General features: G+C 63.4%; 101 protein-coding genes, 2 rRNA genes, 1 other RNA gene and 4 pseudogenes (2 of these 108 cut by a window edge). 82 read left to right on the top strand and 26 right to left on the bottom strand.

Annotated features, from left to right (window positions below; translation table 11 throughout):
* From E6P07_RS01685 to E6P07_RS01710, 6 genes are all read left to right on the top strand, one after another.
* A 23S ribosomal RNA gene (locus tag E6P07_RS01685) occupies positions 1-1,321 on the top strand (it extends 1,571 nt beyond the left edge of the window).
* A gap of 78 nt (positions 1,322-1,399) precedes the next feature.
* Positions 1,400-1,515, top strand: a 5S ribosomal RNA gene (gene rrf, locus E6P07_RS01690).
* Positions 1,516-1,783: 268 nt separating this feature from the next.
* Positions 1,784-2,623: an RNA polymerase sigma factor RpoH gene (gene rpoH / locus E6P07_RS01695; protein ID WP_153974009.1), complete on the top strand. Its 840-nt coding sequence runs from the start codon at positions 1,784-1,786 to the stop codon at positions 2,621-2,623.
* A 105-nt stretch (positions 2,624-2,728) separates the two neighbouring features.
* On the top strand, positions 2,729-3,631 hold the full coding sequence (bchO, locus tag E6P07_RS01700; RefSeq protein WP_153974010.1) for an alpha/beta fold hydrolase BchO: 903 nt from the start codon (positions 2,729-2,731) through the stop codon (positions 3,629-3,631).
* Positions 3,632-3,707: 76 nt separating this feature from the next.
* The gene (locus E6P07_RS01705) at positions 3,708-5,237 is read left to right on the top strand and encodes a phytoene desaturase (RefSeq protein ID WP_153974011.1); all 1,530 of its coding nucleotides are present in this window, start codon (positions 3,708-3,710) and stop codon (positions 5,235-5,237) included.
* Positions 5,218-6,285: a phytoene/squalene synthase family protein gene (locus E6P07_RS01710; RefSeq protein ID WP_153974012.1), complete on the top strand. Its 1,068-nt coding sequence runs from the start codon at positions 5,218-5,220 to the stop codon at positions 6,283-6,285. Before E6P07_RS01705 ends, E6P07_RS01710 begins: the two co-directional genes overlap by 20 nt.
* A gap of 262 nt (positions 6,286-6,547) precedes the next feature.
* Here the strand turns inward: E6P07_RS01710 and E6P07_RS01715 are convergent, their stop codons facing one another.
* Both E6P07_RS01715 and crtD read right to left on the bottom strand, forming a co-directional pair.
* Entirely contained in the window at positions 6,548-7,261 is a 714-nt protein-coding gene (locus tag E6P07_RS01715; RefSeq protein ID WP_343031240.1) for a carotenoid 1,2-hydratase, read from the bottom strand.
* 200 nt (positions 7,262-7,461) lie between these two features.
* On the bottom strand, positions 7,462-8,967 hold the full coding sequence (crtD, locus tag E6P07_RS01720; RefSeq protein ID WP_153974013.1) for a 1-hydroxycarotenoid 3,4-desaturase CrtD: 1,506 nt from the start codon (positions 8,965-8,967) through the stop codon (positions 7,462-7,464).
* A 117-nt stretch (positions 8,968-9,084) separates the two neighbouring features.
* Here crtD and E6P07_RS01725 point away from each other — a divergent pair, with 117 nt between their 5' ends.
* The 26 genes and pseudogenes from E6P07_RS01725 to E6P07_RS01845 all read left to right on the top strand — a co-directional run bounded on the left by E6P07_RS01725 (position 9,085) and on the right by E6P07_RS01845 (position 28,576).
* Complete coding sequence (locus E6P07_RS01725) at positions 9,085-9,954, top strand: polyprenyl synthetase family protein (protein WP_153974014.1); 870 nt, start codon at positions 9,085-9,087, stop codon at positions 9,952-9,954.
* 83 nt (positions 9,955-10,037) lie between these two features.
* The gene (locus E6P07_RS01730; protein WP_153974015.1) at positions 10,038-11,150 is read left to right on the top strand and encodes a methyltransferase; all 1,113 of its coding nucleotides are present in this window, start codon (positions 10,038-10,040) and stop codon (positions 11,148-11,150) included.
* 115 nt (positions 11,151-11,265) lie between these two features.
* Positions 11,266-12,342: an alcohol dehydrogenase catalytic domain-containing protein gene (locus E6P07_RS01735; protein ID WP_153974016.1), complete on the top strand. Its 1,077-nt coding sequence runs from the start codon at positions 11,266-11,268 to the stop codon at positions 12,340-12,342.
* The gene (locus E6P07_RS01740) at positions 12,339-13,289 is read left to right on the top strand and encodes a chlorophyllide a reductase iron protein subunit X (protein ID WP_153974017.1); all 951 of its coding nucleotides are present in this window, start codon (positions 12,339-12,341) and stop codon (positions 13,287-13,289) included. Before E6P07_RS01735 ends, E6P07_RS01740 begins: the two co-directional genes overlap by 4 nt.
* Positions 13,290-13,315: 26 nt before the next feature.
* Positions 13,316-14,704, top strand: coding sequence for a chlorophyllide a reductase subunit Y (gene bchY / locus E6P07_RS01745; RefSeq protein ID WP_153974018.1), 1,389 nt, complete (start codon positions 13,316-13,318; stop codon positions 14,702-14,704).
* Positions 14,692-15,190: pseudogene (locus E6P07_RS01750) on the top strand (transposase DNA-binding-containing protein); the annotation flags it as partial. The gene bchY and the pseudogene E6P07_RS01750, both read left to right, overlap by 13 nt.
* A gap of 180 nt (positions 15,191-15,370) precedes the next feature.
* Positions 15,371-15,676: pseudogene (locus E6P07_RS14120) on the top strand (IS607 family transposase); the annotation flags it as partial.
* Entirely contained in the window at positions 15,660-16,265 is a 606-nt protein-coding gene (locus E6P07_RS14125; RefSeq protein WP_425505152.1) for a helix-turn-helix domain-containing protein, read from the top strand. The pseudogene E6P07_RS14120 and the gene E6P07_RS14125, both read left to right, overlap by 17 nt.
* A complete protein-coding gene (locus tag E6P07_RS13680) occupies positions 16,187-16,615 on the top strand; it encodes a zinc ribbon domain-containing protein (protein ID WP_211363152.1) in 429 nt (142 codons plus the stop codon). Before E6P07_RS14125 ends, E6P07_RS13680 begins: the two co-directional genes overlap by 79 nt.
* Positions 16,616-16,634: 19 nt before the next feature.
* Positions 16,635-17,000, top strand: a pseudogene (locus E6P07_RS01765) (IS4 family transposase); the annotation flags it as partial.
* Positions 17,001-17,276: 276 nt separating this feature from the next.
* A complete protein-coding gene (locus E6P07_RS01775; protein WP_153974019.1) occupies positions 17,277-17,753 on the top strand; it encodes a type II toxin-antitoxin system VapC family toxin in 477 nt (158 codons plus the stop codon).
* Positions 17,750-17,953, top strand: a complete 204-nt coding sequence (locus E6P07_RS01780; RefSeq protein WP_153974020.1) for a hypothetical protein — start codon at positions 17,750-17,752, stop codon at positions 17,951-17,953. The genes E6P07_RS01775 and E6P07_RS01780 overlap by 4 nt, the downstream gene beginning before the upstream one ends.
* Positions 17,954-17,974: 21 nt before the next feature.
* Entirely contained in the window at positions 17,975-18,250 is a 276-nt protein-coding gene (locus tag E6P07_RS13685; protein WP_211363153.1) for a hypothetical protein, read from the top strand.
* Between the two features lie 67 nt (positions 18,251-18,317).
* On the top strand, positions 18,318-18,515 hold the full coding sequence (locus E6P07_RS13690; RefSeq protein WP_211363154.1) for a hypothetical protein: 198 nt from the start codon (positions 18,318-18,320) through the stop codon (positions 18,513-18,515).
* Positions 18,516-18,579: 64 nt separating this feature from the next.
* Positions 18,580-20,031 (top strand): chlorophyllide a reductase subunit Z, encoded by a 1,452-nt coding sequence (bchZ, locus tag E6P07_RS01790; RefSeq protein WP_153974021.1) that lies wholly within the window; start codon positions 18,580-18,582, stop codon positions 20,029-20,031.
* 510 nt (positions 20,032-20,541) lie between these two features.
* Positions 20,542-20,685: a light-harvesting antenna LH1, beta subunit gene (pufB, locus tag E6P07_RS01795; protein WP_153974022.1), complete on the top strand. Its 144-nt coding sequence runs from the start codon at positions 20,542-20,544 to the stop codon at positions 20,683-20,685.
* Between the two features lie 101 nt (positions 20,686-20,786).
* Positions 20,787-20,963, top strand: coding sequence for a light-harvesting antenna LH1, alpha subunit (gene pufA, locus E6P07_RS01800; protein ID WP_153974023.1), 177 nt, complete (start codon positions 20,787-20,789; stop codon positions 20,961-20,963).
* A 166-nt stretch (positions 20,964-21,129) separates the two neighbouring features.
* A complete protein-coding gene (pufL, locus tag E6P07_RS01805; RefSeq protein ID WP_153974024.1) occupies positions 21,130-21,975 on the top strand; it encodes a photosynthetic reaction center subunit L in 846 nt (281 codons plus the stop codon).
* Positions 21,976-21,992: 17 nt separating this feature from the next.
* Entirely contained in the window at positions 21,993-22,970 is a 978-nt protein-coding gene (gene pufM / locus E6P07_RS01810; RefSeq protein WP_153974025.1) for a photosynthetic reaction center subunit M, read from the top strand.
* On the top strand, positions 22,967-24,181 hold the full coding sequence (gene pufC, locus E6P07_RS01815) for a photosynthetic reaction center cytochrome PufC (protein WP_153974026.1): 1,215 nt from the start codon (positions 22,967-22,969) through the stop codon (positions 24,179-24,181). The genes pufM and pufC overlap by 4 nt, the downstream gene beginning before the upstream one ends.
* 263 nt (positions 24,182-24,444) lie before the next feature.
* Positions 24,445-24,786, top strand: coding sequence for a group II intron maturase-specific domain-containing protein (locus E6P07_RS01820; RefSeq protein ID WP_281346826.1), 342 nt, complete (start codon positions 24,445-24,447; stop codon positions 24,784-24,786).
* A 161-nt stretch (positions 24,787-24,947) separates the two neighbouring features.
* Positions 24,948-25,379, top strand: a complete 432-nt coding sequence (locus E6P07_RS01825) for a secondary thiamine-phosphate synthase enzyme YjbQ (RefSeq protein WP_153974027.1) — start codon at positions 24,948-24,950, stop codon at positions 25,377-25,379.
* A gap of 57 nt (positions 25,380-25,436) precedes the next feature.
* Positions 25,437-26,807 carry a RuBisCO large subunit C-terminal-like domain-containing protein gene (locus E6P07_RS01830; protein WP_153974028.1) on the top strand — a complete coding sequence of 457 codons (1,371 nt, stop codon included), beginning with the start codon at positions 25,437-25,439 and terminating at the stop codon, positions 26,805-26,807.
* On the top strand, positions 26,804-27,376 hold the full coding sequence (idi, locus tag E6P07_RS01835; protein WP_211363155.1) for an isopentenyl-diphosphate Delta-isomerase: 573 nt from the start codon (positions 26,804-26,806) through the stop codon (positions 27,374-27,376). The genes E6P07_RS01830 and idi overlap by 4 nt, the downstream gene beginning before the upstream one ends.
* A 43-nt stretch (positions 27,377-27,419) precedes the next feature.
* On the top strand, positions 27,420-28,394 hold the full coding sequence (lipA, locus tag E6P07_RS01840; RefSeq protein WP_153974029.1) for a lipoyl synthase: 975 nt from the start codon (positions 27,420-27,422) through the stop codon (positions 28,392-28,394).
* A 41-nt stretch (positions 28,395-28,435) separates the two neighbouring features.
* The gene (locus E6P07_RS01845) at positions 28,436-28,576 is read left to right on the top strand and encodes a hypothetical protein (protein WP_153974030.1); all 141 of its coding nucleotides are present in this window, start codon (positions 28,436-28,438) and stop codon (positions 28,574-28,576) included.
* 30 nt (positions 28,577-28,606) lie between these two features.
* Here E6P07_RS01845 and murU read toward each other — a convergent pair whose 3' ends face one another.
* From murU to E6P07_RS01860, 3 genes are all read right to left on the bottom strand, one after another.
* Positions 28,607-29,266 carry an N-acetylmuramate alpha-1-phosphate uridylyltransferase MurU gene (gene murU, locus E6P07_RS01850; RefSeq protein WP_153974031.1) on the bottom strand — a complete coding sequence of 220 codons (660 nt, stop codon included), beginning with the start codon at positions 29,264-29,266 and terminating at the stop codon, positions 28,607-28,609.
* Positions 29,263-31,089: a SulP family inorganic anion transporter gene (locus E6P07_RS01855; RefSeq protein WP_153974032.1), complete on the bottom strand. Its 1,827-nt coding sequence runs from the start codon at positions 31,087-31,089 to the stop codon at positions 29,263-29,265. Before E6P07_RS01855 ends, murU begins: the two co-directional genes overlap by 4 nt.
* A gap of 102 nt (positions 31,090-31,191) precedes the next feature.
* A complete protein-coding gene (locus E6P07_RS01860; RefSeq protein ID WP_153974033.1) occupies positions 31,192-32,073 on the bottom strand; it encodes a phosphoribosylaminoimidazolesuccinocarboxamide synthase in 882 nt (293 codons plus the stop codon).
* A 54-nt stretch (positions 32,074-32,127) separates the two neighbouring features.
* Here E6P07_RS01860 and E6P07_RS01865 point away from each other — a divergent pair, with 54 nt between their 5' ends.
* The 7 genes from E6P07_RS01865 to ptsP all read left to right on the top strand — a co-directional run bounded on the left by E6P07_RS01865 (position 32,128) and on the right by ptsP (position 40,160).
* Positions 32,128-32,601, top strand: coding sequence for a hypothetical protein (locus E6P07_RS01865; RefSeq protein ID WP_153974034.1), 474 nt, complete (start codon positions 32,128-32,130; stop codon positions 32,599-32,601).
* 23 nt (positions 32,602-32,624) lie between these two features.
* Positions 32,625-33,008, top strand: coding sequence for a RidA family protein (locus tag E6P07_RS01870; protein WP_153974035.1), 384 nt, complete (start codon positions 32,625-32,627; stop codon positions 33,006-33,008).
* A 12-nt stretch (positions 33,009-33,020) separates the two neighbouring features.
* A complete protein-coding gene (mltB, locus tag E6P07_RS01875; protein WP_153974036.1) occupies positions 33,021-34,091 on the top strand; it encodes a lytic murein transglycosylase B in 1,071 nt (356 codons plus the stop codon).
* 57 nt (positions 34,092-34,148) lie between these two features.
* Positions 34,149-34,733: a Uma2 family endonuclease gene (locus tag E6P07_RS01880; RefSeq protein ID WP_153974037.1), complete on the top strand. Its 585-nt coding sequence runs from the start codon at positions 34,149-34,151 to the stop codon at positions 34,731-34,733.
* Positions 34,696-36,879 carry an ATP-dependent DNA helicase RecG gene (gene recG, locus E6P07_RS01885; protein ID WP_153974038.1) on the top strand — a complete coding sequence of 728 codons (2,184 nt, stop codon included), beginning with the start codon at positions 34,696-34,698 and terminating at the stop codon, positions 36,877-36,879. The genes E6P07_RS01880 and recG overlap by 38 nt, the downstream gene beginning before the upstream one ends.
* Positions 36,880-37,260: 381 nt before the next feature.
* Positions 37,261-37,809, top strand: coding sequence for an RNA pyrophosphohydrolase (locus E6P07_RS01890; protein WP_153974039.1), 549 nt, complete (start codon positions 37,261-37,263; stop codon positions 37,807-37,809).
* 89 nt (positions 37,810-37,898) lie between these two features.
* A complete protein-coding gene (gene ptsP, locus E6P07_RS01895) occupies positions 37,899-40,160 on the top strand; it encodes a phosphoenolpyruvate--protein phosphotransferase (protein WP_153974040.1) in 2,262 nt (753 codons plus the stop codon).
* Here the strand turns inward: ptsP and E6P07_RS01900 are convergent.
* The 4 genes from E6P07_RS01900 to E6P07_RS01915 form a co-directional block, all read right to left on the bottom strand.
* Complete coding sequence (locus E6P07_RS01900; protein WP_153974041.1) at positions 40,157-41,542, bottom strand: FAD-binding oxidoreductase; 1,386 nt, start codon at positions 41,540-41,542, stop codon at positions 40,157-40,159. The two genes, ptsP and E6P07_RS01900, sit on opposite strands and share 4 nt — an antisense overlap.
* Positions 41,535-42,128, bottom strand: a complete 594-nt coding sequence (locus E6P07_RS01905; RefSeq protein WP_246172893.1) for a BON domain-containing protein — start codon at positions 42,126-42,128, stop codon at positions 41,535-41,537. Before E6P07_RS01905 ends, E6P07_RS01900 begins: the two co-directional genes overlap by 8 nt.
* An 82-nt stretch (positions 42,129-42,210) precedes the next feature.
* A complete protein-coding gene (locus tag E6P07_RS01910; protein ID WP_153974043.1) occupies positions 42,211-42,585 on the bottom strand; it encodes a YraN family protein in 375 nt (124 codons plus the stop codon).
* Positions 42,582-44,444, bottom strand: coding sequence for a penicillin-binding protein activator (locus E6P07_RS01915; protein ID WP_153974044.1), 1,863 nt, complete (start codon positions 44,442-44,444; stop codon positions 42,582-42,584). The genes E6P07_RS01910 and E6P07_RS01915 overlap by 4 nt, the downstream gene beginning before the upstream one ends.
* A gap of 41 nt (positions 44,445-44,485) precedes the next feature.
* Between E6P07_RS01915 and rsmI the strand changes: the two genes are divergently transcribed.
* The 18 genes from rsmI to lpxC all read left to right on the top strand — a co-directional run bounded on the left by rsmI (position 44,486) and on the right by lpxC (position 63,614).
* The gene (gene rsmI, locus E6P07_RS01920) at positions 44,486-45,346 is read left to right on the top strand and encodes a 16S rRNA (cytidine(1402)-2'-O)-methyltransferase (RefSeq protein ID WP_153974045.1); all 861 of its coding nucleotides are present in this window, start codon (positions 44,486-44,488) and stop codon (positions 45,344-45,346) included.
* Between the two features lie 68 nt (positions 45,347-45,414).
* An RNA gene (rnpB, locus tag E6P07_RS01925) (RNase P RNA component class A) lies at positions 45,415-45,772 on the top strand.
* Positions 45,773-46,087: 315 nt separating this feature from the next.
* Entirely contained in the window at positions 46,088-46,543 is a 456-nt protein-coding gene (mraZ, locus tag E6P07_RS01930) for a division/cell wall cluster transcriptional repressor MraZ (protein ID WP_153974046.1), read from the top strand.
* Entirely contained in the window at positions 46,540-47,478 is a 939-nt protein-coding gene (gene rsmH / locus E6P07_RS01935) for a 16S rRNA (cytosine(1402)-N(4))-methyltransferase RsmH (RefSeq protein WP_153974047.1), read from the top strand. The genes mraZ and rsmH overlap by 4 nt, the downstream gene beginning before the upstream one ends.
* Positions 47,475-47,765 carry a cell division protein FtsL gene (ftsL, locus tag E6P07_RS01940; RefSeq protein WP_153974048.1) on the top strand — a complete coding sequence of 97 codons (291 nt, stop codon included), beginning with the start codon at positions 47,475-47,477 and terminating at the stop codon, positions 47,763-47,765. The genes rsmH and ftsL overlap by 4 nt, the downstream gene beginning before the upstream one ends.
* Complete coding sequence (locus tag E6P07_RS01945) at positions 47,752-49,533, top strand: peptidoglycan D,D-transpeptidase FtsI family protein (RefSeq protein ID WP_153974049.1); 1,782 nt, start codon at positions 47,752-47,754, stop codon at positions 49,531-49,533. Before ftsL ends, E6P07_RS01945 begins: the two co-directional genes overlap by 14 nt.
* A gap of 71 nt (positions 49,534-49,604) precedes the next feature.
* On the top strand, positions 49,605-50,951 hold the full coding sequence (locus tag E6P07_RS01950) for a UDP-N-acetylmuramoyl-tripeptide--D-alanyl-D-alanine ligase (RefSeq protein ID WP_153974050.1): 1,347 nt from the start codon (positions 49,605-49,607) through the stop codon (positions 50,949-50,951).
* A gap of 11 nt (positions 50,952-50,962) precedes the next feature.
* The gene (gene mraY, locus E6P07_RS01955; RefSeq protein ID WP_153974051.1) at positions 50,963-52,045 is read left to right on the top strand and encodes a phospho-N-acetylmuramoyl-pentapeptide-transferase; all 1,083 of its coding nucleotides are present in this window, start codon (positions 50,963-50,965) and stop codon (positions 52,043-52,045) included.
* Positions 52,042-53,421, top strand: coding sequence for a UDP-N-acetylmuramoyl-L-alanine--D-glutamate ligase (gene murD / locus E6P07_RS01960; RefSeq protein ID WP_153974052.1), 1,380 nt, complete (start codon positions 52,042-52,044; stop codon positions 53,419-53,421). Before mraY ends, murD begins: the two co-directional genes overlap by 4 nt.
* Positions 53,418-54,617 (top strand): putative lipid II flippase FtsW, encoded by a 1,200-nt coding sequence (gene ftsW, locus E6P07_RS01965; RefSeq protein ID WP_153974053.1) that lies wholly within the window; start codon positions 53,418-53,420, stop codon positions 54,615-54,617. The genes murD and ftsW overlap by 4 nt, the downstream gene beginning before the upstream one ends.
* The gene (murG, locus tag E6P07_RS01970; RefSeq protein WP_153974054.1) at positions 54,602-55,693 is read left to right on the top strand and encodes an undecaprenyldiphospho-muramoylpentapeptide beta-N-acetylglucosaminyltransferase; all 1,092 of its coding nucleotides are present in this window, start codon (positions 54,602-54,604) and stop codon (positions 55,691-55,693) included. Before ftsW ends, murG begins: the two co-directional genes overlap by 16 nt.
* Positions 55,690-57,117, top strand: coding sequence for a UDP-N-acetylmuramate--L-alanine ligase (gene murC / locus E6P07_RS01975; RefSeq protein WP_153974055.1), 1,428 nt, complete (start codon positions 55,690-55,692; stop codon positions 57,115-57,117). Before murG ends, murC begins: the two co-directional genes overlap by 4 nt.
* Positions 57,118-57,264: 147 nt before the next feature.
* Positions 57,265-58,152 carry a UDP-N-acetylmuramate dehydrogenase gene (gene murB / locus E6P07_RS01980; protein WP_153974056.1) on the top strand — a complete coding sequence of 296 codons (888 nt, stop codon included), beginning with the start codon at positions 57,265-57,267 and terminating at the stop codon, positions 58,150-58,152.
* Positions 58,149-59,075 (top strand): D-alanine--D-alanine ligase, encoded by a 927-nt coding sequence (locus tag E6P07_RS01985; protein WP_153974057.1) that lies wholly within the window; start codon positions 58,149-58,151, stop codon positions 59,073-59,075. Before murB ends, E6P07_RS01985 begins: the two co-directional genes overlap by 4 nt.
* A gap of 3 nt (positions 59,076-59,078) precedes the next feature.
* Positions 59,079-59,879 (top strand): cell division protein FtsQ/DivIB, encoded by an 801-nt coding sequence (locus E6P07_RS01990; RefSeq protein WP_246172894.1) that lies wholly within the window; start codon positions 59,079-59,081, stop codon positions 59,877-59,879.
* Between the two features lie 6 nt (positions 59,880-59,885).
* Positions 59,886-61,121: a cell division protein FtsA gene (gene ftsA / locus E6P07_RS01995; RefSeq protein WP_153974058.1), complete on the top strand. Its 1,236-nt coding sequence runs from the start codon at positions 59,886-59,888 to the stop codon at positions 61,119-61,121.
* 176 nt (positions 61,122-61,297) lie between these two features.
* Positions 61,298-62,470, top strand: a complete 1,173-nt coding sequence (ftsZ, locus tag E6P07_RS02000) for a cell division protein FtsZ (RefSeq protein WP_153974059.1) — start codon at positions 61,298-61,300, stop codon at positions 62,468-62,470.
* Positions 62,471-62,702: 232 nt separating this feature from the next.
* On the top strand, positions 62,703-63,614 hold the full coding sequence (gene lpxC / locus E6P07_RS02005; RefSeq protein ID WP_153974060.1) for a UDP-3-O-acyl-N-acetylglucosamine deacetylase: 912 nt from the start codon (positions 62,703-62,705) through the stop codon (positions 63,612-63,614).
* Here the strand turns inward: lpxC and E6P07_RS02010 are convergent, their stop codons facing one another.
* Positions 63,615-64,076 (bottom strand): DciA family protein, encoded by a 462-nt coding sequence (locus E6P07_RS02010; protein WP_153974061.1) that lies wholly within the window; start codon positions 64,074-64,076, stop codon positions 63,615-63,617.
* 151 nt (positions 64,077-64,227) lie between these two features.
* On the opposite strand from E6P07_RS02010, the gene E6P07_RS02015 reads away from it, so the two are divergent.
* The 4 genes from E6P07_RS02015 (at position 64,228) to E6P07_RS02030 (ending at position 70,303) form a co-directional block, all read left to right on the top strand.
* A complete protein-coding gene (locus tag E6P07_RS02015; RefSeq protein WP_153974062.1) occupies positions 64,228-65,136 on the top strand; it encodes a M23 family metallopeptidase in 909 nt (302 codons plus the stop codon).
* Positions 65,137-65,262: 126 nt separating this feature from the next.
* Positions 65,263-68,085 (top strand): preprotein translocase subunit SecA, encoded by a 2,823-nt coding sequence (gene secA / locus E6P07_RS02020; RefSeq protein ID WP_153974063.1) that lies wholly within the window; start codon positions 65,263-65,265, stop codon positions 68,083-68,085.
* A 17-nt stretch (positions 68,086-68,102) separates the two neighbouring features.
* A complete protein-coding gene (argJ, locus tag E6P07_RS02025) occupies positions 68,103-69,320 on the top strand; it encodes a bifunctional glutamate N-acetyltransferase/amino-acid acetyltransferase ArgJ (RefSeq protein WP_153974064.1) in 1,218 nt (405 codons plus the stop codon).
* Between the two features lie 35 nt (positions 69,321-69,355).
* Positions 69,356-70,303: a Nudix family hydrolase gene (locus tag E6P07_RS02030; protein ID WP_153974065.1), complete on the top strand. Its 948-nt coding sequence runs from the start codon at positions 69,356-69,358 to the stop codon at positions 70,301-70,303.
* Positions 70,304-70,343: 40 nt separating this feature from the next.
* On the opposite strand, the gene E6P07_RS02035 is transcribed toward E6P07_RS02030, so the two are convergent.
* Positions 70,344-71,579, bottom strand: a complete 1,236-nt coding sequence (locus E6P07_RS02035) for an RNA-guided endonuclease InsQ/TnpB family protein (RefSeq protein WP_153974066.1) — start codon at positions 71,577-71,579, stop codon at positions 70,344-70,346.
* Positions 71,580-71,789: 210 nt separating this feature from the next.
* On the opposite strand from E6P07_RS02035, the gene E6P07_RS02040 reads away from it, so the two are divergent.
* From E6P07_RS02040 to E6P07_RS02060, 5 genes are all read left to right on the top strand, one after another.
* The gene (locus E6P07_RS02040; RefSeq protein ID WP_153974067.1) at positions 71,790-72,296 is read left to right on the top strand and encodes a TlpA disulfide reductase family protein; all 507 of its coding nucleotides are present in this window, start codon (positions 71,790-71,792) and stop codon (positions 72,294-72,296) included.
* Positions 72,293-72,514, top strand: coding sequence for a DUF4266 domain-containing protein (locus E6P07_RS02045; RefSeq protein WP_153974068.1), 222 nt, complete (start codon positions 72,293-72,295; stop codon positions 72,512-72,514). The genes E6P07_RS02040 and E6P07_RS02045 overlap by 4 nt, the downstream gene beginning before the upstream one ends.
* A complete protein-coding gene (locus E6P07_RS02050; protein ID WP_162008587.1) occupies positions 72,501-73,871 on the top strand; it encodes a DUF3570 domain-containing protein in 1,371 nt (456 codons plus the stop codon). The genes E6P07_RS02045 and E6P07_RS02050 overlap by 14 nt, the downstream gene beginning before the upstream one ends.
* Positions 73,872-74,792, top strand: coding sequence for an FAD:protein FMN transferase (locus E6P07_RS02055; protein WP_153974070.1), 921 nt, complete (start codon positions 73,872-73,874; stop codon positions 74,790-74,792).
* 293 nt (positions 74,793-75,085) lie between these two features.
* Positions 75,086-76,330 carry a transposase gene (locus E6P07_RS02060; RefSeq protein WP_153974071.1) on the top strand — a complete coding sequence of 415 codons (1,245 nt, stop codon included), beginning with the start codon at positions 75,086-75,088 and terminating at the stop codon, positions 76,328-76,330.
* Positions 76,331-76,454: 124 nt separating this feature from the next.
* Here E6P07_RS02060 and E6P07_RS02065 read toward each other — a convergent pair whose 3' ends face one another.
* The 3 genes from E6P07_RS02065 to E6P07_RS02075 all read right to left on the bottom strand — a co-directional run bounded on the left by E6P07_RS02065 (position 76,455) and on the right by E6P07_RS02075 (position 79,563).
* On the bottom strand, positions 76,455-76,658 hold the full coding sequence (locus tag E6P07_RS02065; protein WP_153974072.1) for a DNA gyrase inhibitor YacG: 204 nt from the start codon (positions 76,656-76,658) through the stop codon (positions 76,455-76,457).
* Positions 76,659-76,662: 4 nt separating this feature from the next.
* Complete coding sequence (gene zapD / locus E6P07_RS02070) at positions 76,663-77,430, bottom strand: cell division protein ZapD (protein WP_170286779.1); 768 nt, start codon at positions 77,428-77,430, stop codon at positions 76,663-76,665.
* Positions 77,431-77,607: 177 nt separating this feature from the next.
* A complete protein-coding gene (locus tag E6P07_RS02075) occupies positions 77,608-79,563 on the bottom strand; it encodes an LOG family protein (protein ID WP_153974073.1) in 1,956 nt (651 codons plus the stop codon).
* A gap of 181 nt (positions 79,564-79,744) precedes the next feature.
* Between E6P07_RS02075 and E6P07_RS02080 the strand changes: the two genes are divergently transcribed.
* Both E6P07_RS02080 and panD read left to right on the top strand, forming a co-directional pair.
* Complete coding sequence (locus E6P07_RS02080) at positions 79,745-80,494, top strand: YebC/PmpR family DNA-binding transcriptional regulator (protein WP_153974074.1); 750 nt, start codon at positions 79,745-79,747, stop codon at positions 80,492-80,494.
* A gap of 155 nt (positions 80,495-80,649) precedes the next feature.
* Entirely contained in the window at positions 80,650-81,030 is a 381-nt protein-coding gene (panD, locus tag E6P07_RS02085; RefSeq protein ID WP_153974075.1) for an aspartate 1-decarboxylase, read from the top strand.
* 7 nt (positions 81,031-81,037) lie between these two features.
* Here panD and glgA read toward each other — a convergent pair whose 3' ends face one another.
* Positions 81,038-82,573, bottom strand: a complete 1,536-nt coding sequence (glgA, locus tag E6P07_RS02090) for a glycogen synthase GlgA (protein WP_153974076.1) — start codon at positions 82,571-82,573, stop codon at positions 81,038-81,040.
* Between the two features lie 112 nt (positions 82,574-82,685).
* On the opposite strand from glgA, the gene zwf reads away from it, so the two are divergent.
* The 5 genes and pseudogenes from zwf to E6P07_RS02110 all read left to right on the top strand — a co-directional run bounded on the left by zwf (position 82,686) and on the right by E6P07_RS02110 (position 87,792).
* On the top strand, positions 82,686-84,155 hold the full coding sequence (zwf, locus tag E6P07_RS02095) for a glucose-6-phosphate dehydrogenase (protein WP_153974077.1): 1,470 nt from the start codon (positions 82,686-82,688) through the stop codon (positions 84,153-84,155).
* Positions 84,156-84,317: 162 nt separating this feature from the next.
* On the top strand, positions 84,318-86,009 hold the full coding sequence (locus tag E6P07_RS02100) for a SulP family inorganic anion transporter (RefSeq protein ID WP_153974078.1): 1,692 nt from the start codon (positions 84,318-84,320) through the stop codon (positions 86,007-86,009).
* A 154-nt stretch (positions 86,010-86,163) separates the two neighbouring features.
* Complete coding sequence (locus tag E6P07_RS02105) at positions 86,164-86,511, top strand: ribulose bisphosphate carboxylase small subunit (protein WP_153974079.1); 348 nt, start codon at positions 86,164-86,166, stop codon at positions 86,509-86,511.
* A gap of 121 nt (positions 86,512-86,632) precedes the next feature.
* Positions 86,633-86,920: pseudogene (locus E6P07_RS13810) on the top strand (hypothetical protein); the annotation flags it as partial.
* 533 nt (positions 86,921-87,453) lie between these two features.
* A complete protein-coding gene (locus E6P07_RS02110; RefSeq protein ID WP_153974080.1) occupies positions 87,454-87,792 on the top strand; it encodes a P-II family nitrogen regulator in 339 nt (112 codons plus the stop codon).
* 16 nt (positions 87,793-87,808) lie between these two features.
* On the opposite strand, the gene E6P07_RS02115 is transcribed toward E6P07_RS02110, so the two are convergent.
* Entirely contained in the window at positions 87,809-88,636 is an 828-nt protein-coding gene (locus tag E6P07_RS02115; protein ID WP_153974081.1) for an outer membrane protein assembly factor BamD, read from the bottom strand.
* A gap of 116 nt (positions 88,637-88,752) precedes the next feature.
* Between E6P07_RS02115 and rluD the strand changes: the two genes are divergently transcribed.
* From rluD to ppx, 7 genes are all read left to right on the top strand, one after another.
* Positions 88,753-89,733 carry a 23S rRNA pseudouridine(1911/1915/1917) synthase RluD gene (rluD, locus tag E6P07_RS02120; protein ID WP_153974082.1) on the top strand — a complete coding sequence of 327 codons (981 nt, stop codon included), beginning with the start codon at positions 88,753-88,755 and terminating at the stop codon, positions 89,731-89,733.
* Positions 89,714-90,478 (top strand): peptidoglycan editing factor PgeF, encoded by a 765-nt coding sequence (gene pgeF / locus E6P07_RS02125; RefSeq protein ID WP_153974083.1) that lies wholly within the window; start codon positions 89,714-89,716, stop codon positions 90,476-90,478. The genes rluD and pgeF overlap by 20 nt, the downstream gene beginning before the upstream one ends.
* Positions 90,478-91,017, top strand: coding sequence for a glycine cleavage system transcriptional repressor (locus E6P07_RS02130; RefSeq protein ID WP_153974084.1), 540 nt, complete (start codon positions 90,478-90,480; stop codon positions 91,015-91,017). Before pgeF ends, E6P07_RS02130 begins: the two co-directional genes overlap by 1 nt.
* 3 nt (positions 91,018-91,020) lie before the next feature.
* Entirely contained in the window at positions 91,021-91,521 is a 501-nt protein-coding gene (def, locus tag E6P07_RS02135; protein WP_153974085.1) for a peptide deformylase, read from the top strand.
* A gap of 36 nt (positions 91,522-91,557) precedes the next feature.
* Positions 91,558-93,660, top strand: coding sequence for a carboxy terminal-processing peptidase (locus E6P07_RS02140; protein ID WP_153974086.1), 2,103 nt, complete (start codon positions 91,558-91,560; stop codon positions 93,658-93,660).
* 32 nt (positions 93,661-93,692) lie between these two features.
* Positions 93,693-95,267 carry a glutamate--cysteine ligase gene (gene gshA / locus E6P07_RS02145; RefSeq protein WP_246172976.1) on the top strand — a complete coding sequence of 525 codons (1,575 nt, stop codon included), beginning with the start codon at positions 93,693-93,695 and terminating at the stop codon, positions 95,265-95,267.
* 452 nt (positions 95,268-95,719) lie between these two features.
* Positions 95,720-97,267 (top strand): exopolyphosphatase, encoded by a 1,548-nt coding sequence (gene ppx, locus E6P07_RS02150; protein WP_153974087.1) that lies wholly within the window; start codon positions 95,720-95,722, stop codon positions 97,265-97,267.
* A gap of 38 nt (positions 97,268-97,305) precedes the next feature.
* Here the strand turns inward: ppx and lpdA are convergent, their stop codons facing one another.
* From lpdA to pdxA, 5 genes are all read right to left on the bottom strand, one after another.
* Positions 97,306-99,042, bottom strand: coding sequence for a dihydrolipoyl dehydrogenase (lpdA, locus tag E6P07_RS02155; RefSeq protein ID WP_153974088.1), 1,737 nt, complete (start codon positions 99,040-99,042; stop codon positions 97,306-97,308).
* A gap of 57 nt (positions 99,043-99,099) precedes the next feature.
* Positions 99,100-100,449, bottom strand: coding sequence for a dihydrolipoyllysine-residue acetyltransferase (gene aceF / locus E6P07_RS02160; protein ID WP_246172895.1), 1,350 nt, complete (start codon positions 100,447-100,449; stop codon positions 99,100-99,102).
* A gap of 34 nt (positions 100,450-100,483) precedes the next feature.
* Positions 100,484-103,138: a pyruvate dehydrogenase (acetyl-transferring), homodimeric type gene (gene aceE / locus E6P07_RS02165; protein WP_153974090.1), complete on the bottom strand. Its 2,655-nt coding sequence runs from the start codon at positions 103,136-103,138 to the stop codon at positions 100,484-100,486.
* 185 nt (positions 103,139-103,323) lie between these two features.
* Positions 103,324-104,430 (bottom strand): tRNA guanosine(34) transglycosylase Tgt, encoded by a 1,107-nt coding sequence (gene tgt / locus E6P07_RS02170; RefSeq protein WP_153974091.1) that lies wholly within the window; start codon positions 104,428-104,430, stop codon positions 103,324-103,326.
* Positions 104,431-104,503: 73 nt separating this feature from the next.
* Positions 104,504-105,511: a 4-hydroxythreonine-4-phosphate dehydrogenase PdxA gene (gene pdxA / locus E6P07_RS02175; RefSeq protein ID WP_153974092.1), complete on the bottom strand. Its 1,008-nt coding sequence runs from the start codon at positions 105,509-105,511 to the stop codon at positions 104,504-104,506.
* A gap of 77 nt (positions 105,512-105,588) precedes the next feature.
* On the opposite strand from pdxA, the gene tnpC reads away from it, so the two are divergent.
* Positions 105,589-107,034 (top strand): IS66 family transposase, encoded by a 1,446-nt coding sequence (gene tnpC / locus E6P07_RS02180; protein WP_153974093.1) that lies wholly within the window; start codon positions 105,589-105,591, stop codon positions 107,032-107,034.
* A gap of 29 nt (positions 107,035-107,063) precedes the next feature.
* On the opposite strand, the gene E6P07_RS02185 is transcribed toward tnpC, so the two are convergent.
* Together E6P07_RS02185 and E6P07_RS02190 are read right to left on the bottom strand one after the other, a co-directional pair.
* On the bottom strand, positions 107,064-108,374 hold the full coding sequence (locus E6P07_RS02185; RefSeq protein WP_153974094.1) for a peptidylprolyl isomerase: 1,311 nt from the start codon (positions 108,372-108,374) through the stop codon (positions 107,064-107,066).
* Positions 108,355-110,883, bottom strand: coding sequence for an LPS-assembly protein LptD (locus E6P07_RS02190; protein ID WP_153974095.1), 2,529 nt, complete (start codon positions 110,881-110,883; stop codon positions 108,355-108,357). The genes E6P07_RS02185 and E6P07_RS02190 overlap by 20 nt, the downstream gene beginning before the upstream one ends.
* 149 nt (positions 110,884-111,032) lie before the next feature.
* Here E6P07_RS02190 and E6P07_RS02195 point away from each other — a divergent pair, with 149 nt between their 5' ends.
* Positions 111,033-112,043, top strand: coding sequence for an aminoglycoside phosphotransferase family protein (locus E6P07_RS02195; protein ID WP_170286780.1), 1,011 nt, complete (start codon positions 111,033-111,035; stop codon positions 112,041-112,043).
* A gap of 77 nt (positions 112,044-112,120) precedes the next feature.
* Here E6P07_RS02195 and E6P07_RS02200 read toward each other — a convergent pair whose 3' ends face one another.
* From E6P07_RS02200 to E6P07_RS02210, 3 genes are all read right to left on the bottom strand, one after another.
* Positions 112,121-113,044 carry a hypothetical protein gene (locus E6P07_RS02200; RefSeq protein WP_153974097.1) on the bottom strand — a complete coding sequence of 308 codons (924 nt, stop codon included), beginning with the start codon at positions 113,042-113,044 and terminating at the stop codon, positions 112,121-112,123.
* A 250-nt stretch (positions 113,045-113,294) separates the two neighbouring features.
* Positions 113,295-115,124 carry a vWA domain-containing protein gene (locus tag E6P07_RS02205; protein ID WP_153974098.1) on the bottom strand — a complete coding sequence of 610 codons (1,830 nt, stop codon included), beginning with the start codon at positions 115,122-115,124 and terminating at the stop codon, positions 113,295-113,297.
* Positions 115,112-115,343, bottom strand: partial view of a sensor histidine kinase gene (locus E6P07_RS02210; RefSeq protein WP_153974099.1) — the end only. The gene runs 452 nt beyond the window's last position; the window shows 232 of its 684 coding nt (coding positions 453-684); its start codon lies beyond the right edge, outside the window; it ends in the stop codon at positions 115,112-115,114. The genes E6P07_RS02205 and E6P07_RS02210 overlap by 13 nt, the downstream gene beginning before the upstream one ends.

The following is a 115,343-nucleotide window of genomic DNA, read 5'->3' on the forward strand; positions in this document are numbered from 1 at the left end:
GGTGGTGTGTGACCGTACCCGAAACCGACACAGGTGGGTTGGGTGAAAATCCCCAGGCGCTTGAGAGAACTCGGGTGAAGGAACTAGGCAAAATGGCACCGTAACTTCGGGAGAAGGTGCGCCTCTGAGTAGGTGAAGACCCGCGCGGTTGGAGCCGAGAGAGGTTGCAGTGACCAGGCCGCTGCGACTGTTTATTAAAAACACAGCACTCTGCCAACGCGTAAGCGGACGTATAGGGTGTGACGCCTGCCCGGTGCCGGAAGGTTAAGTGATGGGGTTATCCGTGAGGAGAAGCTCTTGATCGAAGCCCCGGTAAACGGCGGCCGTAACTATAACGGTCCTAAGGTAGCGAAATTCCTTGTCGGGTAAGTTCCGACCTGCACGAATGGCGTAACGATGGCGGCACTGTCTCCACCCGAGACTCAGTGAAATTGAATTCTCGGTTAAGATGCCGAGTTCCCGCGGCTAGACGGAAAGACCCCGTGAACCTTGACTATAGCTTTGCACTGGACGTTGAACCGACTTGTGTAGGATAGGTGGGAGGCTGCGAACCCCAAACGCCAGTTTGGGTGGAGCCGACCTTGAAATACCACCCTGGTTTGTTCGACGTTCTAACCTCGACCCGTGATCCGGGTCAGGGACCGTGCATGGTGGGTAGTTTGACTGGGGCGGTCTCCTCCCAAAGGGTAACGGAGGAGCACGAAGGTACCCTCAGGTTGGTCGGAAATCAACCCGCTGAGTGTAATGGCACAAGGGTGCTTAACTGCGAGACCGACACGTCGAGCAGGTACGAAAGTAGGTCATAGTGATCCGGTGGTTCTGAATGGAAGGGCCATCGCTCAACGGATAAAAGGTACTCCGGGGATAACAGGCTGATACCGCCCAAGAGTTCATATCGACGGCGGTGTTTGGCACCTCGATGTCGGCTCATCACATCCTGGGGCTGAAGTCGGTCCCAAGGGTATGGCTGTTCGCCATTTAAAGTGGTACGCGAGCTGGGTTTAGAACGTCGTGAGACAGTTCGGTCCCTATCTGCCGTGGGCGTTGGAGATTTGCGGGACGCTGCTCCTAGTACGAGAGGACCGGAGTGGACGGACCTCTGGTGTTCCGGTTGTCACGCCAGTGGCAGTGCCGGGTAGCTATGTCCGGACGGGATAACCGCTGAAAGCATCTAAGCGGGAAGCCCCTCCCAAGATCAGATCTCCCAAGGTACTCAAGACCTCTAAAGGTCCGTTGCAGACGACAACGTCGATAGGCGGGATGTGGAAGCGTGGCAACACGTGCAGCTAACCCGTACTAATTGACCGTGCGGCTTGACCATATAACACCCAAGCCCGTTTCCCTTACAGACTCACCGTTTCGCGGATCAGCGACCCCCAACCGCTGATCCCACCCTTCCCCTGGCGGCCATAGAGACTTGGAACCACCTGATCCCATCCCGAACTCAGACGTGAAACAAGCCTTCGCCGATCCTAGTCTGGGGCCTCCCCAGGCGAACCTAGGGCACCGCCAGGGACCTACCCCAGCCAAAACCCCCGCCCTATTTGGGAACGGGGGTTTTGGCTTTTCGTGTCTTTCCGCCATCAATCAGTTTCGACGATGATTTCCATCGAAACATACGATCTCTAATCTCAGCTTTGCCTCTTGCGCGAGATCCGCGAAACACCTAGAGTTTTACTCAACATCAATCAGGTGTTCACCTAAAAACCCTGTCAAAAGTGGTGGGAAAATCCTGACTTAAACTCTAGGATAATCATCGTCTAACTGACTACAGGTTCTTGCCATGTCCAAAGATTTCTCCACACTGCCAACCGGAACGATTGAGGCATACATCAACAGCGCTTACCAGATTCCTGTTCTGACTGCTGAGGAAGAGCGTTCGTTGGCGTTGCGTCTGCGCGATCAGAACGACATGGAGGCGGCCAAGCGTTTGGTGACTTCACATCTGCGCTTTGTGATCCGGATTGCCCGCGGCTATCTTGGTTATGGTCTGCCCCTACCTGATCTGATCCAGGAAGGCACCGTCGGCTTGATGAAGGCCGTGCGTCGTTTTGAACCCGACATGGGTGTGCGATTGGTGTCCTTCGCCGTGCACTGGATTCGCGCCGAGATCCATGAGTACATCTTGCGCAACTGGCGTATCGTCAAGGTCGCGACCACGAAGGCGCAGCGTAAGCTGTTTTTCAACCTACGCAGTTCTAAGAAACGTCTGGGCTGGTTGACCAAGCAGGAAGTGGAGGAGGTGGCGGCAGACCTTGGGGTCAGACCCGAGGTGGTGCTTCAGATGGAGTCACGTCTCTCCAACCAAGATCTGTCGTTCGACGGAGTTGAGGATGATGACGACGATTCACCGGTCGCGCCCTCGACCTATCTGCCCGATATGCGGATGGAGCCATCACGGATGCTGGAGCACGAAGACACGGATCGCGATCAGCGTGAGCGTCTTTACGCGGCTCTTGAGAAACTAGACGAACGTAGCAGGACGATCCTCTTTGAGCGTTGGCTGTCGGAAAAGAAGCAGACACTGCACGAACTAGCTGAGAAATTCGGGGTTTCTGCCGAACGTATCCGCCAGATCGAGAAGAGCGCCATGAAGAAGGTGCGTCTACAACTCGAAGTCTGAGGCCTAATCACTCGGTGCGGTGTAAAACGCTCTTGATCTAGTTCTAATCGATCGTTCCGAACAGCGGTTACAATTCCGCTGTTGCGGGTCGATTGCGTGAGGACGATGGGCGTGAATGCTGGACCGAGTTGGGAGTTGGATGGTCGGGATTGGCCAAACCGCTCGTCGAGTGAATTTTTCTCGGCGGGTGGCCTGCGTTGGCATGTCCAGCGAATGGGGCGGGGGCCAGTGCTGTTGTTGCTGCATGGTACAGGTGCGGCGACCCATTCCTGGCGTGATTTATTACCCATTCTGGCCAAACATTTCATGGTCATTGCGCCAGATCTTCCGGGACATGGTTTCACCGACGCGCCGCCCTCTGAGTGGATGTCGCTTCCGGGGATGGCAGGGCTTGTCGGTTCGCTTGTGGAGACATTGGATGTCCAACCCGATCTGGTGCTTGGACACTCGGCAGGCGCAGCCATCCTGATCCGCGCGCGTCTGGAGGGTCGGATCACACCGCGCGGACTCATCAGCCTCAATGGGGCCTTGTTACCCTGGCGCGGTCTGCCGGGACACTTCTTTTCGCCCGCGGCCAAGCTGTTCGCGACCAATTCGCTCGTCTCGCGTGTCTTTGCCTGGCGGGCGCGCGACCGTCGTGTCATTCAGCGTCTGATCGATAGTACCGGCTCGATCTTGGATCCGACTGGCGTCGAGCTCTATCAGCGCCTGATCCAGCATCCGTCGCATGTCCGTGCCTCGTTGGCGATGATGGCCAACTGGGATCTCAATCTGATCGAACAAGGCCTACCGCGCCTGGATATCCCTTTGTTCCTGATCGTCGGCGATCGCGACATGACCGTCTCGCCGCGCGAGGCGCATCGGGTCCGCGCTAAACTGTGCCCGGATGCCAAGCTGTTCGAACTGCCTGGATTGGGTCATCTGGCGCACGAAGAAAAGCCAGATGCGATCGCTGAGATCGTGCACGAGATCGGCATATCACTGGGATTGCTTGCGGCCAATTCCTGATCAATCTTAGGGGATGACGCGAGACCGATCTTGCTATACTGTCAATCTATCTTGACAGTAGAGCAGGTAAACAAACTTGACAGTTGCGGCTTCGCATGTTTCCGGTAGTGTTCAAGGTCGAGGCAAGGCCCATGCGGTCGTCATCGGCAGTGGTTTCGGCGGTCTGGCGGCGGCAGTGCGCTTGGCCGCGCGCGGCTTCCGGGTGACGGTCCTCGAAAAGCTCGACGCTCCCGGCGGACGCGCCTATGTCCATCGGCGCGAGGGTTTCGTGTTTGATGCCGGTCCGACCATCATTACCGCCCCCTTCCTCCTGGAAGAGCTCTGGAGCCTCGCCGGACGGCGCTTCGAAGATGACGTTGAGCTGCGCCTGATGGACCCCTTCTATCGGATTCGTTTCGACGACGGTCGGGTCTTCGACTACAGCGGCGACCCTGACAGGGTCAAGGCCCAGATCGCCCAGTATTCGCCGGCGGACGTTGCAGGCTATGATCGCTTCATGGCCATGAGCGAGCAGGTGTTCAGGGTCGGCTTCGAGGAGCTCGCCCATGTGCCCTTCACCCATCTGACTGACATGCTGCGGATCGTGCCGGCGATGGTGAGGCTCCAGAGCTACCGTACCGTCTACGGCCTGGTATCGAGCTACATCAAGGATCCCTTCATCCGCCAGGTGCTGTCCTTCCATCCGCTCCTGATCGGCGGCAATCCCTTCTCCGTGACCTCGATCTATGTCCTCATCTCCTTCCTGGAGCGCAAATGGGGTGTGCATTCTGCGATGGGCGGTACGGGTGCCGTGGTCAAGGGTTTGGTGAATCTGATCGAGGGTCAGGGGAGCGAGATCCGCTACAATGCCGAGGTCGAGCGTATCCTGGTCAAGGATGGAAAGGCCGTCGGCGTGCGCCTGGCCTCAGGCGAGGAGATCGCCGCCGATGTGGTCATCTCCGACGTCGATCCGGCCACCACCTATGGCCGGATGCTCGCCGACCACCCCCGCAAGCGCTGGACCGATCGCCGGTTCGAGCGCTCGCATTTCTCCAATGGGCTATTCGTCTGGTACTTCGGTACCAAGCGTCAATACCCGGACGTCAAGCATCATACGATCCTGCTCGGCCCGCGCTACCAGGGCCTGATCCAGGACATCTTCAAGCACAAGAGGCTCGCTGAGGACTTCAGTCTCTATCTGTACCGTCCGACGGCGACCGATCCGAGCCTGGCGCCTGAGGGCTGTGATACCTTCTACGCCCTGGCGCCGGTGCCGCATCTCGGCGGCGATACCAATTGGGAGGCCCAGGCCGAACCCTATCGCGCCCGGATCGCCAAGTATCTAAGCGACACGATCCTGCCCGGACTAGAGGATCAGATCGCGACCTCGCTCGTCACGACGCCCCTGGACTTCAAGCACCGCTTGAATTCCCATCTGGGCGCTGGTTTCAGTCTCGAACCCATCTTGATGCAGAGTGCGTGGTTTCGCCCGCACAACAAGAGCGAAGAGGTGGAACATCTTTATCTGGTCGGCGCGGGGACGCATCCGGGCGCGGGTGTACCCGGTGTGATCTCTTCCGCGCGCGTTCTCGACAGGGTGGTGCCCGATGCTTCAACGTTCGTCTGATCATAATCACACTAAGAAGCAGGCGACGGCGGCCGACATCGCCGTCTGTCGCGAGCTGCTGCGTGGCGGCTCGCGGTCGTTCTATGCCGCTTCCTTCCTGCTGCCAGCACGTTTCCGCGATCCGGCGATCGTGCTCTATGCCTTCTGTCGCATCGCCGACGATGCTATCGATTGCGTCGGCGATGACCCAGTTCTCCAAGCCCAAGCCTTGGAACGGCTCCACGACCGTCTCGACCGACTCTATGCCGGTCATCCGAATGATGATCCCATCGACCGGGCGCTCGCCGAGGTGGTGCGCAAATTCGCCATCCCCAAACGTCTCTTCGAGGCCCTGTTCGAGGGCTTTGCCTGGGATGCCGAAGGACGACGCTACGAGGATCTGTCCGGGGTTTATGCCTATTCGGCACGGGTTGCAGGGACGGTCGGGGCCATGATGGCGGCGCTGATGGGTGCACGTTCAGAGGATCTAGTTGCTCGCGCCTGTGACCTGGGCGTCGCGATGCAGATCACCAACATCTGCCGCGATGTCGGCGAGGATGCGCGCAACGGGCGGATCTATCTGCCGCTCTCCTGGGTGCGTGAGGCGGGCGTCGATCCGGACGAGTGGCTGAAGAATCCAGTCTTCAACGAAGCCATTGCCTCAGTCGTCCGGCGTTTGCTCCAGACCGCCGATGAGCTCTACCGGCGCTCGGATGCCGGAATCGCCGGTTTGCCGCTCGGCTGTCGTGCCGGGATCAATGCCGCGCGCTATCTCTATGCCGAGATCGGGCGTCAGGTCGAGCGCCAGGGGCTGGATTCGATCTCACGACGTGCCGTGGTGCCTGTGCCGCGCAAGCTGCAATTGCTCGCGCCTATCCTAGGCCGCGCTGTTGTGAGTGCGCGTCCCATCGACACACCTGCCCTCGAGGAAACACGTTTCCTCGTGGATGCGGTCGTCGCCGAGACGCCCAGGCGCACACCTGTTGGTGTCGGTGAACGTGTGATTTGGGTACTAGAATTGTTTCAGCAGCTTGAGGAGCGCGAGCGCGCGGCCTTGAGTTTACGCTGATCCACGAGTCTGCGCGAACCCCGTCTGAGCTGGGGATTCACTCAACCCCAGAGAGCGCCTTGGATGCCCGTGGAGGCGTTGCGTCGCTGGGGGCACAGGGGGATGGCCCGCGCGCGCAAGACCCAAGGTCAGACGGGGAAACCCACACCGACGGTCACGGCGTGAACATGGCTGAGCGGTTCGGACGTTGGCCAGATCTTCTCAAGACATCGGTGAGCGACTTGGGGCCAGTTGGCTGTTTTACAGACTGGCATGCACTGTTTCAGTGCTTGACCCGAGGCATACGGAACGGCAGCAACATTTTCACCCATGGGGTGCTGAACCTGTCCAGACACAGGCTCTCATGGACCGAGGTGGTGCGTTGTCCCAAGAGCCGCGTCTCGACCACCGAACGCGCATAGAAGGGTGTATCCTCCAGGGTCGCGATCACTCGCGGCTGATTGCCCGCCTCGCACTGGATCCCACGCGCGATGCGCCAGACGCTGGTCGTCGGCAGAGGCGCGCGTGGCGGCGGCGCGAATGTATCGATCTCGGCATTGGCATCGAAGCGCAGCGCCAGGCATGCGCCCTGTCCGTCGCGGGCGCGGGTATCATAGAGAATGGCCGCCTCGTGCTTCAGTTCGGTGCGTGACCAATCCCACCCCTTAAAGGCATATTCCAGGGGCTCCGAGCCTCGATTCGAATCCAGATAACCCGAACCCTTCCAGTTCAGCCGAGGGTGCGAGAATGTGACCTCGACCCGTGCCAGGGGGGCAATGGGCCACCAGCGATGACGTCCAGCGGCATCGAGCGCGAAGTCACGACCATTGATCCCAGTCGGATGGACGCGCACCCTGCCACGCAGACGTGAAGGAATGGGCGCGCCGATCTCGTCGATATCGATCACCAGGGTGTCACCTTCCCAGCGGACATGGCTAGGACCTATGACCAGATTGGTCCGGTCGCGCTGCAGGGCGGCACGTCCGCGCTCGGTCATGGCCCAGCGTTTGCCTTGGCGCCCATAGAGCGCGACGTTGAGTGCGCAATGATCGAGCGGATCGGCTCCGCCGCGCTGCCGCGCCCAGGCATAGTAGGGCGAGAAGACGCTGCCGAGCAGGGCAATCAGGGTCAGTCCGTACTGCTCGTCGTCGCTTAGGGCATCGACGTACCACCAGACATAACCGTCGATGTCAAGATTTAAGTCGAACGCTGGTCCGCGAGCAGGGCCTCCGCCGCGAGTCGACCCGAGATCGCCGCCATGGGGATGCCCGCACCCGGATGTGTGCCCCCGCCCGCCAGATAAAGCCCCGGGATCCGGGTGCGCGAGGCCGGCCGCGAGAACGACGCCCTCCAGCCGTGGGTTGCCTGACCATAGAGCGCACCGCCCGTGGCGGGAAAGCGCCGTTCGAACTCCACGGGTGTGGTCAGCACCATCCGTTCGGGGTCGCGTCGGACCCTCAGGCCACAGTGCTCCAGGCGTGAGAATACCCGTTGCTCGCATTGCTCGATCTCCACAGCGTCGAAGTCGTGTCGGTCGCCCCGTGGCGGGGCATTCAAAAGTAAGAAGAGTCGCTCGGGGCCGTCCGGTGTTCCATTGCCGTCGGTGCCGCGATCCTGGGCGCAGACATAGACGGTGCCGTCACGCGGCAGACGTCCCCGGCCAAAGATGTCTTCGAACTCAGAGGCATAGTCGCGTCCAAAGAAGACATTGTGCCGGGCCAACGGAAAGCCCTGGGTTTCGGCGCTCAGACACCAGGTCAGGGCTGAGAGTGAGCGGCGTTCGGGGTCCAAGGGCGGCAGGGCGCGTTGGGCCTCGGCGCCGAAGCGACCGCTGGTCAGGGCCGCCGGATCGGCGTTGACCACAATCGCCTCGGCCTCGATCCGGTCGCCCTCGGCCAGTTGAACGCCACGCACCCCGTTGGGACCGGTGAGGATCTGCGTGACCTCGCGCCCGTATTCGATGGTTGCGCCCAGTCCCTCGGCGAGCTGCGCCAGCACCAGCGCCACCCGATGCATCCCACCGACCACCGACCATACGCCCTCTTGCTCGACATGGGCGATCAGCATCAGGATCGCCGGCGCCATGAAGGGCGAGGAGCCGCAATAGGTTGAATAGCGCCCGAAGAGCTGACGGAGACGCGCATCCTTGAAATAGGCCCCCAGACTGTCCCAGAGGCTGGCGTAGGGCTGCACACCGCTAAGGGTGATCAGCCCCTTGAGACCGCAACGCCCCAGCAGGCCGAGCAGACTCGGACGCGAGGCGCGGATGAAGGTCGGATCCAGGGTGGTGTAGAGGGCACGCGCCTGCTTGCAGAAGGCGCGATAGCCGCGTGCCGCCTCCGCACCGGCGAAGTCGCCGATGGCCTCGAGGCTGCGTTCATAGTCGGCGTGGAGATCCAGCCGCTCCTGCTCGCTCCAGGCGTGGCGTGCTATGATCGACAGCGGCTCGAGGCTAAGATGCGCCTCGAGCTGCGCGCCGGCGGCCTCAAAGATCTCCTCGAAGATCCAGCGCATGGTAAAGACGGTCGGACCGGCATCCAGGCGATGTGGCCCGACCGCCACCTCACGCATCTTGCCGCCGGGCGTCTCGGCGCGTTCGAGCACCCGCACCTGGAGACCGCGCGCCGCAAGCTGCACGGCCGTTACCAGTCCGCCAACGCCGGCGCCGACGACAATGACTCGTTGATCCCGCCTCAAAACCATGACTCTAGGATTCGCGTTGACGTGTCGGATATTGATGTCTATTGTACATGACACTTTTGAGTGTCAACTCACATTTACACATTGAACACTGATCGAAGATTTGCCGGGGGATCGCTGATGGATGCCACAACGAGAATCGAGCAGGCGTTGACCGCCGCCATAGACACAGTGGTCGTCCCCGGTTGTCCGCCGCGTCTGGCCGCGGCGGTGCGGCACGCGGTCTTCCCAGGTGGCGCGCGGGTACGTCCGCGGCTATGTCTGGCGGTCGCTGCCGCCTGCGGCAAGCCGGATGATGCGGCCGCGGATGCGGCGGCCGTGGCTATCGAGCTGCTGCACTGTGCCTCGCTGGTGCATGACGATCTGCCCTGTTTCGACGACTCACCGCTACGCCGTGGCCTGCCCTCGGTACATTGCGCCTTCGGTGAGCCCCTGGCGGTTCTGGCCGGGGATGCGCTCATCATCCTCGCCTTCGAGCATTTGGCGCGCGTCCTGGCCGACTCGCCCGAGCGTCTGGCGCCGCTGCTCCTGACCATCGGTCGCTCGGTCGGGATGCCGTATGGCATCACCGCCGGTCAGGCCTGGGAGTGCGAACCCCAGGTGTCGGTCGCCGACTATCATCGTGCCAAGACCGGGTCGCTGTTCACGGCCGCCACGGCAGCCGGCGCCCTGGTCGCGGGGGCGGATGCCGCGGCCTGGAGCATCGTCGGCGACAAGATCGGCGAGGCCTATCAGGTGGCGGACGATCTGCGCGATGTGGCTGCCAGCGCTCAGGAGGTCGGTAAGCCGGTCGGGCGTGACGCCGTGCTCAACCGGCCCAGCGCAGCAGGTGAACTCGGCATCGACGGCGCCATCGCGCGTCTGCGCGATCTGGTCAAGGAGGCCATCGACGCGATTCCAGCCTGTGCTGGGCGCGACCAATTCGCCGAGGTTCTGATGGCCGAATCGCGTCGTATCCTGCCCAAAGATCTGACTCAGCGTGTGGCCTGAGTTCGGCTGTCTCGCTATCTTCCCATCCCTGGCGAATCGCACTGATCCAAGGTTCACCAGATTCTATTCGGTTTTGATGCCCTGTGCGCCTTCCCGAACCCCTGCTAGCCCTGCGTAATCGTGTGCTCTCCAAGCCTGAGTTTCAACGTTGGGCCTCAACCTTCCCATTGACTCGTTCGCGTGCCCGACGGCGGGCGCGTGAGCTGTTTGATATCGTCGCCGGTTTCGTCTACTCGCAGATCCTACAGGCCTGTGTGCAGGTGCGGCTCTTCGAGATCCTGGCCAAGGGGGCGCAATCGGTCGATGAGCTGGCGCCGCGCCTTGGACTGCCGATCGAGGGGGCGCGGCGTTTGCTGCGTGCAGCAGCGAGCCTGGAGCTGACCGAGCCCTGTGGTCGGGATCGCTATGCGCTTGGCGAACTGGGGGCAGCCATGGTCGGCAATCCAGGCATCGCGGCCATGGTCGAGCACCATGCCCTGGTCTATACCGATCTCAAGGACCCAGTGGCCCTGTTGCGCGGTGAACTCCCCAAGCGCGCCTTACAGGGCTATTGGGCCTATGTCGGTGCCGAGGCGCCGGCGGCGGCGGGCGAGCAGGCGGTCAGCGGTTACACTGAGCTAATGGCCCAGTCGCAGCACCTGATCGCCGACGATGTGCTCGATGCCTATTCGCTCAAGGACCATCGCTGTCTGCTCGACCTGGCCGGCGGCGACGGCACCTTTCTGGTGACGGCCGCCAAGCGCTGGCCGCATCTGCGCGTGATCCTCTTCGACCTGCCAGCAGTGGCCGAGCGGGCGCGGGCACGTTTTCAGCGCGAGGGCTTGGGTGATCGGGCGATGGCGATCGGTGGCGACGTGCGGCGCGATCCGCTGCCCTGGGGGGCGGATGTCGTTTCGCTCATACGGGTGCTGCACGACCACGACGATCAGGATGCACAGAACTTTGCGCGCGCGGCCTATCAGGCCCTGCCTCAGGGCGGACGGCTGCTAGTCGCCGAGCCGATGTCCGGCACGCCGGGGGCCGAGCCGATTGGGGATGCCTATTTCGGGTTCTATCTGCTCGCCATGGGCAGTGGTCGGCCGCGCACGCCGGCCGAGTTGAGGGAGATGCTGTTTGAGGTTGGCTTCGACCGGGTGCGTCAGATTCGCACCATTCGTCCGATGCTGACGCAGCTGCTCGTGGCACAACGGGCCTAAAAAACCCTGCTGATTCTGTCTATTGCTCACCCTCGTCTCAGGGTATTTTTCGCCTCGCGTCCAACTTCCGCTAAACTGTCGGATCTTTAAGACTCAACCCATCCGAGAGTTCGCCTTGAACCCAGATCTGCCACATCTCGAAGCCCTGGCCGTCGTCCTCGAAGCGCCTGAACGGCTGGGGCTGCAACGCTTGCCGCTCACCCCGCCCGAGGCCGGCGATGTCGTCGTCGATATGGAATGGAGCGGGATCAGCACCGGGACCGAGCGCCTGCTATGGTCAGGCACCATGCCGCCCTTCCCGGGGATGGGTTATCCGCTGGTTCCCGGTTATGAATCCGTCGGTCGCGTGAGCTACGCCGGGCCGGACTCCGGTCTGAGGGTCGGTCAGCGCGTCTTTGTGCCCGGAGCGCGCTGTTACGGTGAGGTGCGCGGACTGTTCGGCGGTGCGGCCTCGCGGGTCGTGGTCCCGGGCACGCGACTGCTGCCGGTGCCCGAGTCGCTCGGCGAGCAGGGTGTACTCTTGGCGCTGGCCGCGACCGCCTATCACGCCATCGCGGCACCGGCGACAAGTACGCCAGCCCATGCCGCGCTGCGGGCCGAGTCGGCGGCGGGCGCCACGGCTACTGGCGCGTCCGCGAATTCCGTTGCGAAGGCTGACGTCGGCATCGCGCCTGTCCCTCATGTCGAGTTGATCGTCGGTCATGGCGTGCTCGGGCGACTGCTGGCGCGCCTCGCGGCCCTGGGCGAGGGCCCCCGACCGGTGGTATGGGAGACCAACCCGGTGCGGCACAGCGGCGCCGAGGGCTATGGCTATGATGTCATCTTCCCCGACGACGACCCGCGCCGCGACTATCGCACCATCTGCGATGTCAGCGGTGACGCCCATATCCTCGATCGCTTGGTCGCGCGGCTGGCACGCGGCGGTGAGATCGTGCTTGGTGGCTTCTATCATGAACCGCTCAGCTTCAGCTTCCCGCCGGCCTTCATGCGCGAGGCCCGGTTTCGCATCGCCGCCGAGTTCCAGCCGTCCGATCTGGCGGCGGTGCGCGCCCTGCTTGAGGCGGGCCGACTCTCGCTCGACGGGCTCATCACCCATTGCGTCCCCGCGACCGAGGCCGATTCCGCCTATCGCACCGCCTTTGGTGACCCGAGCTGCCTGAAGATGATCCTCGATTGGAGAACCCTGCCATGACGATATCCGTAAATACCCCCAAGTCGAGTGCGTCTGCACTCAAGCAGACCCAGATCATCGCTATCTACGGCAAGGGCGGTATCGGCAAGAGCTTCACGCTCGCCAACCTGTCCTACATGATGGCGCAACAGGGCAAGAAGGTGCTCCTGATCGGCTGCGATCCCAAGAGCGACACCGCCACCTTGCTGTTCGGCGGTCGGAGCTGCCCGACCATCCTCGGTGTCTCCAGCGAGAAGAAAAAGGCCGGTGAGCAGGTCACCATCAGCGACATCTGTTTCAAGCGCGATGGGGTGTTTGCGATGGAGCTCGGCGGACCCGAGGTCGGGCGCGGTTGTGGCGGACGCGGCATCATCCACGGCTTCGAGCTGCTGGAGGGACTGGGCTTCCATGACTGGGACTTCGACTATGTGCTGCTCGACTTCCTGGGCGACGTGGTATGCGGCGGTTTCGGGCTGCCGATTGCGCGCGATCTGTGCCAGAAGGTCATCATCGTCGGCTCCAACGATCTCCAGTCGCTCTATGTCGCCAACAACGTCTGTTCGGCGGTCGAATACTTCCGCGGACTGGGCGGCAATGTCGGCGTGGCCGGCATGGTGATCAACAAGGACGACGGAACCGGGGAGGCCCAGGCGTTCGCGGCGGCGGTCGGGATCCCGGTCCTGGCGACCATCCCAGCCAATGAAGAGATCCGGCGCAAGAGTGCCAACTACGAGATCATCGGACGCCCCGATGGCCCCTGGGGGCCGTTGTTCGCGGAGCTGGCGACCCATGTCGCCGCGGCCCCGCCGGTGCATCCCAGACCGCTGACGCACGAGGCCCTGCTGGATCTGTTCAAGGGCGACCAGGTCGGGCGGCACGTGGTGTTGGAGCCAGCCCGTCCCGAGGACATGGGCGACCTCTCGGCCAGCGTCAAGCCGTCGCTTGAAGTCATCTACGACGACGCCTGATCGGAGAGCTTGATCGGAGAGAGACGATGGTTCAAGAATCCTCTTCCGGGTGTGCCACGGCTACAGAGCGTCCACGCGGGCCGCACGATCAGCCGCAGACCATGTGTCCAGCCTTTGGGGCGCTGCGCGTGGGGTTGCGGATGCGCCGCACGGCGATGGTGCTGGTCGGCTCGGGCTGCTGTGTCTATGGACTGAGTTTCACCGCCCATTTTTATGGCGCGCGGCGCTCGATCGGCTATGTGCCGTTCGACTCCGAGTCGCTGGTCTCGGGACGGCTGTTCGAGGACGCGCGCGAGGCGGTGCTCAAGCTCGCCGATCCCGACAAGCTCGATACCATCGTGGCGATCAATCTCTGCGTGCCCACGGCCTCAGGCGTACCCTTGCGTTTGTTGCCCAAGGAGCTGAACGGGGTGCGGATCCTGGGCATCGATGTGCCTGGGTTTGGCACCCCGACCCATGCCGAGGCCAAGGACGTGCTGGCTGGGGCGATGCTCCAGTACGCGCGTCTGGAGGCGGAGCAGGGGCCGGTGCAGGCCCCGCGCGGTGGGCGCAGTGCGCGTCCGACCTTGACCTTGTTGGGTGAGATGTTTCCGGCCGATCCGGTCGGGATCGGGATGATGCTCGATCCGCTGGGGTTGGCGGTCGGGCCTGTAGTACCGACACGCGAATGGCGCGAGCTGTATGCCGCGCTCGATTGTGCGGCGGTGGCGGCGATCCATCCGCAGTATCAGGCCAGCGCGCGTGAGTTTGCGGCGGCGGGGCGTCCGGTGGTCGGTTCGGCTCCGGTCGGGCGCGAGGGGACAGCGGCCTGGTTGGAGGCAATCGGGGAGGCATGCGGGATCGCGCAGGATAAGGTCGATGCGGCGAAGAACAAGTTCTTGCCGGCGATCGGTGCGGCACTCGCCGCCCATCCGATCCGAGGTCGGGTGATCGTCTCGGGCTATGAGGGCTCGGAGCTGCTGGTGGCGCGGTTGCTGATCGAGTCGGGGGCGACGGTGCCCTATGTCGGGACGGCCTGTCCGCGCACACCCTGGAACGAGGCGGATCTCGCGTGGTTAGAGGGGCATGGGGTGCCGGTGCAGTTCCGGGCGTCGCTGGAGCAGGATCTGGCGGCGGTCGAGTCACTGGAACCGGATCTGGCGATCGGGACCACGCCTGTGGTTCAGGCGGCCAAGGAGCGGCAGATCCCGGCGTTGTATTTCACCAATCTGATCTCGGCGCGGCCCTTGATGGGGCCGGCGGGGGCGGGGTCGTTGGCCCAGGTCATCAATGCGGCGCTGGCGAATAAGGAGCGGTTTGCCACCATGCGGGCCTTCTTCGAGGGCGTGGGGGAGGGTGAGACCAGCGGGGTGTGGCCGGTGATGCCGGTTAGGCTTGGAACACAGACCGCAGTGGGTAAGTCGCATCCCACTTGATTGAGCGCCTGGCCGACCAGCCGAGGGTCAGCATTCCCGGTGCTTGCAACGGCTGGGCGGAGACACAAGCGGCGTATCGGTTCCTGGGGTGTGGCGACTACGACTGGTAGGACATCCTGGAGCCGCATCGGCAGTGCACGCAGGCGCGGATGGCGATCCATCCGGTGGTGCTGTGCCTGCAGGACACCACGGAACTGGACTTCAACGGCCAGGGGATCAGCGGCTTGGGGCCGTTGAGTTACGAGGCCCAACGCGGGATGTATCTGCATCCGACCTACGCGGTGACCCCGGCCCGCGAGCCCCTGGGCGTCCTGGATGCTTGGATGTGGGCGCGGGAATTCAAGGATGCCGACGGCCATCGTGGGGGTGCGCCGGAGAGCCTGCGCTGGAAAGAAGGATATGAACACGTCGCGGAACTGGCGGCTGAGTTGCCCGACACCCGTTTGGTTTTATGTGGGCGATCGCGAAGCCGACACCCTGGAGGTCGCCGCGGAACTGATCGATTGGTACCGGGCGCGCTGGGAAATTGAGCTGTTGTTCTTGGTGCTCAAAGAAGGCTGATAAACAGTTACAAATTAAGCCAACACACGCTCACTTTATAACCCATGCGCCCCTTTCGTTTTCATGGCCTACCTCCCCTTACGGAAGGCGGTCGCCGAACTTGGGATGCATCCCAATACACTCCGTAAATATGCAGATCTTGGAATCATCCCAAGCATTCGCAACCCCGCCGGGCAACGACTCTTCGATGTGGACGCCTACCTACGACGCGCCTACCCGGACGCGGAAGTCATCCAGGACATCGGCAGCGGGCTCAACTTCAAGCGCAAAGGTCTGCGCGCCTTACTGGAACGACTCCTGCGCGGCGATAAGCTCCGGGTTGTGGTTGCCCACCGTGACCGACTTGCAAGGTTCGGCTTCGACCTCATCGCCTTCCTCGTCGAGCACAACGGCGGTGAGGTCGTGGTTCTCGATCAACCAGTGGATCAACCCCGAGAAGCCGAACTCACCTCCAATCTACTCGCCACCTTGTACCGAAACCACGGCCGGCGAAGTCATCAAGACCAAAAGCATCCGGATCTACCCGACGGCGGCGCAGAGAAACCTGTTTCGGCAGTGGCTCGGAACCTCAAGATACGTTTACAACGAGACCGTCAAGCATCTCGGTCTGCCCAAAGAGGAACGGGCGGGTCACTGGATGGGGGCGTCCAAACGGATCCTGGCCAGTCTGCCGGACTGGGCCAAACCTGTCCCCTACCAGATCAAGAAGATTGCCGTTGAGGACGCCTACAAAGCGTTCTCCAACGGGATTCAGCGGTGGAGACAAACTGGCGAACCCTTTAAGCTGCGCTTTCGCTCACGTAAAAACCCGAAACAGTCTGTTTCATCCCGTCGTCCGCCCTCAAGGACGCGGGTATCTACCCGCGGATCGCCGGGGCCAAGTGTCGTCAGAAGGCCCGGCTCAAGAAGGCGGCAAATCGATTGCGCTGGAAGATCCGTAATTTGGTGGACGAGTTGCACTTCCAGTCGATTCGCTTCCTGCTGGACCGCTTCGACCTGATCCTCCTGCCGACCTTCGAGATTAGAGAGATGACGGCGAGATCGAGACGTAAGATCCAGGCAAAGTCGGTCAGGGCGATGCTCGGTTACGCCTTCTTCCGCTTCGGTCAACGCCTGGAAGCGGCGGCGAAGCGGGTTGGCAAGGTCGTGCGGCGGGTCAGTGAAGCCTGTACCAGCAAGACTGCCAGTTGGACCGGCGCGATCAAACAGATCGGCGGATCCAAGACCATCACCAGCGGTGGAATTACCGTGGATCGTGACATCAACGGCGCTCGCGGGATTTTCCTGCGAGCTTTGGGAGATAACCCCGCGCTCTTTTTTGAGCGTGCAAGCGTTGGCGCTTGTGAGTAAGCGTGAGCATAAAAGTATCGGCTGCCGCGTTGAGGCCTTGCAACTGAGCACCGTGGAACGCTTGGAACGCGCCTTGGCCCTGTTTCTGGTGGTCAGTTGGCGCATCGCGCGACCCATGCGGCTGGGGCGCACCGTGCCTGATCTCGACGCCAGTCTGCTGCTTAAGCCCGAGGAATGGGAGGCGGCGTACATCCTGGCCAAGAAGCCCGTGCCCACACAACCGCCACGGCTCAACGAAGTGCTGCGTCTGATTGCGCGCCAGGGCGGATTCCTTGGACGAAAGGGCGATAGCGAACCCGGCGTCAAGACCATTTGGCTCGGTTTGCAGCGTGTCATGGACTTCGCGGCCGGGATCAAATACGCCAGGGAGACTCATAACTTATGAAAATGTGTGGAATGGGATGACTTCGGGCTTGGGCAGAGGGTCGCGTAATCTTCATTAAATTGACCGACGGAAGAATCATCGGCTTTCCCGCAGACAGGTTCAGAATTTTGCGGGCCGCATCAAACGAAGAACTCAAATAAAGTCATGCTGGAACTTAACGGCTATGCGCTGCACTGGGAAGAGCTTGATGAGGAGATCACGGTCAAAGGTATCGTAGCTGGTCATTGTCAGCTGCCGCTGCCTGAACAAGCCGCATAGAAAATATAGCCTAGGTTCATGAAGCGCAAAGTCTACGTTGAAACTTCTGTAATCAGCTATCTGACGGCTCGCCCAAGCAAGACCATTCTCGGAGCGGCTCATCAGCAAATTACTCTTGCTTGGTGGGAAACCCGGAATCAGTACGAATTATTTGTTTCTGAATTGGTATTTCGTGAATGTGGTGCCGGTGATCCGGATGCAGCCAGAAAACGGCTGGCTGTGTTGAGCGATATCCCTCTTCTCTTGATCACCGAGCAAGCGGTCCAGATCGCGGAATTGTTGGTGGAGCGGGGTATTATTCCGCCCAAGGCCGCAGAAGATGCGTTACACATAGCAATTGCCACAGTCAATGGTGTGGATTATTTGCTGACATGGAATTGTCGACGCATTGCAAACCCTGAGATACAAAGAGGCATTGCCGAACAACTCGAACAAATTGGCTTATTTGCCGTTCATTTGCACGCCGGAAGAGATTCTTGGAGAAGAAAATGTTGAATGACGAAATCATTGATGAAGTACGGTCTATTCGGGATGCACATGCCGCTAAGTTTAATTATGATTTGCGTGCAATTTATGCCGACCTGAAAAAATCGGAAACTGAGCGGGTTGCTGCCGGACACCCATTTGTTTCTCCGCCATCCGAAATTCCTGTGCCTAAGACTGTGTTGCAGCGAACTCGATTTGCTCGCCGCTAAATTTATTGGGGAATCCCAAGGATGCTGGAAGGCAAAAGAGCTTCAGCCTGTGTTGGGTGGAGGAAAATGGATATCATCCAGGTCGATAGCTGTAATTTCTCTGTTTATTTGTTTATGTCAGAGCTACGGAGGAGAGTTTTCTGCCATTACCGAAAAAAGCCGAATGAAAACGGTCTGTTCGAGCTGGATAGTCAGATTGGCGGAAATGTGCTTGGCTACTTGCTTTATGAGAAAAAATCGCCGATTGGCCTTGCTGCTGTGAAAGCAAAATCAGGCGAGCAGTACTTCGAGGTGTGAGTTTTATATTGTTCCGAGTTTCAGGAAACAGGCGCTAGGGAAGCGGTTTGCCATTGAGATATTCAAGATGCACCAAGGCTGTTGGGAGATCAAGCAAATCAGCGGTGCCAAGTACGCCACTGAATTCTGGCGGAAGGCGGTTGGCGAGTTTGTCGGAAACAATTTTCAGGAAGACGTCTATCAGGACGAGTATTGGGGGCGGGTCGTCAGGCAGCAGTTTGTATCGACCGGACCCGACCTGTCGAAGGATCTACTGAAAGCTTGATCTCTACAAATTTTTTCCATAAGGCCTGCGCAACTCTCAACTCCCTGGAGGAGGAACTCCCCGAATGCTGATCAAAGACCTCGACCGCGCGGGCGGTTACTGGGGCTCCGTCTATGTCTTCACCGCCATTAAGGGCTTGCAGGTGATCATCGACGGGCCGGTGGGCTGCGAAAACCTGCCCGTGACGGCCGTGCTGCACTACACCGACGGACTGCCGCCACACGAACTGCCGGTCGTCGTGACCGGGCTGGGCGAGGAAGAACTCGGCCAGCATGGCACCGAGCAGGCACTGCGCCGCGCCTTCGAGACCCTTGACCCGACCCAGCCGGCCGTGGTCGTCACCGGCTCGATCGCCGAGATGATCGGCGGCGGCGTCACCCCCGAAGGCACCGGCATCCTGCGCTTCCTGCCGCGTACCATCGACGAGGACCAGTGGCAGAGCGCCAACCGCGCCATGTACTGGCTCTGGACCCAGTACGGCCCAAAGAAAGGGGCCGCCAAAAGCAAACCCAAGCCGCGCACCGCCGGCGACAGGCCGCGTGTCAACATCATCGGCCCCATGTACGGCACCTTCAACATGCCCTCGGACCTGGCCGAGATCCGCCGCCTGGTCGAGGGTATCGGCGCCGAGGTCAACCTGAGCTTCCCGCTCGGCAGCCATCTCGACGACGTCCCCAGGCTCGCCGACGCCGATGTCAACATCTGTCTCTATCGCGAGTTCGGCCGCACCCTGTGCGAGGCCCTGGGCAAACCCTATCTCCAGGCTCCGATCGGACTGCACAGCACCACCAAGTTCCTGCGCGCCCTCGGCGAGCTCCTCGGACTCGACCCCGAACCCTTTATCGAGCGCGAAAAGCACACCACACTCAAACCGATCTGGGACCTGTGGCGCTCAGTGACCCAGGACTTCTTCGGCACCGCGAGCTTTGGCGTCTGCGCCAGCGAGACCTACAGTCGCGGTCTGCGTCATTTCCTCGAAGACGAACTGGGCCTACCCTGTCACTTCGCCTTCGCCCGCCGCCCCGGCGTCAAGATCGACAACGACGCCATCCGTGCCGCCGTCCATGAGAAACCACCGCTGATCCTCTTTGGCAGCTACAACGAGCGCATGTATCTCACGGAAAAGGGTGCGCGCGCAGCCTATATCCCGGCCTCCTTCCCCGGCACCGTGATCCGCCGCCACACTGGCACGCCCTTCATGGGCTACGCCGGTGCGACCTATCTGGTCCAGGAGGTCTGCAACGCTATGTTCGACGCCCTATTCCACATCCTCCCGCTCGGCACCGAGCTGGATAGGGTCGAGCCCACACCCGCCCGTCTGCACCGCGAGCTACCCTGGGACGAGGACGCACGCGCGTGTCTCGAGGCCATCGTCGAGTCTCAGCCGGTGCTGGTGCGCATCTCTGCCGCCAAGCGTCTGCGCGATGCCGCCGAGCGGGCCGCGCGCGCCGCCGGCGAGGAGCGGGTGACGCTCAAACGGCTGATGGCGATCCAGACCGAGCCCGGATCAGTCTAAGAACACGCTGATTCAATCCCTCTCCCCCGCGAGCGGGGAGAGGGACAGTGTTTCCTAAAAAAATAGTTTTAAGTCCTTGCTCGCGTCAGGCCCGGACGGGAAGCGCTGATTCAATCAGCACTTCCCTAGGGGGGAGTCCCTCCAGCGAGGCGTTGGTCTAGCGTTGGGACCGCGTCAGCGATGAATCCTACCTTGACAGGGACATGTAAATTTTAGTTGACATCCGCTTGAGTCAAGCTAGACTAACACCCATCTTGAGCCATCCATTGGCGATGGCAGGTATCGCATGCAACATGCAGTCATGCTGTGATCACGAAGGCAATCGCCATCCTGGGGCGCTCAAGACAAAGGCTTCAAACGTGTAGCCCTTGAGGCTACCGAGTGAATGGGGGCACAGCTGGTACGGGTGTGCCTCTCTGCTGTGGTTGGTTCGTACATGGCACTCCCTGTCGTACCCCTGAGTGCGGCGTAACCTGAGGCTCAACTCCTTAGTTTTGGAGGAACTACACAATGGCTGAACAGAAGAGTTTGACCGGCTTGACCGACGACGAGGCGAAGGAGTTCCACGCGATCTTCATGCAGAGCATGTATGCGTGGTTTGGCTTGGTCGTGATCGCCCACCTGTTGGCCTGGCTGTATCGTCCTTGGCTGTAATGGCCAGATAGGTCGCAGGTCTGGTTTCGGCCGCTGCCGCAAAAGCGGCGGCGACGGTTTAAGGCCCATTAATTTTGTCGGGAGAAACGAATATGTTCACGATGAATGCAAATCTTTATAAGATTTGGTTGATCCTCGATCCGCGGCGGGTGCTGGTGTCGATCGTTGCGTTCCAGATCGTTCTGGGTCTGCTCATCCATATGATCGTGCTCAGCACCGATCTGAACTGGCTGGATGACAATATCCCTGTGAGCTATCAGGCGCTGGGCAAGAAATAACGCTCGGCTATACCCGGGTGTGGGTATAGACGATCTTGAGGGGCGGTGGGATGGGATTTGTCCGCCAGGTGAATCCCTCTCGCCGTCTATAGTGCCAGAGTGCCAGTGGAGGTGATTTTGGTCTCATAGAGCATCATAGAGCACCTCCCCAGCAGAGGGTATTACGATGGCCATGCTCAGTTTTGAGAAAAAATACCGCGTCCGTGGCGGGACGCTGATTGGGGGAGACCTATTTGATTTCTGGGTGGGGCCGTTTTACGTCGGCTTCTTTGGGGTCGTAGGTTTCTGCTTCACCTTGCTAGGCGTGCTCCTGATCGTATGGGGCGCAACCATTGGACCGACCGGTCCTACGTCCGATCTCCAAACCTATAACCTGTGGCGGATCAGCATCGCGCCTCCGGATCTGAGTTATGGGTTGAGGATGGCTCCTCTCACCGAGGGCGGTCTGTGGCAGATCATCACGATCTGTGCCGCGGGCGCTTTCATCTCCTGGGCGTTGCGCGAGGTTGAGATCTGTCGCAAGCTCGGCATCGGTTTCCATGTCCCCTTCGCCTTCTCCTTTGCGATCGGCGCCTATCTGGTGCTGGTCTTCGTGCGCCCGCTCCTGATGGGCGCCTGGGGGCACGGCTTCCCCTACGGGATCTTGAGTCACCTCGATTGGGTGTCAAATGTGGGCTATCAGTTCCTGCATTTCCACTACAATCCGGCGCACATGCTCGCCATCAGTTTCTTCTTCACTAACTGTCTAGCGCTGTCCATGCACGGTTCGTTGATCTTGTCGGTGACCAATCCGCAGAAGGGCGAACCGGTCAAGACCAGCGAGCATGAAAACACCTTCTTCCGCGACATCGTGGGTTACTCCATCGGCGCGCTTGCCATCCATCGCCTGGGTCTGTTCCTGGCCCTGAGTGCGGCATTCTGGAGCGCGGTCTGTATCCTGATCAGCGGCCCCTTCTGGACTCGTGGTTGGCCAGAATGGTGGAACTGGTGGCTTGAGCTCCCGCTGTGGTAAAGGATTAGGAGACGACAATGCCAGAATATCAAAATATCTTTACGGCTGTGCAGGTGCGTGCCCCGGCCTATCCGGGGGTGCCCTTGCCGAAGGGCAACCTGCCGCGCATTGGTCGACCAATCTTCTCGTATTGGCTCGGTAAAATCGGTGATGCCCAAATTGGGCCGATCTATCTCGGTCTGACGGGGACGCTCTCGATCTTTTTCGGTCTGGTGGCCATCTCGATCATCGGCTTCAACATGCTGGCGTCGGTGCATTGGGATGTCTTCCAGTTCCTCAAGCACTTCTTCTGGCTGGGTCTGGAGCCGCCCCCACCCCAGTATGGGCTGCGGATTCCGCCTCTGTCCGAAGGGGGTTGGTGGTTGATGGCGGGGCTGTTTCTGACCCTGTCGATCCTGTTGTGGTGGGTGCGTACCTATAAGCGCGCCGAGGCGCTTGGGATGAGTCAGCATCTGTCCTGGGCCTTTGCGGCGGCGATCTTCTTCTATCTGGTCCTGGGCTTCATCCGCCCGGTCATGATGGGGAGCTGGGCCAAGGCCGTGCCCTTCGGCATCTTCCCGCACCTCGACTGGACGGCCGCCTTCTCAATCCGGTACGGCAATCTCTACTACAATCCGTTCCACATGCTCTCGATCGCCTTCCTGTATGGCTCGGCCCTGCTGTTCGCTATGCATGGTGCGACCATTCTGTCGGTGAGCCGCTTCGGGGGTGATCGCGAGATCGATCAGATCACCCATCGTGGTACGGCCGCTGAGCGTGCCGCGCTCTTCTGGCGCTGGACCATGGGCTTCAATGCCACCATGGAATCCATCCATCGCTGGGCCTGGTGGTGCGCGGTCCTGACCGTGATCACGGCGGGGATCGGGATCCTTCTGAGCGGGACGGTCGTCGATAACTGGTATCTGTGGGCCGTGAAGCACGGGATGGCCCCAGCCTATCCAGAGGTCGTGACTGCCGTAAATCCATATGAAACAGCGGCGGAGGTGATGCAATGAGTCCTGCACAGCAACTGACTCTGCCGGCAGTGATCGTGGTCGCCTCAGTGATGCTGCTTGGCTGCGAAGGTCCCCCCCCAGGAACCGAACAGATCGGTTATCGTGGGGTGGGTATGGAGAACTACTACAACAAGCGCCAGCGCGCCTTGAGCATCCAGGCCAATCAGCCCGTCGAATCCTTGCCGGCGGCCGACTCGACTGGACCCAAGGCCTCAGAGGTGTATCAAAACGTCCAGGTCCTGAAGGACCTGAGCGTGGGAGAGTTCACCCGGACCATGGTCGCAGTGACCACCTGGGTATCGCCGAAGGAAGGCTGCAATTATTGCCACGTCCCTGGCAACTGGGCCTCCGACGACATCTACACCAAGGTGGTGTCGCGCCGGATGTTCGAGCTGGTCCGGGCGGCCAACAGCGATTGGAAGGCGCATGTGGCCGAGACCGGTGTGACCTGTTACACCTGTCACCGCGGCAATCCGGTGCCGAAGTATGCCTGGGTCACGGATCCAGGTCCGAAATATCCCTCGGGTCTGAAGCCGACGGGCCAGAACTATGGCTCGAAGACCGTGGCCTATGCCTCGCTGCCCTTTGATCCACTCACACCCTTCTTGGATCAGGCCAATGAGATCCGGATCACGGGGAATGCGGCATTGGCTGGCAGCAACCCAGCCTCACTCAAGCAGGCGGAGTGGACCTTCGGTCTGATGATGAACATCTCCGACTCGCTGGGTGTGGGCTGCACCTTCTGCCATAATACCCGTGCCTTCAACGACTGGACCCAGAGCACGCCCAAGCGCACCACGGCCTGGTATGCGATCCGTCACGTCCGCGATATCAACCAGAACTATATCTGGCCGCTCAACGACGTGCTGCCGGCGTCGCGTAAGGGTCCTTATGGTGATCCGCTCCGGGTCAGCTGCATGACCTGCCATCAGGCCGTCAATAAGCCGCTCTATGGCGCCCAGATGGCCAAGGATTATCCTGGGCTCTATAAAACTGCTGTGACCCAGGAGGCCCTCGCTGGGTCGGCGCCGGCGTCCGAGGCCGCCCCTGCCGCGGCGACCGAGGCAGCACCTGAGGCCCCAGCTCAGGAGGTACCTGCGGCGGAGGCCGTGCCAGCCGCTGCGGAGCCAGGTGCTGCGGAGGCGGCAGGCTCAGTCGAGCCAGCTCCAGTTGAAGAGGTCGCCCCTGCGCCTGCAGCGCAAAGGCTGTGATGGGGTTGTCAAGGATGATCCCGTGACGGGACTTAAGACGCCGGGCCGCGGTCCGGCGTCTTTATTTGGTGCGCCCGGCAGGGCGCACTTACTTGGAGGTGAAAGTCCTCTATTCGCCCGACAAGGGGAAGGGTTAGCGGAAGGCAAGGGTGTTGCGGGTGACTGCGAATCTGAAGGAAGCCGGAAGCAAAGCGCTGGTCTGACGAACAGGAAGCGGATACGAGGCCCCGAAACTGAGGATAGCGCCGCCCAGCCTGATACGGCTGGAAGACAAAATCCGCGAAGCACTCAAGGGCGCGCGAGGACGCCGCCTGACGACAGTCATCGCCGAACTCAACCTGCTCCTGCGTGGCTGGATGGCGTATTTCAAGCTGACCGAGACCAAGAAGGCAGTGGAAGAGCTGGATGGCTGGATCAGGCACAAACTGCGCTGCAGCCTGTGGCGCCAGTGGAAGCGCCCTTATACGCGGGCCAAGAACTTGATGAAGGCAGGGCTGATGGAGGAGCGGGCGTTTCGCTCCGCATTCAACCAACGCGGGCCGTGGTGGAACAGTGGCGCAAGCCACATGAACCAGGCCTTCCCGAAGTCCTTCTTTGATCGATGAGGTCTGGTGTCGCTGCTCGATACGATGCGACGACTCCAGTGTGTTCAATGAACCGCCGGATGCGGAACCGCACGTCCGGTGGTGTGAGAGGGCGACGGGGGTAACCCCGTCCCCTACTCGATTCTAGGTCTGCCGCACCACTGAAGCCAGAATCCATCCCGATGCATGTTGTTTGCGAACAACTCTCCTTGCACACGCACGCGCCTATCGAGCTCATCGATCTCTCCGAGCAGGTGCGACAGGTGTTCGCGCGCCACCCCGTCCGCCAGGGTTGGCTGACGGTGACCTCGGCGCATACCACGGCCTTTGTGGCCCTGAACGAGCGTGAGCCGAAGCTCCAGCAGGATATGCTCGATTTCCTGACGCGACTTGCGCCGCCCGGTCAGACATCCTATCGGCACGACATCGATCCGATCGACGGTCGTCCCAACACCCATGCGCATCTCATCGGGCTGTTCATGAATGCCTCTGAGACCATCCTGATCGAGGACGGGCGGCTTCTGCTCGGCGATTGGCAGTCGATCTTTTTCATCGAGCTCGATGGGCCACGTCCGCAACGCCAGATACGCGTGCAAATCGCTGGTCTCATCTGAAATATCAGGGCTGATCCCGCCCCCTATCGATTTCATTTTTGAAATGCAGTTTATTCCATGGTAGCAAACGACTGGGCCGGTTTTTTTGCCGATGAGGCGTCCCTGGATCGGGAGGCCTATCTCTTCCTGGATTACTATCTGGAATGTGCCGGCGATCCCAAGCTGGCCGCTGCGCACTTCTGCTCCGAGCAGTCAACGGCACAGTGGCGTCGGGTCGGATCGGATGAGGATCTACGCCCAAGATTCGGTGCGCGCGTGGTCGCTCTCGAGATCCTCGGGCGGCGGTCTGAGTTCAGTTACGGCCTGGGTTCGAATTCAGAGGGCCCCATAACGGCTTGCCGGCTGCGCATCGCCCATCCGCACGGCAACTTTGGACCAAAGTTGCCAAACCTGCTGAGCACCGTCTGCGGTGAGGGGACGTTTTTCGCGCCTGGCATCCCAGTCGTCAAGCTACTGGACATCACCTTTCCCGAATCTTATCTCGCGTCTTTCCAAGGCCCGCAGTTCGGTGTCGCCGGTTTGCGGGCGCTGTTGCAGGTCCAGGATCGCCCGATCTTCTTCGGCGTCATCAAGCCCAATATCGGACTGCCACCTGAGGCGCTCAGCGAGTTGGGATATGAGGGCTGGATCGGCGGGTTGGATATCGCCAAGGATGACGAGATGTTGACCGACACCGACTGGTGTCCGCTGGAGCGGCGCGCCGAGCTCCTGGGTGCAGCGCGGCGACAGGCCGAGGCCGCGACCGGCGTGCCCAAGATCTATCTGGCCAACATCACCGACGAGGTCGATCGTCTGGTCGAGCTGCACGATTGCGCCGTGGCGCGGGGGGCCAATGCCCTGCTGATCAATGCCCTCCCCACAGGCTTAAGCGCGGTGCGGATGTTGCGCCGGCACGCCCAGGTGCCACTGGTGGCACATTTTCCCTTTATCGCCGCCTGCTCTCGCCTGGAGCGTTTCGGTGTCCATACCCGGGTCATCACCAAGCTACAGCGGCTCGCGGGCTATGATGTCATCATCATGCCTGGATTCGGGGCCCGCATGCACATGAACGATGACGAGGTCCTGGCCTGTGTCCAGGCCTGTCTCGAGCCCATGGGTCCGATCAAGCCGAGTCTGCCGGTGCCGGGCGGCAGCGACTGGGCCGGCACCCTGCGCCCCTTGTATGAACGGCTGGGTACGGTCGATTTCGGGTTCGTACCGGGACGCGGTGTCTTCGGTCATCCGCTGGGTCCGCGCGCTGGGGCAGCCAGCCTCCGTCAGGCCTGGGGGGCGATCGTCGCCGGCGAGACGCTGGATGAACGGGCCAGGCGTCATCCCGAACTCGGTGCAGCGATCACTGCCTTCGGCAAGCCGGCGCACGCGCAAGCCGCCTCGTCTCAGCCGTCTGATCCAGCTTCTGAATCGAAGCGCGCTGGAGGTGGCCGTTGAAGGCTCACATCCTGCCCCGTCCGGCGGCGTCCGATCTGGAACGGGCCGCCCAGCGCGATGCAGCCGAGCAGCTGATCCTCGTCGACGAGCAGGATCGACCCATCGGGGTTGCCGACAAGCTCAAACCGCATCGGCTCGGCCAGCTGCATCGTGCCTTCTCGATCCTGGTCTTCAACCCCCAGGGTGAGCTGCTGTTGCAGCGCCGTGCGGCCAGCAAATATCACTTTGCCTCACGCTGGTCGAATACCTGTTGTGGCCATCCGCGTCCGGGCGAGACTACGCCGATGGCGGCCGTTCGGCGTCTGAAGGAAGAGTTCGGGATCCGTGTGCCGCTGAACGAGCGGGCCGAGTTCGTGTACCGGGCCGAGGACCAGGCGACCGGCCTGATCGAGCATGAATATCTGCATGTCTTCTACGGCACCCACACTGAGGCCCCGCGTCCAGATCCGACTGAGATCGGCGCCTGGCGCTGGATGTCGGTGCCGGCGATCAAGCGTGCCCTGCGTCTGCACCCCGAGTGGTTTACCCCCTGGTTCGGGCTGCTCGTCGCTCGTATGCTGAGCGACTGATTCGCCCAGCTTCTGCAACTCCCAGCCGCTCGACCAGGACGCCATGTCAACGCCGGATTCTCTACATGCGCCCTCGCGCGCCACACCCGATACCCACCAGCGCGGCCAGGACAAGCTCGCGCGTATCCCGGTCAGGGTCGAGACCCAAGCCCCTGGGCTGCGCAAGCCGGACTGGATTCGCGCGCGCGCCCCTGTCGGTCCGGGTGTGGCGCGAATCAAGAAGCTACTCCGCGAGTACAGACTGGCGACGGTCTGCGAAGAGGCCCAGTGCCCGAATCTGGGCGAGTGCTTTGCGCATGGCACGGCGACCTTCATGATCCTCGGTGATGTCTGTACCCGCCGCTGTCCCTTCTGTGATGTTGCCCACGGTCGCCCCCAGCCACCCGACCCGGATGAGCCGGTCCATCTGGCCGAGTCGATCGCGCGCCTGGGGTTGCGCTATGCAGTCATCACCTCGGTCGATCGCGACGATCTGCGCGATGGTGGGGCCGGGCACTTTGCCACCTGTCTGCGTGCTATCCGCGCGCGCAATCCCAACACCCGGCTCGAATGTCTGGTGCCAGATTTTCGCGGTCGCGAGTCGGTGGCGCTCGATCAGTTCACAGGCGAGGCCATCCCGGACGTCTTCAATCACAACCTGGAGACCGTCCCGCGTCTCTATCGCGAGGTGCGTCCGGGCGCCGATTACCGCGGTTCCCTAGCCCTACTCCAGGCGTTTAAGGCACGCCACCCCGCAGTACCAACCAAATCCGGCCTCATGCTTGGGCTTGGCGAGACCCAGGACGAGGTGCTCGCAGTCATGCGCGATCTACGCACCCAGGGCTGCGACATGCTCACCCTCGGGCAATATCTCCAGCCCTCGCGCGATCATCTGCCAGTGCGCCGCTACTGGACGCCGGATGAGTTCGATGCCCTGCGGCGCGTCGGTGAGGAGATGGGCTTTTCCAATGTTGCCAGCGGCGCCCTGGTGCGCTCGTCCTATCACGCCGACCAGCAGGCCGGCAATCTGGTGCGCTGAGCCTTAGGTCACACGATTCCGAAAGACTTGAGGGGTGTGAAATGCCACAATCCGCGTACCGCCTTGGCGATGATGGCCGCTACGGCGCTCCCGAGCTGTTGGAATTGATCGGTCGCACTGAGGTCGCTGCCCTGCCTGGAGGATGGATCGACTGGCCGGCACCCGAGGCGTTCGATCTTTGAGGTTGGCCATGAACCCTTGGAGCCGCCTGGCTACCGATTCAACCAGGCGTCCAGGGCGGCCAGGCGTTCGGGTGTCCCGATGTCGAACCAATGCCCGTCATGGCGCCGGCCGCCGACCTGACCGGTGGCCATCGCCCGACGGAGCAGCGGGGCGAGCGGAAAGACGCCCGGACGCTGCCCATCGAACAGCTCGGGCCGATAGACCCCGATGCCACTGAAGGTCAGGCGTGGGGCGCCTCGATCCAGGACGCGCCCGTCGCTGAGCGCAAAGTCGCCGTCCGGGTGATGGGGCGGATTGGCGACCAACACTAGATGCGCGAGATCCCCGGCCTCGATCGCCAGTCCGGCGAAATCGACATCGCACCAGACATCGCCGTTGATGACCAAGAAGGGTTCGGGGCCGAGCAGCGGCAGGGCCTTGAGGATCCCACCGCCGGTCTCCAGGGCCGGGTTTTCGGGCGAATACTGGATCCTGACCCCAAATCGCGCGCCGTCTCCGAGCGCCGCCTCGATCTGTGCGCCCAGATGGGCATGATTGATCACCAGCTCGCGGATCCCGGCCGCCGCCAGGCGTTCGAGGTGATACTGGATCAGGGGCTTGCCGCCGGCGACCAGCAGCGGCTTGGGGCTGTGGTCGGTGAGCGGACGCATCCGCGCACCGCGACCCGCGGCCAGGATCATCGCCCTCATGCGGCCTTTGCCTCCTGGCACTCCTGGAAGATGCGCCTGTCGCAGGTGGCACACACCGCCTTGTCGAGCTTCTGATAGATGGCCCGCACCGCGGCGGTCTTGGACTGGAAGACGTTGCGCCCACCCGTGGCCTCCAGACAGCCGCATTGCTCTAGCGACTCCCACAGCCCCTGCTTGACGTTGATCAGATACATCCCGCCACCCTCGCAGCGACGCCGCTCGGCCTCCGCCACCAGCGTATGACCGCCCTGGAGGTCAACAAAGTTGATCCCGTTAGCGATCAGGGCCAGATGTTTCTGCTCAGGATACTCGGCGCGCAGCCGGTCGAAATATTGCTCGACATGGGCCACGGAGCCAAAGAACAGCGAGCCATCGATGCGCACGAAACGCAACTGTGGACACTGGACCACCTCGGGATCGCTGGAGAAGGCGTGTTTGGGCAGCCTGGGATCCGGGGCCAGGGTGACGATGCGCGGCTTGGAGGTGCGTTCCAGATAGAGCACCAGGGACAGCAGTACCCCGGCAAAGATCGCAAACTCCAGGTCCAAAAACAGCGCCGAGAAGAAGGTCACGGCCAACACTGCCGTCTCGCGCTTGGATGAATGCAGGATGTGGCGGATCTCCTTGAGGTCGATCAGCCCCCAGGCGACCAGAAACAGCACCCCGGCCATGGCCGCCTTAGGCAGATAGCTCGCATAGGGTGCCACGAGCAGCACGATCGCCATCAGCATGAAGGCGGCGAAGATCGCGGCCAGGGGGGTGCGCGCGCCGGCCTCATAGTTGACGCCGCTGCGGTTGAACGATCCGGTGGCCACATAGCCCGAGAAAAAAGACCCGGCGATGTTGGACAACCCCTGGCCGATGAACTCTTGATTGCCATCGATGCGATAGCCGCCGCGCGCAGCGAGTGCCCGGGCGATCGAGATCGCCTCGGTCAGGGCGAACAGGGTCACGGCCAGGGCCGCCGGTGCAAGCTCACGGATGTGATCTAGGGTCAGCGCGGGGGCCGAGAGCGGCGGCAGGGTCGCGGGTAGGGCGCCGACGGTGGCGATATGGGTCGTCTCCTCGCCGAGCCACTGCCTGAGTCCAAGCGCCAGCAGACTACCGCCGAGCAGGGCGAGGATCATGTAGGGGATGCGCGGCAGCCAGCGTTTGCAGGCGATCCCCAGGCCCAGGGTCACTAGGGCCACCAGGGTGGCGCTGGGGTTGAAGTCCAGGAGGTGTCGGAGGAACTCGAACAGGATGTCGTGCAGATGGCCGCCGCTGTCCATCTGGATGCCGAAGAAGTGCTTGAGCTGCTTGGCCGCAATCAGGATCGCCGCACCGGCCGTGAACCCCACGATCACCGAGTGCGAGATGAAATTGACCAGCGCCCCAATGCGCGCAAAGCCCAGCATCAGCTCGATCACACCGACCATGAAGGTCAGGGTGAGGGCGAGTGCGACATAGTCCGGCGTCCCAGGGGTCGCCAGGGGCGAGAGCGCCGAGAATAGCACCACCGAGGCGGCCGTGGTCGGCCCCGAGACCAGATGGCGCGATGAACCGAACCAGGCGGCGACGATCGCCGGGACCATGCCGGCATAGAGGCCGTATTCGGGCGGCATCCCGGCGATGGTGGCGAAGGCCACGCCCTGGGGTAGCACCACGATGGCGCCGGTGAGTGCGGCGATCAGATCGGCGCGCACATCGCGCATGGTTAGCTGCGGCAGCCAGGCCTTGTACGGCGTGGCCCAGGACCAATCGAGCGCGCCGAGGAGCTGTTTGCCGGTCGTCAGCGGATGTTGTGTCCGCAGCCTCTGGAAGAGCAACTGGAGTTGGTTCATGGTCGATTGTCGAGGTACGAACTTGGGCGAATGGAAGCGGGCGCCGGACGATCAGGGCATCGAGCAACCATCCCTGGCGGGAGAGGGGTGGTGAGAGGGAGATCAGGCCATCAGCCGTTCCTCGGCCTCGCGATATTTGGCCGCCGTGCGTGCGATGATCTCGGGTGGCAGGCTGGGACCGGGTGGGGTCTTATCCCAGTCGAGCGTTTCTAGATAATCGCGCACGAACTGCTTGTCGAAGCTCGGTGGACTCATGCCCGGCTGGTAGGCGTCGGCGGGCCAGAAGCGCGATGAATCCGGGGTCAGGAGTTCGTCGATCAGATACAACCGCCCGTCGTGATCGAGCCCGAACTCGAACTTGGTGTCGGCGATGATGATCCCGCGCTCCAGCGCATAGGCGACGCAGCGCCGATAGATGGCCAGACTGGTGTCGCGCACCTGCTCGGCCAGCTCGCGACCGATCAGATCGACGGTGCGCGCGAAATCGACGTTCTCATCATGCGCGCCCGGCCCGGCCTTGGTCGAGGGGGTGAAGATGGGCTCGGGTAGGCGGTCGGCCTGACGCAGACCTGGCGGCAGGGCGATACCACAGACCGCGCCCCTGGCCTGATAGTCCTTCCAGCCCGAGCCGATCAGATAGCCGCGCACGATGGCCTCGACCGGGAGCGGCTGGAGGCGGCGCACCACCAGGGCGCGGTCGCCGAGTTCGGCGCGCATTTGAGGGTCCGTCACCACCGAAGACACCGGGATCTCGGTGAGATGATTGGGGATGAGGTCAGCCGTGCGCGCGAACCAGAAGCACGATAACCGCGCCAGCACCTCGCCCTTGCCGGGGATGGGATCGGGCAGCACCACGTCGAAGGCGGAGAGCCGATCTGTGGCCACGATGAGCAGATGGTCGTCGTCGATCCGATAGAGATCGCGGACCTTGCCGCGCGCGATCCGCTTGAGAGGGGGGAGATTGGAATGATAGAGGGCGGGCATGGCGGTTGATCTGAAATCGATAAGGCTGCGATTATAGATCTCGATGACGCTTGAATGAAGAGGAGTCCGGCCTTGAGCGCGAATTCAGAGCGGATCGACCCCTTTCTCGTCGCCTTCGGCGGGAGCTTCACCTCGGCCCTGCGCTGGCCTCAGCTCGACGCGCTCTGGGAACGGGTGCGTGAGCACGCCGACGCTGGCTGGTATCTCTATGCCGTTGGCGAGCCGCCCCCGGTCGCGCCGTCCGAGGCCGCCCAGGTGCTGGCTTTTGTCGCCGAACTCGATACCCTGCTGCGTGCCGAGCACCCTCATGATTATTGCGGCATCGTCTACGCCGATGACCTGGACGAGCCGACCCTGATCAAGATCTATGATCCGCATAATCTGGGCGTGTCCTGCGGGTTTAGCACCAATCCGCCGCTACCGGGCTGGGTGATGAGCCGGATTCCGCCCTGCGACCTGCCTGCGAGCCGGGCCGCCCCCAACAATCGCCGACGCTGGTGGCGACGGCGATTCGCATCCCGACCCTGAGCCTTTAAGAGAACCAGAACACCATGACCAAACAGATCATCCGCACCGATCAGGCACCGCGCGCCATCGGTACCTATTCGCAGGCCGTCCGCAGCGATCGGACCGTCTATCTCTCCGGCCAGATTCCGCTGGTGCCCGAGACCATGGAACTGATCGCGGGCGACATGGGCGCCCAGATCCGGCGCGTCTTCGACAACCTGCGCGCGGTCGCTCAGGCCGCTGGCGGCGATCTCACCGAGATTGTCAAGCTCAATGTCTTTCTCATCGACCTCGATGACTTCACCTTGGTCAATCAGATCATGGCCGAGTATTTTCAAGAACCCTATCCAGCGCGCGCAGTCATCGGCGTGGCGGCCCTGCCTAAGGGCGCCAGGGTCGAGATGGACGCCATCCTGGTTTTGGAGTGAGCTCAGTCCATCATGCCTCGCGTGCGACTCCTGCCCTGGTTATTGATCCTGGCGCTGGTCGGTTGCGGCACTTCACCGACGCGCGAGGATATGTCCTATCACGTCCGACCAGTCTCGGTCAGCGGCGACTTTGCCGGGGCGCCCGGGGTCTACGCCTTCATCGAGCGCATGCGCCGGCACGGCTATCCGCCCGAACGCACGGCGGCCATCCTCTCGGGCGCGCGGCTTCAGCCGTCCATCATTGATCTCATGGACCAGCAGTCGCCCCGCCAAGCGACTGGACCGAGCGGGGCCTGGACGCGCTACCGGGCCAAGTTCCTGAGCGAGGACTCCATCAACAACGGGGTTGCCTTCTGGCGACGCAACGAGGTTGCACTTGAACGCGCCGCCGCACGCTATGGGGTCCCCCCCGAATACATCGTCGCCATCATTGGGGTCGAAACGCGCTACGGTGGCTTCACGGGCAAGACGCGCATCCTCGATGCCCTGGCCACACTCGCCTTCGCCTATCCGCGTCGCGCCGAATACTTCGCCGGCGAGCTAGAACAGTTCCTGGTCATGGCGAAAGAAGAGAACCTGGATCCCTTCGCACTGCGTGGATCCTTTGCCGGTGCCATGGGGCTCGGGCAGTTCATGCCCTCGAGCTTCCGCGAGCATGCGGTCGACCACGATGGCGATGGCCAGCGCGACCTCTGGAATCCGTCCGATGCCATCGGCAGTGTGGCCAATTATTTCCGTCACCACGGCTGGCAGCCGGGCGAGCCGGTGGCGGTGCCCGCCCAGGTCCGTTCGGTAGCGAGCGCGCATGCGATGAAGACAGGTTTCAAGACCCGCTATGGATTGAACGAGCTTGCCAGTCACGGTATCACGCCCATGCGCCCGCTCGGGCGGGCCGAAGCCGTCAGCCTGCTCGAACTCGACGCCCAGGGTGGCTATGAATACTGGCTGGGACTCAAGAACTTCGACGTCATTACACGCTACAATCAAAGTACCTATTACGCCATGGCGGTGCACCAGCTCGCCCAGGCGATCCGTTCGCGCAAGGGCGGACTCGATGGGGGGCGGGTGAGTTCGACCTGGTGATCGCGGCCCTGGGTTATGGGATGCGCCAAATCTGTCTCGCCTCGGAGGGCCTCTGCCATGTCTCAACAGCATGCCCATGCATCGCGTCTGAGCGTCGAGGACTATCTGGCCAACGAGGATGGCGCCGACATCCGGCATGAGTACATCGACGGCGATCTGTACGCCATGACTGGCGCCAGCCGTCAGCATGTACTCATTACCCTCAACATGGTGGCGCATCTGCGTCCCCTGCTGCGCGGAACACCTTGCCAGCTCTTCGCCAACGACATGAAGGTCCGGCTCAAGATCGCTGAGCAGGACATCTTCTATTACCCCGATCTGATCCTGACCTGCGACCCAGACGACCGCGAGACCTATTACTGCACTCGGCCCTGTCTGCTGGTCGAGGTGATGTCGGAGTCCAGCGCACGCATCGATCGGCGCGAGAAGCTGCTCGCCTATCAAACGCTGCCCAGTTTGATCGAATATCTACTCGTTGATCAGTATCTGCGCCGCATCGAGGTCTATCGTCGCGCGCAGGGCTGGGCGCTGGAGGTCTGCACCGAAGGGGCGGTGCGGCTCGACTGCCTCGGCATCGAGGTGCCGCTGGAGGTGATCTACGAAGATGTTCCGGCACCGGCGGACAGACGGCCCGCGGCTTGAAACCGGTGTCAGCGACGCCGGGCCCGATCCGGCGGCCTGGGCGCCAGGGGGCGGGCGGTCATCGGGGCTGAGTCTAGAGCGCCTCCCGATCCGTGCCCTCGCTCGGGTCGGACCCAAGATCGCCGAGCGGCTCGAACGGCTCGGGATCCTCACGGTCCAGGACCTGCTGTTCCACCTCCCGCTGCGCTATCAGGACCGTACCCGGGTAACGCCGCTCGCCGAGATCGCGCCTGGGCTCGAGACCTGGGTCGAGGGCGAGATCCGAGAATCCAGCATCAGCCAGGGGCGGCGACGCTCGCTCAAGGTCTGGATCGGCGATGCGCTCGGCGCCGGATTGCTGTTGCGTTTCTTCCATTTTTCACCCCAACAGGCCGCGGCGCTCAAACCCGGCAAGCGGGTGCGCTGTTATGGCGAGGTGCGTCAGGGGCCGCAGTCGCTGGAGATGGTGCATCCCGAATACCGTCTCCTGCGTCCTGAGGCCGATGAGCCGATCGCACCCTGTTTGACCCCCATCTATCCCTCGACTGAGGGGCTTCAGCAAAGGGTCTGGCAGGGTCTGACCGATCAGGCGCTAGCGCTTATGGAGCGCAGCGCGCCGGCTGAGCTGTTACCGCTCAAGATCCTCGAACCCCTGGGCCTGCCGCCCCTGACCGAGGCACTGGCCTTTCTGCACCGTCCGCCGGTGGGCACACCGCTCCAGGATCTGATCGAGGGCAGGCATCCGGCCTTCGCCCGATTGGCCTTCGAGGAACTGGTCGCACACCAGGTGAGTCTGCGCCGGATGCGGCTAACACAGCGCCGTAGGCAGGCGCCGGTGCTGGCCGGCGACGGCAGCCTGTGTCAGCGCCTGCGGGCCAGCCTGCCATTCCGGCTCACCGGGTCCCAGGAGCGGGTGGTGGCCGAGATCGCGGCCGATCTGGCGCAGTCACGCCCGATGCAGCGCCTGCTCCAGGGCGATGTCGGTGCGGGCAAGACGGTGGTGGCGGCGCTGGCCGCGCTCCAGGCGCTGGAGTCGGGGCGTCAGGTGGCGCTCATGGCGCCGACCGAGCTGTTGGCCGAACAGCATCATCGCAGTCTGAGCGCCTGGCTTGGCCCACTCGGGATCGAGCCGTTGTGGCTGGCCGGGCGGCACAAGGGGCGCGAGCGCGAGGAACGTCTGGCCGCGATCGCCTCGGGGGCGGCGCCAATCGTGGTCGGCACCCATGCCTTGTTACAGGATGATGTGACCTTTCAGGATCTGGGGCTGGTGATCATCGACGAGCAGCACCGCTTCGGCGTCCATCAGCGGTTGAAACTGCGCGAGAAGGGCGGAGGCGAGGATGGGGCGCCGCATCAGCTCATCATGACCGCGACCCCAATCCCGCGCTCGCTGGCGATGGCGTTCTATGCCGATCTGGATCTATCGATAATCGACGGGCTGCCGCCCGGACGCACGCCGATCGTCACCCGGGCGGTCCCGGATACGCGGCGCGACGAGGTCATCGAGCGGGTGCGCCAGGCCTGTCTGGCGGGACGTCAGGCCTATTGGGTCTGTACCCTGATCGAGGAGTCGGAGGTCCTGGAGTGTCAGGCGGCCGAGGAGACGGCGCGTCAGTTGAGCGCGCGTCTGGAAGGGGTGCGGGTGGGGCTGGTGCATGGTCGACTCAAGAGCCAGGAACGCGATGCGGTGATGGCCGCATTTGCATCCGGGGCGCTGGATCTCATGGTGGCGACCACGGTGATCGAGGTCGGGGTCGATGTCCCCAATGCCAGTCTGATGATCATCGAGAATCCAGAGCGCTTGGGGCTGGCTCAGCTCCATCAATTGCGTGGCCGGGTCGGGCGGGGATCGGTCGAGAGCCATTGTCTGCTGCTCTATCACGCCCCTCTGTCCGAGACGGCGCGTGAGCGCCTGGGGATCATTCGCGATTCGACCAGTGGATTTGAAATCGCCGAGCGCGATCTGGCACTACGGGGGGCGGGTGAGGTGTTGGGGACGCGCCAGACCGGGAGTATTCAATTCCGCATTGCCGATCCGCTGCGGGATCAGCCGTTGCTTGCTGAAGCGCAGCGGGCGGCGGATGTATTGCTGGTTGACTATCCTGAACTCGTCATGCCATTGATCGATCGTTGGCTCGGGGAGCGTGAGCATTATGGTGGGGTTTGAGGTATCCCTGTACAGGCTGGGCTTTGAGTGAATGAAAAATGGTCTGAGCCAGGCGTCTGGCGGAATCAAAGCGGATGGTCAAGACCTCTGAAATCCGCCCGTTGAAGCGCTCGATCATCCCATTGGTCTGATCGGATCACTCCGGCGCGGTACAGGATCACAGGGGACGTAACAAACAGGACGCCAGCGTTTTTCCTGCTTGAATGGGAGGGAGTTAGTCTGATAGAACGATCGATGCGATCTGCGTATGGGATGGTCCTGGGTCTCAAGTACCCAGGACAAGCTCTTGATTAAAAATCGCTTATATACAGACGCCGGCTTGCCGGAAACGATTGCTCTATGGAAGAATGGCCTGATCACCAGCCAGTGAGAGACCTATCCTTGATCGACCACGACGGCTTCAGACCCAATGTCGGTATCATCCTGAGCAATCAGGATCGTCGTCTATTTTGGGGGCGCCGCGTCGGTCAGAATGCCTGGCAATTTCCACAGGGTGGCATCAACCCCGACGAGACCCCCGAGCAGGCCATGTTCCGCGAACTAGAAGAGGAGGTCGGGCTCTGCGCACAGCAGGTCACCATCCTGGGATGCACGCGCGGCTGGCTGCGTTATCACCTGCCAAAGCGCTATATCCGGCGCCATTGCCGCGGAGCGGGTCCGATCTGCATCGGCCAAAAACAGATCTGGTTCATGCTGCGGGTCGATTGCGGTGAGGACGCCTTCTGTCTCGATCGCACCGACAAGCCCGAATTCGATGCCTGGCGCTGGGTCCGATATTGGCAGCCGCTCTACGAGGTCGTGTATTTTAAGCGTCGTGTTTATCAGCAGGCACTCGAAGAACTGGCGCCGATCCTTTATCCGGAAGGGGTCCCGGATCGCCGTCATGTCTATGTTGGCCCCTCCAGACTGCTGCGCCAGGGATATCCCTGAGCGCCGTGCTAGGGTCTAGGATCCGGCCAGGCTCAGGCCCTTACTCATCGGCGATTCCATCCGCTCCAGGCCCGTCTCCTTCGCCCAGCATGCTCGAATCACTCCGGCGCATCGTTCAGGAAGTCAACAACGCACCTGACCTGGAGCAAGCGCTTTCAATCATCGTAAGGCGTGTCAAGCAGGCCATTGGCGCCGATGTCTGCTCGGTCTATCTCAACGATTACGACAATCATCGCCATGTCCTGCACGCCACCGATGGGCTGCGCCAGGATGCCGTGGGACGGGTACAGCTTGAACTCGGACGTGGACTGATCGGACTGGTCAGTGAGCGCGCCGAGCCGATCAACCTCGACGACGCGGCCAATCATCCGCGCTACGAGTGCATCATCGATATCGGCGAGGAGCGTTATCACGGTTTTCTCGGGGCGCCTATCATCCAAAATCGCAAGGTGCTCGGCGTCTTGGTGCTACGCCAGCGCCAACGGCGTCATTTCGGCGAGGACGAGGTCACCTTCGTAATGACCCTGGCCTCGCAGCTGGCCGGGGCCATCACCTTCGCCCGCACCAGCGGCGAGCTGGCGCGTCTGCAGGACGGTGGCATCCCGCAACGCTTTCTGCCGGGATTGCCTGCCTCTCCGGGCATCGGTCTCGGGCAGGCGGTGGTGGTCTATCCGCCCGCCGACCTGGACGCGGTGCCTGATCGACGTCCCGAGGATCCGGAGGCCGAGGCGGAGACCTTCCTGCGCGCCGTGCGCGAGGTCGCTGCGGATCTCGACCGCTTTGCCGGGCGCACCCAGGTCCATCTGCGCATCGAGGACATGGCGCTGTTCGACGCCTGGCGCCTGATGCTGGAGAGCGACACCCTGATCGAGGGTACCCTGTCGCGGATTCGCGCTGGCAACTGGGCGCCCGGTGCACTCCGTGAGACCATCGCCGAACACGCACGGGTGTTCGACGCCATGGATGATCCCTATCTACGCGAACGGGCCACAGACGTGCGCGATCTGGGGCGCTGTATCCTGATGCATCTCCAGAACCGCGCCGGCGCGCCGATCCAGTATCCGCCGCGCACCATCCTGGTGGGGGAGGAGATCAGCGCCATGCAGATTGCCGAGGTGCCGCGCGAGAGGCTCGTCGGGATCGTGTCTACCGCCGGCTCTGGGTCGTCCCATGTCGGCATCCTGGCACGCGGTATGGGCGTGCCGGCGGCCATGGGGGTCTCGGATCTGCCGGTGGGGCGGGTCGAGGGGCGCGAGATGGTGGTCGACGGCTATCGCGGGCGCGTCTATGTCTCGCCTGGGCCGGCCGTGCGGTTGGAGTACCAGCGTCTGGCCGACGATGACGCGGCCCTGACCAGCGAGCTACAAGCCCTGAGTCATCTGCCGGCCGAGACCACCGACGGCTACCTGATCCCGCTCTATCTCAATACCGGTCTGGTATCCGAGAATCGCCCGCTCGGTATCGAGGAGTCGGCCGGCGTCGGTCTCTACCGCACCGAGCTGCCTTTTATCGTGCGCGACAGCTTTCCGAGCGAGGCGGCGCAGATGGCCAACTATCGGCATGTGCTGGAACTGTTTGCGCCACGCCCCGTGACCATCCGGACCCTCGACATCGGTGGCGATAAGCCGCTGCCATATTTTCCGATGCAGGAGGACAATCCCTTCCTCGGTTGGCGCGGCATTCGGATCACACTCGATCATCCCGAGATCTTTTTAACTCAGGTGCGTGCGTTGCTGCGTGCAGCCATCGGGCTCGACAATTTGCAGCTCCTGCTGCCCATGGTCAGCACCGTCGGCGAGGTCGATGAGGCCCTGATGCTGATCCGACGCGTCCATGACGAGCTGTTGGAGGAGGGTTATCAGGTGCGGATGCCGCCGGTCGGGGTCATGATCGAGGTGCCAGCCGCGGTCTATCAGGCCGAGGCCCTGGCACGCCGGGTCGATTTTCTGTCGGTGGGGACGAACGATCTGACGCAATATCTGCTGGCCGTCGATCGCAACAATCCGCATGTCGCCAAGCTCTACAATGAATACCACCCGGCGGTGCTGCGCGCGCTGTTGCAGACCCTGACCGGGGCCCGGCTCCACGGCAAGGAGGTCAGCGTCTGCGGTGAGATGGCCGGCGATCCCCTGGCAACCTTTCTGCTGTTGGGTATGGGGGTACACAGTCTCAGCATGGGGGCCGGCAGTCTGCCTCGAATCAAAAAGGTCATCCGCAGCATCAGCCGGGCGCGAGCGCGCGAGGTCCTCAGAGTGGCCCTGCAATGTGAAGATGCCAACTCGGTGCGTCGACTATTGCTCAACGCGCTGGAGGGCGTCGGTCTCGGGAGTCTGGTGCGACCAGGCCGCTAGACGGGCAGCGACTTGCCGGGATTGAGGATGCCGGCCGGGTCGAACTGGGCCTTGATGGCATGCATCAACTGCACTGAGACTGGATCGAGCTCTCGATCGATGAAGTCGCGTTTTTCCAGTCCAACGCCGTGTTCACCAGAGAGCGTCCCACCGAGTTGCAACACCAGGGCAAAGACCGCCTCCAGACAATCCGAGGCACGCGCGACCTCGGCGGCGTCGTCCGGGTCGATCAGCAGATTGACATGGATGTTGCCATTGCCGGCATGGCCGAAGTTGACGATGCGGATGCCGGTCTCGTGCGCTAACTGCTCCAGCCTGGCGATGAACTCGCCCATGTGCGAGACCGGCACCACCACGTCCTCGTTGATCTTCTTCGGCGCGATGTGACGCAGGGCCGGGGAGAGCGCCTTGCGCGCCTTCCAGAGCATCGTCACTTCATCTGCCGTCTCCGCGAGCCGCAGTTCCAACAGGCCGGTTACGCGCGCCGCCTCGCCGACGGCGCGCTGGGCCTCTTGGATACAGGCCGCTGGGCCATCGACCTCGATCATCAACAGGGCCCCGGCCCCGTCCGGCAGGTCGAGTTCGGAATAGCGGCTGACCATCTCGATTGCCGAACCATCCATGATCTCCAGCGCGCAGGGCGTGACTGGCTGGGCCATGATGGCCGAGACTGCGCGTGCGGCGCTGTGGATGTCGGCATAGGTCGCGCGCAGGGTGCGCTTGGCCTCCGGGAGCGGGGTGAGCTTGAGCCTGGCCTCGGTGATGAGCGCGAGCGTGCCCTCAGAGCCGATGATGAGTCGCGTCAGGTCATAGCCGACCACGCCCTTGGTGGTCAGTACGCCGGTCTGGAAGACCTCGCCCGTGCCACTCACCGCGCGCAGACCCAGGGTATTCTCACGCGGGGTACCGTATTTGACCGCACGCGGACCGGCCGAGTTGTAGGCCAAGTTGCCGCCCAGGGTGCAGACCTCGGCGCTGGTCGGGTCCGGGGGCCAGAAGAACCCCGCCGCGGCGAGGGTCTGTTGCAACCGGGCGTTGGTCACCCCGGGCTCGACCACCGCCAGCCGGTCGCCGGGCTCGATGCACAGAATCCGATCCATGCGTTCGAACGAGAGCACGACCCCGCCACGATCGGGCACCGTGGCCCCCGTGGTGCCCGTGCCCAGCCCCCGCGCGATCAGCGGCAGCCCGGACGCGGCGCAGAGCCGGACCAGGGCGGCGATCTGGTCCTCGTCACGCGCAAAGACGACCGCCTGGGGCAGCGCCTGACGGCGGCTGTTGTCATAACCGTAGGGCCAGCAGTCGGCCGGATCGGTCAGCAGGGCGCCGGTGCCGGCGATCCGCGCCAGTTCGGCGCGCAGTCCAGCGGTGAGTTCACGCATTAGGCGTCCAGTATTCGAAGAGTTTGACCACGGTGCGCACGCCCGGCACATAGCGCACGCGCTCGGCGACGAGATCGGCCTCGCGCGGCGTGACCAGTCCGAGCAGATAGAGTACGCCATCCTCGACCACGATCTTGACGCGGGTCGGATCGAAATCGGGCAGCTCGATACCGGCCAGCTCCAGTTTGGCGCGCGAGGCGATATAGGCATCCTCGGACTGGCGGCTCATCCCGATGCGCGGCCCGACACGCACCTCGTCGATCACGCGCGCGACCCTGGGCAACCGGCTGATCCGCTCGGCGGCACGCCGCGCGAGCGCTGCTGATTCGGCCTGACCGGTGAGCAGGACGCTGCGGTTGTAGCTAGTGACGACGAGACGCGCGCCGTCGCGGAGTTCGCGATCTTGGAAGATCGCCTGGGCGGCGGCAAGCTCGATGTATCGATCATCGAGGATGGCTTGAGTCGGGCGACGATCATGGATGGCCGAGGCACCGACGACCGCCGCGCCACCCACGACCAGGGGCGCGCACCCTGCTGCCGAGAGCGCAGACACGAGTATGACGCCTGCCAGAGTGATCGGCTTCAAGTGTGTTCTATTCATTGGGATCGCTGGTCTTGAGGACCAATGGCAACCGTTCTGACCTGGATCGGGTGAAGACTGGTTCAGTCTAGAGCGAGAACGCCTGTCGGATCCAGTGGATGTCATCCTGGGCGCCGATGGCCACGACATCGAACCGACAGGCCAGCTGGGTCGGATAGAGAGAGAGATAGTGTTGGGCCGCCAGGATCAGACGCCGTTGTTTGCGCGCATCCACAGTCGCCTCTGGTGTGCCGAAACGCATCGAGCGCCTGTAGCGCACCTCGACGAACACCAGGGCGGCCTTGTCGCGCATCACCAGGTCGATCTCGCCGAAGCGGGAGCGCTGATTGCGAGCGACCAGCCGTAACCCCCGCTCGATCAGGAACGACTCGGCCAGACGCTCCTTGGCCTCGCCGATCGCGTGCGAGTTTGGGTGCGATCGGCTTCGAGTGCGCGTGTTCATTCGGAACCGATCGCCGAATCGTTCCTGGCGCGCGCCCCATCTGGCCGTTCCGCTCCATCGGCCAGGCGTGGGCCGCGCTCGGTAAAGCGTCCGAGCACTAGCTGACGGGTGATCCGGCCCAGGGGGTCGATCGCCAGGCCGCCGGTCTGACCAGGAAAGTAGGCGCCTGGATTGGCGGCCAGCTCGGACAGACGCGGTATCAGGTGATAGGCATCCAGGCCCATGGCATAGAGTCGGGCGAGTGGACCCGAGGCGCTGGCCGTCTGGCTCATGGCCGTGCCGCGTGCCAGCGGCCCTTCGCCGCCGAGGCCGAGCATCCAGGGGATATCGACGAAATAGAGCCCAACCAGCGTCTTGTCGGCGGTGGCGTCGAAGCGACCTGAATAGACATGGGAGGTCGAAATGACGATTAAGGGGCGAGTCTGGAGCGCCTGGATCCGGGGATGGAGTTTACGCGCCATCTCGGCAGTGGCAACCAGGAACAGCAGGTCGGCCGGCTGGCCACCCATGAGCCGGCCCAGGGTCTGGTCGTAACTCGATCCGGCCGGATCATAACTGGCCTGACCGGCCAGGGTTCCGCCCTGAGCGCGCCACCGGGCACTGAAGGCCTGCGCCAGGCGCCGACCCCAGGCATCGTTCGGATGCAAAACGAGTGCGCGTCTGGCACCCAGGGCGATTCCCTTGTTTGCGGCCTCGGACGCCTCGTTTTCGGGCGAGAGCGCAAATTGGAACAGGTTGAGGGCGCGTCGCTCGGTCCGGGTGGATTCGTTCAGCGCTAGCGTGGGGACCTGGAGTGTCTTGGCCTCGATCAGGGCATCGACAGCGGGTTTTTCGAGCGGACCGATCACGGCGTCGGCGCCGCGCGCGATGGCGGCAGCATGCAGCGCGCGCACCCGTTCGGCATGGGTGCTGTCGGCGAAATCCAGTGACAGCCGCCGATCGACTGGATCCAGGCGGCTGGCGGCCTGGATCCCATCGCGTACGGCCTTGGCGGCCGCAGCGAAACGCCCGCCGTTGGGGAGCATCACGGTCAGGTGCCGACCCTGCATGTCTCCGCCGGCCTCGTTGCCGGCATAGGCGCGCGCCAGCTCGGGGAGCGCCGGATGTGCGGTCCGACGCTGGCGCCATTGACGATAGGCCACGTCCAGTCGCTGGGGATCGGCACCATGGCTTCGTGTCAGCTGGGCGATCTCGGCCCAGCCACTCATGGCACCGAGGTCGGCCCTGCTGAGCCTCATCAGCTCGTCCTCGCCGATCAGGGCCAGTGTCGCGACCAACGACACCTGATTGTTCAATCGCGCCGCCCCATCGAGCAGACCATCGAGTTTGGCGAGCGACTTGGCCGAGGCGATCGGGTCATTGTCGATACGCTGTGCCGCCGCCAGCAGGCCAAGGCGTCGAATCTCGAGCGGCTTGGCCAGGAGGGGGAGTCGCTTCAGCGTCGCGATGGCCGATTTGGGTTGTCCCGCCACTAGATCGAGCTCGGATTCGAGTAGTTGCGATCGTTCTAACTGGCCGCCGACGAGCTCGCCCGACGCGAGTCCGGCGAGCGTCTCGCGCGCCTGGCGTGTCCGACCGCCGGCCAGATAGGCCTGGGCGGCCTTGAGTCTGAGCTCAGCCCTGGCTGGAGGTTGGGCAAGATTCGCTGACTCCAGGTAGAGCCGGGCGGCCTGGTCGACCTGTCCCTGAGTCTCCAAGGTGGTGGCCCGGCGCAGTTCGGCGGTGGGGACGCTCGCCAGCAGACTGGATGGATCCTGGAACGGCTGGACGGCACAACCCGACAAGAGCATGGCGGTGAGGAGGCAGCCGACCAGTCGACGCTGGAAAAAAGCGGTACGGTCGATGCGGTTTTTGGGCATGATTCCGTGTTTCTTGTGTAAAGTCTGCTGGAGGGCGGAAGATGCGACAACAGGCTGGGATACTATACGTAGTGGCCACTCCGATCGGCAATCTTGGCGACCTTGGCGAGCGCGCGCGCCTTGTGCTCGGCGAGGTCGATGCCATCGCCGCCGAGGATACGCGCGCAACCCGGCGTCTGCTTGCGCACTTTGGGATCTCGGCCAAGCTGATCGCCTATCACGATCACAACGAGTCCGAACTCACGCCGCGTCTGCTGGACATGCTGGACTCCGGGCGGAGTCTGGCTCTGGTCTCGGACGCGGGTACGCCCCTGATCAGCGACCCTGGCTATACCCTGGTCGCGGCAGCGCGCGCGCGCGGGCTGACCATCGTGCCCATTCCGGGCGCAAGCGCGGTCATCTGCGCGCTCTCGGCCTCCGGGCTGCCGAGCGACCGTTTCCTCTTTCTCGGTTTTCCACCCCGCGCCCAGGCGCGACGTCGTGCCTGGATCGAGTCGGTTGCCCGTGAGCCGGGGACACTGGTCCTCTACGAGAGCGCCAAGCGGGCACTAGAGACCCTGCGCGACCTGCGGGCCGTCCTCGGTGATCAGCGACGCCTGGTCATCGCGCGCGAGCTGACCAAGCAGTTTGAGACCTTTCTGCTCGGTTCGGCTACCACGCTGATCACGCGCCTGGAATCCGACCCCGAGCAACAGCTCGGCGAGATGGTGATCCTAGTTGAGGGTTGTCCGGACTCTGAGACCCAGACCGCGCACAATGAGTCCATTCGGGTGCTGCGTATCCTCAGCGAGTCCATGCCACTGCGTCAGGCCGCGGCCCTGACCGCCCGGCTGACCGGATCCAAGAAGAATGCCCTCTACCGTTTGGGGCTGGAACTGGGGCTCGGGGTCAAGTCCCCCTGATGGATCGGCCCGATCGTGCGTAAGACACGCCAGCGCTCGCTGTGCTTTGTTAAAATGTCACACCTTAAGGAGTTGGCCAGACAGTCGCCCCTTCCGCGCGGCAGGGGAGGAAAGTCCGGGCTCCATCGGGCAGGGTGCCAGGTAATGCCTGGGGGATGTGAGTCCACGGAAAGTGCCACAGAAAAGATACCGCCGGCTCCGCCGGTAAGGGTGAAAAGGTGCGGTAAGAGCGCACCGCGCTGGTGGCAACATCAGCGGCAGGGTAAACCCCACCCGGAGCAAGACCAAATAGAGGAACGAGCCGCCTTGAGCGGCGACGCGCGGCCCTTGCGTGTTCCTGGGTAGGTCGCTTGAGGCGCGCGGTGACGCGCGTCCTAGATGAATGACTGTCCTCGACAGAACCCGGCTTATCGGCCAACTCCTTAACTCTACTCCCCACCAACCGCTCGGGATGACCACGCTCAACCGAGTGCGACATAAATTTCTTTTTTCTTAAAGATTTGAAACATAAAGCTCGCTCATTTTATGAGCCGATTGGCTCAGATTTTTGAATCAAAATCCGTTTTTATTCTTCTATATCCGTCTTAGCTCAAGCCTGTAAGTTGCTGACTCTGCAAGGGTAACGGCCAAAGCATTTCTTGACGTCGCCCCACTCCCTCTCTAACATGGCCACCAAAGTGGGAGAAAGTGGGGCATTGGGTAGCGAGGTGCCAGGGCGAGTCATCCTCAAGTGAGGCGCCAGTGTTTCGCGGCGTAACCATCGTCAATCTGGATGCCAAGGGCCGTCTGGCGATTCCCTCTAGGCATCGCGAGCAGCTAGAGGCGATGTCCGGAACACGCCTGGTCGTCACTGTGGACCGAGATCGGTGCCTGCTCCTCTATCCGGAGTCTGAGTGGGAGATTATCGAACGCAAATTCGCCACACTCCCCGCACTTGATCCCAAGGCGCGCGCGCTACAGCGCCTCTATGTCGGCAATGCCCAGGAAGTCGATATCGATATGCAGGGGCGAATCCTGCTTCCCGCCTATTTGCGCGAATTTGCCGCGTTAGACAAGCGGGTCGCCTTCGTGGGGCTGGGCGTCAAGTTCGAGCTCTGGGACGAGTCGGCCTGGCGTGCACGCACCGAGGCCGCGCTGAACGATTTGGACCTCAATGCGCTGGCCACGGATTCGGGACTCGGTACCCTGACGTTGTGAGAGAAGTCGTTTTGTCGCACAAAGCCGTGTTACTGGAGGAGACAGTGTCCGCCTTGCTGGTGCAATCGGACGGAATCTATGTCGATGGTACCTTTGGACGAGGTGGACACAGTCGCGCCATCCTCGCGCGTTTGGGCACGAACGGGCGTCTGCTTGGCCTCGATCGCGATCCCGAGGCGGTCACCGCTGGCCAGGCGCTGGCCGCCGAGGACGCGCGCTTCTCGATCCATCACGGTTCCTTTGCCGATATCGACCGGCTGCTCCATGAAGCCGGTGTCGATGCGCCTCTGAATGGCCTACTGCTCGATCTCGGCGTCTCCTCACCGCAACTAGACACCCCGGGGCGTGGATTCAGTTTCATGGCCGACGGCCCGCTGGACATGCGCATGGACCCCGATAGCGGCGAATCCGCTGCCGAGTGGCTCGCGCGCGCCGAGCAGGACAAGATCGCAACCGTATTGCGCGAGTTCGGCGAAGAGCGTTTCGCCAATCGCATCGCGCGCGCCATCGTCGCGACCCGGGCCAAAACCCCGCTGCGTACCACGGCCCAGCTGGCCGAACTGGTGGCACGTGTCGTGCCCAAGCGCGAACCGGGCAAGCACCCGGCAACCCGCACCTTCCAGGCCTTGCGCATCCAGGTCAATGGCGAGCTGGAGGCACTGCGTCGCTGTCTCGATCAGGTCTGCGATCGACTGGCGGTCGGGGGCCGGTTGGCGGTCATCAGCTTCCATTCGCTCGAGGACCGCCTGGTTAAACACTTCATCCGGCGCGAATCCAAGGGGCCGGGGTTGCCCAAGGGTGTCCCGGCACGGGCCCTCGAGGTTCGGGGTCGTCTGCGTCCCATCGGCAAGGCGATGCGACCCTCCGCTGCCGAAGAGACGCAGAACCCGAGGGCGCGCAGTGCCATCCTACGTGTGGCGGAGCGTCTGCCATGACGCGCGCCCGTCTCTTCACTGCGGCTGGGCTCATGCTCGCCGTCATCCTGACGGCGATCGCCGTCGTTTACACCAAATATCTGACACGCCTCCATTTCGTCCAATTGCAGGATCTGCGCGCCCAGCGCGATGCGATCGATGTCGAATGGAACCGTCTGCGTCTCGAGGAGGCCGCACTCTCGACCCATGGGCTCGTCGAGCGCAAGGCCCGTCATGAGCTCGGCATGTTTGCGCCCCGGGCCGGCGATGTACTCTTGATCGAGGAGCGCGTCCATGCCCAACCCTAGTCGTCGCGTTCGCAAGCCCCTGCCGCCGCTGAAACCGCGCCGTGCGCCCAATACGGCGCTGCGCCGCCGACTGCTGCTGTCGGCGCTGGCGCTGGCCTTCATCATGCTGACGTCCGGGGTCTTCTATCGCCAGGTGATCCAAACTGAGTTTCTGCAACGTGAAGGCGAGGCGCGCTATCTGCGCGACGCCGTCATTCCGGCCCGCCGCGGCATGATCAAGGACCGCAACGGTGAGCCGCTGGCCGTGAGCACGCCGGTAGAGACACTGTGGGGCGAGCCGCGCAAGCTGGTCGACCAGCTCGACAAGCTTGCCGTGATCGCCCGGGCCCTCGATATGGACGCGGCCTTTTTGCGCGATCGCATCGAGTCTAACTGCGACAAGGGTTTCCTCTATATCAAGCGTCGTATGACCCTTGATGAGGCGCGGGCGGTGCGTGCGGCGATCGCCGAACACAAGATCGAGGGACTCGACTTCGAAACCGAATATCGTCGCTTCTACCCGGGCGCCGAGGTCTTCGCCCATGTCATCGGCTTCACCGACATCGAGGATCGCGGACAGGAGGGGCTCGAGTTGGCCTATGACCGGGTGCTCAAGGCCGAACCGGGTCTGCAGCGCGTCATCCGTGATGGGCGTCGCCGTACCGTGCAGCAGGTCGAGCAGATCCGCCCACCGCGTCCAGGGCAGGATCTGGTCCTGAGCCTGGATCGGCGCCTCCAGTATTTGGCTTATCGTGAACTCAAGGCAGCCGTGTCCGAGCACAAGGCCAAGGGCGGAAGCCTAGTGGTGCTGGACGTGGCCACGGGCGAGGTGCTGGCGATGGTCAATCAGCCCAGCTTCAACCCCAACAGCGATCGCACCGGGAGCAGCGAGCGCCGGCGCAATCGCGCGCTCACGGACGTCATGGAGCCGGGTTCGACGCTCAAGCCGTTCGTGGTCGCCGCCGCGCTCGAACGCGGGGTCATCACGCCAGCGAGCCGTTTTTCGACCGCGCCCTATAGCATCGGGAGCAATGTCGTGCGCGACGTGCACAATTATGGCACGCTCGATGTCACCGGCATCATCACCAAGTCGAGCAACGTCGGCGCGGTGAAGATTGCACAGAAGATGAGCTATGAGGATCTGTGGCGCCTCTACGATCGGCTCGGATTCGGCCATCCGACGGGGGTCGGCTTTCCGGGCGAAAGTCGCGGACTGCTCAGGCACTACTCGACCTGGCGGCCCTTCGAGCATGCCACGCACGCCTTTGGCTATGGTCTCTCGGTCACGCCAATGCAACTGGCGCAGGCCTATCTCGTCTTGGCCGCCGATGGGGTGAAGCGCCCGGTGACCCTCTTCAAGCGCAATCCGCTCATCCAAACCGCCTCGACACCCGAGGGTGTGCGTCTGTTGAGCCAGGATACAACCCGCCGCTTGCGCGCCATGATGGAGACCGTGGTCTCCGAGCAGGGCACGGCCAAGCAGGCGATGATCGCCGGCTATCGTGCCGCCGGCAAGACCGGGACGGCCAAGAAGTCGGCGGGCAGGGCCGGCTATGCGGACAATCGTTATCAATCTGTCTTCGCCGGGATCGTCCCCGCGCGTCAGCCACGTTTCGTCATGGTGGTCATGATCGATGAGCCGAGTGCCGGTGCCTATTATGGCGGCGTGGTCGCTGCACCCATCTTCCAACGGGTGATGGAGGGGGCGCTGCGGCTGTTCAATGTCCCACCCGACGATCCCGAGCCGTCGATGATGCTCGCGCAACACATCCAGGGAGCAGTGCCATGAGGAAGTGCCATGAGGAGAGGACTGACGCTCGCTATGGGCTTGGAATCCAACGGGATGGAGGGTCGGGGCTGATGTGGACACTGGCTAGAGCCGTCGACTGTGTAGGCGGCGTGCTGCATGGCACCGATGTCGCCTTCTCGGGGGTCGGGACCGACTCGCGTGCCGATTGCAACGGACAACTCTTCGTCGCCCTGCGCGGTGAACGCTTCGATGGGCACGACTATGTTGCCGCAGCCCAGGCCGCCGGGGCCGTGGCCGCTATGGTCGACCGCCCGTTGGCGCTCGATCTGCCGCAGTGGGTGGTCGATGACACCCGGCTCGGTCTGAGGCGGCTGGCCTCTGCCTGGCGTGACCGGTTCCCGGGGCGGGTGGTCGCTATCACCGGCAGCAACGGCAAGACCACGGTCAAGGAGATGGTTGCGGCGATCCTGGCTCAGGTCGGACGGGTACGGGCCACCCAGGGCAACCTCAACAATGACATCGGGATGCCTTTGACGCTGCTTGGCGCGCGCGACGAGGATTTTCTGGTGCTGGAGATGGGGGCCAATCACCATGGCGAGATCGGCTATATGACCGAGATCGCGCGTCCCGAGGTGGCACTGATCACCAATGCCGGGCGCGCGCATCTGGAGGGCTTCGGCAGCGTCGAGGGCGTGGCGCGCGCCAAGGGCGAGATCGCACGCGGTTTGCCAGAGCAGGGCGTCTTCATCGTCAGTGGCGACTCGCCCTATCTCGGGCTGTGGCGCGAACTCGCCAATGGGCGGCGGATGCTGACCTTCGCCCTGGATGGCCCAGCCGATCTGAGCGCGCCCACCGAATCGATCCGGGTCGCCTGGGGCGCTGAGGGCTTTCGGACCTCCTTCGTGGCGCGCGTGGCCGGCGAAGACTGGCCGCTTACCTTGGCCCTGGCCGGCGCGCACAATGTCCGCAATGCCCTGGCGGCGACGGCGGTCGCCCTGGCGCTGGGTCTCGACCGCACGGCCATCGCCGCTGGTCTGGCGACCCTGACACCGGTCAAGGGTCGGCTCTATCCCAGGCCCTGTCGTGGAGTGGGGGTCATCGACGACAGCTACAACGCGAACCCCGATTCGATCGCCGCCGCCATCGCCGTGCTGGCCAGACTTGCGGGGCGGCGCTGGCTGATCCTCGGCGACCTGGGCGAGCTGGGAGAGGCGGCGGCGCATCTACACGCCGAGGTCGGGGAACGGGCGCGTGCGGCCGGACTCGAGCGTCTGCTTACGGTCGGCACCCTGAGCGCCGCGGCCAGCCGCGCCTTCGGTGCGGGCGCCGAGCACTTCGCGACTCAGGATGCCCTCCTGACCCGCCTCCAGTCCGAGTTGAGGCCCGGCGATTACATCCTGGTGAAGGGCTCGCGTCTGGCCCGGATGGAGCGCCTCGTTGAGGCGCTGTGCGCCTAGGGCTCAATCAGATGTTGCTGTATCTGACCAACTGGCTCACCGACTACTACAGCGGGTTTTCGGTGTTTCGTTATTTGACGTTGCGCGCCATCCTCGGTGTGCTGACGGCCCTGGCCATCGCGCTCCTGGTCGGACGGCCCATGATCCGCCGTCTGCGCGCCTACAAGATCGGCCAGACCGTGCGCGACGATGGCCCACAGAGCCATCTGTCCAAGTCGGGCACCCCGACCATGGGCGGCGCCCTGATCTTGGTGGCCGTGGGCATCGCGACCCTGCTGTGGTCAGATCTAGACAATCGCTATATCTGGATCGTGCTGCTGACCACGCTTGCCTTTGGGCTCATCGGTCTGGTCGACGACTACAAGAAGCTCATCAAGCGCGACCCACGCGGCCTGATCGCGCGCTGGAAGTATTTTTGGCAGACGATCTTTGGTTTCGCCGCCGCCGTGGCGCTCTATGTGACCGCAAACTCCCCGGCTGAGACGGCATTGCTCATCCCCTATGCCAAGAATCTCTCCATCCAGCTCGGTCCCTGGTTCATCCTGCTGACCTATTTCGTCATCGTCGGTTCCAGCAATGCGGTCAATCTCACCGATGGGCTCGATGGCCTGGCGATCATGCCGACCGTGCTGGTCGCCGGGGCCCTCGGGGTCTTCGTCTATGCCGCCGGCCACGCCCAGATCGCCAACTATCTGCTCATCCCCTATGTGCCCGAGGTCGGTGAGCTGGTGATCTTCTGCGCCGCCCTGGTCGGGGCCGGGCTCGGGTTTCTGTGGTTCAACGCCTATCCGGCCCAGGTGTTCATGGGCGATGTCGGGGCGCTTGCGCTCGGCGCTGCGCTCGGGGTGGTCGCGGTCGCGGCGCGTCAGGAACTGGTGCTCTTCATCATGGGCGGGGTCTTCGTCGCCGAGACCCTCTCGGTGATGTTGCAGGTGTTGTCGTTCAAGCTCACCGGCAGGCGCATCTTCCGCATGGCGCCGCTGCACCATCATTTCGAGCTTCAGGGTTGGCCCGAGCCGCGCGTCATCGTCCGCTTTTGGATCCTGACCGTGGTGTTGGTGTTGATCGGTCTGGCGAGTCTCAAGATCCGATGAACGCGTTGCCTCATCCTGACGGTGATCGCTCTTCTGCAGTCGCGCCCAGGACCCTGGTCGTAGGGTTGGGCAAGACGGGGCTGTCTTGTGCGCGGTATCTGAGTGCACGCGGTCGGGCGGTGTCCGTGATCGATAGCCGTGCCCAGCCGCCGGCCTTGGAGGCACTGCGCTCCGAGCTACCCGAGGTCGAGGTCCACCTCGGCGGCTTCGATCCAGAGGTGTTCGCCGCGGCCACCGAGCTCGTGGTCAGCCCCGGGGTGCCGCTCACCGAGCCGCTGATCCAGCAGGCGATCGCGCGCGGGGTCCCTGTGATCGGCGACATCGAGCTCTTCGTGCGCGAGAGCTCGGCCCCTGTGTGTGCCATCACGGGCTCCAACGGCAAGAGCACCGTGACCACCCTGGTCGGGCTCATGGCGCGTCGGGCCGGGTTGCAGGTCGCCGTCGGGGGTAATCTCGGCGAGCCGGTGCTCGATCTGTTGGCGCCGAGGGTCGAGCGTTATGTGATCGAGCTCTCCAGCTTCCAGTTGGAGACCGTCCCCAGCCTGCACGCCGAGGTCGCCGTGGTACTCAATGTCTCGCCCGATCACCTCGATCGCTATGCGAGTTTTGAGGACTATGCCCGAGCCAAGGCGCGGATCTATCAGGGGGCGCGGGTCGCCGTGGTCAATCGCGACGATCCGATCGTGGCCGCCATGCCGCGCGCGCCCGAGCGTGAGATCGGCTTCAGGCTCGGCCTGCCCGAGGGCGCGGATTTCGGGGTGCGTCTGTTCGATGGTCGGCCCTGGATCTGCCAGGGCGAGGAACGGATCCTGCCGACCGCCGAGGTCTGCATTCCAGGGCGGCACAACCTGGTCAATGCGCTCGCGGCCCTGGCGCTCGCCCAGGCGAGTGACATCCCCCTGGACAGCGCCTGTGAGGTACTGCGGACCTTTCCCGGTCTGCCGCACCGCAGCGCCTTCGTCGCCGAGCGCGCCGGCGCCTGCTGGTATGACGACTCCAAGGGCACCAATCCGGGCGCGACCATCGCGGCCCTGGAGGGATTGATCCCAGAGGATGGCACGGGGCGCGTGGTCCTGATCGCTGGCGGTGAGGGCAAGGGCACCGATTTCACGCCGCTCCGGGCGGCTGTCGAACGCGCCGCCCGCGCCGTGGTGCTGATCGGACGCGATGCCCCGTTGATCGCGGCGGCGATCGAGGGCAGCGTGCCCCTGATCCAGGCCACCGACATGGACGAGGCCGTCGCACGGGCCGCTGAGTGCGTCGTGCCGGGCGACTGCGTCTTGCTCTCGCCGGCCTGTGCCAGCTTCGACATGTTCGAGAACTACGAGCATCGCGGCCGGGTCTTTGCCGAGGCCGTGCGGAGATTGCCCGGATGAGCGCCGCTGCACCCTCGAACCCCCTGTCCCGGACGCCGCGCCTGCGCCGGTCCTATCCGCTGGACTATCCATTGCTTCTGTGTGCGATCGGGCTCCTGGCCTTCGGCTGGGTGATGGTGACATCGGCCTCGCTGTCGATCGCCGAGGCCTGCTGTCAGAATCCCTTCCATTATTCGATCCGGCACGCCATGGCGCTCGGTCTGGCGTTGGTACTGGGATTCATCGCCTACAGCGTGCCGCCCCAGTGGTGGGAGCGTCATGGCGTCTGGCTCTTTCTCGCCGGCACCCTGGTGCTGGTTCTGGTGCTCATCCCTGGCATCGGTCACACCGTCAATGGCGCCACCCGCTGGATCCCGCTCGGGCCGCTCAACCTCCAACCCTCCGAGTTCGTCAAGCTGTTTGCGGTGCTCTATGTCGCCGGCTATCTGGTGCGTCATGCCGACAAGGTGGTCAATCAGATCTCGGGTTTCATCCGCCCGCTGATCCTGATCGGCGCTGCGGCCCTTTTGATCCTGATGCAGCCCGATTTTGGGACCACGGCGGTGATGCTGGCGACCGTGATGGGGATGCTGTTTTTGGGTGGAGCGAGCCTCATGCCCTTCATCGTCCTGCTCGGGATCGTCGGGGCTGGATTCATCGCCCTGGTCCTCGTGTCGCCGTATCGGCTCGAACGGGTTGTCTCCTTCCTCGATCCATTCGAGGATCCATTCAACTCGGGCTATCAGCTCAGTCAGGCGCTCATCGCCTTCGGGCGTGGTGAATGGCTGGGGGTCGGACTCGGCAATGGGATCCAGAAGCAGTATTTCCTGCCCGAGGCGCACACCGACTTTCTGGCCTCGGTGATTGGCGAGGAGCTGGGACTGGCCGGGATGCTGGTGCTGATCGCGGCCTTTGTCTTCATCACCTGGCGTGCCATCTCGATCGGCGTGCGGGCCGAGGCGCTCAGGCGTCCGTTCGAGGCCTATGTGGCTCAGGGCATCGGTCTCTGGATCGGACTCCAGGCGTTTGTCAATCTCGGGGTCAATGTCGGCATCCTGCCCACCAAGGGGCTGACCCTGCCGTTCATGAGCTACGGCAGCAATAGTCTGATGGTCGGCTGCATGGCCATCGCCATCCTGCTACGGATCGATGTCATGCTGAGGCGCGCCGAGTCCGAGTCCAGGTTCAAGCGAGGTCCGTCATGGTCGCACGCCTAGCCGTCATGGCCGGGGGGACCGGCGGTCATGTCTTTCCGGCGCTCGCCGTCGCCGAGTATCTGCGCGGGCAGGGGGCCGAGGTGTTCTGGATCGGGACCCGATCCGGCATGGAGTCGTGTCTGGTGCCCGAGCATGGGTTCGAGATGGAAGAGATCGCGATCGAGGGTGTGCGCGGCAAGGGTGGGTTGCAATGGCTCAAGGCCCCCTTTCGGCTGGCGAGCGCCTTCGGTCAGGCGCGCGCCATCCTGCGTCGCCGGCGACCGCAGGTGGTGCTCGGCCTGGGTGGCTTCGTCTCAGGTCCTGGGGGGCTCGCCGCACGCGCGCTCGGGATCCCACTGGTCATCCATGAGCAAAACTGCGTGCCCGGTCTGACCAATCGGTGGTTGGCCTGGATTGCCACCCAGGTGTTTGAGTCCTTTCCGGGTAGCTTTCCAGCGGCGCGCCGGGCGATCCTGACCGGAAATCCGGTGCGCCGGGCGATCCTGGATCTGCCGCCACCTGCCGAGCGGCTGGCCGGTCGCTCGGGTCCGATCCGGCTGTTGGTGGTCGGCGGCTCGCTGGGCGCGCAGGCGCTCAACGAGACCGTGCCCCAGGCGCTCGCCCGACTCCCTGCCGAACGACGGCCGTTGGTGCGCCATCAGGCCGGCGAGCGTACCCTCGAACTAGCCCGCGCCGCCTATCGCAACGCCGGGGTCGCGGCCGAGGTCGTCGCCTTCATGCGCGACATGGCCGAGGCCTATGCCTGGGCCGATCTGGTGGTCTGTCGCGCTGGCGCCCTGACGGTTGCGGAACTGGCTGCCGCTGGGATTGGCTCGATCCTGGTACCCTATCCCTTTGCGGTCGACGATCATCAGGTCGGCAACGCACGCTCTCTGTCCGAGGTTGGGGCGGCACGTCTGATCCTCCAGCGCGAGCTGACGCCGGCCCATCTGGCCGACACCCTAAATGAGCTCTGCGTCGACCGCACCCGCTTGCTGGCCATGGCCGAATCGGCACGGCGGCGCGCCCAACCTGAGGCGACCGAGCGCATCGCCCGCACCTGTCTGGAACTCTCAACCCGAGGAACGCCCTCATGAATCCCCACCTCCAGCACACGGCGGCCAACATGGGGCGGGTACGGCGCCTGCACTTCATCGGTATCGGTGGGGCCGGGATGAGCGGGATCGCCGAACTCATGGCCAATCTGGGCTATGAGGTCGCAGGCTCCGACCTGCGCGACGGCGAGGTGACGCACCGTCTGCGCGATCTTGGGATCAGGGTCTTTATCGGACATCGCGCCGAGCAGGTGAAGGCGGCCGATGCCGTGGTGGTCTCGAGCGCGATCGATGACGAAAACCCCGAGATCCAACAGGCACGCGCGCTCCGGATCCCGATCGTACGCCGCGCCGAGATGCTCGCCGAGCTGATGCGGTTCTATTATGGCGTGGCGGTCGCCGGCACCCACGGCAAGACGACCACGACCAGCCTGGTGGCCAGCCTCCTGGCCGAGGGCGGGCTGGATCCGACCTTCGTCATCGGCGGGCGGCTCAATAGCGCCGGCTCCAACGCCCGGCTGGGGACCAGCAAGTATCTGGTGGCCGAGGCCGATGAGAGCGATGCCTCCTTCCTTTATCTCCAGCCGATGATGGCGATCGTCACCAACATCGACGCCGATCACATGCGCACCTACGGCAACGACTTCGATCGGCTGCGCCACACCTTCCGAGAGTTCCTGCACCATCTACCCTTCTATGGCCTGGCGATCCTCTGCATCGACGATCCCGAGGTGCGCACGCTCGTTCCGCAGATTTCGCGTCCGGTGCGTACCTATGGCACCTGTCCCGAGGCCGATCTGCGTGCGAGCGACATCCGGCAAGAGGGGATGCGCACCTCTTTCTTGGTGCATGGCGCCGAGTTCGAGCGCCCGCTGGCGGTGACGCTCAACCTGCCGGGGCGCCACAATGTACTCAATGCCCTGGCGGCGATCAGCGTCGCCCTAGAGCTGGGTGTCGAGCATGCGGCCATCGTGCGTGCCCTGGCCGGTTTCCAGGGCGTGGGTCGGCGCTTCGTGGCACGCGAGGTGAGAGACCCCCAAGGCCGGCAGGTGCTGGTGATCGACGACTATGGCCATCACCCGCGTGAGCTCATAGCGACCCTGGCCGCCGCGCGTGCGGGCTGGCCCGGGCGGCGTGTGGTGCTGGTATTCCAACCCCATCGCTACAGCCGTACCCAGGAACAGTTCGAGGACTTTGTCGAGGTACTCTCGACCGCCGACGCCCTGGTGTTGTGTGAGGTCTATCCGGCGGGCGAGATGCCGATCGCCGGTGCCGATGGACGCGCCCTGAGCCGCGCCATCCGGGTACGCGGCGCGCTGGATCCGATCTTTGTCCAGGGACTCAACGCGATTCCGGGCCTGCTCGCCAATCTCATCCGCGACGGAGACATCCTGCTCGTCTCGGGCGCGGGCGACATCGGTGGCCTGGCGGCGCGTCTGCCGGGGCTGATCGAGCAGGGACTTTGAACGGCGATGGGGACTTGAGCGGATGGATCGAGGATCACTCATGAACCGGCTGGCGATGGACTGTGGCGAATCGTTGCGCGCCCTGTCGGTTATGGACGGACGGGTCCAGATGGAAGCCGGAGGCCGAAGGCAGCGGAGCGCCCAGCGATGACGACGCCGTTGCGCGGTCAATGGCAGTTCGACGAACCCCTGTCGCGCCATACGAGCTGGCGGGTCGGCGGTCCGGCGCGTCGGCTCTATCGCCCCGCGGATCTCGAGGATCTGGTCGAATTCATGCGCCAGATCGACCCGGACGAGCCGCTGCTGTGGATCGGATTGGGCAGCAACCTGCTCATCGACGATGCTGGTTTTCCAGGTACGGTCGTCCTGATCAAGGGCACACTGGAGCGTCTGGAGCGGCGCGGTCCCGATCGCCTCTATGCGCAGGCCGGTGTCACCGGTGCCAAGCTGGCCAGGTTCGCGGCCCGTCAGGATCTGACCGGGATCGAGTTCCTGGCCGGGATCCCCGGCACCCTGGGCGGCGCGCTCGCCATGAATGCCGGCGCCTGGGGGGGTGAGACCTGGAGCTTCGTGCGCCGGGTCTGGACCCTGGATCGACAGGGACGGATCCATCAACGCGAGGCCTCTGAGTACGAACCGGGCTATCGCGAGGTCCGGGGACCTGTGGGCGAGTGGTTCTTGGCCGCCGAGCTGGAACTGACGCCGGGTGACGGCGCGGTGAGCCTGGCGCGTATCCGCGAGCTGCTCGAGCGCCGTGCCGCGACCCAGCCGGTCGGCCAGCCGAGCTGCGGCTCGGTGTTCCGCAATCCACCGGGAGATCATGCCGCGCGTTTGATCGACTCGCTCGGGCTCAAGGGTCTGCGCATCGGCGGGGCCGAGGTCTCTTCGATCCACGCCAATTTCATCATCAATCGGGGCGGGGCGACGGCGACCGACATTGCCCGCCTGATCGAACAGATACAACACACGGTCGAACGTCACACCGGCATCCGTCTGATACCAGAGGTGCGGCGTATCGCCGGAGAACAGACATGACGACTGACATGAAACGGGCACCCGAACGCTTTGGCAAGGTGGCACTCCTGATGGGTGGGCAGTCCGCCGAGCGCGAGATCTCGCTCAGGAGCGGGCGCATGGTGCATGAGTCCCTGCGGCGTCTTGGCGTTGCGGTCGAAGCGATCGACCCAGACGCGACCCTCCTGGAGCGGCTGCGCAGCGGTGGATACGATCGCGCCTTCATCATCCTGCACGGTCGCGGCGGCGAGGACGGCCAGATCCAGGGGACGCTTTCGACCCTGGGTCTGCCCTATACCGGCTCGGGCGTGCTCGGTTCGGCGCTGGGCATGGACAAATACCGCTGCAAGCTGGTCTGGCTCGGCTGTGGTCTGCCCACGGCCGACTTCGTGCTGCTGCGTGACGAGGGCGACCTGTCGTCCGCGGTCGCACTCGGCTTTCCGCTCATGATCAAGCCGGTGCACGAGGGTTCAAGCCTCGGCATGGCGCGCGTCGACTCGGTCGCGGACCTGGAGCGCGCCTGGCGCGCTGCCGCGGCGTTCGATCCCCTGGTGCTCGCCGAGCGCTGGATCCAGGGCCCGGAGTTCACCTGTGCCATCCTCGGGCGCGAGGCACTCCCGCTGATCCGGCTGGAGACGCCGCACGTCTTTTACGACTATGAGGCCAAGTACAGCGCCGACACCACCCGCTATCACTGCCCGAGCGGACTGGATGCCGAGGTCGAGGGGCGGCTGCGCGCACTAGCGCTGCGGGCGTTCGAGGTGGTGGGGGCCAGCGGCTGGGGCCGGGTCGATCTGATGCTCGACGCATCGGGTCAGCCCTTCCTGCTGGAGATCAACACGGTTCCAGGCATGACCGACCACAGTCTGGTCCCCATGGCGGCGCGTGCGGCCGGAATTGACTTCGATGATCTGGTTTGGCGCATTCTCGAGACGAGTCTCTAAAACGTGAACACAGTATCCGATAAGGCTGAAACCCGCCAGACGGCCCATCCGACATGGATGGGGACGCGCGTGCGTGCCCTGCTCGGGGGGCTGATCCTGCTTGCGTGCGGCGCGGTCGGCTGGCTGTTTTTGCTGTGGGAACCGACACTGCTGCCGATTCGGCTGATTCAGATCGAGGGCGAGGTGCATCATCATTCATCCCAGCAGCTCCAAGAACGACTGACCGAACGACTGCGGGGTGGTATCCTGACCGCCGATCTGGTCGAGCTCAAGCAGGCCGCCGAGGAGCTGCCCTGGGTCGGACAGGCGACCTTGCGCCGGGTCTGGCCGGATACCCTGAGGGTACAGGTCCAGGAATACCGGCCCATCGCGCGCTGGAGTCTCGATGGCCTGGTGACGGCCGACGGCATCGTCTTCCGCCCCCATGACGACACCCTTCCGTCCAATCTGCCCCTGCTTGAAGGCGACGACAAGCGCGCGCCCGAGGTCACCGCTCGCTATCAGCGGTGGCAGGCCGCGTTCGATCGCATCCATCAGAAGATCGAGTACCTGTCGGTTGACCCGCGTGGCGACTGGCGCCTGAGGCTCTCCACTGGGACCGAGTTGCGTCTGGGGACCGCACAGGTAGAGGAACGGCTTGCGCGCTATCTGGCGAGCGCCGCCCAGCTGGAAGCGGCAGGTCGGCCTCTCAAGGTCGATCTGCGTTACAGCAATGGTTTTGCGGTGACATGGGCACCGAACGCGGACACCGGGGTTCGAGCGTCTCCCGAGCGCGTAGCAGCGCGCGCAGGCAATCGAGGGTAAATCTGGATGGCGCGACGTAACGACAAGAGTCTGCTGGTGGGTCTGGATATTGGAACCTCGAAGATCGCCTGTCTGGTCGGCGAGCTCAAGGACGACGACCAGATCGAGATCATTGGTCTTGGTACCCACCCCTCGCGCGGACTCAAGAAGGGTGTGGTGGTGGACATCGAGTCTACCGTGCAGGCGATCCAGCGCGCGGTCGAGCTGGCCGAGCTGATGGCCGATTGCGAGATCCACTCGGTCCATGTTGGAATCGCCGGCAGCCATATTCGCAGTCTCAATTCGCACGGCATCACCGCGATCAAGGAACACGAGGTCAATCAGGCCGATGTTGATCGCGTCATCGAGGCCGCGCGCGCCGTGGCCATCCCGACCGATCAGAAGATCCTGCACATCCTGCCACAGGAGTTCATCATCGACGACCAGGAGGGTATCCGCGAGCCGATCGGGATGTGCGGCGTGCGTCTAGAGGCCCGAGTGCACATGGTCACGGGTGCGGCCAGTGCGGCCCAGAATATCGTCAAGTGCGTCCGTCGCTGCGGGCTGGAGGTCGATGATCTGGTCTTGGCCCAGCTCAGTGCGAGCTACGCGGTGCTTAGCGAGGACGAGAAAGAGCTGGGCGTCTGTGTGGTCGACATCGGCGGTGGAACCACGGATCTGGCGGTCTTCACCGATGGCGCCATCCGACACACGGCCGTTATTCCGATCGCCGGCAATCAGGTCACCAACGACATCGCCGTGGCCCTGCGCACCCCGACCCAGCATGCCGAGCAGATCAAGATCCAGCATGCTTATGCACTGACCCAGCTCGAAACCAATGGGGATAGCATCGAAGTCCCCAGCATCGGTAACCGCCCGCCACGGCGGCTCTCGCGCCAGACCCTGGCCGAGGTCGTCGAGCCGCGCTACGAAGAGTTGTTGACCCTGTTGCACAACGAGTTGCGACGTAGCGGCTTCGAGGATGTGATCGCCGGAGGTGTGGTGCTGACCGGGGGCAGCGCCAAGATGCGCGGTCTGATCGAGCTGGCCGAGGAGGTGTTACACATGCCGGTGCGTCTGGGGGTGCCCAATCGTGTGCTTGGCCCGTCGGAGGTCGTCGACAATCCTATCCATTCGACTGGGGTCGGACTGCTGATGTATGCGCGTCAGCATCGTTTTGCGCGTCGTTCGGATCCATCGGAAGGCTCGGGGTTGAGGGGGCTCCTGGGGCGTCTGCGCCATTGGTTTCAAGGGAATTTCTGATTCGATCCAGGCGACCAGACGAGGGCGCATCAGTAGGGCGGGTTTGATTTGGTTGATCGGTTGGCGCGTGCCGAGCGTGTCGACCGCGTCGGGGGTGTGGGACCTTATGCCCACGGCTATCATTCAAAGTTTCAAAGTTTATGGCGGTGCCTGAGTGGCGCCGGGGAGCAGATCAAATGTTCGAATTGATGGATACCCACAGTCAGAATGCCGTCATCAAGGTCATCGGTGTCGGTGGTGGCGGCGGCAATGCCGTCAATCACATGGTCGCTTCAACCATCGAGGGCGTGGATTTCATCTGTGCCAACACGGATGCCCAGGCCCTGCGTCACTGCAACGTCAAGACCATCTTGCAGCTGGGCGCCGGCATCACCAAGGGACTGGGTGCGGGTGCCGACCCAGATGTCGGCCGTCATGCGGCGCTCGAGGATCGCGACCGCATCCAGGAGGCACTCGCAGGCGCCGACATGGTCTTCATCACCGCCGGCATGGGTGGTGGCACGGGCACGGGCGCGGCGCCCATCGTCGCCCAGGTCGCTAAGGAACTCGGCATCCTGACGGTGGCCGTGGTCACCAAGCCCTTCCCCTTCGAGGGCACCAAGCGGCGACGTATCGCCGAGGAAGGCATCATGGAGCTGGCCCAGTATGTCGACTCGCTCATCACCATCCCCAATGAAAAACTGCTGATGGTGCTGGGCAAGGACACGAGTCTGCTCGACGCCTTCAAGGCCGCCAACGACGTCCTGCTCAACGCCACCCAGGGCATCGCCGAGCTCATCACCTGTCGCGGTCTGATCAATGTCGACTTCGCCGACGTCAAGACCGTGATGTCCAACATGGGTGTGGCCATGATGGGTACGGGCGCGGCACGTGGCGCGAACCGCGCGCGCGAGGCCGCCGAGGCCGCGATCAGGAGCCCGCTGCTGGAAGACATCGATCTGGCCGGCGCCAAGGGGATCCTGGTCAACATCACTGCCGGTCTGAGCCTGACCATCGGCGAGTTCGACGAGGTCGGTAACACGGTGCGCGACTTCGCCGACGACGATGCCACAGTAGTCGTGGGGACCGTGGTCGATCCGGAACTGGAGGACGAGCTGCGCGTGACCGTGGTGGCCACCGGGCTTGGCGACCGGCGCGTCAAGGTCAAGCGCCCAACGGGTGAGCCATCCATCCGCCTGATCACTGGAGAGGCAGCCGACTCGGCGCCCGATTATCGCGAGCTGGACCGCCGTCCGGCCGTCTATCGCAAGGGTTTGATCGGGGCAGGTTCGTCTGCGTCCGACAAGGGCGACGAAAACGATCTGGATTACCTGGATATTCCGGCCTTCCTGCGCCGTCAGGCGGATTGATCAGGATGTTCCCTGTATTAAAAAAATGATATAAAACAAAGCTGTACTGCTTTTTTGAGCATCGAGCTTGAAAAAATTTCGGGAAAACCCTAGTATGGTCCTCGCCACGTCTCTGTGTCTGGGGGCGTGGGCGATCTCAATATAAGGGTCCGAGGCGCTGAGGCCTCGTGTCCGTCTCGAACGGCCGAATACCCAATGTTTGCCGTGGGTTATCATGGGAGATCCTCAATCGATGCTCAAGCAGCGTACACTGAAAAACACGATCCGGGCGACCGGGGTCGGATTGCATACGGGCGAAAAGGTCGAACTGACCCTGCGCCCGGCGGCACCCGACACGGGGATCGTCTTCCGCCGCATCGATCTGGATCGCCCGGTCACCATCGCGGCCACACCCTTCAACGTTGGCGATACGCGGTTGTCGACCACCCTGTTCAACGGCGATGTACGGATCTCAACCGTCGAGCATCTGCTGGCGGCCTTCGCCGGTCTAGGGATCGACAACGCCTATGTCGATCTGGCCGCCGCCGAGGTGCCGATCATGGACGGCAGCGCCGCGCCCTTTGTCTTTCTGTTGCAATCGGCAGGGATCGAGGAGCAGTCCAAGGCCAAGCGTTTCATCCAGATCAAACGCCCGGTCGAGGTGAGCGACGGCGACAAATTCGCGCGTCTTACCCCCTATGATGGATTCAGGGTGCGTTTTTCGATCGAGTTCGACCATCCAGCCTTTCAGTTGCGCGCGAACCAGGCCGAGTTCGATTTCTCGACCGCCTCCTTCGTGCGAGAACTGAGCCGGGCGCGCACCTTTGGGTTTTTGCGCGACATCGAGGCGCTGCACCGCCAGAACCTGGCCCTTGGCGGCAGTCTCGATAATGCCGTGGTGATCGACGAATACCGCATCCTGAACGAGGACGGACTGCGCTACGAAGACGAGTTCGTCCGGCACAAGATCCTGGATGCCATCGGCGATCTCTATCTATTGGGCCATACCCTGATCGGCGCCTTCGAGGGCCACAAGTCTGGGCACGCGCTCAACAATCTGCTGCTGCGCGCCCTCCTTGCCGATCGATCGGCCTGGGAAGAGGTCGTGTTCGAGGACTCCACCGCCGCGCCGATCTGTTATGCCCAGCCGGTACCCGCCCTTTGATCAGTCCGTCCTCCCCTCGGGCGTCGTGCGAGCGCCATGCCGTGCGAGTCGCCTGAGTGCCTCGCTCAGGCGCGGGTCACGCTGATGCTCCGCTGCCTCCAGCAAATGTCTCGCTGCCGTCTCCGAGAGTCGGACGCGCCGGCTCACCGCGGCGCGTCCGGACGATTCGTGTTCAGGCAATCTGATCTGAAATCCGACCGCTTCGACGTGGTAAGATTTCAGCGATGCCAAAATCTCACCTGCTAAAAAACGTGCGCGCATCAGCCATGCTGTGGAATCCAAGAACAGCGTCAGGCGACCATCGGCAAGCCTCAGGTCCAGGCAGTGCGCGCCCAGCCGTCCAGGCAAAAGCGCCCGAATCTCGGCGACGAGCGTCGGTTCGTGTCGGTCCTGTTCAAGCCGAACGCGCGCCAATCCGTGATGGTTCAGATGATCACGGATGTGTCGAAAACCTCGTCTCATCGCAACATCCTGCTTTTCACACAAGCCTCTCCCACACTTCCCGAGACCAATCCGCCGTATCGCCCACCCCTATGGATCTGGGCAGGACTCGGGGCCATGCCCGATGTCGGCTGCGCCCGGCGTCGGACCTGACCAGTAGAAGAGATCAACCATGTCCCACATCGCTCGCAAGAAGACTCAACGCGGTCAGACCCTGGTCATGTTCTCGGCCGTCTCTAGCTTCGCCCTGGCCGGGGTTGGATTTGGGTTCTTGATCGGTGATCAGACCGGCGTGCCCAGCAGGACTCATATCACCACGGAGTTTGCGCCCGTCAAGCCTGCGGTGACCGATTCCGATGAAATCGGCACCATGATCGCCCGCTTGGGTGAGATGGAGGCCGAAGTCCAGAGGATCAATGCGCTCGGTGAGCGTCTGGTCCAGATTTCGGGTCTCGATCCCCAGGAGTTCGATTTCGTGAATCGTCCGCCACGTGGAGGTCCGGAGACGGCGAGGACGCGCGATTACACGATCAAGGAATTGGCCGATGAGCTCTCGACACTCGCGGTGCTGGTTCAGGATCGCGAGCGCAAGCTCGAGCGTCTGGCCGATCAAATCCTGGAGCAGCGGCCACGGACGGCCAGCGCGCAATTGAGCAGCTCGCCGTGGCCGGTGCGTTCAGGCTATATCAGCTCTCCCTATGGATTTCGGGTGCATCCGGTCCGTAACGTGCGTCAATTCCACGAGGGCGTTGATTTCGTCGCCAAGCGCGGCAGTCCCGTCCTGGCCGTCGCCGATGGGATCGTGGTCCTCAGCGGTTGGCGCACCGGCTATGGGAATCTGGTTGACATTCAGCATCGCGATGGCCTGGTGACGCGCTATGCCCACAACAGCACCAATTTGGTGCGCGAAGGTGACCTGGTCAGACAGGGCCAGCAGATCGCGACCGTCGGTTCAACCGGGACGGCGACCGGTCCCCATGTGCATTTCGAGTTGCGCCGCAACGGGTATCCCATCGATCCCATGCCCTATCTGCGCAGCCAGCCGGCCCAGCGTCTGGCCAGCGCCGAGCTGTTACGCTGACTGCTCCATCGAGATCCAAACGCCCGGGTCGCCTCGGGCGTATCCGCCGGGCGTCGGGTTGCGGCCAAATCCGTTATCATCCGTCGCCTTCTGCGAAAGGCCTCCTTTTATCCAAAGAATCCCGCGATGTTCAATCCATTCAAGAAGCTCTTTGGCAGCCGCAACGAGCGGCTGGTCAAGTCATTGATGAAGACGGTGGCGCGGATCAACGCGCTCGAACCTGAGCTGGCGGCGCTCTCGGATCAGGCACTCGCGGCCAAGACCGCCGAATTCCGCGCACGTCTGGCCGGGGGGGCAACCCTCGACGACCTGCTGCCCGAGGCCTTCGGCGTGGTGCGCGAGGCCAGCAAGCGCGTGCTCGGGATGCGGCACTTCGATGTGCAGCTCGTCGGCGGCCTGGTCTTGCATAGCGGCAAGATCGCCGAGATGCGCACCGGCGAGGGCAAGACCCTGGTCGCCACGCTGGCCGTTTATCTCAATGCCCTGCCGGGCAAGGGTGTCCACGTCGTCACCGTCAACGACTATCTGGCGCGTCGCGATGCGGCCTGGATGGGGCCGCTCTATCACTTCCTGGGGCTATCGGTCGGTGTCATCAACTCCTCGGGCGGGCTAGGCCCGGACCTGGCGTCCTACCTGTTCGATCCCGGGTTCGAGCCGGGGCCCGGTGAGGGCCATCGTCATCTGCGCCCCTGCACCCGGCGCGAGACCTATGCCGCCGACATCACCTATGGCACCAACAACGAATACGGCTTTGATTATCTGCGCGATAACATGGCCTTTGCGCCCGAGCAGCGGGTCCAGCGCGATTTCTATTACGCCATCGTCGATGAGGTCGACTCGATCCTGATCGACGAGGCGCGCACCCCCCTCATCATCTCGGGGCCATCCGAGGGCGGGACCGAGCTCTACAAGCAGATCGACACCCTCATCCCCAAGCTGAAGCGCCAACCACCTATCCTCAACGAAGAGGGACAGCCGGACTTTGGACCGGGCGATTTCTCGGTCGATGAAAAGACCCGGCAGGTCTATCTGAGCGAGGAGGGGCACGAGAAGGTCGAGCAGATGCTGGTCGAGATCGGGCTGCTCGAAGAGGGGGCCGGGCTCTATGACCCGAGCAACATCGTGCTCATGCACCATGTCTATGCCGCCCTGCGCGCGCACACGCTATACCAGAGGAATGTCGACTACATCGTGCGCGACGGTCAGGTCATCATCGTCGATGAGTTTACCGGGCGCACCATGCCGGGCCGGCGCTGGTCAGAGGGGCTGCACCAGGCGATCGAGGCCAAGGAAGGTGTGCCGATCCAACCCGAGAACCAGACCCTGGCCTCGATCACCTTTCAGAACCTGTTTCGGCTCTATCCCAAGCTCGCCGGCATGACCGGCACGGCCGATACCGAGGCCTATGAGTTCCAGCAGATCTATGGCCTAGAGGTGGTGGTCATCCCGACCAATCTGCCGATGATCCGCGAGGATCGCGGCGACCTGGTGTACCTCACCCAGGAGGAGAAATACGAGGCCATCATCGCCGATGTTCAGGATTGTGTGAGACGCGGTCAGCCGGTGCTGGTCGGGACCACCTCGATCGAGACATCCGAGCTCGTCTCTGGCCTACTCAAAAAGGCCGGCATCCCCCATGAGGTACTCAACGCCAAGCACCACGAGCGCGAGGCCGGCATCATCGCCCAGGCCGGGCGCCCGGGGGCCGTCACCATCGCCACCAACATGGCCGGTCGCGGGACCGACATCGTGCTCGGCGGCAATCTGGAGGCCGAGCTGGAGCAGGCCGGACCCGATGCCGATCGCGCGGCGATCCGGGCCGCCTGGAAGGCCCGTCACGAGCAGGTCATCGCCGCGGGCGGCCTGCATGTGATCGGGACCGAACGTCATGAGTCGCGGCGCATCGACAACCAGCTGCGCGGGCGCTCGGGTCGTCAGGGCGATCCGGGATCCTCGCGTTTTTATCTCTCGCTCGAAGACAACCTGATGCGCATCTTCGCCTCCGACCGTGTCGCCAAGATGATGCAGCGACTCGGGATGCAGCGCGGCGAGGCCATCGAGCATCCCTGGGTGACCAAGGCGATCGAGAATGCCCAGCGCAAGGTCGAGGGTCGCAACTTCGACATCCGCAAGCAGCTACTCGAATACGACGACGTCGCCAACGACCAGCGCAAGGTCATCTACCGTCAGCGGCGCGATCTGATGGACGCGGTCGACGTCTCCGAGACCGTCGCGGCGATGCGCGCCGATGTCCTCAAGGGATTGATCGACACCTATATCCCGCCCGACAGCCTGGAGGAGCAATGGAACATTGCCGGACTCTCCGAGGCGCTTGCCCAGCACTTCGGCGGCACTTGGCCGATCCAGACCTGGCTTGACGAGGATCAGAATCTACATGAGGAGACCTTGCGCAAGCGGATTCACGACACTGTGCTCAAGAATTATCAGGAGCGTGAGGCCTTGATCGGTGCGTCCAATCTGCGTCAGATCGAGCGCGCGGTCATGCTGCAAACGCTCGATAGCCACTGGAAGGACCATCTGGCCGCCATGGACTATCTGCGTCAGGGTATCCATCTGCGCGGTTATGCCCAGAAGAACCCCAAGCAGGAATACAAGCGCGAGGCGTTTTTGATGTTCTCGGCGATGCTCGAGGCCATCAAGCAGGACGTGGTCACGACGCTTGCCAAACTCGAGATCCACGCCGACATGGACGCAGAGTTTGCGGCTCGGCGCGCCCCGGAGCCCAAGGGCTTTGAATTCAAACACGAGGTCTTCACTGGCTTTGGCGATGGAAGAGAGGGCGACCATGGATCATCCGATCCGGCGGGTGAGCTGGACAAGGAAGACCATCAACCCTATGTGCGCGAGGGGCGGAAGATCGGGCGCAATGAACCCTGTCCCTGCGGTTCGGGCAAGAAATACAAGCATTGCTGTGGCAAGGTCGACTGATGGGGCGGGATGACGTCATGAGCGAGCGCAAGATCGATCTGTCCCTTCTGCCGATCCCCGGCGTGCGTCTTTCGACCATCGGGGCGGGTATCCGCTATCAGGGGCGCGACGATCTGCTCCTGATCGAGCTCGCGCCAGGTGCGACGGCCGCCGCCGTCTTCACCCGCAATGCCTTCTGTGCTGCGCCTGTGACCCTGGCGCGTCATCATCTGCACCAGGCCGCACCGCGTTATCTGCTCGTCAACGCGGGCAACGCCAATGCCGGGACCGGGGCGCGTGGTCTTGCCGATGCCCGGGCCTGCTGTATCGCGCTCGCCGAGGCCGCCGGCTGTCGGCCCGAGGAGGTCTTGCCCTTCTCGACCGGGGTGATCGGTGAGCCGCTGCCGGTCGAGCGGCTGACGCGGGTCCTGCCGGCCTTGCTCGAACGACTGGCGCCCGACGCCTGGCCGGCGGCGGCGCACGCCATCATGACCACAGACACTGTCCCCAAGCTCTACTCGCACACCTTCGAAGTCGCCGGACAGCGGGCGAGCATCACCGGCATCGCCAAGGGCGCGGGCATGATCTGTCCCGACATGGCGACCATGCTCGCCTTCATCGCGACAGATGCCGCCGTGGCGCCCGAGGCGTTACAGGACTGTCTTAGAGCGGCGGCCGACCGCTCGTTCAACGCCATCACCATCGATGGCGATACCTCGACCAACGATGCCTGCGTGCTCATGGCGACCGGGGCGCTCGGCAACCCGCCCATCGTCGCGACGGGCGGTGCCGACTATAGGGCCCTGCAGGCGGCGGTCGAGTCGGTCTGTATCGAACTGGCGACGGCCATCGTGCGCGATGGCGAGGGCGCGACCAAGCTGGTGCGGGTGCGGGTCGAGCGGGCGCGCGATCGCGACGAGGCGCGGCGGGTCGCCTATACCATCGCCCACTCGCCCCTGGTCAAGACCGCGCTCTTTGCCTCGGATCCCAACTGGGGTCGGATCCTGGCCGCCGTAGGGCGAGCCGGTGTCGAACAGCTGGTCATCGAAGAGGTAAACATCTGGTTGGGTGAGGTGCAGATCGTGGCGGCGGGCGGGCGCGCGGCGAATTACACCGAGCAGGCCGGGGCCGCGGTCATGGCCGAGTCCGAGATCCTGATCCGGGTCGCGCTCGGGCGCGGCGAGGTCGCGGCCGAGGTGCTCACCTGTGACCTCTCTTGTGACTATGTGCGCATCAATGCCGAGTATCGGAGCTGATGGGCCCTGGAGTGGGTCGGCTCACTGAGCGACCTATGGCCGAGGCCATCCACGTCATGGTCGGCGTCATCGCCGACTCAGCCGGGCGCATCCTGATCACTAGACGCCCGGACCAGGTGCCTCAGGGCGGCCTCTGGGAGTTTCCAGGTGGCAAACTGGAGTCCGGTGAGTCACCCGAGTCTGGGCTTGCGCGCGAGCTCGATGAGGAACTCGGCATCCAGGTCCATGCCAGCCGCCCGCTGATCCGCGTCCAGCATGACTATGGCGATCGTCGCGTGCTGCTCGATGTACATCGGGTAGACAGGTATGGTGGCGTTCCGCACGGACGCGAGGGCCAACCGCTCACCTGGCTGGTGCCTGAGGCGCTGGACCCGGCCCTCTTTCCCGCCGCCGATCGTCCCATCATCACCGCACTGCGCCTGCCGCCATTGATGCTGATCACGGGTGAGGATCCTGGGCGGGCGGATGCGTTCCTGGCGCGCCTGGGGCGTGCTCTGGAGGCCGGTGTGCGGCTGGTGCAGCTGCGTGCGCATCCGCTTGGCGCACGCGACTATGCGCGCCTGGCGCAGGCAGCCTACGATCTCTGCAATCACAGGGGCGCCAAACTGCTGCTCAATCGCGACCCTGCCGAGGTCAGCGGCGTCCCGCGTCATGGTCTGCACCTAAACAGCCGGGTATTGATGGGGCTCAAGGGGCGTCCAGGCCGATCGGATGAATGGGTCGGTGCCTCTTGTCACGATCCAGAACAACTGGCGCGCGCGGTCACCCTGGGTCTGGATTATGCCCTGCTTTCGCCGGTCAGGCCCACGGCCAGCCATCCCGGGGCCCGTCCACTCGGCTGGGAGACCTTCGCCGCCTGGGTCGATCCCGTGCCCTTGCCGGTCTATGCACTCGGTGGCCTGACGATGGACGACCTGGACGCCGCCTTCCGGCACGGCGCTCAAGGCATCGCCGCCATCCGCGGGCTGTGGCCAGGGTACTAGGCTGGCCGTCTCCCGTTCCATCAGACTTACTCATTCCTGCTCACACAGGAACAAAGCTGACTTCCTGCTTCCCAGAGGCCGGTTTCGTCTTGAGCGTGCGCCCAAGACCAGAGTCCGCCTCTCCACAGGCTGTCACCGAGCAATCAGCGTGTCGCTGAAAGGGCTGGCAGCCGCCAGCCGAACTCTCGGCCACCTTTTTCAGATTGATCGCCGCGTTCGCATCGCGGTCGTGGATACTTCCGCAATCCGGACACGTCCACTCACGCACCGACAGCGGCAAATCGTCGAGCTTGTGCCCACACGCCGAGCACGTCTTGCTGCTCGCAAAGAAACGATCTGCCACCACCACGACGCCGCCGCGCATCGCCGCCTTGTATTCCAGTTGCCGACGGAACTCGAAGAAGCTCATGTCGGCGATGGAGCGCGCCAGATGGCGGTTCTTCACCATGCCACGCACATTCAGATCCTCGATGCCGATGGTGTGGAACCGGCGCGTGAGGTTGGTGGTGAGCTTGTGCAGTGCGTCCGCGCGGATGTTGGCGATCCTGGCGTGCAGCTTTGCCAGTCTGGCCCTGGCCTTCTTGCGGTTGGCCGAACCTTTTTGCTTGCGACTTAGGCTGCGCGAGAGCCTGCGCAATCGGTCCAGCAGCGACTTGTGGGGCTTCGGACCCGGGATGGTCTCTCCCGTCGAGAGCGTTGCGAGTGCCGACACGCCCAGATCGACGCCTGCCGCGCCTTGGTTTTCGGCCTTGGGCAGGTGCGAGGTGTCGGGCGTGTCCACGGTGATGCTGACGAACCAGCGGTCGGCCACACGGGAGACGGTGGCCGACATGAGCTTGCCAGCAAAACGCAACGACTCACGCATCCGCACCCAGCCGAGATGGGGGATGCGAATGCGGCAGCCGTCGATGTCGAACTGGTCGTTGGTGAGCGTGAAGCGGTCGTGCACGCCCTTCTTGCGAAACTGCGGATAGCGGGCACGACCGGCGAAGAAGTTCTGGAACGCCTGACCTAACTGGATGATCGCCATCTGCGGCGCATTCTTCGTGACTTCGAGCATCCAAGGGAACTGCTCGCGCTTGATGGCGTTCAACTGACGGCACAGCGCCATTTGCGAGGGCTTTGGCAATGAAGGATCGGCCTTTGCCGCCTCGTACTGGCGCTTCCACTCGGCCAGTGCCCAGTTGTAGGCAAAGCGGGCGACGCCACACGCGCGGGCCAAGTAGGTCGCCTGTGTGTTGTTGGGATCGAGTGCGATGCGGTGGGCAATCAGCACTGTGCAGCCTCCACAGAGGACACACCCCTAAGAACTCGGCGGCCTCTTGGATGCATGACCATCTTGCGTGACATGCAGATATTATAACATTCGCACAAAAAAGTTCAACTATTAACGAAACTGGTCGAGCCCTGAATCAAGGGCATCGGCCCTTGATTTAGCCTTTCCAGGCTACATCCTGGACCAACAGGCCCCTTGGTGGAGGATTCCATGAAGATCATTGCACTTACCCTAGGTGTGCTGACGTGTGGATCCATGGCGATCCAGGCCGCCGAGCCGGGCACCCCAGCCCCCAGCTGTCGCGTGCCTACACTCTCGGGCCACTCCAGCGTCGATCCGTCCGCCTCCCGCGCCAAGGTGGTCTATCTCGATTTCTGGGCCTCCTGGTGTGGCCCCTGTGCCCAGTCCTTCCCTGTGCTCGACCAACTCCAGTCGGAGCTGGGGGGACAGGGATTCGAGGTCATCGCCATCAATCTAGACGAGGAGCCTCAGGAGGCACTCGGGTTTCTGCAACGACATCCGGTCCACTTCACCATCGGTGCCGACCCCGAGGGGCGCTGTCCGCGCCTCTACGGCGTCAAGGGCATGCCGACCTCGTATCTGATCGATCGCGCGGGGCGCATCCGGGAGGTCCACGAGGGTTTTAAGACCAGCGACACCGCGAAGCGGCGGGCCCAGATCGAATCACTGCTCTCAGAGCCCCGCGCGACACCATGACCACCCAATACCGGTTCGGACCCCTGATGCTCCTGACCACCTGGCTGTGCGGCTGCGCGACCCAGGTCGCGCCCTGGGAGCGCGGACGGCTCGCGCGCCCCGAGATGGCGCTAGAACCCTATCCGCTGGAGGCCAGCCTCCGTCAGCACGTCTTTTTCTCCAAAGAGTCCGTCAGCGGCGGCTATGGTGTGGGAGGAGGCGGGTGTGGCTGTAACTGACCCTCAGCATTCGGTCACGGACGCTGCGGAAGACTGCAACACCCCGCCTCCGGTCCAGAGGGTCGCGGGGACGGAACCCAGGGTCTGTGGCGAGGTACCCAGGACCCACAAGACGCTCAGGGCGCTGAGTAGCGCGGCACTCGCCCTGCCGGGGCTGGCCTCCAGTGTCCAGGCCACCGCTGCGATGGAACGCCAATGGGACCTCGGCTATTTCAACTATGTGGAGGGCGGGGCGCGGATGCGCGTCGAGGGTCTCAAGCAGGGCCTGGTGCTGCCGCTTGGGGAGGCCCTGGAACTCAGGGTAAACGGGGTGCGCGACACCATCTCCGGCGCCTCCCCCATCTACAATGTCCCCGTGATCCGCTGTCGCGATGGCCGGGTCTTCACCGCGCCGGTCATCAGCGTCAGCGGCGCGTCCGGTAACCCCCAATCCGGTGGCCCGCCCCCAGAGCGACCGCCGTTGAACACGGGCGAATGCCGTCTCAGCTCGGCCCAGCAGGTCCTGCTGGAGGACACCTTCCAAGACGTGCGTACCGCCGGCGATTTCAAGCTCGACTACACCCGGGGCGATACCATCCTGGGATTGGGTGCCGGGGTCTCACAGGAGCGGGACTATGATTCGCGTTTCCTGGCACTGGACCTGCGCCGCGCGTTCAACGACAAGCTGACCACCTTGGCACTGGGCTACAGCCTGGCCGCGGATACCTTTTCTCCGCTCAACCGACCTGGTTTCTCGGGGGACAAGGACGCGCATCAGTTCCTCCTAGGACTGACCCAGGTGCTCAGCCGCAACGATCTGCTACAAATCAACCTGACCCTGGGCGATGACCGGGGCTATCTGAGCGATCCCTACAAGAACGTGTATCTGCTGGCGACCAACACGGCGATCGAGGAGTCGCGCCCGGACCGCCGTCGGCAGTGGAATCTGCTTGCGCGCTATAACCATTACTTCGCCGAGCTCAAGGCGGCCTTGCACCTGGACTATCGCTACTCCTGGAGCGATTGGGGCATCGAGGCGCAGACGCTGGAGGCGGCCTGGATCCAGCCCCTGGGTCAGGGCTGGCAGCTGGTCCCGCGGCTGCGCTATTACACCCAGGGCGAGGCGGACTTCTACCGGAGCTATTTTGAGACCCTTCCGTCCTCTGGGGACTACAGCAGCGATTATCGTTTGGCCGGGTTCGGCGCCCTCAGTGGCGGACTCAAGCTGACTCGGCAGCTTAGCGCCCAGGCACGTCTGGATCTGGGGGTCGAGTTCTACGATCGTCAGTCGGACTATGGGCTTCAGGGGCATACCGAGAGCACCTTCGCCGACTATGGCTTCACCCTCTATAGCCTGAGTCTGCACCTCGAGTTCTGAATGCCGGCCTATCATCTGGCATTTAAGGCCATGGGCTCGCCCTGCGAGCTGCACCTCCAGGGGCCGGACGCACCCGAGGTGCAGCGGGTCGCTGCCTCCGTCATCGCGGATATCCAGCGCCTGGAGCGGCGCTATTCGCGCTACCGCGATGACAGTCTCACCAGCGCCATCAATCGCGTCGCCGCGGTCGGCGGACGGTGCGAGGTCGATGCAGAGACGGCCGCGCTGCTCGACTATGCAAATACCTGTTACCGCGAGAGCGATGGGCTGTTCGACATCACCTCGGGGGTGTTGCGACATGCCTGGAGGTTCGAGCCGCCCGGTGTCCCTGAACCCGAGGCGATCACGGCCCTGCTCGATCGGGTCGGTTGGGACAAACTGGTCTGGGAACGCCCGTGCTTGGGCTTTAGTCGTCCGGGGATGGAGATCGATTTCGGTGGCATCGGTAAGGAATATGCCGCCGATCGCGCGGCTGCGCTCTGCTGGGACGCCGGGATCCGGAGCGGCCTGATCAATCTGGGCGGAGACGTCCGGGTGATTGGACCACTCCCCGATGGCAGCCCCTGGCGTATCGGGATCCGGGACCCGGAACGCCCCGAGACCCTGCTCGGGGGCGTGCTCATGACGGGTGGGGCGCTGGCGACCAGTGGTGACTATGAGCGCTTTGTGTGCATCCATGGTCGACGCTACGGCCATCTCCTTGACCCCAGGACCGGCTGGCCGGTTCAGGGCCTGGTCTCGGTCAGCGTCATCGCGGCAAGCTGTGTGGTCGCCGGCAGTCTCAGCACCATCGCCATGCTCAAGGGACGGGACGGGATCGCCTGGCTAAGGTCGCTCGATGTCCCCCATCTTTGGATCGATGCCGAGGGCGAGCGCGGCGGGTCTGGGGTATTCGCCGAGCTCCTCAAGGCCCAGGATTGATCCAAGGCCCTTAAACGGAAGATCAGGTTGATCCGGGGGAGACCCTGGCGCGGCCATTTATTAAGCCGCTTAAAGCCAAGGGCCGGGCCCTGGACCGGCCTTGCCGTTGCCCCAAAAGACCCAGGGAAACGCTGATTCAATCCCTCTCCCCCGCGAGCGCATGGGTATCTACACAAACCCGGCTCTGTTCGGGGGATTTCTCGCGGGGAAGATGAGGTACAAATAAGCGGTATGCGACGAATTTTGGTGACAAGCGTCTTGACGAACGCTATGGGAAGCTGTTGAAGGGGCATATGAACTGTACTGGCCCCTTGGCAGCGGGAGTCAAAGCCTTGCCGGACGGGAAGAAAGCCGCGTCGCACGCCCAGGCGATGGGGCGATTTCTGGCGAATCCACGGGTGACGCCTGAGGGGCTGTCGGTTCCGCTGTTGGCGGCGACACGGGAGGCCGTGACGGCGGATGGCGGTGAGTATGTGTTGGCGGTGGCGGACTGGTCGAGAGTGAACGATGGAGGGCACGCCTCGAAACGGGATCGCCTGCAAATGACCCATGCCACGGATGTGGGCGACGAACTGCAAAGCAGCCTCCTGGTCAGTGCCGAGGATGGCGCGCCCTTGGGGGTGCCGGTGCAGGATCTGGTGACGGCCCAAGGCGTCTGGAGCTCGTGTGCCGACACGATCAGCCCCAAGGTGTCTTCGCCTCTGGACGAATTGAGCGAGCGGATGAGTTGGCTGGAGCAGCAGAAATTCGGCCCCCGGTTGGTACATGTGATTGATCGCGAAGCGGATTCGGTCGGCCATCTGCGCCGCTGGACGCGCGACGGCCAGTTGTGGCTGGTGCGCGCCAAAGGGAACTCGACGGTACGTTACGGCAACGGCTCGATGCGCATCGACGCGGTGGCCAAGCAACTTGGCTATACCCGAGAACGCCAGGTTCTCTGCCAAGGCCGACCGATCCAGCACTGGATTGCCAGTGCGCCGGTAGTTCTGACCCGGCCGGCGAAACCGAAGAAAATCGGCGCTGACGGGCGGCGGCAGCGACCGGTTCCGGGCGAACCGCTGAAGGCCCGGCTGGTGGTCAGTCGCCTGTACGACGAAGCCGGAAAGCCGGTGGCCGAATGGTTCTTGCTCACGTCGGTGCCTGAAACCGTCAGTGCCGCGCGTGTGGCACTGTGGTACGACTTCCGCTGGCAGATCGAATCGTTCTTCAAACTGCTCAAACAGGCAGGCCATCAACTGGAGCAGTGGGAACAGGAGAGCGGGGGAGCCCTATTCAAGCGTCTGCTGATCGCCACCCAGGCCTGTATCCTGGTGTGGCGCCTGGCTGCGCAGCAGACCGAGGAGGCACAAGCCGCCCGGCAGTTTCTCGTGCGCTTGTCCGGCAGGCAGATGAAGGCATCTCGCCTTGTTACCCCCTCCGCCTTGTTGGCTGGCGCTTTCATACTGTTCGCCATCCTCGATTCCCTTGATCACTCTTCCATCCCAGAACTCCGGGCCTTCGCCAACTCGATTCTTCTTGCTAACGGAGGGGATGGATGAAATTGTGTAGATACCTATGCCCAGAGGGGAGAGGGGGAATAAATCAGCGCTTCCCCAGGGAGTGCGTTGGGGCCGGATGAGTAAAAGGCGAGGGGCTGTCAGCGCCCACCGAGACCGGATCGGCTCAGTGCCGAACCTGGGCCACCTCGTCCTCGCGGGGGGCGGGATCTGGGGCGGTGTCGAGCGTCTCGCCGAGGCGATGCCGCTCCTCCAACCAATCCCCCAGATCGATCAGCCGGCAGCGCTCGCTGCAAAACGGGCGCCAGCGCGAGTCTGGCGTCCAGGGGACGGATTTGCCGCAGTGTGGGCATGAGACTGTCTTGACCATGACTTCAGAAGATACAGCAGGTGAGCCGGAATTCGATGTCCTCGGCGTGCGGCGTGGCCCGTCCCTGGGGTTCGGGCTTCATGAAGCGGATGCTGAAGCGGTTCTTGTGGCCACTGATCTCAGGGAAGATCGCCTTATCGGCCTCGAGCGTCACACGCAGCATCTGCGCCGGTGCCAGGGCATCGAGCGCCTCCTGATAGAACCCGCCCTCGGCCGTGACCTGACGCGAGGACGAACTGGATCGCATCAGCGAGAGCGCGAGCCGAATGGCTTCGATGGCTGGATTGAGGTCTTGGAGCCAGTCGTTGAAGCGGCTCTGGCGCTGCTCGATCGGTTGGATCAGCCAATAGTGGAAGTGCGGTAGGTCGAAGCTACAGGTGCCGCCTGGGATGCTGCTGCGCTGGGCGATGGCCTTGAGGAATTCGTCCTCGCGCGCGCGATGACCGATGGGGCCATTGAGTTGCTGGACGCCCTCAGTCACTCGGCGCAGGTCAGCCAGTACCCCGTTGAGCGCCTCCAGGTCGACACCGCGCTGGGTCGAGAGCCGATTGAGATTGCTGGTGAGTCGATCGAGCTCCTTGAGGATCTCGTTTCTGACATCGGCGCGCGTGGTGACGGCAACGATATCCAGGAGCGCCCAGATGGCGCAGCGTGAGGCGCGTGGGTCTTCCTGCTGGACGAAGTGATTCAATAAACGGAACAAGTGTTCCAGTCTTAGGAAGGTGCGGACACGTTCGTTGAGCGGATGTTCGAAGGTAATCAATGTTGACACGGCCTTGTTGTGTATCCGGCGGACACGGCTCGCCCGGCGATCCAGTGACTGTTGAGGCGACTCCATCTCTGCTCGCATTGGGTTTGACCTCGAGGAGCAGCAGAACGGGGCATGGATCCAGCAGTAATGCCGGATTGTAAAATTGTCTCGATTTCGGGGGCGGATGTCATCCACCCCTCAGCCGAGTCGCAGCGCCTGCTTGTAGAAACGCGGCACGGCATCCGGATCGGTCGTCATCAGGATCTGATCGGTCAGCCAGGACGGCACGCGCCCCTGACGCTTCATGGTCTCGAGCTGTTGGCGCAATCCCTCCCAGTAGAAGTCACCGTCCGAACTGTCGAAAAAGATCACAGGTCCGGCCTCGATCACCCCGAGTTTCATGTCGGTGAGCGTCAAGCCGATCTCTTCCAGGGTGCCGACACCCCCGACCAGGAACAGATGGAAGCTCGCGATCTCGAACCAGCGTTGGCGTGCCTGACGGCTACGCGCCTGGAAGGTCTGGTAGAACTCGGCAGTCTCATTGGGTTTTTGGTCGATCGTCTCGATGAAACTCGAGCCGACCAGGAGTCCGAGCCGATGTGCGATGTCCGTGACCTGCTGCATGGCGCCGGGTCCGCCACCGGTGAGGATGCCGATGTCGTTGCCGAAGAGCGCGCGCAGATTGAGGAGCAGACGCTCGACCTGGACCAGGGCGGATTCGGCGAGCGGCTTGATCGAACCATAGATGGCGAAGATCAGACAGGACCGGAAGCGATCGACCGTGTCGGGGGTGGTGAAGTAGCCGCGCAGTCCGCGGAAGACATGACGGACCACATGACCGCGCGCCTCGTTGCACCAAAAGACCTCGAGACCGAGCCCCTCATAGTCGGCCAGGCGACCGTGATCGCGCGCAGAGAGGAAGGGGCCGTGCTCGAACGAGGCACGCCTGAAGATGATCCGTTTGATACACCCGCGCAGCGCCGCTGCACAGATCTGGGTGTGTTCGATCAGGTTGGGGAAGTATCCAAGGAGCAGGGTGATGCCTGCCCCGTCTGGTAAGTCTTTGAGGATCTGGGTCCCGCATTCCAGATCCGCGGTGACGGCTCCAGCAGCAAGCTCTGGACCGCCACGTGGATCGCGTGGCCGCTGTGGTTGGATCCAGATCTGGTCCGGCTCGCCGCCCGCTAGGAGCTGAGCCGGGTCGCGCACCACGGCCACCAGACGATGGGAATAATGATCGCACACCGCGCCACCCTCAAGACGATCGAAGATCGCCCGCAGTGTCCTGAAGCCTGTGGCCTCCTCATCCGGGGCTGCCGGTGTGGCTGGGCGGTCGCCATACCAGTAGCGCGGCCTGGGATCGACACGGATGGCCTCGTGTACCGAGGCGGCCACGCTCGGGTTGATGATGAGCTGGTCGGTGCGGTTGATGAACTCCAGATAGACATTGGTGCCGCGCGTCGAGATCGGATCGAGCACCGTGGCCTGGAGATGGACACCCAAGGCGGCATCGAGATTGCGAAGCACCACGTAATGGCGGTGCAGGAACATCGAACAGGCGGTGACCACGCCGTCCTTGGGCGGCAGCTCGATATGCTCGACCGCGAGGCGTCTCTGCAACCTGTTGAGCAGATCCTTGCCATCGGCCTGGGTGGCGATGGCCGTAACCTGCTCGTTCGTGAGCGGCTTGGGAAAGCAATACACACAAGTCTGAGGGCGTAGGATGAGATACCCCCGACCATCGAGTGAGAATCCGGCCGGCACCTGGAGCGCATTGTCATGGATGAGCTGGTAGATCGTCGCCGAATCGAGCCGATTGTCTTCGGGACAGAACACCAGACGCCCGACCCTCAGACCAGGCACGACGATGCGTTCCAGGTGCTCGCCGATGCCGTAGGAGGCGATGGCCGCCAGGATATGCAATTGCAGGTCGCCATACTCGCCGTTGAGCTCCAGCTCGCCGAGCGGCAGGATATTGATCCCCATCCGCGCAAGACGGCTGCGCGCGGCGAATACCAGATCGCGTTCGCGCCCGCGGATCAGGGCGCGGAAGCTTGGCGTGATGGCAAAGCGCGCACTGACGACGAAGCCCTCGTCGTCGTGCGCGATGAGGCGCGTGATCCAGCCGTCGCCGGTTTCGGGTGTCGCATACATGGTGACTCTCTCGTCGACTGCATCCTTTGTCATGGATGGACACCCAGGGTACCACAGTCGAGGCCATGCTCGGTTTGGCCCTCGGGCGAGGCTGGATGCTACCATGCGCCTCTAAACATTTAAGACGCGCCTGCCCGGCGGGGTGGGTGCGGGCCTTTTCTAAAATTAGGAGAACACACCCATGGCCGGTCATAGTAAGTGGGCCAATATCAAGCATCGCAAGGCCGCGCAGGACAAGAAGCGCGGCAAGATCTGGACCAAGCTGATCCGCGAGGTCACGGTGGCTGCGCGTGAGGGCGGCGCCGATCCTACCGCCAATCCGCGTCTGCGGTTGGCGATAGACAAGGCATTCGCTGCCAACATGCCGCGTGATACCGTCGAGCGGGCCATCAAACGCGGTGCCGGCGGTATGGACGGCGAGAACTATGAGGAGATCCGCTACGAAGGCTATGGCCCGGGCGGCGTGGCCATCATGGTCGATTGCATGACCGACAACCGTAACCGCACGGCGTCTGAGGTGCGTCACGCCTTCACCAAGCGGGGCGGCAACCTGGGCACCGATGGCTCGGTGAGCTATCTGTTCACCAAGCAGGGTATCATCAGCTTCCAACCCGGCGCCGACGAGGAGGCCGTGATGGAGGTCGCCTTGGAAGCTGGTGCCGAGGATGTGGTGGTCAACGATGACGGTTCGCTCGATGTGGTCACCTCACCCGAGGGCTTCGCCGCCGTCAAGGAGGCGCTGACCAAGGCCGGCTTCGATACCGAGGTCGCCGAGATCAGCTACAACGCCTCTACCCAGGTCGAGCTCGACGCCGAGACTGCCGACAAGCTCCTCAAGCTGATCGACGCGCTGGAGGATCTCGACGACGTGCAGGATGTCTATCACAACGCCGATATTTCCGATGAGATCATGGCCGCGCTCGCCATCTGAGAATCGGGTTGGGGCTTGCGGGTGGGGCGGACGATTGATCCCGGTTGCTGCATTGCAACAACGTCTGCTGTAGACTTTGGACGAACTGAAATACAATGGTCTTCATCGAGGTTCTCGAAGACCGAGACCGACCGGCCATGAGAGGATCGAGGCAAATGCATCTGACTTTGCTGAAATGCAAGCTCCATCGCGCGCGTGTGACGCATTCCGAGGTGGATTACGAGGGTTCCTGCGCCATCGATGAGGATCTGCTCGATCTGGCCGGGATTCGCGAATACGAGCAGATCCATATCTACAACGTCACCAACGGCGAGCGCTTCATCACCTATGCCATCCGGGCTGAGGCCGGCTCGCGGGTGATCTCGGTCAATGGCGCGGCGGCCCACAAGGCTGCGCCCGGAGACTGTGTCATCATCTGCGCCTATGCCGTCATGAGTGAAGCCGAGGCCGCCACCTTCAAGCCGAGACTCGTCTATCTCAATGAGCACAACCGCGTCATCCGTACCGGCGACGCTATCCCTGCTCAGGCGGCCTGAGTGCCGCTCAGGCCGAGCGGACGCGCTCCAGTGCCATCCGGTCGGCGATCGCTTCGTGGTAGAGATCGATATAACGACGCGCGCTCGACTCCCAACTGAAGTCCTGTGCCATACCGGTGATGGCCAGGCGGCGCCAGCCTTCGGGGTCGTCGCGATAGATCTGCATCGCCCAGCGGACGGCGCCGAGCAAGGCCCTGGGCGTTGGCTCGTCAAAGACGAAACCGGTCGCCGTCCCCTTCGCCAGATTCTCCGCCGTGGCCGGCACCACGGTGTCCACCAGCCCACCCGTGCGATGTACGATCGGCGGTGTTCCGTATCTTAAGCTGTAGATCTGATTCAGCCCGCAGGGCTCAAAGCGCGAGGGCATCAGGAAGGCGTCACAGCCGGCCTCGATGCGATGGGCGCGGGCCTCGTCATAGCCGATATGGACACCGATCTGACGCGGATTGGCGCCGGCCAGCTCCAGGAGCGCCTGTTCGGAGCGACGCTCGCCCGCGGCCAGGATCATGATCTGCACCCGTGGGTCTTGCAGCAGTTCAGGCAGGATCGCCTGGATCAGATCCACACCCTTTTGTTCGACCAGCCGCCCGATATAGCCGAGCACAAAGGCATCCTCACTGCGCGGCAGGCCCAGTTCGCGCTGGATATCGAGCTTGTTCTCGGTCTTGAGTCCAAAGCGTTCGGCGTCATAGTTTTGGAAGATGAGCGGGTCGGCGGCCGGGTTCCAGACCTGATAGTCGATGCCATTGAGGATGCCGCTGAAGCGGTGGCCGATCTGACGCAGCAGTCCGTCGAGTCCGCAACCGAAGCGCACCGTGCGTACCTCCTCGGCATAGGTGGGGCTGACGGTATTGACGCGCTCTGAGAATACGATGCCGCCCTTGATGAAGGACAGACGCTGATGGAATTCGAGTCCCGCCAGATTCCACAATGCCGACGGTAGTTCCAGCCGGTCGAAGGTGGCGCGGTCGAACAGTCCCTGATAGGCCAGATTATGGATGGTGAAGACGCGCGCCGGCGACCAGGGCGCGTCCTGCAACAGGGTCGGAGCCGGCCCGGTCTGCCAGTCGTTGCCGTGGAAGACGTCTGGGCGCCAGCCGAGCGCCGACAGACCCTGGGCCATCAGCGCCAACACGCGGCAGAACAGCATGAAACGGTCTGGATTGTCGCCCCAGTCGCGCCCGGTCGGATCGCAGTAGGGATTGCCCTCACGCGCGAAATACTCGGGCGCGTCGACCAGATAGACCGGCAGATCGTGATCGGGATGGCGGCCCTCGATGAGCCGGATGGCGCTCCGGTAGCCTTGGAGACGGATCTCACCCAGGGGCTTGGGTTCGCGCAACTGGCGCAGGGCGAGCGGATAGCCCGGAATGACGAGCCGCGCGTCATGGCCGAGCTGGCGTAGCGCCGCCGGCAGACTGGCGGCGACATCGGCCAGTCCGCCGGTCTTGATCAGGGGATGCGCCTCGCTGCTGGCGACGAGGATGCGCAGACATTTCGGCTCGAACGCCGGGAAGTCAAGGGGGCTGAGTGACGACTCCATGCGATGTGTATTTCGTTCTAGGCGCGTTGGCGCGGGCGACCGGAGGTACAGGGAGGAGGCCCATGAAAGACATCACGTTAGCACACTTGATCCGGATCGAGGTAACCGACTGATGATGGATCCCTGCACACTGCTGATCTTTGGGGCCACAGGCAATCTGGCGGCCTACAAGCTCCTACCCGCGCTCTATCATATCGAGGCCGCCGGGCGGCTGTCTGCCGAGAGTCGCGTGCTCGGTTTTGGGCGGCGCGATTGGTCCGACGAAGACTGGCGAGCACAGGTGACCGAGATCCTGAATGCACGTCTAGCTGGACGGATCGAGGCCGAGGTATTGCGCCGCCTGCTTGGGCGGATGCACTTCGTCAAGGGCGATCTGGAGCGTCCCGAAGATTTCGCGTCGCTGGCCGCGCGCCTGCGGGGCGAGGAGGGCTTTCCGGTCAATCGTCTCATCTATCTCGCCGTGGCGCCGCACCATTATGCGACCATCGTCGAGTCCCTGGCCGCCCAGGACCTGCATCTGGAACAGGAGGGCTGGTCGCGACTGGTGGTCGAGAAGCCGTTCGGCTTCGATCTGGAGAGCGCCAGGATCCTGGATCGCCAGCTGCGTCGGTACTTCGACGAGGAGCAGCTCTATCGGATCGATCATTATTTGGGCAAGAGCACGGTCCAGAACATCCTGGTGTTCCGCTTCGCCAATCTGATGCTCGAACCCTTGTGGAACCGTAATTACATCGACCATGTGCAGATTACCCATGCCGAGTCGCGTGGGATCGAGGAACGGGCCGGGTTCTACGATGGGGTCGGAGCCCTGCGCGACATGATCCAGAGCCATCTGTTGCAGATGTTGGCGCTGGTGGCCATGGAGCCGCCGCCAAGCCTGGACGCCGAGGCCTTGCGTGATGAGAAGGTCAAGGTGTTGCGCTCGATTCGGCCCATTGCGCGCGAGGCCGTGCATGCCCAGGCGTTTCGCGCCCAGTATGGGCCGGGACGTCTAGGCGAGCGCAAGCTCGCCGGCTATCTCGAGGAGTCTGGGGTCGGACACAACAGCACCACCGAGACCTATGCCGCGCTCAAGCTCTATATCGACAACTGGCGCTGGCGTAACGTGCCCTTCTATCTGCGTACCGGCAAGCGGCTGGCTCACACCAATTCGCTGATTGCGATTCGCTTCAAGCATCCGCCGCAGCGGTTGTTCCAGTCGACGGCGATCGAACGGCTCGAACCCAATTGGTTGCTGCTCAACATCCAGCCCAACGAGTGCATACGCATTGAGATTCAGGTCAAGCAGCCGGGTCTGGAGATGCGTACCCAGACCGAGCGCATGGACGCCAGCAGTTGCGTCCTGCCGCCTGAACACATCGATGCCTATGAGGCCTTGATCCTCGACGTCATCGAGGGCGACCACACCCATTTCCTGCGCTACGACGAGGTCGAATGGGCCTGGCGGGTGGTCGATCCGGTGCTCAAGCTGTGGGCGACCGAGCGCGACTTCATCCATACCTACCCGGCCGGCTCCTGGGGGCCGGCCGAGGCCAACCGGCTGTTCGATCGCGAGGATCAGGATTGGCGCAATGGGCTATAGCGGATCTGATCCTCGTGCACCGACACAGACAAGCGCAGGCTTAGGATGTCTCGGTTATTCATCGAATATGATCGATGATCTTAATCAAAATTATCATTTTGAATCGATGGGCATTGGCGCTTTAGATAGGCTGACTGCAACAGTCCTTCTTGGTGCCAAACCATGCGAATATTCAATGAGATCCGCTTCGACAACCTCAGGGGCGACCTCTTCGGCGGTGTGACGGCCGCCGTGGTTGCGCTGCCCATGGCCCTGGCCTTCGGTGTCGCCTCTGGGGCTGGGCCCGCCGCCGGACTCTATGGCGCGGTGCTGGTCGGGCTCTTCGCCGCGCTCTTCGGCAGTACCCCCACGCTCATCTCCGAGCCGACCGGCCCCATGACCGTGGTCATGACCGCCGTCATCGCCAATCTGATCGCGGTCAACCCCGAGCAGGGGCTGGCGATGGCCTTCACCGTGGTCATGATGGCGGGCGTCTTCCAGATCATCCTGGGCCTGCTCAAGTTCGGTAAGTACGTGACCCTCATGCCCTATACGGTGGTCTCGGGCTTCATGACCGGCATTGGGGTCATTCTGATCATCCTCCAGCTCGGTCCCTTCCTCGGCCAGCCCACCCCGCCGGGAGGGGTGGTGGGGACCCTGCGCGCCCTGCCCGAACTCTTTGCCCAGATCAAGCCGGCCGAGACCGGACTGGCGCTCATGACCTTGGCGCTCATCCTGTTGTACCCCAAACGGCTCAAGACCTATCTCCCACCACAGTTGTTGGCCCTGGTGCTCGGGACCCTGATCTCGCTCGTTGTGATCGACGGCAGTGACCTGCGCCGTATCGGCGCGATCCCAACTGGACTGCCGAGCCTCCAGATGCCCGTCTTCAGCGCCGAGCACTGGCGATTGATGCTGGTCGATGCCCTGGTCCTGGCCGTGCTTGGTTGTATCGATGCCCTGCTGACCTCGGTGATCGCCGAGAGCCTCACGCGCAAGGAGTATGACCCCAACAAGGAACTGATCGGGCAGGGTCTGGGCAATCTGGCCTCAGGACTCTGCGGTGGCATCGCCGGTGCCGGTGCGACCATGGGCACCGTGGTCAATATCCAGACCGGGGCGCGCAGCGCGCTCTCCGGCATCACGCGCGCCCTGATCCTGCTGGTCGTGGTGCTCTGGGCCGCCGGTCTGACCTCCCAGATCCCGCTCGCGGTGCTGGCCGGTATCGCCTTCAAGGTGGGGCTGGACATCATCGACTGGTCGTTCCTCAAGCGGGCCCATCGCGTCTCGCCGCGTGCGACCCTGATCATGTATGGCGTGATCGCACTCACGGTGTTCGTCGATCTGATCTGGGCGGTGGCGGTCGGGGTCTTCGTCGCCAACGTCCTGACCATCGATCGGCTAAGCCGGCTCCAGAGCCGTTCGGTGCGCGCGATCCAGCACCCGGGCGAACACGAGAACCTGACGCTCGACGCCCAGGCGGTGCTGGAGCGCGCCAATGGCCGCATCCTACTCTTGACGCTTGGCGGTCCGCTCATCTTCGGTCTGGCCAAGGCGATCGCGCGTCAGCATGCGATCCTGGAGGACCACGAGGTGCTGGTCATGGACTTCACCGCGGTCCCCTTGCTTGGGGTGTCGTCCTCCTTGGCGCTGGAAAAGATGATCCTGGAGGATCTCGCCGCTGGACGACAGGTGGTGATTGCTGTCAAGGATGGCGAGGTTCGGCAGCGGCTCGACCGGCTGGGGATCATGGCGCGGCTGCCGGCCGATCAGGTGGTCGCGACCACCGAGGCCGCGCTGGCGCGGGCCGAGACCTTGCTGGCAGCGAGTCCGCGTCTGGATCCCTTGACCAAGCCGGAGGCGGCCTTGGCCTAAGGGCGGCAGGCGGCGGAGACATCGACCAGATTCGATGCGGATTGCGGACGATCGCAATTTCCGATATTTGCACTCAGAAACTACGCTTGAGACTCGACAGCAGAAGCCGTCCGGCTTTCCCGCTGATTCAAATCCGATCGAGAGAGGTGTTCCGATGTCAACCGTCGCCATCGTCCAGAACGCATCGACAGTCGTCATTCATGCCGTTCAGTTCCATGATGAGGCGCATCTCCAGCCGGCCGAGTGCAGGATGCTCAGTCGGCTTGAATCCTGTCTGCATCGTGGCTGCATCATCTCCATCGAACATACCGAGCAGATCCAGCCCAGATACACCACCTGGAAGCTCTGGGAGCCGCCGAGCTGTTACGACGGCGACATGGACGCCGTGCATGGCGCGATCGCGCGCTGCCGTCAGGCCCATTGCGACCATCACATCCGCCTGAACATCGAGGATCTGAGCTATCGCAGCCGGCTCGCGCTCATGGTCCATCGCCCGCATTGAAGCGGTTGCGGCCTGTTGTGTGTCATAGCCCCATGACAGCGACGTTCGTACCGGCACTGGTGATCCAGGCCGATCACTGTGTGGAACAGCCGACGGTCACTATCCTACCGGTGACAGGAACCCGTCTGAGGAACACGAAGCCTGGTTTAAAGCGAACGGCGACCGGACCGGACCAGCGCAAAGGGCAGCGCAACAAGCCGTTGTCCGAGGCACGACAGCGATTTAACCAGGGCATTGCCAAGACGCGCCCCCGTTTAGAACAGGCGTTTGTCTCGATTGTGCCGATGGGCGGCAGATGATTCGCGCCATCGGTCGGGCGCGCGCCAACTTTGCCATGACATGGGTGGCAAGTAAACAACCCTCGACTGAAGTCGAAGGCTTTATTGTGAGACGCAGCAAACATGGTTGACCACATCCCCAACATTGGGCGTGTTTACAGCCGCCCTTGGTAGCGGGGCTCCGCTGCCAATCCGGGCCAGGTTTCGACTGGCGTTGCAGTCGGCGTGCGCCCGGAGACCACACTGTATTATACACCACATGGTGCGCTTCGCGCACCCGCCATTCCTCCCGCGACTCAAGTCGCGGGTTTCCTTGCGGAGGGTCTATGAATGGCGCGGGGTCGGCGTGGTGACTGGCTTTGGTGATCCACTCCGAACGCTGCGTCCGCTTGGCGCGCACCACCTCATCCAGCGGCGGCAAGTCGATGATCAGCACTTCCTTGGGGCTCAGGCGCGACCCTAAACGCATGACACGAGCCGGGTCAGACGGGGAGAACCACACCGGCGGTGACGGCCTGGACATGACTGAGATTTCAGGGCATTGACCAGGTCTTCTCAGACACTGATGAGCGGTGCCTCCCCAGCGCGCTGTTCATACCCCCCGAGGCCAATTTATACTGATCCCTGATTGATTTTTAGCGGATACGGCTTACGGGAGAGCGGCATGAAAAAGGTCGAGGCGATCATCAAACCCTTCAAGCTAGACGACGTGCGCGAGGCGCTGTCGGCGGTCGGCATCACGGGCATGACGGCGATCGAGGTCAAGGGCTTCGGCCGACAAAAGGGCCACACCGAGCTCTATCGCGGGGCGGAGTACGTGGTCGATTTCCTCCCCAAGATCAAGATCGAGCTGATACTGGCCGATGATCAGGTCGAGGAGTGCATCAATGCCATCACCACAGCCGCGCGCACCGGCAAGATCGGTGACGGCAAGATCTTCGTCTCAGAGGTGACGCGCGTGGTGCGCATCCGCACTGGAGAGGAGAACGAGGTCGCGATCTAGCCGGCTCGCCCCGGACTTAGTTGCGATCGAGTTGGAGCGAGTCCCAGATTCGGCGCGCTAGATCGACCTTTTCGGGCCGGATCTCGTCGGGGACAAAACGCCCCTGCTGACGGTTGAGGTCAAGCACCCGCTTGACATCGGCCGCGAGATCATCCTTGCCGAGGGCGCGATAGGCGTCGATCAGCACCTCCAGCGCATCGTCCACGGCGCTGGTGCGCTGATAATGTTGGATGACGTAGTTGGCGCGATTGGCCGCCGCCAGATAGGCCCCGCGCTTCATGTAATAGCGTGCGACATTGACCTCGTTCATGGCCAGGTTGTTACGTAGATAGACCATGCGCTGGCGTGCATCCTCGGCGTACTTGCTGTTCGGGAAGCGTTCGACCAGCACCGCAAAGTCCTTGAAGGCATCCATGGCCGAGCCTGGATCGCGCTGTGAGGCGTCGGTCGGGATGAAGCGGTCGAGGAAGCCAATGCTGCGGTTGTAGTTGACGATGCCCTTGAGGTAATAGGCATAATCGACATAGGGGTTCTGGGGATAGAGCTTGATGAAACGATCCGCCGCCGCCAATGCGTCCTCAGGTTCATCGGCACGATAATAGGCGTAGGCGACATCCAGTTGCGCCTGCATGGCGTAGCGCCCGAAGGGATAGCGGGCCTCAAGCTTCTCATAGAGCTCGATGGCGCGTTTGTAGGAGCCTGAGTCGAGTTCCGCGGCGGCCTCGGCATAGAGCTTAGCGGCACTCCAGCCCTCAGTTTCATCGATTTCCTTGCCGAAGATCCCGCACCCGGCTAGCGTCACGGCGAGCAGGAGTGCGGTCAATCGTGTTAAGGTTCGTGACATGTTGCATGAGTATCTGTTTCAAAACGGTTCCAGTATACCCGAACCCCTGTCTTGGCGAGTGTGCTTAAGCCTTGGGTCTGCGGGGTCTGGTCTCTGATGGACTGGATACGGACTGAATGAGCTCGATTTCCACCGAAACCGTCCGCCGTTCGCTCCGGGTCGATCCCGATCTCGCCGGCGACCGGCTCGACCGTGTGCTGGCAAGGTTGTTGCCGGAGTTCTCGCGTGGGCGGCTCCAGCGCTGGATCGAGGCCGGCCAGGTGCTGGTCGACGATCGGCCCTGTCGAGTGCGCGACAAGGTCTGGGGTGGTGAGTCGATCCGGATCGAGGCCGAATTGGCGGCAGTCGATACGCATCAGCCACAGGCGATTGCGCTCGATCTGGTCTACGAGGACGCGCATCTGCTGGTGATCAATAAACCCGCCGGTCTGGTCGTACATCCGGCGGCCGGCAATCCGGACGGCACACTTCAAAACGCCTTGCTGCATCGGGCCCCTGAGCTTTCGGCCCTGCCGCGCGCCGGGATCGTGCATCGGCTCGACAAGGACACCACGGGTCTGATGGTGGTTGCGCGTACACTCCAAGCCCATCATGCGTTGGTTGAGCAGCTTCGGCGGCGGATCGTGCATCGCGAATATCGGGCGCTGGTGCTGGGCACCCTGGTCGCGGGCGGGCGGGTCGAGGCACCCATCGGTCGCCACCCGACCCAGCGTACCAAGATGGCCGTGGTCAATAACGGGCGCGCGGCCATCACCCATTATCGCGTCCTGGAATCCTATCCGGGGCATACCCTGTTGGCGGTCGAGCTAGAGACCGGACGCACCCATCAGATCCGGGTGCACATGGCCCATATCCATCATCCGCTGGTCGGCGATACGACCTATGGTGCGCGTCCGCGTCCCCCGCGCGGCTGTCGTCCCGAGCTGGCCGCCGCCCTGCAGGGTTTTCCGCGTCAGGCCTTGCACGCCATCCGTCTCGGACTCATCCATCCGGTCACTGGCGCCGAGATGCTCTGGGAGATCCCCATGGCCCCCGATCTAGCGGCCCTGTTGGATCTGTTGCGCTGGAAGGCGACCGATGGAATTGATCACTCCTGACTGGCCGGCACCGGACTGGGTGCGGGCCTGCTCGACCACCCGTGTGGGTGGTGTCAGCCGGGGTCCGTTCGCCAGCCTCAATCTCGGCGATCATGTCGGTGACGATCCAGGTCATGTTGCGCGCAATCGCGACCTCCTCTGCTCAAATTTGGGTCTGCCCGCCGCCCCCATGTGGCTGCGTCAGGTCCATGGTTGCGAGGTCGCGCGGGCCGAATGTCCGGTTGCGGCCATCCCCGAGGCCGATGCCGCGGTCGCGACCTCGCCCGGCGTCGTGTGCGCCGTCATGACTGCCGACTGTCTGCCGTTATTGCTCTGTGACGAGCAGGGCACGCGCGTGGCGGCGGTCCATGCCGGTTGGCGCGGACTGGCCGGCGGCGTGCTGGAGCGCGCGGTGGCGGCCATGGTGGTCGCGCCTGAACGGCTGTTGGCCTGGATGGGGCCGGCGATCGGCCCCGACGCCTTCGAGGTCGGTTCTGAGGTGCGTTCCACCTTCGTCACCGAGTATCCTGAGACCGCCGCCGCCTTTCGCCCCAGCCGAAACCAGGCACGAGGCGAACGCTGGCTGACCGATCTCTTTGAGCTCGCCCGGTTCAGACTCGCGCGACTCGGTATCGGGCGGGTGTATGGGGGAGGGGACTGCACCTTCTCCCAGCCGCGGCGTTTCTTTTCCTACCGGCGCGACGGCACGACCGGCCGTCTGGCCAGTCTGATCTGGCTCGTGCCGAACGACAGCCATGGGAGCTGATGACTGTGACGGATACCCTGTCTGACTGGAATCTCCTGACCCTGGTCGGTGCCGACCGACCCGGCATCGTCGCGCGCATCACGCGCGTCCTCTATGAATGCGGCTGCAACCTGGGCGAGGCCTCGATGATCCGGCTCGGCGGCAACTTCACCATCATGCTGATGGTCAGCGGCGCACGCCCGGAGGCCGAGATCCGAGACGCACTGGCACCCGTGGCCCAGGAGCTGGATCTGCGCCTTCATCTCGATCCGCTGAGCGGCGGACTGCACCAGCACCTGATGCCCAACGTCCAGGTGCGGGTAACAGGTGCCGATCGCGCTGGGATCGTCGCCGAAGTGACCGAGATCCTAGCCGAGCAAGGGGTCAACATCCTAGAACTGGACTCAGATGTGGCGGGGGACCGCGACCATCCGATCTATATCATGAATATCCAGGGCTATAGCGACCGCACCCTCGAGTCCCTGGCCGACGCACTGGCGCCGATGACCGCGCGCGGCGTATCGGTGGATGTCTCACCGGTCGATGTGCTGATCGGTTGAGTCATGGCGATCCTCGAGATCCTCAAACTACCAGATCCGCGGCTCAAGCAGATCTCCGAACCGGTCGAGACCTTCGATCAGTCCTTGCGCGACTTCATCGCCGATCTGGAAGAGACCCGTCTGGCCGGCCCTGCCGCCGTCGGCATCGCCGCGCCCCAGGTCGGATGCTTGCGGCGGATCGTCATCGTCGACGTCTCGGCGCGGCCCAAGACGCCCAATCACGGTCATCTGGTGCTGATCAACCCAGAGATCACCCACTGGGAGGGCTTTGCCCTGGGCCGTGAGGGCTGTCTCTCGGTCCCTGATTACACAGGCAACGTGATCCGCGCCACCCAGATCCGGCTTAAGGCCCAGGATCTTGAGGGCAACATGCACCAGTACGAGCTGGAGGGGTTTGAGGCGCGCGCGGTCCAACACGAACTCGACCATCTCGACGGACTGCTGTTCGTCGACCGGGTGGTGAGCCGCCGTACCGATCTCTATCGGCGTAAGGTCTACAAATAGCCCGAACCGGCGATTTCCTCACAGGGTATAACGCCAATGAAACAGCGCCTCTTTCGGCTTCCACTTCCGCTCATCGCCCTGCTGATCGCGACGACGACCACGGCGGCGCCCTCTTCGGTGCCCTTGTCGGACCTCTTCCCGACTCCGGCCCAGACCAAGACCGCCATCGTCATCAACAAGGTGCTGGAACGCTATCACTACCGCAAGGTCGTGCTCGACCGCGACTTCGCCGCCGCGGTGCTTGAGCGCTATCTCAAGGCGCTCGATCCGAGCCGTACCTTCTTCCTGGCGCGTGACGTGGAGCGGTTCCAGAATGGCGCGCGCCAGCTTGATGAGAATCTGCGCCGGGGCGAGTTGGACATCGCCTTCGACATCTTCCGCGTCTACCGGATGCGGGTCGACGAGCAGGTTGCCCACGCGCTCAAGCTGCTCGAAGGCCGCTTCGAGTTCGACACCCCCGAGACCTTCAGCTTCGAGTCTGACGAGACACCCTGGGCGCGCGACAAGACCGAGCTCGACGAACGCTGGCGCAAGCGTGTCAAGTACGATTACCTGTCGCTGCGGCTGGCCGATAAGTCCGACGCGGAGATCCGCGACCGGCTGCGCAAGCGCTACGAGGGGCTGGCACGGCGTATCCATCAGTTCAAGGGCGAGGACGTGTTCCAGACCTTCATGAATGCCTATACCGAGACCATCGAACCGCACACCAGCTATATGTCGCCGAGCACCTCGGAGAACTTCGACATCAGCATGAAGCTCTCGCTGGAAGGCATCGGCGCCGTACTGCGCTCGGACAACGAATACACGGTCGTCCAGAGCACGGTTCCGGGGGGGCCGGCGCGCGAGTCTGGCCAAATATGGGCCGGCGATCAGATCCTCGGTGTGGCCCAGGGACTCGATGGTCCCATGGAGGATGTGGTCGGCTGGCGTCTGGAGGACGTGGTCGATAGGATCCGCGGTCCCAAGGGGTCGGTGGTGCGACTGCAGATCCAGCCCAAGGCCGGCGGTTCGTCCAAGCCCGTGCGCGAGGTCACCCTGGTACGCAAAGAGATCAAGCTCGAGGATCAGGCGGCCAAGAGCTATGTGGTTGAGGATCTCAGCAACGCCCCCGGACTCAAGATCGGGGTGATCGAGATCCCGGCCTTCTATCGCGACTTCGAGGCCGAGGGCAGTGGTACGTCTGATTTCCGCAGCACCACGCGCGATGTTCAGCGCCTCATCAATGAGCTGTTGATGCGCGGGATCGATGGGCTGCTGATCGATCTGCGTTCCAATGGCGGAGGCTCGCTCGCCGAGGCCACCGCGCTGACCGGTCTGTTTATCGATCTAGGCCCCGTGGTCCAGGTCAGGGATGCCTTCGGCAAGGTCGAGGTCGAGGCCGACCGCGATCCAGGCGTGGCCTACAACGGGCCACTGGCGGTGCTGGTCGACCGTGAGAGCGCCTCGGCCTCCGAGATCTTCGCCGCCGCCATCCAGGACTATGGGCGCGGGATCATCATCGGCGAACCGACCTTCGGCAAGGGTACGGTACAAACCCTGATCGATCTCAACCGCTATGTGCCAGGCGAGAAGGGCAATCTGGGACGGTTACGTCTGACCATGGCCGAGTTTTTCCGCATCAGCGGTGGTAGTACCCAGTTGCGCGGCGTGGAGCCGGATATTCGTTTCCCGACCGCCGAGTTCATCGGTAAACATGGCGAACGTTCGCTCGACAACGCCCTGCCTTGGACCCAGATCGATCCAGCCAACTTCAAGAAGGTCGGCGAGTTGCGCTTTGACGCCCTGGCGCGGCGTTCTGCCGAGCGCGTGGCCAAGGATGAGGGCTTCAGGATGCTCATAGAGCGCAGCCAGCTGATGCGTGAGGTCGAGAACCAAAAACAGGTGTCGCTGCGCGAATCCGAGCGGCGCGCCGAGGATGAACGACGCAACCGGCGCTTCAAGGCCGATCAGGAGCGTTTCCTGCGCGCGCGCGGCCTGACCCCGGTCGATGAAGAGGCCGATCAGGTCGACGAGGAGGCCCTAGAAAAGCAGCGCGCGGTCATTGCACGCATCGAGGTCGAGGAGGCCGCGCGCATCCTGGCCGACAGCCTCCTGATGCAGCGTGGGAATGCCGGGCCACGCGCCGTGATGAGGGATTGAGCTTGAGCGAGACCGCGATGGATCTGGGGCCGATGCTCGACCGGCTCCAACGGGCCGGCGCGAGCGCGGCGCTGCGCGACAATCGGATCGGCCTCGAGAAGGAGGGTCTGCGGGTTGCGCCGGACGGACGCTTGGCAAAGACCCCTCATCCGCCGGCGCTTGGCTCGGCGCTCACCCACCCGCACATCACGACCGACTTCTCCGAGGCCCTGATCGAGCTGGTGACGCCGGCGCTGACCGACCCGCGTGCCGTGCTCGATTTTCTGCGCGATGCCCATGTCTTCGTCAATCGCCATCTGGGCGACGAGCGGCTGTGGGCGACCAGCATGCCCTGCGTCATCGAGGGCGCCGCCTCCATTCCGCTCGCCTACTATGGCACCTCCAACGCCGCGACCATGAAGACCGTCTATCGGCGCGGGCTCGGCAATCGCTATGGACGGGTGATGCAGGTGATCGCCGGGGTCCATTTCAATTTTTCGTTCGCCGATGACTTCTGGAGCCTGTATCAGGTCGAGCGTGCCGACCATACGGATCCGATCGCGTTCCGCTCCGAGGCCCAGATGGGCATGATCCGGAACCTCCAGCGGATCGGTTGGCTGGTGCCCTATCTGTTCGGGGCCTCGCCGGCGGTCTGCGACAGTTTCGTTCAGGGACGCAAGACCGATCTGGAGCGGTTCGATCCCTACACACTCTATTACCCCTATGCCACCTCGCTGCGTCTGGGCGACATCGGCTATCAGAACAAGCAAGAGGAGGGGACCGGGATCAAGGCCTGTTATGACAGCCTGGATGCCTATGTCCGCAGCCTCACCTGGGCCATCGAGACCCCCTGTCCACAATACGAGGCGATCGGGGTCAAGGTCGGGGATCGCTATGAGCAACTCAACGCCAATGTGCTCCAGATCGAAAACGAGTACTACAGCACGGTGCGACCCAAGCAGATCACTGAGTGGCTGGAGAAGCCGACCCATGCCCTGCGCCGGCGCGGGATCCGGTATGTCGAGCTGCGCTCGCTCGACGTCAATCTTTATGAGCCTCTGGGTGTCGGTCTGGAACAGCTGGAGTTCTTAGAGACCCTGATGCTGTATGCGCTGCTCCAAGACAGCCCACGTATCGGGACGCGCGAACGGCGCGACATCGACGAGAATCAGTTGCGGGTGGCCCATCGTGGGCGCGAACCCGGGTTGCGTCTGACGCGCGATCGCGAGGAGGTCGCGCTTCACCTCTGGGCGCGTGAGATTCTCGACGGCATGGCCGGGGTCGCCGAACTGCTCGACGGCGGGGCAGAGGGACCGCACTTGGCGAATCTAAGACAGCAGCGCGAGAAGATCGATCATCCGGATCTGACCCCATCGGCCCGGATGCTGGACGAGATGCGCGAACGGGCTGAAAGCTTCTTCAGCCTGGCCTGGCGCTGGTCGGAGGCGCATCGTCAGGCGTTCCGAGAGGTGCAGCTCGCCCCCGAGCAAAACGCCCTCTTTGAACGCCTGGCCGCAGAGTCGCTCGCGCGTCAACGGGAGATCGAGTCGGCGGACCAGGTGGATTTCGATACCTTCTTGGCCGACTACTTCGCCGGTCGCCCCCCATCCCTGCCTGGATCGGCCTGAGTGGCAAGATCCAGCCCCAAGCGGATGTCTTGCTTCAGCGAGGCCGGTTTCACTCGGACCTTGCCCGCCGGCGCGCGGCGCACCCGCGGGCGGAACTCGCCGTAGCCTTTGAGCCATCTCGCCCATCGGGAACAGGATTGACAGCGCCTATCGAGCCGGTCAAACACCTTCGAGACGGCAGAGCCATTACCGGTAAACAACCCTCGACTGAAGTCGAAGGCTTTATTGTGAGACGCAGCAAACATGGTTGACCACATCCCCAACATTGGGCGTGTTTACAGCCGCCCTTGGCAGCGGGGCCCCGCTGCCAATCCGGGCCAGGTTTCGACTGGCGTTGCAGTCGGCGTGCGCCCGGAGACCACACTGTCTTATACACCACATGGCGCACTTCGTGCACCCGCCATTCCTCCCGCGACTCAAGTCGCGGGAGGAATGGCGGAGGGTCTATGAACATGCAGGAACGAACAACAGTCAAAGAGACTGTTCAAGCCCTTGTCAAGTCGACCGAATCTGCCTCGACCCGCACGGTGGCGGCTGTGGATCTCGGTTCCAACAGTTTTCATATGGTTGTCGCCCGTATCACCGACGGCCATGTTCAGATCACCGATCGTCTCAAAGAAATGGTGCGGCTCGGCGAGGGTCTGACCGAGGAGCGCCTGCTCAAACCCGAGGTCGCCGAACGTGCGCTCGCCTGTCTCGAACGCTTTGGTCAGCGTCTGCGTGGCTTTGCGCCTGAGGATGTGCGCGCGGTCGGCACCAACACACTGCGCCAGCTTGCTCCGAACGACGACTTCATCCAGCGCGCCGAGGCCGCGCTCGGTTATGGGATCGACGTCATCGCTGGACGGGAGGAGGCACGTCTGATCTATCTGGGTGTGGCCTATGGGTTGGCCGCCGGCGGCGAACGGCGGCTGGTGGTCGATATCGGCGGCGGCAGTACCGAGATGATCGTCGGGCGCGCCTTCTTACCCAGTCTGCGCGAGAGCCTCCATATGGGCTGTGTGAGCATGACCCAGCGTTATTTCGCCGATGGGCGGATCACGGCCAAGGCCATGCAGCGCGCCGAGCTTGCAGGTGCCCTCGAGGTCCGACCGGTACGCGAGCTCTTCCGTCGCGCCCGCTGGGAACGGGCCGTAGGGAGCTCCGGGACCATCCGCGCCATCGCGTCTGTGGTCCAGGCCGAGGGCTGGTGTGAGGACGGCATCTCGGCCGAGTCGCTCGCGCGTCTGCGCACGGCCCTGATCGATGCCGGCAAGGTTTCGGCCTTGCCCTTCAAGGCGCTGAGCGAGGAACGCCGTCCGGTCTTCGCCGGAGGTGTGGCCGTGCTGTGCTCAGTGTTCAACTCGCTCGGCATCGCCCAGATGCAGGTCTCGGACTATGCCCTGCGTGAGGGTCTGCTCTATGAGATGATGGGGCGCCACCAGCCGGGCGACGTGCGCGAGCGGACCATTGCCACACTCTGTCGTCAGTTCCACGTCGATCAGGAACATGCACGCAGGGTCGAGGCGACGGCACTGAGTCTCTACCATCAGTTGGTCAAGCCCTGGTCGCTCGACAATCTGGATTATCCGCTGATGCTTGCCTGGGCGGCCCGTCTGCACGAGATCGGCGTCATGGTCGCCCACAGCCAGTATCAGAAGCATGGGGCCTATCTCGTGCGCAACGCCGATCTGCCTGGATTCACACGTCAGGAGCAGGCGCTGCTCGCGACCCTGGTACTCGGACATCGACGCAAGTTTCCGATTCAAGAGTTTGCCGCGCTGCCTCAGGGTGTGCAGTCGGCGGCGCGGCGGCTGTGTGTCATCCTGCGTCTGGCAGTGCTGCTGCACCGTGGGCGCTCGGTCGACAGCAAGCCGAATCCGCTCATTCAGGTCGAGGGTGAGACCCTAACCCTGAGCTTCCCCACCGGCTGGCTCGTCAGCCATCCGCTGACCCAGTTGGAATTGGAACAGGAGGCCGAACGCCTGGCGGCCTCCGGGATGGTGTTGCGCTTTGGTTGAGCGGAGATCGCTCGACACTGCCCCTGTTTGCAGGCGTCTCAGCGCTTCTTCGGCGGCATCAAATCGGTGATGGATCCATGCGCCATCTCGGCGGCGAGTCCAATGGTCTCGCACAGGGTCGGATGCGGGTGGATGCTGAGTGCGATGTCCTCCATGTCGGCGCCCATCTCCAGCGCCAAAACCGCCTCGCCGATCAGTTCGCCGGCGTTGGGTCCGACGATCCCGGCGCCCAGGAGGCGCTTGGTCTCTGGATCGAATAGCAGCTTGGTGAACCCCTCGTCGCGGTGGAGGCCGAGGGCGCGTCCGCTCGCCGCCCAGGGGAAGACCCCCTTCTCGTAGGGGATGCCCTGGGCCCTGGCCTGGGTCTCGGTCAGGCCCATCCAGGCGACCTCGGGGTCCGTATAGGCGACGGCGGGGATGGTCAGGGGATCGAAGGCGGAGGGGAGACCAGCGATGACCTCGGCAGCGACCCTGGCCTCGTGCATGGCCTTGTGGGCGAGCATCGGAGCGCCGACCACATCGCCAATGGCAAAGATGTGCGGGACATTGGTGCGCTGCTGCTGATCGACCTTGATAAAGCCATGCGGATCGACCGCCACGCCCGCTGCCTCGGCGTTGATCTGCTGGCCGTTGGGCAGACGACCGACCGCAACCAGCACCTTGTCGTAGAGTTCCTCACCCGGATGCTGACCCTCGAACACCACCCTGATGCCCTCGGGACCGGCGCTCATGCTGGCAACCCTAGTTTTGAGCCAGATGTTCTCGTAGCGCTTTTTGACGACCTTTTCGAGCACCCTGACCAGATCCAGGTCACAGCCCGGCATGAGCTGATCCTTGAGCTCGACGATGTCGATCCGAGCCCCGAGGGCGCTGTAGACGCTCGCCATCTCCAGACCGATGATGCCGCCGCCGATGATCAGCAGCCGCTCCGGGACATCGGTCAGGGCCAGGGCGTCGGTCGAGTCCATGACCCGCGAGTCCTCGTGCGGGAAGCCGGGGATCCTCAGCGGCGAGGAGCCGCAGGCGATGATGGCCTGATCGAAACGGACCCGTACCCGACCCTCAGGGGTCTCGACCCCAATCCGGTTGGGCGACTCGAAACGCCCGGTACCCTGGATGACCTGGACCTGGCGCTGCTTGGCCAATGCAGCCAGTCCGCTGGTGAGCCTGGCGACCACCCTGTCCTTGCCGGCCCGCATCCTGGCCAGGTCGATCTCAGGCGCGCCATAGGTCACGCCCATGACGCCGAGCGTCTTGACCTCTTCCATGATGGCGGCCGTGTGCAGCAACGCCTTCGAGGGGATGCAGCCGACATTGAGACAGACCCCGCCAAGCCTCGGATAACGCTCGACCAGGACGACCTTCTTGCCCAGGTCGGCGGCGCGGAAGGCCGCCGTGTAGCCGCCGGGTCCGGCACCGAGCACCAGGACCTCGGTCAGGATCTCCTGGACGGCGGCGCTCTCGACTGAGGGTGTGGCGGCGTCATCGGCGGCGCTCGCGTTGTTCTCGGTGATCGCCGCCGACCCTGACTCAGCCTCAACCTCAAGGCTGAGGATCGGGTCGCCCTGCGAGATCAGATCATCGACCTTGACATGGATGGTCTGTACGATCCCGGCCCGGGGCGAGGGGATCTCCATACTGGCCTTGTCGCTCTCGACCGTGATCAGTGACGTCTCGGGTTCGACCCGATCACCGGGTGCGACCAGGATCTCGATGACCTGTACCTCCTTGAACTCTCCGATGTCCGGAACCTTGACCTCGATGATGGTGCTCATGGTGGGGCTTCTCTCACGGGCGCTGACAATCGTTATGGGATAAGGCCCGCCATCCTATCAGATCAGCAGGCGTCGGATATCGCCGAGCAGCTCGCGCAGCAGGCTGGTGAAGCGCGCCCCATCGGCACCATCGACCACGCGATGGTCGTAGGACAGCGACAGCGGCAGCATCAGACGCGGGACGAACTCGCGCCCGTTCCAGACCGGCCTCATCTCGGCGCGTGAGATGCCGAGGATGGCGACCTCAGGCGCGTTGACGATGGGGGTAAAGGCGGTCCCACCGATGCCGCCGAGACTGGAGATCGAGAAGCAGCCCCCCTGCATCTCGCCGGGCAGCAGCTTGCCGTCGCGCGCCTTGGCGCTCAGCTCCGCCAGTTCGGTGGCGAGCTGGTGCAGGCCCTTTTGATCGACATCGCGCACCACCGGGACAACCAGTCCGTTTGGGGTGTCGACCGCGACCCCGATATGGGTGTAGTGCTTGTAGACGAGACCCTCGCCGTCCGGGGTCAGGGAGGCCTTGAGCAGGGGCATCCGGGCCAATGCAACCGCCACAGCCTTGAGCAGGAAGGGCAGGAGTGTGAGCCTGACGCCGGCCTTGGCCGAGGTGTCCTTCTGGGCCTGGCGGAAGGCCTCCAACTCGGTGATATCGGCCTCGTCGAACTGGGTGACGTGCGGAATCCCCATCCAGCAGCGATGCAGATGACGCCCGCTGAGCTTGCGGATGCGCGGCAGCTCCCGGATCTCGGTCGGACCAAAGCGGCCAAGATCGACCTCGGGCGCGCTCGGCGGCTGAAAGGCCCCCAGGGGGCTTGGCTCGGGCGCCACGCCGCCGCCCTGGGCCAGGATCTGCTTGACATAGCCCTGGACATCCTCCTTGAGGATGCGGCCCTTGGGGCCCGAGCCCTTCAGGCGCGCCAAGTCCACGCCCAGCTCGCGCGCGAAGCGACGCACGGCAGGGCTCGCATGGGCCTTACGGCCCCGGGCGATGGCGGTCATGTCCTCGGGGCGGGGGAGGATCGGCGCCTGACGCGGCTCGGTCTCGCCGGGGATGCGGCGGGGCGGTTTCACCTCGGTTTCGGAGCGCGCCTCGGGTTGCAGGTGGGCCTCGGCCAGGTGCTTAGGTCCAGCTTCAGCCGGACTCGTCTGGTTTTGGGTGTGGCTCGACCCGGAGGTCTCGACCCGCATCAGCCGATCGCCCTGGCTGACGCGATCGCCGACCTTGACCAGGAGCTCCTTGACGACCCCAGCGATGGGCGCCGGGACCTCGATGGTCGCCTTGTCGCTTTCAAGGGTCAGAATGGATTGTTCGGCCTCGATCCGATCGCCGGGGGCGACCAGGATCTCGATGACCTCGACACCAGAAAAGTCGCCGATGTCGGGCAATAAAATCTCTTCGAGACGTGACACGCGCACTGCTCCTGAAGGCTGTTGGCCGGATGACTCAAACGTTGACGGGATTGGGCTTGTCCGGATCGATATGGTAGCGGGCGATGGCGTCCGTCACCATTGATATTGGAACCGTCCCCTCGTCGGCGAGCGCCTTGAGCGCGGCGAGCGCGATCTGATGGCGATCGACCTCGAAGAACCTCCTGAGCTGACGGCGCAGGTCACTGCGACCGAAGCCATCGGTCCCCAGGGTCACATAGCGACGCGGTACATAGGGCCGGATCTGGTCGGCTTGGAGCCGGATGTAATCGGTGGCGGCGACGATGGGGCCATGCGTGGCACCGAGCTGGGATTCGACCCAGGTGCGGCGCGGCGGCTGATCCGGATGGAGCCGATTCCAGCGCTCGATCTCGATGCCCTCGCGGCGCAGCTCGTTGAAGCTGGTGACGCTCCAGACGGTCGCCCCAACGCCGAAGTCCTGCTCCAGAAGCTCAGCCGCGGCCAGGGCCTCGCGCAGGATGGCGCCCGAGCCGAGCAATTGCACCTGGTATTTGGCATCGCTGGCCTGCCGCACTGGATACAGCCCCCTGAGGATCCCTTCTCTGCACCCCTCGGGCATCGGCGGCTGGACGTAGTTCTCGTTCATTGCGGTGATGTAATAGAAGACGTCCTCCTTGTCCTGATACATCCGACGCAGACCATCCTGGATGATCACCGCCAGCTCATAGGCATAGGCCGGGTCATAGGCTACGCAGTTGGGGATGGTCGAGGCCACTACCAGGCTGTGACCGTCTTGATGTTGGAGTCCCTCGCCGGCGAGGGTGGTGCGCCCGGCAGTCCCGCCGATCAGGAAGCCGCGTGCGCGCATGTCACCCGCCGCCCAGGCCAGATCGCCGATGCGCTGGAAGCCGAACATCGAGTAGAAGATATAAAAGGGGATCATGCTCTGGCCATGGTTGGCGTAGGCCGTGGCCGCCGCGATCCAGGACGACATGGCCCCGGCCTCGTTGATGCCCTCTTGCAGGATCTGGCCCTTCTTGTCCTCGCGGTAATACATGACCTGATCGGAGTCAACCGGCTCATAGAGCTGACCCTGAGAGGCATAGATCCCGAGCTGGCGGAACATGCCCTCCATGCCGAAGGTGCGCGCCTCGTCCGGGACGATGGGCACCACCAACCGACCGATCTGCTTGTCGCGCACCAAGAGCGTGAGCAACCGCACGAAGGCCATGGTGGTCGACAGCTCCTTGTCGCCGCTGCCGTCGAGCAGCGACTGGAAGGCATCGAGCCCTGGTACCTGGAGTGGCGCCGCCTGGTCGCGACGCGCCGGCAAAAATCCGCCGAGCTGTTCGCGCCGGGCATGCATGTACCTGACCTCCTCACTGTCGGGCGCCGGCTTGTAAAAGGGCGTGGCATTGAGCTGGTCGTCCGAGATCGGGATGTTGAAACGGTCGCGAAAGGCGCGCAGCGCGCTCTCGCCCATCTTCTTCTGCGAGTGGGTGATGTTCATGCCCTCTCCGGCCACCCCCATCCCGTAGCCCTTGACCGTCTTGGCCAGGATCACGGTCGGCTGGCCGGTGCAGCGCACGGCGGCAGCATAGGCATTAAAGATCTTGATCGGGTCATGACCGCCGCGATTGAGTCGCCAGATGTCCTCGTCGGTCATGTTGGCGACCATGGCCTTGAGCTCGGGATATTTGCCGAAGAAGTGTTGGCGGGTGTAGGCCCCGCCCTTGGCCTTGTAGGCCTGATAGTCGCCATCCACGCACTCTTCCATGCGCTTGAGCAGCAGACCCTGCTTGTCGCGCGCAAACAGCGGATCCCAGTAGCGCCCCCAGATGACCTTGATGACGTTCCAACCCGCGCCGCGGAACACGGCCTCTAGCTCCTGGATGATCTTGCCATTGCCGCGCACCGGTCCGTCGAGGCGTTGCAGATTGCAGTTGACGACGAAGATCAGGTTGTCGAGCCGCTCGCGCGCCGCCAGCGAGATCGCGCCCAGGGATTCCGGTTCGTCCATCTCGCCGTCGCCGAGAAAGGCCCAGACCCTGCGTCCGCTGGTATCGAGCAGCCCGCGATCGTGCAGATAGCGCATGAAGCGTGCCTGATAGATGGCCATCAGCGGCCCGAGCCCCATGGAGACCGTCGGGAACTGCCAGAAACCCGGCATCAGCCAGGGGTGCGGATAGGACGACAACCCGTTGCCATCGACCTCCTGCCGGAAATTGTAGAGCTCATCCTCGCTGATCCGGCCCTCGAGGAAGGCGCGGGCATAGATGCCAGGGGCGGTGTGACCCTGGAAGAACACCAGGTCCCCGCCGTGATCCTGGGTGCGGGCGTGCAGGAAGTGGTTATAGGCCACATCGATCAGGGTCGCCGAAGAGGCAAAGCTTGAGATGTGTCCACCGAGTTCGGTCGAGAGCTGATTGGCCTGGACCACCATGGCCATGGCGTTCCAGCGCACCAGCGAGCGTATACGCCGCTCTAGGGCGAGATCGCCCGGATAGGGCTTCTCGGCCTGGACCGGGATGGTGTTCAGATAGGCGGTGTTGGCGCTATAGGGCAGATAGGCGCCCGAGCGGCGGGCCTTGTCGATCAGGCGCTCGAGCAGGAAATGGGCGCGCTCGACGCCCTCGTTCTCCAGCACGGTCTCGAGCGAGTCGAGCCATTCCTGAGTCTCTTGCGGATCGATATCGGGCTTGTGGGTCATCAGTGGCTTCCAGGGAAGATTCGAGACAGTGTCCGACACGGACAAGGCCATCAGTATAACTGGATCGGCGGTTATTAAATACTGAGGATTCGATTTAGCAATGCAGTCATTAGGGCTTAAACGGCCTACAAATCGAGACCATCCACTGTGATCGCCGGGGATCTTCGCCGCATCGGTAAGGATCTTTATGGGGTCCTCTCCATCCGTTGCTGTTTGAACTCAGTGACAAAGTCCACCAACCGCCCAGCGCTGATCGCCGCGCGTAGTCTGCGCATCAGGGTCTGGTAGTAATGCAGGTTGTGGATGGTCGCCAGCCGCGCGCCCAGGATCTCCTTGCAACGGTCGAGATGGTGGAGATAGGCGCGGCTGTAGTGACGGCAGGTGTAGCAGTCGCACAGCGGATCGAGCGGACCTTCGTCGGTGCGGTGGATGGCGTTGCGGATGCGCACCACGCCCTGATGGGTGAACAGATGACCGTTGCGGGCGTTGCGGGTCGGCATGACGCAGTCGAACATGTCGATCCCGCGCTGGACGGCGGCGACGATGTCCTCGGGGGTGCCGACGCCCATCAGATAGCGCGGTCGGTCGGTCGGCAGCTTGTCGGAGAGGAAATCGAGCACCCGCAGCCGGTCTTCCTCCGGCTCACCGACCGAGAGTCCACCGATGGCATAGCCATCAAAACCGATCCGCATCAGACCTTCCAGCGACTCGGCACGCGGACGCTCGTACATCCCGCCCTGGACGATACCGAACAGCGCCGCCGGATTGTCACCGTGCGCCTCACGCGAGCGCGCCGCCCAGCGCAGCGACAGCTCCATCGAGACGCGCGCCTGTTCCTCGCTCGCCGGGTAGGGGGTGCATTCGTCGAAGATCATCACGATGTCGGAACCCAGTTCGCGCTGCACCCGCATCGAGATCTCGGGGCTTAAAAACACCGGGCTGCCGTCGACCGGCGATTGGAACCTGACGCCCTCCTCAGTGATCTTGCGCAGCGCGCCGAGACTGAAGACCTGGAAACCGCCCGAGTCGGTGAGGATGGGTCTGTCCCAGTGCATGAAGCCATGCAGATCGCCGAGACGGCGGATGACCTCGGTGCCTGGACGCAGCATCAGATGGAAGGTGTTGGCGAGCAGGATCTCGGTGCCGACCTCCAGCAGTTCTTCCGGGGTCATGGCCTTGACCGTGCCATAGGTACCCACGGGCATGAAGGCAGGGGTCTCGATGGTCCAGCGTGCAAAGGTCAGACGGCCGCGACGGGCAAGGCCATCGCGTGCAAGCAGATCGAAGTGCATCGAATGAGGTTCCTGGTCGGCTTTGAGCGCGCCGGTCGTAAGACGAGAGTTGGGTTTCAACCGCGAAGGAGATCTAAGGGCGCGAGGCATTCGTCATCTGGAGCGCCGTCTGGAGCGCCATCCGCAGACTGCCAAGATCGGCGCGATCGGTCCCGGCCAGATCCAAGGCCGTGCCATGATCGACCGAGGTGCGGATGATCGGTAACCCCAGGGTGACATTGACCGCCTGACCGAATCCCAGATGCTTGAGCACCGGCAGACCCTGATCGTGATACATGGCCAGCACGGCATCGGCGTCCTTCAGGTGCGCCGGGATGAACACTGTATCTGCCGGCAGGGGTCCGACCAGATCCCAACCCAGCGCACGCCGCTCATCGAGCACGGGGGTGATGACCTTGATCTCCTCCCATCCCAGATGGCCAGCCTCGCCGGCATGCGGGTTGAGTCCGCACACCAGGATCCGCGGTCGTTTGAGCCCAAAACGCCTGACCAGATCCAGGTACAGGATATCGACCGCGCGCCCGAGTGAGTCGTGCGTGATCGCCGAACTAACGGCAGACAGCGGCAGATGGGTGGTGGCCAAGGCGACGCGCAGACCAGGTGTGACCAGCATCATCACCGGCTCGGCCCCGCAGCGTTCGGCCAAGAACTCGGTGTGCCCGGTGAAGGGGATCCCGGCCTCGTTGATGACGCCCTTGTGGACCGGCCCGGTGACCAGGGCGGCGAAGGTCCGATCCAGACAGCCGTCGCAGGCGCGTCTCAGGGTCTCCAGCACATAGCCGGCGTTGGCCGGATCGAGCCGACCCGGTGTCGCTGCCCGTGCGAGCTTGACCGGCCAGACCTTGAGCTGACCGGGGCGGCTCGGGGTCGGCGCCTGAGCCGGATCGAAGGGCGCAAGGCTCAACGCCAGACCAAGACGTGCCGCCCGTTCGGCCAGCAGATCCGGGTCGGCGATGGCTACCAGTTCCGCCGCCACCGGCTCGGACGTCGCCAGCCGCACGATTAGATCCGGACCAATGCCGGCCGGCTCGCCCGGCGTCAGGGCCAGTCGCGCTACGGCGGATGCGTTTGAATGTCTCATGGTAACTGTTCAGGTTCCCCATAAAAGAGTCTCTGATCCGGGTTTAAGAACGGGAAGGACAGCTGACAATAAGCGGCATGGAAAGACTGCCCGATCTTGCTGGCCTGACGCACGCGGAGAAAGACGCACTCATTCATGCGCTGTGGGATTGGGTCACCGCGTTGCGCCAGGAAGTCGTCCGGCTGACAGCGGAAGTGACCCGGCTGCAGGGGGAAGTCGCCCATCTGCGCGGGCAGATGGCGAAGAACAGCCGCAACTCGAGCATTCCATCCTCGGCCGAAGGCTTGAAGAAGACGAAGTCGATGCGCAAGCAGGGAAGCCGACCGCCTGGCGGTCAGCCGGGTCATTCCGGTTCGACGCTCAAGCAAGTGGCGCAGCCCGATCACGTGGTGGATCATCCACTGCCCGAGGTATGCGACGTCTGCGGCGAATCGCTCACGGGGCAGGCCACGACCGAAATCCGCCAGGTCTTCGATCTGCCGCCGGTGACAATGGAAGTGACCGAGCACCGGATTCACGCGCTGCGCTGCACCTGCGGCAAACTGCACCGCAGCGAATTCCCGCCCGAGGTCACGGCCCCGGTTCAATATGGCCCCGGCGTCAAGGCGCAGGCGGTCTATCTGACGCAGCACCACATGCTGCCCGTGGCGCGCACCGCCAACGTCCTTGCAGACCTGTATGGTGTGCCGATCTCGACCGGCACGGTTCAGGCCATGATCGGGGAGGCGAGTGAGCGGTTGGCTCCGACGGTCGCGCGGATCGCGGATGCGGTCGCTCAGGCGGATGTCGCGGGCGCCGACGAGTCTGGCTTTCGCGTGGCAGGCAAGCTCAACTGGCTGCACACCGCGGTGACCGACACCCTGACCTGGCTGGGTCTGCATGCCAAGCGCGGCAAGGCGGCGTTTGAGGACTTCGGTCTGCTGTATCGGCTCAAGGGAACGCTGGTTCATGACGGCTGGGCCTCGTATCGGGAACTGACCTGCACCCATGCGCTGTGCAACGCCCATCATCTGCGTGAATTGACCTTCGTCCATGAGGAATGCGGACAAGCGTGGGCCAAGCGCATGATCGATTTGTTGGTCTCTGCCCACCATGAAACGGTGGCCGCCCATGGCCAGCCGCTGACGGCTCTGCGCATCCAGGCGATCCGCACTCACTACGAGGCGATCCTTGCTGAAGCGGCCGCCGCCAATCCAGAGAAACCCGCCAGCGGCAGACGCGGGCGCACGGCGCAAAGCGTGCCGTTCAATCTCTACCGACGATTGCGTGATCATGCCGACGATGTCCTGCGCTTCACGACCGATCCACGCGTTCCGTTCAGTAACAACCTTGCCGAACAAGCGATCCGCATGCCCAAGGTCAAGCACAAGATCGCCGGTTGCTTCCGCACCACCGAAGGCGCACAGGCCTTCTGCATCATCCGCTCCTACCTCGCCACCCTGCAGAAGCAGCACTTCGACCTCTTCCAATCCCTCATCCAAGTGTTCAAGGGCAACACCCCTCAGCCAAATTTCTCGGGGTAGCTTCCCCGGGGCACCTGAACAGTTACGTCTCATGTTTCCTGATCGAGCCGGATCTCGACATAGGCCTCGTCGCGCAACTGACGCAACCACTCCTCGGTCGCCTCCTCGGCCTTGCGTCGCTGGAGCGCCTCGCGCGCCTTGATGCGCAACAAATCTTCGCTACTACTCTGTTGGCGCCGCTCCTCGACCTGCAGGATGTGCCAGCCGAAGGGGCTTTTGAAGGGTTCGCTGATCGCCCCGACCTCCAGGGCGTTCATCTGCGCCTCGAACTCGGGCACTGTTTTGCCCGGCTCGACCCAGCCTAGATCGCCGCCCTTGAGCGCCGAGCCCGTGTCATCCGAGTTGGCCCGTGCCAGGGCGGCGAAATCCTCACCGTTCAGGATACGCTCGCGCAGCTGCAGTAGACGCCGGCGTGCCTCGTCATCTGAGACGAGCTCATTGGTGCGAACCAGGATATGCCGCGCATGGGTCTGGGTGATGTCCTTGGGTGTGGCGGTCTTGATCCCGCTCAGACGGATGATATGGAACCCGCTCGGGCTGCGTATTGGGTCGCTGATCTCGCCCTCGGCCAGGGTTCGGGCCAGATCCGCCGCCAGGCTCGGCACGGCCCCCATCTCGAACCAGCCTAGATCGCCGCCCTCCAGGGCGTTGCTTCCATCCGACTCGCGCGCGGCGACGGCGGCGAAATCGGCCCCGGCGCGCAGACGCGCCACCAACCCCTTGGCCTTGTCCTCGGCGCGCTTGACCTGCTCCGGGGTCGGGTTGTCGGGCAGGGCCACCAGAATGTGCTGTAAGCGGACCTGCTCGCGCTCGATCAGCCGTCCAGACTCGCGCGCCAGGAAACGATCGATCTCAGGTTCGGTGACCTGGATCTTACGGATCACCTCCTGTGCCTGCAGGCGGCTGGTCAGGATCTGCATCCGTGTGTCCTCGCGAAAGTCTTCGAAGCGGATGCCGCCGGCCTCCAGGGTCGACTTGAGCTCGTCGAGCGTCAGATTGTTGCGGGCCGCAATCCCCTGGATCGCCTCTTCCAGGGTCGCCTCGTCGACCTTGATTCCGAGCTGTTTGGCGCGCTGCTGCTGCAAATGCTTGAGGATGAGCCGATCGAGCACCTGCTTGCGCAACTGTTCCGGAGGCGGCACCTCCGTCCCGCGCTGGTTGAGCTGCGGGACCACCAGGGCGATCTCGCGTTCCAGCTCGCTTCGCACCACCACGTCGTCGTTGACCACCGCGACGATGGCATCCAGGGCCTGGGCCGACACAGGCGAAGGTCCCATTCCGAGCGCCAACGCGAGTCCCAAAAGCCCCACCAGTGTGCCTCTATTCGGACTGATAGCCATAGATTCCTCGTTGCAGAACCTTATCGATCGAATTGCCGAAGGAGCCGAGACCGGCCAGCTCCAGTTGCAGCATGACACTGGTGCTCGCCGGCTGGTCGGCGTCGCGCTTGAGATGCTGACCCAGTACGCGCAGTCGCCAGCAACACTGGCCGAACTCAAGCCCGGCGAAGGCCTCGACCGTCTCGTCGTTGAGCAGTGAGTAAAGCCAGCGTCCGACCACCCGCACCCCTGGGCCGATGGGCATCTGGAACGCGAGGTCTGCGTCCTCGTATTTCTCCGACGCCTGGCTGCCGAGATTGTAGCGGTAGGCGAGATTGATCAGGCGTTCGCGGTCGGGGGCATAGCGCAGCTGGAGGATCTGCTTTTCCCAGGCGTTCCCTTCATCATGTGGATTCCATTGCAGCCCCAGCTGAGCACTCCAGTCCTTGTACAGTCGTGCCGCCAGTTCGCCCGCCAGGGACGAGCTCACATCGTCCTGTGAGACCGTGCCGTTGAGCTGGACCCGACGCGCGTCGAGGTAATGGATCTGGCCGAGACTGGCGCGTAGGAGCTCGTCGCCATCGCGGTTGGCGATGGTGCGTGAGGTCAGACCCAGTGTGAGACGGTTCTCGTCGCTGATGCGGTCGTAGCCGGTGAAGCGGTTGGGGCGAAATAGACTCGCGAAGCTGAAATCGAGCGCCGTGGTGTCGAAGCGCGGATTGTCGGACTGATCGGCGTAAGTGGTAAAGACGTAATAGAGCCGGGGTTCGAGTGTCTGCAAGGTCTGGTGCCCGAACCAGTCGGACTCGCGCTCGAAGATCAGCTTGCCGTCGAGATCCAGGCTCGGGATCAGATGGCTCGGCTGAGGGTCGGCGCTCTCCACCTGATCGATGAGGTCGTATTGGGTGTAATAGAGCCGAGCACGCGGGATGAAATGCCCAAAGCCGCGCCGCAGCGGCCAACGCAGTGCAGGGATGGCGACCAGTCGACTGCCATGGACGGCTGAGTCGTGGTCGAAATAGTCATACCGCGCCTCGAAGTCGTATTCCAGTCCAGCAAAGAGTGTGTTGGGCGAGACATTCAATTCGATGTGCGGGAGCTGTCCATAGGGACGGTTGGCCGGCGCGATGCTGGTGTCAACCGTTTGGAACTGCTGCAAGCGCCCCAGCGCCCACCAGCCGTCGCCGCTGTAGCGGACATCCGCGCGCTGACTGAGGTTGCGCACACTCGTCACATCGAGCCGGTTGCCGAAATCGACCAGATAGCGGTCGTCGGAGACCGAGGCATAGTCGATCGCGCTCGACCAGCGCGTGCCGATCCAGGCGGACTGGGTGACATGCAAGGCCCCGCGCACCCCCTCGTCTTCGTTCTTCCAATCGCTCGGCAGGAGCTCACCATCGAGTTCGAGGCGCTGCCAGGGCGAGAGATGGCGGAACTCGGCCCCGAGCATCAGACCGCGCGTGCTCATCAGACGCGGCGTCAGGGTGGCGTCCATGTTGGGCGCGATGTTCCAGTAATAGGGAATACTGAGGTCGAATCCAGTCTCCTCAGAGGTGCCGATGGTCGGGATCAGAAAACCGCTGCGCCGGCGTCCATCGATCGGGAAGGCCAGATAGGGCGTGTAGAGCACCGGTACGTCCCAGAGACTCAGGCGCGCCTGACGCGCCACACCCAGCCCAGTGCCCTGGTCCAGTTCCAGATCACGCGCGCGCAGTGTCCAGGCCGAATTTCCGGGCGGGCAGGTGGTATAGAGCACATCGCGATAACGGCTGCGCTTGGCGTCGAGCAGCCAGGCCTCGTCGGCGGCGCCACGCAGATTGGCCTGGCCGTGCATCCGGTAGCCGGCCCGTTCCAGGTGTCCGTGCTCGGTCTCCAGGTTGTAGTCGGCGCGCTCGCCGATGATCCGCAGCCCTGGAGAGTCCAGCTCGATGCCGCCGGTAGCAGCGACGTCCCCGGTCCTTCGGTCGTAGCGCGAGCGGTCCGCGTACAGTCGGTATGCCTCCTGGACGATCTCGACCTCGCCCTGCAGCTGGATCAGGTTGCGCTCACGGTCGTAATCGACCAGATCGGCCGTGATCTCGATCGGGAGGCGGCGTGACTCCTGGGTCGGGAGAGACGGTGCGATCCGCGTGACGCCAGGCGCAGGTCCGCAGTACGTCCAATCGAGATCCAGGTGCAGACGAGGGTCATCGGCGCGCTGTTCAACCGGGATGGCGTCCATCCGTACCTCTGGAGTCTCGTCCGGTGGGGCGAGTGTGACACCCTGGGCCTCCTGCACTTCCAGGGTCGCGAGCGTCGCGTCAGGCGCGGATGGACGGCTGGCGGTCAGGGGCGACGCAACCCTGGGTGTGCGCTCCGGCGTGGTGGGTGTGAAGCCGGTTCGGGGCGCAGCGTCCGGGCCCGCGCTCGCCGGATTGGAGAGACCGGAATCCTGGCTGGGTTCGGTCGCCCCGAGTACGGACGGGGCGACCGCGAGCACGAGCAGCGCGATCGCGCATGCGCGCTGTTTGGAATCGGCCTGAATCGGCATGAGGGGCGTGATGGGGGTGTGATCGAATGAGTGGACGCTGGGACCTTGGACCTGTAACCATGTCACATCCGGGGCGCGCCATCAATTGCCGATGATGGCGTCGAGGTGCGCGGCTCCTGGTTCGACGATGTTTTGACCCCTTGGAGTGAATGGCTGTGTTGGATCGAACTGCCGTCCTGCGTTCCTGGTTGAGCGAGGTCTTGGGATCGGAAGACTTCGAGCTGAGCCCGGCCTCCTCGGATGCGAGCTTTCGCCGCTATTGGCGCGTGCGGCGCGCGGGCGAGACCTGGATCGCCATGGACGCCCCGCCCGAGTTCGAGGACTGCGGACGCTATGCCGATCTGGCCCGGCGCTTCCGTGCCTGTGGACTCAATACACCCGAGATCTACACCGAGGCGCGCGAGCTGGGATTTCTGCTGATCTCTGACTTCGGCGATCGGGTCTATCTCAGCGAGCTGACCGACCACAGCGTCGATCGGCTCTATGGCGATGCGCTCGCGGCACTCGAGATCCTCCAGACGCGGGTCCCGCATGCCGGACTACCGATCTATGATGCCGACCTGCTTGCGCGCGAACTCGGGCTGTTTCGCGACTGGCTGGTCCAGGGTCTCCTGGGGCAGGTGCTCGGGTCTCCCGAGCTAAAGCGGCTTGAGCGCGTCGAGTCCATCCTGATCGCCAACGCGCTTGAACAGCCCCAGGTCTGTGTCCATCGTGATTATCACTCGCGCAATCTGATGCTGACTGAGCACGACAACCCGGGCGTGCTCGATTTCCAGGACGCCCTGGTCGGCCCCATCACCTATGACCTGGTCTCGCTGCTGCGCGACTGCTACATCGCCTGGCCCCAGGCGCGCGTCCAGGGTTGGGTCGATGTCTATCTCGAACGGGCCATCGCTATCGGTCTGCTCAGCGCCGCCGACAGCGCGCGTTTTGGGCGTTGGTTCGACCTCATGGGGATGCAGCGCCATCTCAAGGCCAGCGGGATCTTCGCCCGGCTGAGCCTGCGCGACGGCAAGCACGGCTATCTGGCCGACATCCCACGCACCCTGGGCTATGTGCGCGCGGTGGCCGCCCGTTACCCCGAGCTGAGCGCGCTGGGTGACTGGCTGGAGGCCGAGGTCGCGCCCGCGCTGGAACGACGCCTGGCCCTGGGTGCCTGAAGGTGCACCCCGATCCCGGGCACTGAAGGGGGCGGCCCGCCCTGGGCACCTGGAGGCGCGTCGCCGACCCGCAGGGCTCAAGGCTGGCGGGCCGTGCCCTCGCCATTGGCCGGGGGGTCAAAGAGATCGGCGAGTCCCTCCAGCTCGTCTCGGGCGCGCGCCTCCTCGATCTCTTCCGGACTCAGTGGAGGCTCGGATCCCTTATCGGGCGTGGCCGGCGCCGGCTCCAGCTCGCCGACCGCCTCTTTTGCCAGCGCCTCCAGCATGGCGTCGATGTCGTTCGGATCAAGCGCGTCCTCGATCGATGCGGTGGGCTTGATCTCATCATCCGGCGGACCCGGACGGGGTGGTTCTTTCAGTTCAGTGTCTACGGCCGGCTGGACATCGAAATCGTCTGCGTCTATGTCGAGCGCTTTGACCTCCATGTCCTCGCCCGACCTCTCATCCGGCGTCTGGGCGCGGCGATCGGGTTCGGGGGGCGAGTCATCGGTCTGCTGCTCGATCTTCTTGAAGGCCGCCATGTACTCCTGCATGAGCTGTTCCAGCGTCTCCTTGGTGTGCTCCAGTTCGACCGCGAGCTGGGCCTTTTCGGTCTCCAGGTGCGAGACCTCGCTCGCGCTGATCATGCCTACAGGTGTGATCTCAGCCCAGGGTTTGACCACCTTGGACAGTTCCGCCGGAATCTCCTTGAGTCTGGCCCCGTCGCGATTGAGATAGAGGTTCAGCATCATGTTGTAGAAGGCGCGCTCGCGCGCCAGATATTCCTCCACCTTGGCGGCCAGTTCCTCGCCCTCCAGGCGATAGGTGGTCTCAAACAGCCGGGTGAGGGCCTCCCGGTGCGAGACCTCCCTGGCCTCGAGATGCTCCATCACCGCCCCGGCATGCGCCGCGTCGGCGCGATCCTGGTGGCGTTGCCATCTCAACATCCAGAACAGGATGCCCCAGGCAAGCAGGGCGAACTCGGCGGCCAGGATCAGGGCGGCTAGTTGCACCGTGTTCATAGACCCTCCGCAAGGAAACCAGCGACTTGAGTCGCGGGAGGAATGGCGGGTGCGCGAAGCGCACCATGTGGTGTATAATACAGTGTGGTCTCCGGGCGCACGCCGACTGTAACGCCAGTCGAAACCTTGCCCGGATTGGCAGCGGGGCCCCGCTGCCAAGGGCGGCTGTAAACACGCCCAATGTTGGGGATGTGGTCAACCATGTTTGCTGCGTCTCACAATAAAGCCTTCGACTTCAGTCGAGGGTTGTTTACGCGCGCGTCCTCCCCGCGCCCTTCGTCTTGGAGGCCCCGGCACCAGTGCGGTCGCGGGGCGACCGGGCGCGCGTCATCAGCCACCAGGTCAGGGCGAGCAGGGCACCGATCCATACATTGCCACCGAGGACATAGATGAAGAGCCAGCCCCAGGAGATGGACCCCTCCGGGCCCGGGGCAGTGGGCTGCGGTGGAGGCGCGAAATCGAAGTTCAGGACACCGGGTTCGGGCTTGACCTCGATGGGCTCGCCGGTCAGGCCAAGCCCCATGAAGTGGCTGGTGACCTGATATTCGCCGGGCTGCTGAATCGGGATCTTGACGGTCAGTGGGAAGCGTTTGCCCTTGGTGATCTCGACGACCTCGGTCCAGCCCTCGGGTCCGCGGGCGAGCAGATAGCCAGATAGGCTGCTCGGATCGACCAGATCGGGCTCGGCCCTGAGCTGCAACAGCATGGCCGCTTGCGGGTCGGCCTCGCTCGGTTGTTTGCGCTCATAGTTGATCCCCAGTGGCGCGCCCTTGATCTTCAGGTGTCGGCTGAGCTGGCGCTGGAAGCTGCCGCCGTCGATGACGAAATCTAGACGATAGAACCCGGGCGTCAGCCGCTGGGTCTCGAGGAGGGTCGAAAAACGTGCATTGGCGGCATCGAGCACCATGATCCGTTCGTCCGTCGCCAGGGTCTGATCCCCCGGGGTGGGTGGGGCGAGACCCGCTTCGGTGGCAGGAATGGCCCCCGAGGCCGGCTGCGGCAGGGGCGTTTCGGGCGCCGAGGTGACGATGACCTTGGCGCTGAGCACCCCAACCACCTCGGGCCGGGTGACCTGCTGATTGTGATCGGTGAGCCAGCTTTCGAGTTTGGGTGACTCGCCGAGCCCGACTGCATTCGGGACAGGGGCGACCTCGATGCCGAGATCGGTCAGGATCACGACCCGGTTGTCCGGATCCTCGACGCCGCGGATCCGCCACTGACCGGGTTTGGGGTTGGAGATCGTCACCAAGTCATAGCCGGCCTCGCTGCGCCAGACCACCCCAGGCGCAGGCCGATCGGCGCGGATACGCTCGCCGTCGGGTGTCGTCAACTGGCTTTGACCGCCCTCGGGGCGAAAGGCGAGCAGCGTGAATTCCCGGACCTGGTCGTCGATCTGAAAGCGATTGCCCTGGATCGGCACCGTGGTCGGCGGGGCGCTCTGTTCGAGCACGCGCAAGAAGACACGCTGTAGCAGGGCAGCCTCCTGGACGATCTCCATCCAGCCTCCGGTCTGGGTCGCGAGCAGCCGCATGAGCGGCTCATCGATCTGATCGGAGAGACCGATGGGGTGGACCTTGACACCCATGGACCTGAGCGACTCGATCTGCTCGGTGAGGATACGCTCGCGCGAGGCGGCACTGTCTGCTGGATCCTTGGAGACATCGACCAGTCCGTCGGTCAGGAGGATCAGATGGCGCTCGCCCTCGGGCGGGGCCTTGCTCCAGTCCTGGGTTGCTGTCCGGATGGCGCCCTCGATGTCGGTGAAGAGTCCGCGCGAATGGATGCGCGTTAGGCGCCCGGCGAGCTGCTTCTTCCAAGCCGCATCGACCTGGGCTGGCGCCACCAGAACCTCGGTCTGCTCGGCGAACAGCCAGACGCCGCAGATGGAGCCTGGAGGGATGAGCTCGTTGACGATCTGCAAGGCCGGCACGCGCAGATTCCGCGGATCGGTCTGACGCATGCTGCCTGAGACATCGATGACTAACCGGACATCGGGTGGCGCCGCCAGCGCGATCTGGACCGCAATCGACCACAGCAGTGCGAGTGCGGCCAGGAATCGCCGTTGGTTCAAGGGAGCCACAGCTCGAAACAGCCTCCGGGCAGGTGATGGCCGTTGCGCAACTGGATTCGACCCTGACGCGCGCCGTTTCGGTGCAATTGGGCGATCCGGGAGGCAAAATAGAGTCCGAGCTGGGTACGGCCCGGGTTGAGGCTATCCCCCTGCCGACCCGTCCCGTATTCCAGCAGGTTGAGAAGGGCGGGTGGAAAACCTACACCATCGTCCTCGACGCGGATCACC

Source organism: Thermochromatium tepidum ATCC 43061, from assembly GCF_009664085.1.
Lineage (GTDB): Bacteria > Pseudomonadota > Gammaproteobacteria > Chromatiales > Chromatiaceae > Thermochromatium > Thermochromatium tepidum.

Bases quoted from the DNA above. Each gene is read 5' to 3' on its own strand.
- gshA (WP_246172976.1), top strand. From the start codon at position 93,693: ATGCTCGACCGGCTCCAACGGGCCGGCGCGAGCGCGGCGCTGCGCGAC.
- E6P07_RS02130 (WP_153974084.1), top strand. From the start codon at position 90,478: ATGACTGTGACGGATACCCTGTCTGACTGGAATCTCCTGACCCTGGTC.
- argJ (WP_153974064.1), top strand. From the start codon at position 68,103: ATGAGCGAGCGCAAGATCGATCTGTCCCTTCTGCCGATCCCCGGCGTG.
- E6P07_RS02055 (WP_153974070.1), top strand. From the start codon at position 73,872: ATGCCGGCCTATCATCTGGCATTTAAGGCCATGGGCTCGCCCTGCGAG.
- pufB (WP_153974022.1), top strand. From the start codon at position 20,542: ATGGCTGAACAGAAGAGTTTGACCGGCTTGACCGACGACGAGGCGAAG.
- E6P07_RS01865 (WP_153974034.1), top strand. From the start codon at position 32,128: ATGAAGAGGAGTCCGGCCTTGAGCGCGAATTCAGAGCGGATCGACCCC.
- E6P07_RS02045 (WP_153974068.1), top strand. From the start codon at position 72,293: ATGACCACCCAATACCGGTTCGGACCCCTGATGCTCCTGACCACCTGG.
- E6P07_RS01880 (WP_153974037.1), top strand. From the start codon at position 34,149: ATGTCTCAACAGCATGCCCATGCATCGCGTCTGAGCGTCGAGGACTAT.
- E6P07_RS02030 (WP_153974065.1), top strand. From the start codon at position 69,356: ATGGCCGAGGCCATCCACGTCATGGTCGGCGTCATCGCCGACTCAGCC.
- aceE (WP_153974090.1), bottom strand. From the start codon at position 103,138: ATGACCCACAAGCCCGATATCGATCCGCAAGAGACTCAGGAATGGCTC.
- murG (WP_153974054.1), top strand. From the start codon at position 54,602: ATGGTCGCACGCCTAGCCGTCATGGCCGGGGGGACCGGCGGTCATGTC.
- ftsZ (WP_153974059.1), top strand. From the start codon at position 61,298: ATGTTCGAATTGATGGATACCCACAGTCAGAATGCCGTCATCAAGGTC.
- bchO (WP_153974010.1), top strand. From the start codon at position 2,729: ATGGGCGTGAATGCTGGACCGAGTTGGGAGTTGGATGGTCGGGATTGG.
- mltB (WP_153974036.1), top strand. From the start codon at position 33,021: ATGCCTCGCGTGCGACTCCTGCCCTGGTTATTGATCCTGGCGCTGGTC.
- secA (WP_153974063.1), top strand. From the start codon at position 65,263: ATGTTCAATCCATTCAAGAAGCTCTTTGGCAGCCGCAACGAGCGGCTG.
- pufC (WP_153974026.1), top strand. From the start codon at position 22,967: ATGAGTCCTGCACAGCAACTGACTCTGCCGGCAGTGATCGTGGTCGCC.
- E6P07_RS02200 (WP_153974097.1), bottom strand. From the start codon at position 113,044: ATGAACACGGTGCAACTAGCCGCCCTGATCCTGGCCGCCGAGTTCGCC.
- E6P07_RS02140 (WP_153974086.1), top strand. From the start codon at position 91,558: ATGAAACAGCGCCTCTTTCGGCTTCCACTTCCGCTCATCGCCCTGCTG.
- E6P07_RS01915 (WP_153974044.1), bottom strand. From the start codon at position 44,444: ATGCCCAAAAACCGCATCGACCGTACCGCTTTTTTCCAGCGTCGACTG.
- pufL (WP_153974024.1), top strand. From the start codon at position 21,130: ATGGCCATGCTCAGTTTTGAGAAAAAATACCGCGTCCGTGGCGGGACG.
- recG (WP_153974038.1), top strand. From the start codon at position 34,696: ATGTTCCGGCACCGGCGGACAGACGGCCCGCGGCTTGAAACCGGTGTC.
- E6P07_RS13685 (WP_211363153.1), top strand. From the start codon at position 17,975: ATGCTGGAAGGCAAAAGAGCTTCAGCCTGTGTTGGGTGGAGGAAAATG.
- E6P07_RS01900 (WP_153974041.1), bottom strand. From the start codon at position 41,542: ATGCGTGAACTCACCGCTGGACTGCGCGCCGAACTGGCGCGGATCGCC.
- E6P07_RS02110 (WP_153974080.1), top strand. From the start codon at position 87,454: ATGAAAAAGGTCGAGGCGATCATCAAACCCTTCAAGCTAGACGACGTG.
- E6P07_RS02060 (WP_153974071.1), top strand. From the start codon at position 75,086: ATGAACTGTACTGGCCCCTTGGCAGCGGGAGTCAAAGCCTTGCCGGAC.
- ppx (WP_153974087.1), top strand. From the start codon at position 95,720: ATGCAGGAACGAACAACAGTCAAAGAGACTGTTCAAGCCCTTGTCAAG.
- mraY (WP_153974051.1), top strand. From the start codon at position 50,963: ATGTTGCTGTATCTGACCAACTGGCTCACCGACTACTACAGCGGGTTT.
- E6P07_RS01715 (WP_343031240.1), bottom strand. From the start codon at position 7,261: ATGACCGAGCGCGGACGTGCCGCCCTGCAGCGCGACCGGACCAATCTG.
- E6P07_RS02065 (WP_153974072.1), bottom strand. From the start codon at position 76,658: ATGGTCAAGACAGTCTCATGCCCACACTGCGGCAAATCCGTCCCCTGG.
- pgeF (WP_153974083.1), top strand. From the start codon at position 89,714: ATGGAATTGATCACTCCTGACTGGCCGGCACCGGACTGGGTGCGGGCC.
- lpxC (WP_153974060.1), top strand. From the start codon at position 62,703: ATGCTCAAGCAGCGTACACTGAAAAACACGATCCGGGCGACCGGGGTC.
- E6P07_RS01740 (WP_153974017.1), top strand. From the start codon at position 12,339: ATGACGATATCCGTAAATACCCCCAAGTCGAGTGCGTCTGCACTCAAG.
- ftsW (WP_153974053.1), top strand. From the start codon at position 53,418: ATGAGCGCCGCTGCACCCTCGAACCCCCTGTCCCGGACGCCGCGCCTG.
- bchY (WP_153974018.1), top strand. From the start codon at position 13,316: ATGGTTCAAGAATCCTCTTCCGGGTGTGCCACGGCTACAGAGCGTCCA.
- pufM (WP_153974025.1), top strand. From the start codon at position 21,993: ATGCCAGAATATCAAAATATCTTTACGGCTGTGCAGGTGCGTGCCCCG.
- lipA (WP_153974029.1), top strand. From the start codon at position 27,420: ATGTCAACGCCGGATTCTCTACATGCGCCCTCGCGCGCCACACCCGAT.
- murD (WP_153974052.1), top strand. From the start codon at position 52,042: ATGAACGCGTTGCCTCATCCTGACGGTGATCGCTCTTCTGCAGTCGCG.
- E6P07_RS02195 (WP_170286780.1), top strand. From the start codon at position 111,033: ATGGCTGTGTTGGATCGAACTGCCGTCCTGCGTTCCTGGTTGAGCGAG.
- E6P07_RS02100 (WP_153974078.1), top strand. From the start codon at position 84,318: ATGCGAATATTCAATGAGATCCGCTTCGACAACCTCAGGGGCGACCTC.
- zwf (WP_153974077.1), top strand. From the start codon at position 82,686: ATGATGGATCCCTGCACACTGCTGATCTTTGGGGCCACAGGCAATCTG.
- E6P07_RS02115 (WP_153974081.1), bottom strand. From the start codon at position 88,636: ATGTCACGAACCTTAACACGATTGACCGCACTCCTGCTCGCCGTGACG.
- E6P07_RS01945 (WP_153974049.1), top strand. From the start codon at position 47,752: ATGCCCAACCCTAGTCGTCGCGTTCGCAAGCCCCTGCCGCCGCTGAAA.
- glgA (WP_153974076.1), bottom strand. From the start codon at position 82,573: ATGGAGTCGTCACTCAGCCCCCTTGACTTCCCGGCGTTCGAGCCGAAA.
- E6P07_RS02075 (WP_153974073.1), bottom strand. From the start codon at position 79,563: ATGTATGCGACACCCGAAACCGGCGACGGCTGGATCACGCGCCTCATC.
- murB (WP_153974056.1), top strand. From the start codon at position 57,265: ATGACGACGCCGTTGCGCGGTCAATGGCAGTTCGACGAACCCCTGTCG.
- E6P07_RS02190 (WP_153974095.1), bottom strand. From the start codon at position 110,883: ATGCCGATTCAGGCCGATTCCAAACAGCGCGCATGCGCGATCGCGCTG.
- E6P07_RS01710 (WP_153974012.1), top strand. From the start codon at position 5,218: ATGCTTCAACGTTCGTCTGATCATAATCACACTAAGAAGCAGGCGACG.
- ftsL (WP_153974048.1), top strand. From the start codon at position 47,475: ATGACGCGCGCCCGTCTCTTCACTGCGGCTGGGCTCATGCTCGCCGTC.
- ftsA (WP_153974058.1), top strand. From the start codon at position 59,886: ATGGCGCGACGTAACGACAAGAGTCTGCTGGTGGGTCTGGATATTGGA.
- crtD (WP_153974013.1), bottom strand. From the start codon at position 8,967: ATGGTTTTGAGGCGGGATCAACGAGTCATTGTCGTCGGCGCCGGCGTT.
- E6P07_RS01950 (WP_153974050.1), top strand. From the start codon at position 49,605: ATGTGGACACTGGCTAGAGCCGTCGACTGTGTAGGCGGCGTGCTGCAT.
- rsmI (WP_153974045.1), top strand. From the start codon at position 44,486: ATGCGACAACAGGCTGGGATACTATACGTAGTGGCCACTCCGATCGGC.
- ptsP (WP_153974040.1), top strand. From the start codon at position 37,899: ATGCTCGAATCACTCCGGCGCATCGTTCAGGAAGTCAACAACGCACCT.
- tgt (WP_153974091.1), bottom strand. From the start codon at position 104,430: ATGCACTTCGATCTGCTTGCACGCGATGGCCTTGCCCGTCGCGGCCGT.
- pdxA (WP_153974092.1), bottom strand. From the start codon at position 105,511: ATGAGACATTCAAACGCATCCGCCGTAGCGCGACTGGCCCTGACGCCG.
- tnpC (WP_153974093.1), top strand. From the start codon at position 105,589: ATGGAAAGACTGCCCGATCTTGCTGGCCTGACGCACGCGGAGAAAGAC.
- E6P07_RS02040 (WP_153974067.1), top strand. From the start codon at position 71,790: ATGAAGATCATTGCACTTACCCTAGGTGTGCTGACGTGTGGATCCATG.
- murU (WP_153974031.1), bottom strand. From the start codon at position 29,266: ATGAGGGCGATGATCCTGGCCGCGGGTCGCGGTGCGCGGATGCGTCCG.
- panD (WP_153974075.1), top strand. From the start codon at position 80,650: ATGCATCTGACTTTGCTGAAATGCAAGCTCCATCGCGCGCGTGTGACG.
- bchZ (WP_153974021.1), top strand. From the start codon at position 18,580: ATGCTGATCAAAGACCTCGACCGCGCGGGCGGTTACTGGGGCTCCGTC.
- E6P07_RS02015 (WP_153974062.1), top strand. From the start codon at position 64,228: ATGTCCCACATCGCTCGCAAGAAGACTCAACGCGGTCAGACCCTGGTC.
- E6P07_RS01855 (WP_153974032.1), bottom strand. From the start codon at position 31,089: ATGAACCAACTCCAGTTGCTCTTCCAGAGGCTGCGGACACAACATCCG.
- E6P07_RS01860 (WP_153974033.1), bottom strand. From the start codon at position 32,073: ATGCCCGCCCTCTATCATTCCAATCTCCCCCCTCTCAAGCGGATCGCG.
- E6P07_RS02010 (WP_153974061.1), bottom strand. From the start codon at position 64,076: ATGAGACGAGGTTTTCGACACATCCGTGATCATCTGAACCATCACGGA.
- E6P07_RS01725 (WP_153974014.1), top strand. From the start codon at position 9,085: ATGGATGCCACAACGAGAATCGAGCAGGCGTTGACCGCCGCCATAGAC.
- def (WP_153974085.1), top strand. From the start codon at position 91,021: ATGGCGATCCTCGAGATCCTCAAACTACCAGATCCGCGGCTCAAGCAG.
- E6P07_RS01870 (WP_153974035.1), top strand. From the start codon at position 32,625: ATGACCAAACAGATCATCCGCACCGATCAGGCACCGCGCGCCATCGGT.
- rpoH (WP_153974009.1), top strand. From the start codon at position 1,784: ATGTCCAAAGATTTCTCCACACTGCCAACCGGAACGATTGAGGCATAC.
- lpdA (WP_153974088.1), bottom strand. From the start codon at position 99,042: ATGAGCACCATCATCGAGGTCAAGGTTCCGGACATCGGAGAGTTCAAG.
- E6P07_RS13690 (WP_211363154.1), top strand. From the start codon at position 18,318: ATGCACCAAGGCTGTTGGGAGATCAAGCAAATCAGCGGTGCCAAGTAC.
- rluD (WP_153974082.1), top strand. From the start codon at position 88,753: ATGAGCTCGATTTCCACCGAAACCGTCCGCCGTTCGCTCCGGGTCGAT.
- E6P07_RS01910 (WP_153974043.1), bottom strand. From the start codon at position 42,585: ATGAACACGCGCACTCGAAGCCGATCGCACCCAAACTCGCACGCGATC.
- E6P07_RS02105 (WP_153974079.1), top strand. From the start codon at position 86,164: ATGTCAACCGTCGCCATCGTCCAGAACGCATCGACAGTCGTCATTCAT.
- E6P07_RS02080 (WP_153974074.1), top strand. From the start codon at position 79,745: ATGGCCGGTCATAGTAAGTGGGCCAATATCAAGCATCGCAAGGCCGCG.
- E6P07_RS01845 (WP_153974030.1), top strand. From the start codon at position 28,436: ATGCCACAATCCGCGTACCGCCTTGGCGATGATGGCCGCTACGGCGCT.
- E6P07_RS01830 (WP_153974028.1), top strand. From the start codon at position 25,437: ATGGTAGCAAACGACTGGGCCGGTTTTTTTGCCGATGAGGCGTCCCTG.
- murC (WP_153974055.1), top strand. From the start codon at position 55,690: ATGAATCCCCACCTCCAGCACACGGCGGCCAACATGGGGCGGGTACGG.
- E6P07_RS01985 (WP_153974057.1), top strand. From the start codon at position 58,149: ATGACGACTGACATGAAACGGGCACCCGAACGCTTTGGCAAGGTGGCA.
- E6P07_RS02185 (WP_153974094.1), bottom strand. From the start codon at position 108,374: ATGGCTATCAGTCCGAATAGAGGCACACTGGTGGGGCTTTTGGGACTC.
- E6P07_RS01775 (WP_153974019.1), top strand. From the start codon at position 17,277: ATGAAGCGCAAAGTCTACGTTGAAACTTCTGTAATCAGCTATCTGACG.
- pufA (WP_153974023.1), top strand. From the start codon at position 20,787: ATGAATGCAAATCTTTATAAGATTTGGTTGATCCTCGATCCGCGGCGG.
- E6P07_RS01825 (WP_153974027.1), top strand. From the start codon at position 24,948: ATGCATGTTGTTTGCGAACAACTCTCCTTGCACACGCACGCGCCTATC.